A 115,005-nucleotide genomic window follows, 5' to 3' on the forward strand; every position below is an offset into this window, starting at 1 on the left:
CAGTCCGAGTCGCGGCTGACGAAGCCCGGATGTTCTCGTCACGTTCACGCGATTGGGCGATTATCCGGTCTTCCAGGCTCTCGATCCGGCGCAACGCGGTGTCGAGCTGGTTGGTCAACCGGTCGATCCGGGGATCGGGCCCGGCCGGTGCCACGTCGACCCGCCGTGCGGCCGCCAGTTCCTCCTGGCGGCGCATGACTTCCTTGGTCGACCGCTCGACAGAGTCCACTATGGACCCAAGCCTGGTCCGGACGTGGTTGTCGTAGTGGTTGAGCACCCGCAGCACGGCCTTGCGCAGCGCCGGTGCCATCGGGATCTTGTGACCGACCTCGACATCCGGCTGGCGCAGCAAGGCGTGCCGCGCCGCCTGCAATGGCGCGAACGGATCGGGTTCGCCAGCGAGTTTGCGGCCGTGTTCCACTCGCCAGTTGCGGTACGCGTGCTCGACTCGTTCCCGCAACTGCTCGGCGGACTTCTCGACCGCGCGCATCGCGAGCACACGAGTCCGCCCGGCCGCGCCGACCTTGTCCGCGAGCGCGTTGTCCGGCGCGAGTTCACGCATCAGCCGTCCCGCGTGTTGCACGTGTTCCGACTGACCGTCCACACGGGACACAAACATGACACTGTCCGAGTCGAACAGCTCCGCGGCCACCCCGACATTCGTGGTGATCAACGGAACACCCCTGGCAGCAACCGAACTCAGCTCGGACGCGGTCGCGCATTGCTTGTCGTGCAACAAAACAACCCAGTCGGCCGCGTCAACTGCGGCCCGATGCGAGGTTTCCGCTTCGACCAGACGAATGCGACGGTCATGTGCAGTCGCCAACCGCAGTCGTTCAGCGGCGGCACGTTGCCCAGCCGCGCCACGAACGGCAAGGAGCAACGTGACGTCCGAACGGTCCGGGAACGCGGCACGGAACGCGGCCACGACATCAGTCTCGTTGGAACAACAACCCTCTTCGTGGTCTACGAAGCTCGTAAACACCGCGCCCGCGGGGACACCGAGGGAAATCATTGCCTCGGTGCGCTCGTCCTCATCACGTTCGCCTTGATCAGGCACAGGCAACACGACGGCTTGCGCGCCTGACGGCCCTGGCCACGGCACCCACACCTCGTCCACGCCCATGGCTGGCGGCGCGGGTTCGTCACGCACCTGCACTATGTGCCGATCGCGCGGCACATCCGTCACGTCGTCACAGCACAAGACCACGGGATAACGCGCGTCCGACGCGATCGGCAAACCCGACGCACCCGCGCTCAACCGCACGGACTCCGCGAGCGGACCGACGCCCAGCACCGAGACGCCCAATTGGTCAACGAGCTCCACGCGTACAGCCGACGGCGCGGGTACAGCGACCGGATGCAATCGCCCCTGCAATACCCCTTCGGTCTCGCACCAACGACGGAACTCGTCAGCGTGAGCACCGAACGGATCCGGGTAACGCTCGCGCAGCCACGGATCGTCCAGCCACAGCGCGTGGGCCCATCGCGTACTGCCGGACAACCCGTCAACCGTGGCGCACGCCCAGCGCAGGAATGCCTTCTCGTCATCGGTCGCGGGCGGCGGCTCGTCGCCCATGATCATGGCGTCGTGCCATGCCGCCCGGAATTCGGCGCGGAGCCCTTCAGGCAGAACTGTCCCGTCCGACAGACGCGCGAACGGCTTGCCCTTGGCCGCCATACCCGCGTCGACAAGCTTCGCCCGATAGTCGTCGCACAGGGTTTCCAACCCGGGCCGCTCGGACAACAACGTGCGCGGCCGTTCGGTGATATCGGCTGACAACAGCCACGGCTTCTTCGGATCGAATCCGTGGAAATGCACGGTCCGCAGCATTACCGGCTCGCCGATGGGCACAGCCATCACGCAATAACCGTTGGTCAGCAACTCGGCATCACGCTGGCTCGCGTTCCACACCGAAAGACCGATCCCGACATCGCGGATCACATGGTGCTTGGCCAACGCGGGCAAGCCGTCGAGGAAACCGTCGATCGCCTCAGGTTTCCTGGCCACGTGCTGTGCCCACGAGGTCAGCACGTCCTGCGCGCCCGGCCCGACCGCGAGGAATCCGGGCTCGTACACACCAGCGTCGATCAGGTCTTCCGGGGTCGGCGCGAGGCCGTCGTGCGGCAACGGGTGCAGTACGCGCGGCACCAAGGCAAAGTCGCCTTGGTGCAACGCCTCCTTCACGATTGTGTCGACCGACGCGAGCACGAGCACCCACGGATCCAGGTACAGCACAGGCCCGTTGACCAGCAACGTCTGCAACAGCCGCGGGCGTAGCACCGCGCGTACCTGCTCCGCGGTGTACGCGGTCGACAGCATCGCCAGCTCGTCCTCGTCGACCCCGATATCGTCCGGAGTCAGCACATCTCCGCCGGGTTCGCCGTCGACCAGCAGGATGTCGAACCTGGCGCCGGGGTGGGCGGCGCGGAACGACTCGGCTGTCACTCGGGCGGCGGGAAGCTGGGCGCTGGTCGCCACCGTGCACGCAGACACTTCGGTCACACCTACGAAAGTAGCGCGCCAAAGATCACGCTGGTGCCGGTGGCACCCCAAGCTGTTCGTCACCGCAGGTCAAGGCAGCGCAGGCGGCTTGCGGGCATGCGTTGCCTGCTCGAATGCGTAGGCCAGCGAAAGGACATCGCCGTCTGCCCAGCGTCCGGCCATGAACGAGATCCCGACCGGCAGCGGCCCGACAAATCCCGCCGGCACCGTGACATCGGGATATCCGGCGACCGCTGCGGGCGTTGAGGACGGGATGATGTCGTTGTCCCCGGTCGCGCAGTTGGTCTTCCACGCGGGCGGGTTGGTCGGCGCGGCGATCGCGTCGAGCCGGTGACGCGCCATCGTTTCGTCGATCGAACGTTTTGCCAGGTCAGTCAGTTCACGGCGACCGGCGAGATACCCGGGATCGGTCGGGCCGGGTGCCGCGAGCGCCATTTCGAACAGTTCCTGCCCGGCGAAACAGGTCCGTTCGAGCGGGTCGTTGCGGTTGTACTCGATGAGCGCTCTGAGATCGCGTGGACCATCGCGGGTGGCCAGGTACTTGTCGATGTCCCGGTGGAACTCCGTGAGCAATGCCGGGAACTCGAGTTCGGTGATCCGTTGCTGGTACGGCATTTCGATCTCGACAACCTGGGCGCCTCGGGTCTTCAGCGAAGCGGCGGCCTCGGTCATCAACCGGTCAACTTCCGGACCAAGCACGGGCAATCGCCACAGGCCGATCCGTGCTCCCTTGAGGGAATCGGTGGAAAGACGGTATCGCTGTGGATGATCAGCCGGAATTGCCTTGGTCGCCGCATCGGCGGGATCACGGCCCTGGATGACCGCGAGCGTGATGGCCGAGTCGACGACATGGCGGCTGATCGGCCCGGTCGTGTCCTGCTCGGCCGAGATCGGCACCACACCCGTCCGGCTGACCAGGCCCAACGTGGGTTTGTGGCCGACCACCCCGGTCATTCCCGCCGGGCACACCACGGATCCGTCGGTTTCCGAACCGATCGCGACCTGCGCGAGCGAAGCCGCGACGGCCGCGGCCGACCCGGACGACGATCCGCAGGGATTGTGGTCGGGGGCATAGGGATTGTTGGTCTGGCCACCCACGCCTGACCAGCCCGAAGTCGGCTTGGCGGCACGGAAATTGGCCCACTCCGACAAGTTGGCCTTGCCAAGGATCACCGCTCCCGCGGCACGCAGGCGCTGGACTTGGAAGGCGTCCTTCTTGGGCGGTGTGCCAAGCAGCGCGCGTGAACCCGCGGTTGTTTGCAGGCCGCGCGTGTCCACGTTGTCCTTGAGCAGGATGGGAATGCCGTCGAGCGGACCCCGCAACTGGCCAGCTCGACGACGCCGGTCGCTGGCACGTGCCTGGTCGGTCGCTGTCGGATCGAGAATGATGACTGAGTTGAGCTTGCCGTCGATGGCACGGATCCTGGCCAGATATCGCCCGGTCAGCTCCACCGCGGAGAGCTTGCCGCGGTCCATTCGCAGTTGCAGTTCGGGAATCGTCGCCCGGTCAAGGTCGAGCCCAGGGGACGCGTTCGCCGGAACCGCCGTCAGTGTCAGCAGCAGAAGCGTGATCGCGAGGCGTCGCACGCCTCCCACCACACTCCGGCGCCGCCGCGCGGTCAACCCGGCGAACGAAGGGTGCGGCCCGGTCGTGCCAGCTGGTCGCCGAGGTCGTGGTACTCCGACTTGTGCCAGACCAGTGGCAGCAGGTCTTCGCGTTCCGTCGAGCCGTAGTCGAGGGATTCACCGACGAAGATGGTGTGGTCGCCGCCGTCGTAGGTCGCCCATTTGTGGCAGACGAACCACGCGAGCGCGCCGCCGATCGTGGGACAGCCGTGGCTCCAGTCCATAGCCACGTCGAGCGCCACGCTCCAGGGCTGGCGTGCGTAGAAGTCGGCGATCCCGCCTTGGTCCTGGCCGAGGATGCTGAGTCCATAGTGCCCGTCGGTGCCGTGCAATAACTCATGCATACGGCCGGGTTTGTTCACGCTCACCGCGCACAGCGGCGGATCGAGGGATACGGATGCGAACGAGCTGGCGGTCATGCCGTGCACGTTGCCGTCTCCGTCGACGACGGTCACGACGGATACGCCGCTTGGGAAGTGGCGCAGCGCCTTGCGAAACCTGAGAGCCCGTGGATCGGTCGGTGCGTATTTGGCCATGAGGCCATCGTCACTTTTCCGGTTGATGCTGGTCCAATGCCGATTCACGTCCCCGTCATGCTCGGACTGGCATGGCAACCGCCGTGGGAACGAGAAAAGGGCCCTCGGTCGAGGGCCCTTTTCCTTACAGCACAGGCAGTAAAGTCTTCAGCTCGTATGGCGTGACACTGCGGCGGTACTCGTCCCACTCGACCCGCTTGTTGCGCAGGAAGAAATCGTACACGTGCTCGCCCAATGCCTCGGCGAGCAGCTCCGAGTTCTCCAGCTCCGCCAACGCTTCACCCAGGTTCTGTGGCAGATTGGCGTATCCGGCGGCGCGACGCTCCGAATCGGACAACGACCACACGTCGTCCTCAGCCGCGGGCGGCAGTTCGTAACCCTTCTGCACACCCTGCAAACCAGCGGCAATGATCACCGCGTAAGCCAAGTACGGGTTGCAGGCCGAGTCCAGGCTGCGAATCTCAACCCGCCGCGACGAAGCCTTCCCCAGCGAGTACATCGGGACCCGCACGAGGGCCGAGCGGTTTGCGTGACCCCAGCACACAGCCGTCGGGGCCTCGCCGCCGACAATCAGGCGCTTGTACGAGTTCACCCACTGGTTCGTCACCGCGGAGATCTCACGGGCGTGCTTCAGCAATCCCGCGACGAACGCCTTTCCAACCTCGGACAGCTCGTACGGGTCTTCGGCGTCGTAGAAGGCATTGCGGTCGCCCTCGAACAAGCTCAAGTGCGTGTGCATCCCCGAGCCAGGCTTGTCGGAGAACGGTTTTGGCATGAAGGACGCGTGCACGCCTTGTGTCAGCGCGACTTCCTTCACTACGTAACGGAAGGTCATCACGTTGTCGGCCATCGTCAGCGCGTCGGCGTAGCGCAGGTCGATCTCCTGCTGGCCGGGTGCGCCTTCGTGGTGGCTGAACTCGACCGAGATGCCCATCGCTTCCAGTGCTTCGATCGCGTGGCGGCGGAAGTTCGTCGCCGTGGCGTGCGAGGCCTGGTCGAAGTAGCCGCCGTTGTCCGCCGGTTCCGGCACGCTTCCGTCCGACGGGAGGTCCTTGAGCAGGAAGAACTCGATCTCCGGGTGCACGTAGACCGTGAAGCCCATCTCGCTCGCGCGCGAGAGGGTCCGGCGCAGGACGTGCCTCGGGTCGGCCCAGGATGGTGAGCCGTCCGGCATCGTGATGTCGCAGAACATCCTGGCCGAATAGTGGTCACCTTCCGGGGTCTCCCACGGCAGCACCTGGAAGGTGGACGGGTCCGGCTTGGCGACCATGTCGGACTCGTAGATGCGGGCGAACCCCTGGATCGCCGAGCCGTCGAAGCCGATCCCCTCGGCGAAGGCGCCCTCCAGCTCGGCTGGCGCGACCGCGACGGACTTCAGGAAGCCAAGGACATCGGTGAACCACAACCGGACGAACCGGATGTCGCGCTCCTCGAGCGTCCGCAGGACGAACTCTTGCTGCCGATCCATGGCGTGAGCCTAGGCATGCCTTGTTACTTCTATGTTTCCTGGGTACCCCTTGGCGGTCACGCTGCGTGTCAGCCGATCTCCGCAGCGACACCACGGTCCCGCAATAACTCGATCACCTTGGCGTTGTCGAAGGCGGCGAGGACTTCGTCACTGCCGACTGTTCGCCGAAAGCTGAGGTTTCGCAGCGATGTGATGTCCAGCAGCGGGGCCAAGTCGAGTACTGGCTCCTTGCCGAGGGTGTCGATGGCGATCCATTCCAGCGGCAGTCCGGCGAGTGGGGCCAGCAGGTCCGGATGCTGAATGTCCAGCGCGTGGTTGAGCGCGAGGATCCGCAACTCGGAGAGGCCGGACAGCGGGCTGAGGTCGCGGATCGTGCCACCGTCCAACGCCAGTTCACGCAGGCCGCCGCAGCCTGCCACCGGAGTCAGGTCCTGGACCCTGCTCATGTAGATCCGCAGTTGCTCCAGAGACGGCAGCACCTTGTCGATGCCGTTGAGGGATCGGACTGTGAACTCGTCGCTTTCACCATCCCAATAGGTCCAGATGGCTTCGGTGATGTCGTTGCCTGCTTCCCAGTACAGGTCGGTGACCGCTGCGCACTGCTCGGCAGTCACCGGGATGGCCAGCAGTGCGTCGGCCACGTCCTCGCGGTACTCATCGTCGCGGTCCTCGTCCTCTTGCTTCGAGAAGGACGGAAGGACTTCTGCTCTCATCAGCGCGTCGATGATCGCGAGCCGGACGTTCACATCTTCGATGTCGGTGAGTGACATGCGGCCCGACCCTATGGCCGCACGTCACCCGTCCACAGCTGGCGAAAGTGCACCTATGCTGCAATCTTCTGCCGTTTGATCGCGACCGACATCAACGCGGCGACCATGCACAGCAGACCGGCGCCGTACCAGGCGAAGTCGTAGCTGCCCATGTGGTCACGGGTCGCGCCCGCGGCCGTCGCCGCAAACGCGGCGCCGAGTTGGTGGGACGCGAAGACCCAGCCGAAGACGATCGGGCCGGACATCCCGAAGCGGTCGCGGCACAACGCGACCGTCGGCGGCACGGTCGCCACCCAGTCCAGGCCGTAGAAAATGATGAACGCCCACATCGGCGGCTCGACCGAGGGCCCGAACAATCCCGGCAGCAGCAACAACGAGCCGCCGCGCAGGGCGTAGTACGCGCCGAGCAGCCACCGGGGGTCGATCCGGTCGGTCAGCCAGCCCGAGAAGATCGTGCCCGCGACGTCGAAGATTCCGACAAGGGCCAGCAGGCCCGCTGCCGTCGTCATCGGGATGCCGTGGTCGTGTGCGGCGGGCACGAAATGCGTTCCGACCAGGCCGTTTGTCGACGCGCCACAGATCGCGAAGCCACCGGCGAGCAGCCAGAACGTGCCGCTACGCATCGACGTGCCCAGTACCTGCAACGCCCGCCGGGCCGCACCTTTGTTAGGTGCTGGTGGCGGTTCGGGGGTGGTGGCGCCGAGTGCGGTCGTGCCGACGTGGCTCGGGTGGTCGCGCAGGAAGATCAGCACGACCGGGACCACGAGCAGGGCGACCGCGGCGATGACCAACGAGGCCCAGCGCCAGCCGACGGTCGTGGCCATGTTCGCCACGACCGGCAGGAAGACCAGCTGGCCGGTCGCGCCAGCGGCCGTCAGCACTCCGCTGACCAGGCCGCGATGCTTCACGAACCAGCGGGACGTCATGGTCGCCACGAAGGCCAGCGCCATCGACCCGGTGCCTACGCCAACGAAAATCCCCCAAAAGAGAATGAGCTGCCAACTCGCTGTCATCACCACGGTCAGCCCTGATCCAGCCGCGACGAGGACCAATGCGCTGGCCACGACCTTGCGCATGCCGAAGCGCTCCATCAAGGCGGCGGCGAAGGGCGAGATCACCCCGTAGAGCACGAGGTTCACCGATACGGCTAACGAGATCGTGCCGCGTGACCAGCCGAACTCCTGGTGCAGCGGGTCGATCAGCACGCCGGGCGCCGCGCGGAAGCCCGCCGCGCCGAGCAGCGCGATGAACGAGACGCCAGCAACCCACCAGGCCCAGTGCACACGCCTGGTCCGCACTTCAAGTTGTGTCACCCGAAAAGGTTGACTTGGTTTCAACGACGGAAACAGTGGCCGGAACGCCAACATGTGCAAGAATCTGGCCATGACCCATGTCGTCGCCGTCCTGGCCATCTCCGAGGTGATCGGCTACGACATGACCATCCCGGCGATGGTCTTCGACCCCGCGGGCGACCGCTACGACGTGCGCCTGTGCAGCGTCGACAACGAGCCCGTGCAGGTCTACGGCGGATACCAGCTGATGCTGAAGTACGGCCCGGAGACGCTGGCCGAGGCCGACACCGTGATCGTCCCCGGCACCCGGATCTCCGGCCCGCGGCGATACGGCGGGTTGCCCGGCGAAGTCAAAGAGGCGCTCGACTCGATCCGGCCAGGCACGCGGATCATGTCGATCTGCACGGGCGCATTCGTGCTCGCCGCGGCTGGCCTGCTCGACGGACGCCCGGCGACGACGCACTGGAACCACACCCAGAAGTTCCGCGAGCTGTACCCCAAGGTTCTGCTGAATGAAGACGTTCTCTTCGTGGACGACGGCGACATCCTGACCTCGGCCGGGTTGGTCGCGGGAATCGACCTGTGCCTCCATGTGCTGCGCAACGACCACGGCAGCGAGGTCGCCAACCACGCGGCGCGCTACTGCGTGGTGCCGTCGTGGCGTGACGGCGGGCAGCGGCAGTTCATCGAGCGTCCGTTGCCCGAAATCGGTGAGGCGTCGACCGCGGCAACCCGCTCGTGGGCGTTGGCGCGATTGGCCGAGGATCTTGACCTGGACACGCTCGCTGGACACGCGAAGATGAGCGTGCGCACATTCAGCCGCCGATTCCGTGCCGAAACCGGAATGAGCCCCGGCAAATGGCTCCTGCACCAACGCCTTGAGCACGCGCGGCACCTTTTGGAAAGCACGGATCTGGCGGTTGACCGCGTGGCTTCGGAATCCGGCCTCGGCACGGCCGCTTCACTACGGCAGCACTTGCGCATGAGCCTTGGCGTGTCACCGTTGGGCTACAGGAAGGCATTCCGGCCGCCTTCTTGAGGTTGTCTCAGCCTCAGCGCCCTACGATGCGTGACATGTTCAAGCGTCTGCTGGTGCTCGGAATGCTGGGGCTCGTCACGGCCACGGGATGCACGTCGACATCCAACGAATCCGGCGGTAGTTCGCTTCCGGACGGCGCGGCACTGCTGAAAGACGCCGCCGAGGCCATCAAACCGGTCAACAGCGCCACGTTCGCGCTGGTGGTCACCGGCGTCGTGCCGGGCATCCCGGTCAAAGAAGTCTCCGGCGACCTGACCAAAGCCGGAGACGCCATCGGCAACGCAAAGCTCGACCAGTTCGGCCAGACCTTCGAAGTGCAGTACGTCCTGAAGGACAAGATCCTGTACATCAAGGGCATCACCGGCTCGTGGCAGCAGTTCGGCGACGCGACGCAGATCTACGACCCGTCGGCGATCCTGGACCCGAACCGTGGTGTGGCCAAACTGCTCGGCGCGATCCAGACACCGGTCACCGAGGGCGCCGAGGATGTCGCGACCTTCAAGACCTACCGCGTCGCAGGCAAGGTCGCCAAAGATGTCGTCGCTGGACTTGTGCCGAGCGTTCCGTCCGATGTGAACGTCAAGGTCTGGGTCAAACAGGACGGCAACCACCAGCCGGTGCGCGCGACCGTCGAGCTGACGCCGGGCAACTCGGTGGAGATCACGCTGTCCGAGGTGGACAAGCCGGTCACCGTCACCAAGCCCATCTAATGACGCAGTGTTGAACTGTCCTCGCTCCGCTCGGACGGGCTTTGTCGCCAAAGCCGAACTGTTCACATTCCGACCCCCTACGGGGGCCGCCCACCCCCAACCGCGGGTTCACCCCGCCCCACGCAACCGACACCGCTCAGTGCCTGCCATCGCCGTGGCCGGGGCGGTGTCGGGCGTGTTGCGGTGCGTAAATGACCAGCGCGACAAAGCCGGAGCACCGATTGACTTCAGCTAACAGTCCGGACCTGGCCGCGCTGCCCCGGAAAGGGCGCAGGGTCGCCATCGGGGCAGGAGGACTCGCCGTCCTGCTCGGCGCGCTGGACACGTACGTCGTGGTCAGCGTGCTCAGCGACATCATGCGGGACCTGAACATCGCGGTGAACCGGCTCGAGCAGGCCACCCCGATCGTGACCGGGTACCTGCTCGGCTACATCGCCGCGATGCCGTTGCTCGGCCAGGCATCCGACCGGTTCGGCAGGCGTGCGCTGTTGCAGGCCTGCCTGATCGGGTTCACGGCAGGCTCGATCATCACGGCCGTCGCGACCGACTTGCCGCTGTTGGTGGTCGGCCGCGTCGTGCAAGGCATTGCCAGTGGCGCGTTGTTGCCCGTGACCCTCGCGCTCGCGGCGGATCTGTGGGCCGAGCGGAAACGTGCGACCGTGCTTGGCGCGGTTGGTGCGGCGCAGGAACTGGGCAGCGTGCTCGGTCCCATTTATGGCGTGGTCCTGGCTGTCGCTTTCGGATCGTGGCGCGGCCTCTTCTGGGTGAACGTGCCGCTGGCGGTGATCGCCATGGTGGCCGTTCATTTCACGGTCCCCGGACGGGACAAACAAAGCCCGGCACCGGCCAAGGTGGACATAACTGGCGGCGTCTTGCTGGCCGTGACCTTGGGACTGGCCGTCGTCGGGCTGTACAACCCCGATCCGCAACGCGCGGTGCTCCCACCGTGGGGCATTCCGGTACTGATCGCCGCGGTTGTCGCGTTTGTGGGATTCCTGGCGTGGGAGAAATTCGCGCGCACCAAGATGATCGACCCAAGCGGCGTGCGAATGCGGCCTTTCCTCGCCGCGCTTGGCGCGTCCGTCGCCGCGGGCGCCGCGTTGATGGTCACACTCGTGAACATCGAGCTGGTCGCGCAGACATTGCTCGGCAAGGACCGGACCGAAGCCGTGTTCCTGCTCGTTCGGTTCCTGGTCGCGCTGCCGATCGGTGCGTTGCTCGGTGGCTGGCTCGCGGCCCGGATCGGTGACCGCTGGGTGGCATTCGGCGGTTTGCTCATCGCGGCCGCCGGGTATCTGCTGATCTCCGGCTGGCCGGTCGACGTGCTGGCGGTACGGCACGACCTTGGGTTGTTCACGCTGCCCCGGCTCGATACCGACCTGGTGATCGCCGGGCTCGGTCTTGGTCTGGTGATTGGCCCGCTTTCCTCGGTCGTGCTACGCGTCGTGCCCGCGGCACAACACGGAGTGGCATCCGCTAGTGTTGTGGTGGCACGGATGACCGGCATGCTCGTCGGTGTGGCTGCCCTCACAGCGTGGGGCCTTTACCGTTTCCACAGCTTGACCGCCAACTTGGACACGCCATTGCCGTTCGGCAAGTCCAAGGAGCAGTTCGATGCCGAAACAGCCGCGTACAAGGCCAAACTGTTCGACGCGCTGAACACCGAGTACAGCGAGATCTTCCTGATCACGTCGGTGATTTGCGTGCTCGGCGCGCTGCTCGCGCTGGCAACGGGCGCGGCACGTCGCACGGATTGACATCGATCGTGGATTGCGAAGGGCCCGCGATTAAGAGACCCTTCAAAAGTGACCGAGCAACGGGTCGTACTGAATCTAGACGAGGCCGGCGTGGCGGTTGATCTGCCCCGGCTGGACCATGCACAGGATGTAGTCCAAGACGTGGCGTATCGCCCGGTGGATTTCCGCGATGACGATCTGCCTTCCGCCTTGGAACGGTCGGCAGCCTGGCTGCGAAAAGCCGAGCAGTGGCTCGGCGAGCCAGTGGACGTGATGGCGATCCACCTGGACTACGACGACAGCGGGGACGCGCCGTATTTCGAAGTGAAGCTGTTGTGCAACGACGAAGACCTCGCCGGGGCACCGATCGCGATCCGCGAACAACAACGGCGTGCCTCACCGTAGAAGCGGCCGCTGACGGGAGACTCACGGCTACAATCGGTGGAGTATCGCGCTGCTGATTAAGGATGTGCGCCATTACCCCATCGAAGGATCTCTTCAGCCATGCCAACGCCGATGACGCTGGTTCGGTAACCAGGGCGGACGGCAAGGCCTCCCATCAGAACCTCTTCAGCCAGCAACAACCGGAATCGACAGGGACCGAGGTTGCGCGGCCGAAATCGTTGCCGCGCAACCCATTCCAGCTGCCGTCCTAAAGCAGCATCTTCGCCGGGTCGATGTCCTCGGTCAGCATCCCGTTCGCCTTCATCAGCGCCACAACACCTTTCAGGCGCTGCACGTCGATAGTGGTCGGGTAGAGACCGAGCCGGAGCACCTGGGCGATCGCCGGATCGATCTTCGCGTATCCCGTCACGACGCTCTGCACCTCGGCCGGGTCGGACGCATCCTGTTGCGCCTTAACCAGAGCACGCCGGAACGCGTCAATCGTCTTCGGACGCTCCTTGACGAACTTCGCCGTCGTCGCGTACCCGCCGATGGGCAAGTCCGCGGCCTCGCCGGTGATCGTGTCAAGCACCGGCACCGCGCCGATCTGTTGCATGGCACGGGTCAGGAACGGTTCAACGAGCAGGGCCGCGTCAACATCCTTGCGCTGCAAGGCCGCCTGCATGTCCGGGAACGGCATCTCGATGAACTGCACGCTGTTCGCGTCGACGTTCTTGGCTTTCAGGCCCGCGCGTACCGCGAGCTCGACGACGTTCGCCCGCGTGTTCACGGCGATTTTCCGGCCAGCCAGATCCGCGGGCGTTTTGACGGGTGAATCCGGTGTAACCACAACAAGGAACATGTCGGGCTTGCCCCGGTAGCCGTCGGCGACCAGTTTCAGGTCGGCGGTTTGCTTGGCCTGCGCGTTGAGGAACGAGACCCAGTTGCCGAAAGTCACGTCCAGCTCGCCGTTGACCAGCCCAGGGATCCCAGCGGCACCGCCCTGGATGGTCTTGAGCTCGACCTCGACGCCCTCGTCGCGGAAGTAGCCTTTCTTGATCGCGATGTGCACCGCGGCCGCGTCGACGATCGGCAGCACCCCAAGCCTGATCTTGGCCTGCTCTTTTCCAGGGGTGACCGGCTCTTCGCCGGACAGCAAGCCACAACCGGGAACTGCTGTGATCAGCACAGCGGCGAGCGCGCCGAGAAACGCGCGGCGGGGGCGATTCATGCGCACAGAATGGCACGGCCGGGCGGCGCCGACCACCGCCTTCGGCCCTGGATGAAGACTCAGATGCACTTCATGCCTTCCGCTGGGAGTTTCAGTTCGATGAGGTATGCCGCGACCGCACTGTCACCGAACACCGCCATATGGCGTTTCGCCTTGACAGGCAACAGGGTCCCGCCGAGCGCCCTGGCCGGGTTCATACCCGACTCATCGGGAGCGGCGGGGTTGTTGGTCGCGGCAACAACCAAAACTTTGGCCAGCCCGGAGACATCTGACAGGTGTGACGTACGGGTATTGGGCACCGGCCAGAACGCGCATTGGTCCAGCGCCGCAAGGAAACCAGCGTTGAAGGTGTCGTTCAGCGCGCTGCGCGGCACGCTCTCGTCGTCGGAAAGGCAACGCACGGCAGGATTGCTGGATCCGGCACCAAGCGGGTCGAAGCCGATCCGGTCAGCGGTCCGTGTGAGCACCGCGGCCGCCGCCAGTGCCCGTCCAGGGCTCAGCACTTCGTGCCTTCCGCTGGGAGTTTGAGGTCGATCAGGTATTCCGCGCCAACCTCGTTGGCACAGCCGTTCTCGCCGAGGAACGCGGTGTGGCTGTTGGCTTCGACCGTCAGCAGGCTCGCGTTGAGCGCTTTCGCCAGTTTCACGCCGGACTCGTACGGCGTGGCCGGGTCGCCGGTCGACGAGACGACCATGACCTTGGGCAGGCCAGGCGTTTTGGGCTCATGCGGCTGGCTCGTGTTCGGCACCGGCCAGAACGCGCATTCGTCCAGCGCCGCGATGAAGTCCGAGTCGTCGTTGAGTGAGCTTTTCGGTACGCCGTCACGGATCCGGCGCATCTGGTCCTCGACCACCGCGCGGTCCTTCACCGGCGGGTCGTCGACACAGTGCACCGCGGTGAACGCGTCGTGGATGTTCGTGTACTTCCCGTCCGGGCCGCGGCCGAGGTAGAGGTCGGCGAACTGGCCGAGCATGGCGCCGTCGCCCGTGACCAGATTGTTGATTCCCTCTTCGAGCAGGTCCCACAGTTCTTCGCTGTAGAGCCCTTGCGCCACCGCGGTCACAGCGTCCGAATAGGACAGTTTACGGCTGCCGGTTGCCTTGACCGGCGTGGTCTTCAGCGGTTCGAGCAGCGCGTCGAGCTTGGCCTCGGCCTGTGCGGCGTCCCCGCCGAGCGGGCACACCTCCTTCTCGACGCACGCGGCGGCAAAGGAGTCGAAGGCCTTCTTGAATCCGTTCTGCTGCCCGATCACGCTCGCCACCCGGTCGGCGTTCGGGTCGACCGCGCCGTCGAGCACCATCGCGCGAACGTTGCCAGGGAAGGCTTCCGCGTACGCCGTGCCGATCCTGGTGCCGTAGGAGAAGCCGAGGTAGTTCAGTTTCTGCTCGCCAAGCGCGGAGCGCAGGACGTCCATGTCCTTGGCAACGTCACGCGTGCCGATGTTGGCAAGCACCTCGGCGCCGGTGTTGGCGACGCACTTGTCGGCGAATTCCTTGCTTTCCTGCTCTGTCTTGGCGACCGCGTCCGGCCCGGTGATCGGCGGCTCGAGCCGGTCGGCGTCCTTTTCCGCATCGGAAAGGCATTTCACGGCCGGTTCACTCGATCCGATGCCGCGTGGGTCGAAGCCGACGAGGTCGAACCGGGCAGACAGCGGATCATCCCAGCTCTCACGGGCGATCGACGCCGCCGCGGACATCCCGGACTGGCCGGGCCCACCCGGGTTGATCACCAGCGCGCCAATCCGGTCCGTCGCGCTGGTCGCTTGCTTGCGCAGCAACCCGATGCTGATCTCACGGCCGTCTGGTGTCGCGTAGTCGAGTGGCACGCTGAGCGAAGCGCACTGCAAGTTCTTGCCGTTGTACAGCACCTTGCTCATCGCGTCCGTGGCGAACTCCGCACAAGCGCCCCAGCTCAGCGGCTGTCCGTAGAACTCGTCCAGCCCGGCTGGCACCGGTCCGACCGGGCCGAGCGCCTTGACCGCGACGGGTGTTCCGGGCATGACTGAAGTGCAGGCGGTCAACGCGAGAAGTACGGTTACCCCAAGCGCTCCGATTCCCCGGGCACGGCGCACATTTCCAAGATCGTCGGTTAACGGCATTGTGTTACGCACACCTGATTCCCTGAGGTGGAACGGTCAAATCGACGAGGTAAGCACTACCGGCGTTGTCAACGCAGCTGTTTCCCTGCAGGAAAGCCGTGTGCTGAGTGGCCTCGTAGGTCAGCAGTGCGCCGCCAAGCGCCTTCGAAAGGTTCACACCCGCCTGGTACGGCGTGGCCGGGTCACCCGTTGTCGACACGACCAAAATCGCTGGCAGGCCTTGAACATTGGGCAGATGCGGCTCGGAAGTGCTGGGCACGGGCCAGAAAGCGCAGGCGTCCAGCGCCGGGCTGGCCGGGCGACCGTCGTCGAGGAACGGCGCGGCCTGCTTGTAGCGCTGCTGCGCCTCAAGCACCAAGGCGTGATCGGTGACGCGCGTGTCGTCCACACAACGCACCGCCGTGAACGCGTCCTGGGTGGTTGAGTAACGGCCGCTTTGGTCGCGTTGGAAATAGCTGTCGGCGAGCGCCATCAATACCTGCGGCCGTTGCCGTCGCAAGTCCGCGAGGCCTTTGTTCAGCGTCTCCCACAATTCTTCGGCGTAGAGCGCCCGAATGACGCCCGTGGTCGCGTCCGAGTAGGAAAGCTTGCGGCCATCCTGGCCAAGATCCGCCGGGCGGTCGATCAGCGGCCGGATCAGGTTCAGGTAGTTCCGCAGCACCAGCGCGGGGTCCTGGCCGAGTGCGCAGTCCTGGCGCCGTACACACCACTGGGTGAACGCGTTGAACGCCTGCTGGAAACCCTCGCCCTGGGCGACGAGCTCCTCGACGACGCCCTGTTCGGGGTCCAGCGCGCCGTCGAGCACCATCGCGCGCACGTTCTTCGGGAAGGTCTCCGCGTAGGTCGTGCCGAGCCGCGTGCCATACGAGAAGCCGAGGTATGTCAGCTTCTCGTCACCCAGCACCGAACGCAGTACGTCCATGTCCTTGACCACGTCACGCGTGCCCATGCTGGCCAGCAGCGCGGCGCCGTCCCCGGTCCGCTGCACGCATTTGGTGGCGAAGTCCTTCTGCTCGGCCTCGACCTTCGCGACTCCCTGCGGGGTCGAGTCCAGCTCGTCGTCATCCGCGCGTTCGGCGTCCCGCTCCTGGTCGGTCAGGCACCGGATCGACGGCTCGCTCGACCCGACTCCGCGCGGGTCGAATCCGACGAAGTCGAAACGTTTGCCCAGCTCAGATCCCTTGGCCTTGGCGGCCATCCGGACGGCCGTGCCCAGCCCGGACGCACCTGGCCCGCCTGGATTGAGCACGAGCGAGCCCATCCGGCGGCCCTGGTCGGTCGCCGGAATCCGCAGCAAGCCCAGCGTGATCGTCGACCCGGCCGGATTGGCGTAGTCCAGGGGAACCAGCAGCCGGGCGCATCTTGCGTTCGGGTCCTTGAACGTGGCCCGGTCGTCGTCAGTCCGGGCAAATGGGGCGCAATCACCCCAAACCAGCGACTGGCCGTAGAAGCGCTCCAATCCGGCGGGTACCGTCCCCGTCGGCCCCCGTTTTTCCGTGGAGGACGGGACGACGGGCGCTCCGGTGGACGATGTGCAGGCCGCAGCCGATGCGACCAGCATGAATGCGAGGGAGAATCGCCACGTACGGCCACTCGGTGTCACGCCTCGATACTGCCATTGGGGCAAACACTGGGCCGGGCGGAACTCGGAGCGAACACCGTCGCGTTAAGGCTGTGGTTGCCCTGTGATGCTGGAGGTGCCTGGTGGCGATGCTCGCCAAGGTCAAGGGCCGGTTGCGCCGGCTGCTGGAACGGCCTGCTTCGGTCGAGCTGACCAAGTACGAAGCGCTGCTGCCCAAAATCGCTGACCGCGAGGACAAGATCGCCTCGCTCAGCGACGAGGAGCTGACCGAGAAGGTCGGCAAGCTGCGCGGTTCGGAACGGGAACTCGCTGATGACGAGCTTGTCGAGTACTGCGCGTTGGCCCGCGAGGCGGCCAAGCGGGCGTTGAACGAGCGCCCGTACGACGTGCAGCTGCTTGGTGTCATGGGCATGCTCGCCGGGCATGTCGTGCAGATGGCGACCGGTGAGGGCAAGACGCTCGCCGGTGCGCTGACCGCGGCTGGGTTCGCCGTGCGAGGCAAGCGCGTGCACGTCATCTCGGTCAACGACTACCTCGCGAAACGTGACGCGGAGTGGATGCGGCCGGTGTATGAACTGCTCGGCGTCTCGGTCGGATACGTGGGTGAGAAGGTGTCGACCGAGCACCGGCGCGGCGCCTACGAGTCCGAGGTCTGCTACGGCTCGGTCAGCGAGATCGGCTTCGACCTGCTGCGCGACCGGCTGGTCACCAGCGCGGACGACCAGGTCCAGACGCCACACCCGGCCGCCGTCGCGCTGGTCGACGAGGCCGACTCGGTGCTCGTCGACGAAGCCAAGGTCCCGCTGGTCATGGCGGGCACGGCCGAGGGCGTCGAGCGTGACGCCGACATGGCCGAGGTCGTACGCAGGCTGCGCGCGGGCGTGCACTACGAGGAGGACGAGGACGGCCGCAACGCGTGGCTGACACCGTCCGGCGCCAAGGCCGTCGAGAAGGCGCTCGGTGGCGTCGACTTGTACGCCGAGGACAGCCCCTACCTCGCTGCCGTGAACGTGGCGCTGCACGCGCACGCGTTGCTCGAACGCGACGTCGACTACATCGTGCGGGACAACAAGGTCCAGCTGATCAACACCGCCCGCGGCCGGATCGCGGCGCTGCAGCGCTGGCCAGACGGCCTGCAGGCGGCCGTCGAGGCCAAGGAAGCGGTCGCGGCGACCGAGAGCGGCGAAGTTCTCGACTCGATCACCGTGCAGGCCCTGATCGCCCGCTACCCCAAGGTCGCGGGCATGACCGGCACCGCCGTCGCGGTCGCCGAACAGCTGCGTGAGTTCTACAAGCTTGAGGTCGCGGTCATCGCGCCGAACAAGCCGTGCGTCCGCGAAGACGAGCTGACCAGGCTCTTCACCACGGATGACGCCAAGGAAGACGCGCTGATCAACGAGATCGTCAAGACCCACGAGACCGGCCGTCCGATCCTGGTCGGCACGCTGGACGTGGCCGAGTCCGAGCGCGTGGCAAAGCGGCTCGGCGAGAACGACCTCGAATGCGTGGTGCTGAACGCGAAGAACGACGCCGAAGAAGCCGCGATCGTGGCCGAAGCGGGCGCGTTCAACGCCATCACGGTCTCCACCCAGATGGCCGGTCGCGGCACCGACATCCGTCTCGGCGGACACGACGAAGCCGACCACGACAAGGTGGCTGAGCTTGGCGGCCTGTACGTCATCGGCACCGGCCACTATCCGTCGTCCCGCCTGGACGACCAGCTCCGCGGCCGTGCGGGCCGCCAGGGCGACCCCGGCGGCTCGGTGTTCTTCTCCAGCATGGAGGACGAGCAGCTCACCCAGTACGCCCCCGAGGTCCAGCTGCACGTGTTGAAGGAGCCGCCCGGTGAGGACGGCCTGATCAAGGACAAGACCGCGCGCGCTTTCGTGGCGCACGCGCAGCGCGTGGCCGAAGGCGTCGAGCTGGAGATCCACCGCAACACCTGGCGCTACACCAGGCTGATCGAGCAGCAGCGCGACATCATCATGGAACACCGCGACAAGATCCTGCACAGCGATGTCGCGGACAAGCTCTTCGAGAAGCACGCGCCCGAGCGGCACGCCGAGCTGGTCGAGGAACTGGGCGCGGACCTGGTTGCCGAGGCCGCGCGGCAGATCCTGCTGTACCACTTGGACCGCCGCTGGGTCGATCACCTCGGCTACACCGCGGATGTGCGCGAGACCGTGCACCTGCGGGCGCTGGCCAAGGAGACGCCGATCGACGAGTTCCACCGGGCCGTCGTGCCCGAGTTCAACAAGATCGTGCCCGAGGCGCACGACACGGCCGTTGACTCGTTCGACACCGTGAAGATCGGTGCCAACGGCGCTGAACTGGAAGAGGCCGGGTTGAAGCGGCCGACCTCGACCTGGACCTACATGGTCTACGACAACCCGTGGGACTCGGATGCCGAGCAGGCGCTGAAGAAGGTCCGCGCGCACGTGAAGAAGGTCAAGGCAGAACGCTAGTCGGACGTTGTGACCGGCTCCGCGGCGCACGGAGCCGGTCCGCACACCCATCCGACACACATCTGGCCAGCGACAGCGACGTAGACACCCCGTACGAAGGCCTGCGGGTCGATCCCGTCGTACCCGTGCCGGACCACCGCTCGATGGATGTCCTCGGACACAACCAGCATCAACGGTGCCTTGCTGCGGCGGAACCGCTGTTTGAACTCGACCGAGTCGAGCAGACGGAACGCGATATCCAGCGATTCCCCGAAACATCCGCGCATGTCGTAGTGCACCTCGCCGGCGTGCAGAACCACACGCAGGCGCAGTGAGTGCCCTCGCTCGCACAACAATGTTTCCAGGGTGGGAATGACCTGGGTCAGCAACAACGTCTTGGGAACGTGATCAACCGGGTGGATCAGGACCAGGATGCCGTCCCCGCGATCGATGAACGGGTCGCGCCATTCCTCCCGGATACCGCTTTTGATCAGGCATTCCTCGATCAACGAATACAACGCACAGCGGAGCGCGGCCTTGGCGGCGTTGGTCCGCGCGGTCGAGCCTTCGACGTCAACGAGCAGAATGACGCGATGGTGTGGTGGCGTCGCCTGTAGCGCTGTCATGGATGGTGTCCCCCAATGTGGTGGTTACACCCGCGCCTGCAAGTATGCCTCTTGGGCATCCCATCGTGCAATTCCCAAAATGACAGCTTGCGAAGCTAGATCGCGGTACGCGCGTACTGCCACTTTCCGCATTATTACCGAATGGTGTGACCAAGACAGGCTATCCTTCGCATGCCTGTCATGCGTAAGATCTGCCGCCGTGGGAATCCCACAGTGAGGTTCCCATCAACACGCGTTCATGATCGGCGGGATGTGCATGGCAGGCACGTCAGGACCCTTGATGCCGCGCAAGCAACTCGGGGCCGAGCTGCGCGTGCTGCGCGAACGCAAGGGCGTCACCCTTGACGACATCGCGAAGGAACTGATCATCTCGACGTCGAAGCTGTCCAGGCTGGAAAACGCGCAGGGCCGCCCGCAGGCCCGCGACGTCAGAGATCTCATTCGATATTTCGATATCGAGAACACCGATCAGGCAGATCGGTTCATGCGATGGACGAGGGCCGCGAACAAACGGGCGTGGTGGGATGACTACACGGAGGCACTGGAAGGCGATCTGGATACGTATCTCGCCACCGAATCCGAGGCGTCAATCGTGCGCGTCTACACGATTCCTATTCTCCCAGTTCTCCTGCAAACTCTGGAATACACGCGCGCGTTGTTCAAGCGATCCGAGCCGTGGCGCAGCGCGAGCGATATCGAACAGTTGCTCGAAGTCCGGTCCCGGCGAAGACAGGCACTCGAGAGCCGCCCGGAACTGGCGCCACTCCAGCTCATCGCGGTCGCTCACGAGTCATGTATCCGACAGATGGTTGGCAGTGCCGAGATCATGTGCACTCAGCTCGACTATCTCGTCGAGCGGTCCGCGAAGGAGAACATCGAGCTGCGGATCCTCCCGTTCTCGGTGACACCACCACGAACAAGTACGTGCATGTACGCGTATTTCGAGTTCGACGAGTACGACCGGGACATCGTCGGCGTCGAGACCCACGCCGGATTCCGCTATTTCGAGACGCCAGACCAACAGGTCGCCCGATATCGGCGTTTCTACGACGATCTACACCGCTCCTCACTCACCCCCGAGGAATCGGTGCGGCTCATCCAGTCAGTCAGGAACGACTTCTCCGCCGCCTGATTCAGCCCATTCATTCCCAGGAGCTCCGACCTTGACCGAGACCATCACTCCCGCATGGCGTTCGCCTGCCGATCTCAACCTGGCGTGGAAGCACATGAGGACCGCCGGATACTTCCTTGGCAGCGACGACACGCTCGGCCTACGGCCGGGTTTCCGGCAACGGCTGCACCAGAACTACTTCACCGAGGCGGTGTTGCGCAACTATCCGGACGACAGCCCGGCCGACCGGGAACGCGCTCGTGACGTCCTTCGATACCGCTGGTCCAGCGAGGACAAGGTCGAACTGAGCCGGCACGACGCGATCGGTCTCGGCACCGGGAACGGGCGAAAAGGCCCGACGGAGGTCGCCAGGGCAGAGCTGTCGGCCGATGCGGAGGTCACCGCGTGGACCGCCGGAATCCTGTCGTGCGTACCACCGGAGAAACGACTCGAAGAAGGAACGTTCGGCGTCAATCTGTTCCGGACGAGGACGCAGGTCGTCAGCGGCCCGCACCAGGATCACGAGCAGTTCATCGTGGTGTACGTCGTGGCGAAGACCGGCACGGGCGCCGAGACGAGCCTGCACACTGTCGACGACGAAGCCGACGTGGTGGTGCGGACGGTGCTTCGGCCAGGTGAGTTCGTCATCTTCGACGACAGCCGGTTCAAGCACAGCGCCAGCCCGTTGATCGACCCACCAGACGGCAAGGCGATGCGGGACGTTCTCGTGTGCACGGTCAACTACCCGGGGACGTACCCGATCGAGGCGTCCCAACTGGAACGTTAACTCTCGTTTGTCCTGGTAACCCCTTAAGAGTGACACTCGCAAGGGGCTTCCCCGCATGGCAGCATGGCTGGATCTGCGATGATCCGTGCGCCACATTTCCGCCTCTGAGGCGAAAACATGCGAGAGGATGACCACATGCCTCAATTGCGCATCGCCACCGCTCAGGTCAACACCCGGGTCGGGGACCTGACCGGCAACGCCGACCTGATCGTCGAGTGGACACGCAAGGCAGCTGAGCAAGGCGCACATCTCGTGGTGTTCCCCGAGATGGCACTGACCGGCTACCCCGTCGAAGACCTTGCCCTGCGTGAATCCTTCACCGCGGCCTCGAAGCGAACCCTGGCCGAGCTGGCCGGTCGCCTCGCTGACGCGGGCTGCGGCTCGCAGGCGGTCTACGTCGGCTACCAGGACGCGGACGAAGTCGGCCCGCGCAACGCGGCGGCGGTCCTCTACGAAGGCAAGATCGTCGCGACGCAGTTCAAGCACCACCTGCCGAACTACGGCGTATTCGACGAGCGCAGGTACTACAAACCTGGGCACACCCTGGACATCATCCAGCTGCACGGCGTCGAAATCGGCATGGTCATCTGCGAGGACCTCTGGCAGGACGGCGGCCCGATCACCGCGTTGGGTCAAGCGGGCGTCGACCTTGTCATCTCACCCAACGCCTCTCCTTACGAGAAGAACAAGGACGACCAACGTCTCCCCTTGGTCGCCCGCCGGGCGGCGGAGGCTGGCGCGCCGCTGGTGTATCTGAACTTGATCGGCGGCCAGGACGAGCTGGTGTTCGACGGCGACTCCATCGTGGTGTCGGCTGAGGGCCAGGTTTTGACCCGCGCGCCTCAGTTCGTCGAGCACCTGACGGTTCTGGACATGTCGTTCCCGGGTGGTTCTGCCCGGGCCGAAGGGCAGTTTGGCGGATTCACCGTCCGCCGGGTCTCGCTTTCTGATTCGCCGGTGCCTGCTTACGAGCCTTTGCCGTTGCCGCCAGTGGCCGAGCCGCTGCCGGAAGAGGCCGAAGTGTGGTTCGCGCTGGTGACTGGCTTGCGGGACTACGTGCACAAGAACGGCTTCCGCTCGGTGACCTTCGGGATGTCCGGCGGCATCGACTCCGCGGTCGTGGCGGCTCTGGCCGCCGATGCTCTTGGCGGCGCTTCGGTTTACGGCATCTCGATGCCTTCGGCTTACTCGTCCTCGCACTCCAAGGACGACGCGGCCGACTTGGCCCGCCGGATCGGCGCGCATTACTCGGTGCAGCCGATCGGCGCGATGGTCGACGCATTCGTGTCCCAGTTGGGTCTGACCGGGTTGGCCGAGGAGAACGTGCAGGCGCGGTGCCGTGGCGTGACCTTGATGGGTCTGTCCAACCAGCACGGTCACCTGGTCCTGGCCACCGGCAACAAGACCGAGCTGGCCGTCGGGTACTCCACGATCTACGGCGACGCTGTCGGCGGGTTCGCGCCGATCAAGGACGTGCCGAAGACCTTGGTGTGGCAGTTGGCCCGGTGGCGCAACGCGGAGGCCGAGAAGCTTGGCGAGGTCCCGCCGATCCCGGAGAACTCGATCAGCAAACCACCGTCGGCGGAGTTGCGGCCCGGCCAGCTCGACTCGGACTCGTTGCCGGACTACGAACTGCTCGACGACATCCTCGACGACTACGTCGAAGGCGACAAAGGCTACGCGGACCTGTTGGCCCAGGGCTTCTCGGCCGAGGTGATCGACAAGGTCCTTCGAATGGTCGATTTGGCGGAGTACAAGCGCCGCCAGTACCCGCCAGGCACGAAGATCAGCGTCAAAGGCTTCGGCCGGGATCGACGGCTGCCGATCACCAACGGCTGGCGCGAAGGCCACTAGCCCACTCGTGAGTGGTTATCCGGGTTAGAACACGGATAACCACTCACGACAAATGTCAGCTGGGGCTGCTGCTGAACACCGGCGAAGTCGTCCCACAGCCGCTGAATCGCGCCAAGCAGAGTGATCAAGTCGCCGATGGGCTTGGCGGCGTTGGCCACGCTTGTCTGCGCCTGTTTCTCGATGTTCGCGACGGGCTTGGCGAACGTGTTCACCAGATCCCCGGCGTGCGCCAGCACGATCGCGGTCATCCCGCCTTCAACCGCCATCAGGTGCCGGACCAGGGAAATCAGCCGTTGCACCATTTCGCTGATGAGGTCGTTGGCGGATGATCGGCTTTGGCCGACCACTTCCGCGGTCAACTGGACGACAGCGGCGGTTTCCTTCGCAGCGGCGGCGAATTCGGCCAGTGAACGGACGAAACTGTCCGCGCGCAGCCGATACTGGTCCGCGGCCGCACCACGCCAGCCCGCGGTTTCGGTTGTCACCGCCTGCCTGAGCTGCCCTTGGACCTGGGTGATTCGCTGCGACACCGACACCCAGGCGTCAAGGAACGCGTGTACGCCGGAAGCGTTGCCTTCCATCCTGTCCAGCACCGCTTGCAGTGGTGCGACCAAGCCGATCAATTGCCCGAGTCCCGCCGCGGACAACGCGTCGGCCGGGCGCATTCGGGCCGACAGCGCGCTGATGTTGTCAGACATCGATGCCTCCGAAGGCTGCTCCGGTCTCCTTCTCACGCTGTGCCACCATTCCCGCGCTTTCCCGCACGCCGCCCGATGTCGCGTTCATCGCCCGGACGCCAGACGAAAGCGCCTGATTCCCCACTGCCACCAACTGATCCAGCAACGCCGTGAACGGCTGACCCACCACACCCAACGCGTCAGCGGGCAAGCGGGTCTTGGCGGAAGTGGTCGCGGCCTGTATTTCGTCGGCCAACGTCGTCAGGACGCGGGCATGCGCGGTCAGGGCGTCGACGACGACTTCGTATCCCTCGCTCATGACGACCCTCCGATGTCCTCAAGGACCGGACGCTCGTCCCAGTCGTCCTTGTCCACGCGCGCCACAGGAGCAAAGCGTTCCTTGGCGGAAGCGAGCACCAGATGCATGTTCGGGTCTTGTGGCCCAACGGTTTCGAGCATCGCCGTACGCATCAGGTCGGGGATTCTTGCTTGCGCGTCACGGATGCAGGCCACGATCTGCGCGGCGAGCGTGTCGGAGGGCAGGCGCAGATCTGTCAGCACGCCGGAGGCGGACACCGTTACCCGCACCGAGCCGTCTGGCGAGGTCGAGGTGACCAGGATCTGGCTGACTCGCTCGCTCATCTGGCGGTACGCGGCCGCGGTCGATTCAATCTGCCGTTCCCAGTCGGCACCAGGCACGAGCACCTCCCCTGGTTCTAGGAACACCAAGGTAAGTGACCCGTGCCTGGCGCGAACACGGCGAAATTACCGTCAGACGCCGTCGATCAACCGCGTCGCCAGATCCGGACTGAATGTCCCGGCCGGAATTCCCGCGCCGATACCGCATGGGCCGTCGGAATCACCCGGGATCTTCACCCACACAAGCAGTTCCGCTGGCCCGCCGATCTGCGCGGTCACCCCGATCTTACGGCCAGGCGGGTTGCACCAGTCACCGTTGGAACCGTTGCCGTTACGGCTGGTGTCGATCACGAAAGGCTTGGTGTAGCCGGGAAGTGCCGAACTGACAGCATTTCCGTACGCCGCGGTCTCGGGTGTCGTGATGTAGTTGGACACGTTGATCGACATGCCACGAACATTCCGGACGCCCGCGTTGTCCAAGCGCCTTGCCATGTCCGCCGCCGGGACCCAGTAGGCGTTTCCGGCGTCGAGGTAGGCCCACGTGTTGGTGCCCTTGTCCCGCAACTGTTCGGTCGCATACCTGATCATCGCGGTGCGCGTGGCGATCGCGTCGGCGGTCATGCAGTTGAAGTCTGCCAACGAATCCGGTTCGAGGATCACGATCGCGGGCCGGTTGCCGAGGCCGGACGCGAAGGCTGAGATCCAGGCGCGATACGCCTCCGGCGTTCCGGCGCCGCCGCCGGAGTGGCCGCCGCAGGCGTCCCGGCCGGGAATGTTGTACGCGACCAGCACAGGGAGTTTGTCCGCCGCGTCGGCCGCCGTGACAAAACTGCTGACGGCGGTCTGGACGTTGCCGCTCCAGGCACCGAACCATCTGGCCATTGGTTTGCTGGCAATGGATGCCTGGATACGGGCGGCTCGACCGTCCCATCCGTTGTTGCGGACCCAGATCGCTGGGTTGGAATCCGGATCGACGTAGACGCCGTTGGTCATCCCGATGGGATCCGCGGCCACGGCCACCTGGACCGGGGATAAGGCGAGCACAGCCACAAAAGTAAGCAGGGTTCTACGCACGGGCTGCTCCTCTCGTCAGTGAGGCGGGGTTCTGGGAGCGCTCCCAGACAAGGGATAGCAGCCGGGCGGGAAAAACTCAACGGGGTCGGGCGAAGGGAAAAAGGACCGTCTGGCGGATCGACGCGCCGGTCAGCATCATCAGCAGCCGGTCGACGCCGAGACCCATTCCACCAGTGGGCGGCATACCGTGTTCCAACGCGCGCAAGAAATCCTCATCCAGTTCCATGGCTTCGACATCACCGCTCGCCGCGCGCAGCGATTGCGCCTCCAGCCTGCGGCGTTGTTCGATCGGATCGGTCAACTCGGTGTACGCGGTACCGATCTCGCTGCCGAACGCGACGAGGTCCCAGCGCTCCGCGACTCGATGCTCGACCCGGTGTTGCCTGGTGAGCGGCGAGGTCTCGGTCGGGAAATCGGTGTAGAACGTCGGCGAGACAGTGTCCCCCTCAACGAGATACTCATAGGCTTTCTGGACAAGATGACCGTGGCCGAACTCGGCGTCGAGCACAATCCCCGATTTGGCAAGCAAAGTCCGTAGCTTTGGCACAGATGTGTCCGGCGTGATTTCCTCGCCGAGCACCTCGGACACCGCCCTGTGCACGCTGACAACCGGCCAATCACCGGAAATATCGAACTCCTTGCCGTCCCTGCGCACGATTTCCGAACCGTAGGCCGCCGTTGCCGCGTGCTGCACGAGTTTTTGCGTCAGCACGCGCATCGTGGAGTAGTCGGCGTACGCCTGATAGGCCTCGAGCATCGTGAACTCGGGATTGTGCGTGGCGTCGACGCCTTCGTTGCGAAAGTTGCGGTTGAGCTCGAAAACCCGTTCAACACCTGCGACACAGAGCCTTTTCAAATACAGCTCCGGCGCAATCCGCAAGTACATCCGCATGTCATAGGCATTGATATGTGTGACGAACGGCCGCGCGTTCGCGCCACCGTGCACGGTCTGCAGCATCGGCGTCTCGACTTCGAGGAATTCCTTGCTGTGCAACGTCTCCCGAAGTGCTCTGACCACAGTGGAACGCAGCTTGAGCATGGCCGTCGACTCGGGGTTGACCACGAGGTCGAGGTAACGCTGCCGCACCCGCGTCTCCGGGTCCAACAGCCCCTTCCTCTTGTCCGGCAACGGATGCAGGCACTTTGCCGTGATGGTCCATTCGTCAGCCCGGACGGACAGCTCGCCGCGCTTCGACGTGACCACTTCACCGCGCACGCCGACCTGATCGCCAAGGTCGACCAGCGCACGCCAGTCGTGCAGGGCCGGTCCGGTCAGCATGACCTGGAGTTCGCCGCTGAAGTCCTTGAGCCGGACGAAACACAGGCCGCCCAGGTCCCGGCTGGCGATCACCCGCCCGGCGATCCGCACGTACTCGCCGGTCTCATGGTCCGGCGCCAGGTCTGGAAACCGGTCGGCGACGGCCGAAAGTTTCGTGTCCCGGTCGAAAGCGGGCGGGTACGGGTCGTATCCGGCCTCGCGCAGCCGTTCCAGCTTCGCGATCCGGACCCGGACCTGCTCCGGCCGCCTGGCCTGCTTCGGTTTCGCGGTGGCCGCGCATTCCTCGATTTCCTTGGCACGATTGACGAATTCCTCGTCGACCGGTTCTGCGCGCAAGCCGATTCGGCGTTGCAGCGTCGGCACGAAACCTTCCAGCGCGCCCGCGACAATCCCGACCTTGGGCAGCAGCCGGGTCCGTGAATAGCAGAGGAAACGCGGTTCCCAGTCCGGGCCGTACTTCGCGTTGGACCGGTACAGCGATTCCAGCTGGAAGAACCGGGAGAACAGGCTCAGGATCGCGCGCCACGCCCGTAGCACCGGTCCGGCGCCGATCTTCTCGCCTTCTTCGAACACCGCGCGAAACATCGCGAAGTTCAGCGAGATCCGTTGCGCGCCAAGCTTTCCGCTCGCTTCGATGAGCGCGTTGAGCATGAACTCGTTGAGCCCGTTGCCGCCGTCGCGGTCCCGACGCATCAGGTCGAGTGAAAGTCCGCGCCTGCCCCAGGGAACGAACGACAACATGCCCCGCAACCGGCCTGCCAGGTCGTATGCCTCGACCATGACGCATCGGCCGTCGGTCGCGTCGCCGAGCCTGCCCAGCGCCATGGAGAATCCGCGCTCGGTTTGGGCGCCACGCCAATGGTGTGCCGCGCTGCGCAGGGTCGCCATTTCGCCTTCCGGGATTTCCGAATGGCGCCGGACTGTGCACGTATAGCCAGCGCGTTCGATCCGGTTCACGGCTTGCCGCACGGATCGCCGTTCTGGCCCGGAAAGCGTGAACGCGCGAACGTCCAAAATGGCCTCATCGCCGATTTCCAACGCCTTGAGGCCAGCTGAGGTGTAAACCCTGGCGCCTTGTTCGCTGGCGCCGAGCACGCCCGTCGCCCAGCCGTATCGGTGTGCCTCGGCACGCCACTCGTCGACGGCCTGGCGCCATGCCTCCGTGTCGCCAACCGGGTCACCGCTCGCGACGCTCACGCCACCCAGCACGCGATACGTCACCGCGGCACGGCCATTCGGTGCGAACACCACGCTTTTGTCGCGTCGCGTCGCGAAATAGCCGAGTGAATCGCGTTCGCCGTACTCCGCGAGCAGCTCCCTGACCTTGAGTTCCTCGTCCGGCGCCAGATGCCGCCTGCCGCGTACGCCACGGAAGAACACGTAAACCGCGATGATCGCGACCAGCGCACCCAGGCCGTCGAGCAACAATCCCAGCCAGTCGGGTCCGTGACCGACGCCGAGGTGACGCAGTTGCAGCAGCTCACCGGTGGCCTGGTTACCCGCCCAGAGCAGCTTCTCCCCCGCCTCGCGGAGCGTGCCCGGGAACGGCCCGGTCAGAAACCAGCCGCCGATCGTGACCGCGGCGAGGCCGCCGAACAGGATGACCAGGGACTTACGCAGCGCACCCGGCGCGACCTGGGCAGGGAACGCTGGCCGCAGCTTCAGCAGGATCAGGATGATGGCCAGCGCGATGACCTGGTTGGCGATCAGCCACGGCAGGACGTCCGACCAGCTCAGATCCTCATCCGGCTCGAACGTGAGCTGGAAGAGCAGGTCGGTCAGGATCGTCCCGACCTCGAACATGACCAGCACCCACAGTGCGGCCCGTTTGCGGCGACGCAGGGCCGCGCCGAGCACCAGCAGCACGACGAAGATGAAGAGGTTCTCGTCGACCGGCAGGCCGATCAGCCACGCGCCGATGTCGAGAAACCAGCGGACCTGGTTGTCCTCGTTCGCCAGCACGAGGAAAAGCGAGACGAACGCGCCGACCTGGACAATTGTCGCGACAATGCCTGCCGCTCTGCGCTGCCACACACCCCGATAATGGCCCCAACCGGCTGTGACTCTGCTCGCACCCTCCTGCGCCACGTCGTTCGGGGTGTCACCCTCGTACACGTAGAGCCCCAAGCCAACCCGGGGACCCGTACACGGGCCTCGAGGAAAGGGACGGTGGACGACGATGTCTTCTGAGCTCACAGCCCCATATGGATCGGGCGCCGCTCCGGTATCGCCGAGGCGCGTACGCATCCATCACCTGCAGGAGATGAAGGACCGCGGCGAACCGTGGCCCATGCTCACTGCGTACGACATGTACACGGCCGCTCTGTTCGACGAAGCCGGTATCCCGGTGCTTCTCGTCGGCGACTCTGCGTCCAACAACGTGTACGGCTATGAGACCTCATTGCCCGTGACTGTCGACGAACTCATTCCCTTGGTCCGCGCGGTGACGCGGTCGACCAAGCGCGCGCTTGTCGTGGCCGACCTGCCGTTTGGTTCGTACCAGGTCTCGCCGCAGCAGGCGCTTGAGACGGCCGTCCGGTTCATGAAGGAAGGCCGCGCGCACGCCGTGAAGCTGGAAGGCGGCGCCCATTTCGCGCCGCACGTCGCCGCGTTGACCGCGGCGGGCGTCCCCGTGATGGGACACATCGGCTTCACCCCGCAGAGTGAGCACAACCTCGGCGGTTACCGCGTGCAGGGCCGCGGCTCAGCGGGCGACCAGTTGGTCGCTGACGCGGTCGCGCTGCAAGAAGCAGGCGCGTTCTCGGTTGTGATGGAGATGGTTCCCGGCGAAGTCGCCAAACAGGTGACGCACGAGCTGGCGATTCCGACCATCGGCATCGGCGCGGGCCCGGACTGCGACGCCCAGGTCCTTGTCTGGCAAGACATGGCTGGCCTGCGTACGGGTAAGGCGCCACGGTTCGTGAAGCGCTACGCAGACATCGCGGGCATCCTCACCGGAGCCGCGCAGCAGTTCGCTGACGAGGTGCGGGGACGGGCATTCCCAGGCCCCGAGCACACCTTCCACTGATCAGACCTCGTGAGTGGTTATTCGGGTTAGAACACGGATAACCACTCACGAGGGTTAATGTGCGGATATGCGCGCGTTCTATCCACCGATCGAGCCGTACGACTCGGGCATGCTCGATGTCGGCGCCGGGCACCAGGTGTACTGGGAGGTCAGCGGCAATCCGGACGGGAAACCCGCTGTGGTGGTGCACGGCGGGCCGGGCAGTGGATCCAACCCGATTCAGCGGCGGCACTTCGATCCCGAGCTGTACCGGATCGTCCTTTTCGATCAGCGTGGGGCCGGGAAGAGCACGCCGCACGTGAGCTCGCCCGACCACGACCTGGCCACCAACACCACGTGGCATCTCGTCGCCGACATGGAAAAACTCCGTGAGCACCTCGGTATCGACCGGTGGCTGGTGCTCGGTGGATCGTGGGGCGCCACGCTCGCGCTGGCGTACGCGCAGACCCATCCTTCGCGGGTCAGCGAGATGGTGCTGCGTGGCGTGTTCATGCTTCGGCAGTCCGAATTGGACTGGTTGTACGGCGGTGGCGCGCGGAACATCTTCCCTGACGCGTGGGAGAAGTTCGTCGAGCTGGTCCCGGATGGCGCGGATGTCCTTGAGACGTACCAGAAACTGGTGTTCGGCGACGATCCGGAGATGCGCGTGAAGGCCGCGCTGGCGTGGAGCAACTGGGAAGGCGCGACCGTGTCGACCCAGCCCAACATCGTCACGCCCTATGGCGAGGAGGAGTTCGCCGTCGGCTTCGCCCGGATCGCGGTGCACTATTTCGTCAACAAGGGGTGGCTCGACGACGGCCAGTTGCTCAGGGATGTCGGCAAACTCAAGGACATTCCCGCGGTGATCGTCAACGGGCGCTACGACATCGTCACGCCGATCGTCTCCGCGTTCGAGCTGGGCCGGGCCTGGCCTAGTTGCGAGGGGTACGTGCTCAACGGCGCCGGTCACGCGATCGTCGACCCAGGGATCTCCGAGGAGCTACTCGCCGCGACCGACCGTTTCGCCGGGAAGACTCGTGCGGAGTGAGTGGTAGGCGTCCACAAGGGACGGACCACACCAGGTCAGGTACCGGCCGCTGACCAGGGCGTACCGCTTGCCAGGAAAGGCTTCTGGCCCGTCATCGGCGGTGAACAGGTACGGCTCGTCCGGCAGCACCACGAGGTCAGCGTCCTGTTTTTGCAGCTCGTAGAGCTTTGGGCGGGGATAGCGCTCTTCGTGCTCGGCGTAGGCGTTCGCGACGCCAAGGCGCAGCAGCACGTCGCCCGCGAACGTGTCCCGGCCGATCACGACCCAGGGGCGCCGCCAGACCGGGATGATCGCGGTCGAATGCACGGGCACGGACGTCGACCACAGGTTCTCGGCTTCGACCAGCCAGTCCGGCTCGGTCAGGCCGAGCCCTTGGGTCAGCAGCCTTCGGACCGACCCGAGTCCATCGGGGACGTTCACCGCCGCGGCCGTCACCCACACCGGGACACCGTTGGCACGCAACCGATCCACGTCCTCCGGGCGGTTCTCCTCCGCGTTGGCCACGACCAGGTCCGGTTCTACGTCGAGTACCGCGTCCACGTCTGGATACTTCGAGCCGCCGACGCGTGGCACGTCCAAATCGGCAGGGTGCGTGCAGTACTCGGTGGCGCCCGCGATCATGCCGGGCGCGGTGGTTTCGATCGCCTCGGTCAGTGACGGGACCAGGCTGACGACCCGCGCCGGGTTCGTGACCGGTACGGGCTCGCCAAGATCATCCTCAAACGTCGGAGATCACCTTTTCGAACGCGACCTTGCGCTTGACGATGTCCGCGTCGAGCAGGCGCACCCGGATCCGCTGGCCTTCCTGCAGGTTCTCCCCCGCGGACTTGGCGATGACCGGCGGATCGGTCAGGAACACCTCAGCCGAGTTGGCCTCGGCACGCAGGACGACCGCGTCGAACTCGTGGCCGATGCGGTCCGCGAGCACCCACGCCTCCGCTTGATCGAGGCACGCCTTGTCCACTTTGCTCGTGAGCGTGTCCGACCCGCCCATCAACCCGGGCAGCTCCGGCAACACCGCACGAACCCATTCCGGAACCGCTTTGTCCGCCGACACCGCCAGGCAGATCTCCGCGCCAAACCTGTCCACCAGACGCCTCAACGGCGCCGTGACGTGCGCGTAGGCCGCGCCAAGGCCCGCGTGCGTGGTCAGCTCAGGCAGCGTGCCATCGAACGCGGTGTAGCCAGCTCCGCGCAGCAAACGGGTCGCGTCCATGTACAACGCCAGCGACTCCGGGCTGCGCGGGTCGAGGCCCGCGAGCATTACGGCGACGCTGTCCGTACGCGACCACGTGATTCCTAGGGAACGCGCGGACCTGCGTAGCCACTCCACGGCACCGTCATCTGGTTCGGGCAATGTTCGCAGCACGCCGACGCCCGCTTCGACCATCAGCGAGGCCGCGCTCATGCCCGTCAGTAACGACATCTCCGCGTTCCACGCGTCGACGTTGTTGCGCGGCCGGAGCGTCAGCTTCCAACCTCCGTTGCCGTCCGTCGCCACGTCTTGCTCGGGCAGTTGCAGCTCCAGCGCGCCCCTTTGCACCGCGTGCTCACGCCTCAGACGCCCTAGCTGTGGCAACGCGGCGATGGACGGGTGCGGGTTGCCCGCGTCGATGGTCGCTTGGACTCCGTCGTAGTCGAACTGGGCGATCGAACGCACCAGCGCGCGGCGGACATGGATTCGCCCCGGTACGCCGTCTTTGTCCAAATCGATCGTCCACAATGCCGACGGCCTCGTCTGCCCAGGCAGCAGGCTCGCCGCGCCTTCGGACAGGATCGGCGGATGCAGCGGGACGTTGCCGTCCGGCAGGTAGATCGTCTGGCCGCGCTTCTTGACCTCACCGTCCAGCGCTCCGCCCGGCTCGACGAACGTGCCGAGGTCCGCGATGGCGTAGTGCAGCCGGAACCCGGACTTCGTCGCTTCGACGTACAGCGCCTGATCGAGGTCTTTGGATCCAGGCGGGTCGATCGTGACCAACGGCAGGTCGGTCGCGTCCTCCCGGTCGCCAACCAGCCGGTCACGTTCGGCGACCGCGAGCTCGGCCTCGGCAAGCGCGGCCGACGGGAACTGAGTGGGCAGATCAAACTCGGCACGGACACCGGCGAAGTCGAGCGCGGCGCCGTCCGTCGTTTCCATGACGGCACCCTAACCGCACTCAGCCCGACTCGTGAGTACTTGACCGAGTTGGATCCAAACTCGGCCCAAGTGGCCGATCACGATCGGACGCTTCCTCACTGGCTCGCAGGACAGTTTGGTAGAAGGCGGGGTCGGAGCCGCCACCCGCCCGACCGTCGATCAACTCGCGCACGATGTCGCAGTGACCGGCGTGCTGTGCGGTCTCGGCGACCACGCGGACGAGGAGGTGGCCGAACGTGGTGTGCCGCTTTTCCTCGGCCCACCAGTCGACTTCCGCCTTCGTCTCCAGCGGCAGGGAGGCGATGGATTCGTCGGAATGTGCCCAAGCCTGGCGGTAGAGCCCGACGAGGTAGTCGCGGCTCTCGTCGGGCTTCGCCCACATGTCGCCGTCCTGCCAGACCGAGCCGTCCTCGTCCCAGGGCAACTTGACGGGAGCGGGGCGGCCGACGGAGTCACCGAGGTAGCCGAACTCAATCCCGATGAGATGTTTCACGAGGCCTAGGAGGTTCGTGCCGCTGGGGACCAGTGGGCGTCTGATGTCACGCTCGCTGAGGCCGTCCAGCGAGGAGACCACGCTGGTCCGGGCATCTTGAAGGTAACGCTTCAGGTATTCGGTGGTGGTCATCATTCCTGCGCTGGTCTGGGCGTTCAGAGTCCGCGCTCTTCCGCAACAACAATTCGCCGGGGCCCCCCTTGATTCAACGCTACTCCTGGGGTCTGACAATTTCGGGTCTCCCCAGTTCAGGGTGGTTTTGGACTATCGGCGAGCCTTGTCATCGCGGCCTCGTGGGGTCTCGCGCGGACGGGTCGCGGACCCGGCGGGTGTTCGAGGGCGTGAGGGCCGAGTTAGTGGCGTTGAACCTGGATTCACCGAAGATCTTGGTGGGTTGGTCGTGTCGTGGACGGGCAGATGCCCTCTGACTTGGGACGATTGTTCTTACGACAGAAACATATCGGACCGAGTGAGAGGGCATCTGCTGAGTGAAAGCATCGCATACGCGTGGCGCGGTGTCGGTGAGGTTCGACGATCCGGGATTGGTGTCGCACGCGGGCCTGGTGGCGGTGATGCGGCTGGCCGAGGACGCGGGGTTGTCGGATCTGGCCGGTGAGCTGGTCCGGCTGGGTGGTCCGGTCGGGGCGAACGCGGGCGCGAAGATCAGCACGATCGTGGCCGGGATGGCCGCGGGCGCGGACTCGATCAGTGATCTGGACCTGGTGCGGCATGGTGGCATGGCGGGGTTGTTCACCGGGATCCGCGCACCGTCCACTGTGGGCACGTTTCTGCGCTGGTTCAGCATGGGTCATGTCGCTCAACTGGAGAAACTCTCCGCCCGGCTGCTGGCCCGCTTGGCGGAGCTGACGCCGCTGCTGGCGGGGGCCGACCGGTTAGGGTTGCTGGATCTGGACTCGAAAATCAGCCAGGTCTACGGGCGGGGCAAAGACGGGGCCGCGTTCGGCTACACCGGGGTGCTGGGGTTGAACACGCTGGCCGCGACCCTGACCACAGCGGCGGGCAGGCCGGTGATCGTGGCGACCCGGTTACGGGGCGGCAACGCCGATACCCGCCGCGCGGTGAGCTCGCTGGCCCGCCGCGCGCTGGGCACCGCCCGCGCCGCGAGCGCGACCGGGCCGCTGCTGGCACGCGGCGATTCCGGATTCTATGTCGGGGAATTGATCACGATGCTGGCGGAGCTTGTCAAGTTTTCTGTGTAAGTGATCGTAAATTGGGTTAGTTGATGTGGTGGGTTAGCCGGTCGGGGTAGTGCAGCACAAGGGCGCCGAGGGCTTGTTTCCAGCCGCTGACTGTTGCTCCCTCGACGAGCCGTGCGGGGGCTTTGCGTTGGTCTCGGGGCTTGCCTTTCTCTTTCTGGCGTTGCCGGGCGCGTTTGTCCTCGATGTCGCGGATGGCCAGCCACAACAGTTTGATCACCGCGTCATCGGTCGGGAAATGCCCCCGGTTCTTGATGATCTTGCGGAGCTGGTAGTTCAACGACTCGATCGCGTTCGTGGTGTAGATGATCTTGCGGAGCTCCGGCGGGAACGCCAGGAACGGCACGAATCGGTCCCACGCGTTCTCCCACGTCAACACCGTCGCCGGATACTTGCGGCCGAGCTCCGAGGTGGCGAAATCGGCCAACTCGACCTGCGCGGCATCGACGGTCGGCGCGGTATAGATCGGTTTCAACGCCGCGGCGACCTTTTTGCGGTCCTGATAGGACACAAACCGCATCGCCGCCCGGATCAAATGCACGGTGCAGGTCTGCACCGTGGTCTGCGGCCAGGTCGCCTCGATCGCCTCGGGAAACCCGGTCAGCCCGTCACAGCACACGATCAGCACGTCGCGCACCCCACGGTTACGCAACTCCGCGCAGACCCCGGCCCAGAACTTCGCGCCCTCCGTGGCCTGCACTCAGATCCCGAGCACGTGTTTCACGCCGTCGAGATCCACGCCGATGGCGATGTGCGCGGCCTTGTTGCGCACCTGATGGCCATCGCGGACCTTCACCACCAGCGCGTCCATGTAGATGATCGGATAGATCTCCTCCAACGGCCTGCTCTGCCAGGCCTTGACCTCCTCCAGCACCGCGTCGGTGATGGTGGAGATGGTGTCGTGCGACAGCTCCGTGCCCAGCGTGCGAGCCAGGTGATGCTGGATATCGCGCACGGTCATCCCACCCGCATACAACGAGATGATCATGTCGTCCAGACCGCCGGCCCGTCGCGAGCCCTTGGGCACCAGACGGGGCTCGAAGCTCCCGGCCCGGTCCCGCGGCACGCTCAGATCGATGTCACCGACCTCGGTGGACAGGGTTTTGCCGCTTGAGCCGTTGCGGGAGTTGCCCGAACCGCGCCCGGCCGGATCGCCTTTCTCATAACCGAGATGCCCGGTCATCTCGCCCTGCAACCCACGCTCCAGCACGGCTTTGACCAGCTCGGGCAGAAACCCGCCCGTCCCGGTCAGCGCCAGACCTTCCTGGTCCACCTTGGACATCACATCGTCCAACAGCCCGGCATCGATCATCTCGTTGATCGCCTGACGAGCCGGCGGCAGCTGATCATCAGTCACGGTCACCTGTGTACTCCTTCAACAAGTTGATCTCATACACAGACCATCTGACACGCTCGAAGGGGCCTGGTTCTCCATCACCGCCCCACAACATTCCGCGATCCGCACGGCGATCCACGCGATCACCGAGCACGCCTGGCAGCAGCACACCTACCGCGACCCGATCCTCGACCCGCACACCGGGCAACTGATCCACACCGCCCAGATCGCCGAGACCAGCCACACCGCGTTCACCAACCCGACCGTCAACCCCGGCCAGAAAACCACCGCCCGGCTACTGGTCCGCCGGACCCGGATCACCACCCGCGACGAGCAGGGCGAGTTGTTCCCGACCTGGCGCTACCACGCGGTGTTCACCAACCTCCCACCCGCCACCACCAGGCCCGCCACCACCGAGCCCGCCACCACCGAGCCCGACACGGCCGGCTTCGACACGGCCACCGCCTGGCGTCTGCACGACCAACGCAGCGGCGCGATCGAACACGTCTTCGCCGAACTCGCGGCCGGCCCGCTGGCCCACTTCCCGTCCGGACTGTTCGCCGCCAACGCCGCCTGGCTCTCCCTGGCCGCCCTGACCCACAACCTCCTGCGCGCCACCGCCTGCCTGGCCGGCCCCGCCCACGCCCGAACACGGCTGACCACCCTGCGCCGCCGGTTGATCACCATCGCCGCCCGCGTCACCCGCACCGCCCGCCACATCACCCTGCGGCTACCACGAGACTGGCCCTGGGCCACCGATTTCACCCGGCTGTTCACCACGATCCACGCCCCACCCCACCCCGCCTGACCCCTAACCACCCGCCTGACCAGGCCCAACCCGAAAGACCACAGTGGAAAAGCTGGGCAGACCAGCAGCTCCCGCACGACCACACCAGACACCACCGGCCCACCACCACAATCACCCACCACCACGACCACAACCCAAGATCAACGGTGAATCCAGGTTGAACGCCGTGAAGGTGGCCTTCACGGCATTCCACCTCGTCATAGGTGGGGCAGATGTGACAGGTGTGGCTGACAAGGCATAGTTTCGTCCACAGTGGACCTTCGAGAGTCCTCGAGGCGCCTCGATGCGGGCGCGAACCTCGTGAGGGCCTAGTTACTGGCGTTGAACGCCGCGAGGGTGGCCTTCACGGCAAATCACCGCCCCGCTGTGAACGAGGGACGGCAGGTTTCAGTCGTCGTCGTCGTTCCAGCGGCGGTCGGCTTCGTCAGCGGCCTTCGTACGCTCAGCCGCTATCTGGAGCGCTCGTTCGGCGGTCGCCTTGTCGGGGTAAGGGCCGAGCACGTCCACCGCGCGGCACTTCATGCCGTGCTCCACGCGGTTGTGCTTCGTGCAGTAGTACCAGCCTGGGTCGGGATTGGGGTCCGAAGTCATCGCGTGCTCCAGTTCTCCTGTGCCGGGAAACCGCGGGGCGGAGTGTCCTGCAGGTCCGCCGCGTGCTCACGCGGGATCGGGTCGAGGCAGGACACCAGCACCTTCGTGTTCTCCGGGTCGGCGATTCGTCTTCCGTTCCTCTCCCGGTAGACGAGTTCGCCGTCCGCGTCGATCTCCACTATGCATCCGACTTCGGCCAATTGCTCTTCGTCCAGGTCCGCGATGACCTCGTAGCGGGATGGCACGACTCGGTAGACCGGCCACGACAGGTGGCCGAAGGCTTGGTGGAACTCCGCCAACAGGTGCGCCATGTGCTGCTGCCAGACCAGTGGCATGCCTTCGGCCAGGGATCTTGGCAGTACCGCGTATCCGTCGACCACGGCAGGCAGCGGGCCGCTGCCCAGGTAGTCACGCAGTGGGGTGCCTGAGCGGGGGACGGGTTGCTGTTCCGGATACATCAGTTCTCCTCACACTCCCGGCCGCACGGCTTGGCGCATCAGCCCACGCTCGGTGAAGCTCATTGGCCGGATGTGCACGGGCACACCGGTTTGCTGGGCCTCGACGATTTTCCCATCTCCCAGGTACATCGCCACGTGGTGAATCGTGACCGGGTTGCCCGTGTCCCACGCCCAGAACACCAGGTCACCGGGTTGCGCCTGCTCGACGGGCAGGTGTGCGCCCGCCCGATATTGGTCGCGGGAAACCCTCGGAAGGATGATTCCGGCCGTCCGGTAGGCCTGGTTCATCAGGCTTGAGCAGTCGTACGCGTCCTGACGGGTGAGCGCGGCGCCCCACAGGTACGGCTTGCCTTGCTGGGCCAGCGCGAACTGGATCGCGGTCGCCGCTTTGCCGGACGCGGCGGGCAGCAGGTCGCCGGTGCCTTCGCCACAGCCGGTCGGGTCCTGGACCTGGCCTGCCGCGCCGATCAGGTGCGCGGCCATGGGTTCCCATTTGTGGTACCGGTCAGGAAAGGCCGACCGTTCGACGTCCTGCGCGGATTCGCCGGGCCGCTGTTCTTTCCAGTTCGGGACCTTCTCGAGTACGTCGTAGAACTTGTGCACGGCGTACGTCGGGTTCGTGACCTGGGCTTCGGTTCCCCAGCCCATGGATGGGCGCATCTGGAAGATGCCCAGCGAGTCTCGGTCGCCGTAGTTCAGGTTGCGCAGGCCGGACTCGGTCATTCCGGCCTGGATCGCGACCTGCCACGCCAGCGGCGGCAGCTTGCGTTCCTTGCCGATCCCGATGATCAACGAGACCGTGCCGCGTTGTTCCTCGTTGAGCTTGCTCGCGTCTATCTGTCCTTGCGGGCCGGACGCGGTTATCGGCCCGATCGCGGCGTTGCAGCTGGCCAGCGCGATGTTCTGAGCGTTCTGCTGCGTCGACACGACGGATGTGACGGCTCCGGCGGTCAGGATGGCCGCGATCACCAGCACCGCGGCGATGCTCAGGAACACCGCCAGCTTCATGGTCAGTCCACCTCGGTGTGCTCGTTGACGCGCCAGCCCGCGTCCGTCTTGACCAGGGTGAGTCGGAGTGTCTTGGCGTCCGTGGGGATGTCGATGGTCACGGAACTGGTGTACGAGTCGGCGGTGGCCGCGGGGCCGCCGCGGATCTTGGTCTGCGGCACGGACTTCGGGTCGACTTTGGTCAGCACCGCGCCGAAGTACTCATCTGTTGTGTACGGCTTCAACGCGTTCAGCCAGTCCTCCGGCTTGACGTTGTCCGGGTGGTTGACGAAGCCTTCTGCCCACAGCATCGCGGTGTCCAGCGCCGCCTTCTCCGCTTTTGCCGGGGTCTTGTTCTCCGAAATGGGTTGCCGGGTCTCGGTCAGCGACTGCGAAGGCGCGCTGCCGCCACCTTGCGCGGCAGGCGGGATGACGCCTGGCAGACCTTGCGTCGGAGTTGGCGTCACGCTTGTGGCGCCTGGGGTTGCCGACGCGCTCGCCGCGCTGTTCTGCGCTGGCTGGTCGCCGCCGATGATCCTGGGCAGGATGTACGCCACGAACAGCACGATCGCGAGCAGGAACACGATCAACGCGGCGAGGTGCTTGGGAGAACGAAGCGGCCATCCCCAAAGCTTTCGGTAAACCGCTACGCGGCCACGGTTGGTCCGGATGGGCATCGGGCGCCTCCTCTCACCTTATGTATGCATCGGTCTCGCGCGGGCCGTCCCGCATGGGTAGCGGCCGTCGCGGTGGTGCGGGGTTGTCCACTTCCAACCCACGCGATGGCCGGTAGATCACGTGTACCGGCCGTCCCGCGACCATTTCGGTCTCCGCTGGTCTCGGCGAGACCACCGGGCCGGGGTCATAGACGGTGACGTCGTCACGTTGTCGTGGCGCGATTACGCGCGAAGGCACAACGACAGCGTCCTCGCCACGGTCCCAACCGCGATCCGTGACCGGTGCTGTGTCGACGATCCGGCTGCTTCCTTGTGCAGGCGGCAAAGCGCCCACGGGCGTACGTCCCGGTGGTAAACCGCCGCCGGAGCCGAGCACGGCCGTTGCCGAAGAACCGATCTCGGTACGGCCACCGCCCGCGCGCGGAGTGTTGCGGTCCATCCGTTCCGCGCTCGCGGCAACAGGGTTCGTTGCCTCCGGGCGGGGACGGCGACCGTCGCGCCGGACCACAGGCTCGTCGTCGTGGTCGCCTTCGCGGACGTTGTCCCAGAACTCGTCCTGCGGCGTGCGCTCGGCGCCCTTGCGACGGAACCGGCTGAACAAACCTGGCCCTGCGGAAGGCATGGCTCCGCCGACCGCGCCGACCGAAAGCTCGACCATTTGCCACATTCGGCGCACAGGTCTGCCTATCACGAAGAAGATCACTGTGATCAACCCGGCCAAAGCCATCATCGCGATCGTCGGCAGGTTCTCACCGGCGTTGAAGATCGCGTTCAGCAGCAGGACATGCATTCCGGCAAGCGCCGCGAGGACCAGCACGTTCAGCACGACCGCGGCGGCCGCGCGGGCGACCTTGCGCAGCAGGTCGTGGTACAGGATCGCGATCAGACCGATCAACGGCGTGGCCAGCAGGAAGATCCGCAGCAGCACCTGCGCGAGCAGGATCCCGAGCTTGGCGAACAGCTGGAACAGCGAGTACACGATGCCCTGGAACAGCGCGAGGAAACCGGCGCCGGTCCGGCTGCCGTCGGTGCCGGTGAAGTAGCCCTTCGTCGGCCCGAGCTGGGCGGCGATCTCCTTGTACTTGGCCTTTTTCGCCTCAAGGGCGGCCTGGTCGACCGTGTCGGTCGAGTCGAACTTGGTCCACGCCTGCGCGGCCAGCAGTTCCTGGCCGAACTTCTTGGCTTCCGGCGCGTCCTCGCTGCCGAACTCGCCACGCAGCCAGTTCTGGTAGACGACCTTGGCGTGCAACGCTTCCGGCAGCGCGTGCAGGTCGGTCTCCGGCGCGTTGTCAGCCAGGAAGCCCGCCTGGATCTGCGTTGTCTTGGCAAGGAAGCGTTCTTCCACTTCCTTGTACAGCGGTCCGACGATGATGAACGACGTGGCAACCCACATCGCGGCCAGCGCCCACAACCCGCGCCGCGACACCGTTGCCAGGTCGCCGCGCCAGATGTAGCGGAACAGCAGAACCGCGAGGATGACCGCGGCCAGGCCGAACCACTTCACGTAAATGTTGTCGTAGAACAGTTTCGTGGCGCCGTCGATGGCGTTGTCGAGCGGACCCATCAGTTCGTCGTACGCCAGCGCGTAGTGCACGCCGTTGGTCGCCGCGACGAAGTTCTTGCCCACGTCGAACAACTGGTTTCCCATCCAGTTGCCGATCGTGGCGTCCGGGTCGGTGATGGCTTTGCCGAGCGCGCCACAACTTTCGTCGTAGACGTGCCAAACCTGGCCTGCGTAGGCGTACTGGCCGTAGATCGAGCCCGGTGTGCCGTGTGACGGGCGGGGCGCGTCGAGCGCCGCGACCATGCCTGCCGTTGGGCGGCCGGGGTTCGGGGCGTTGTCGCAGTCCTGTGCGACGGCAGACGGGGCGAAAACGACGAGCTGGAGCCCGATGATCGTGGCGACGGTCAGAAAAGCGTTACGCCGCCCACGTTTGCGAAGCGGCCAGGCGTGTCTGTGTCGGCGTCGCGCTGCGAAAAACAGCGCGACGCCGACCACCACCACGACCAATGTCATCATGCGGCGTCTTCCTGCCCGGGCTTCTTCGGCGCCCCACCTCCGACCGGCTGCTCCACCGGTTCTTCGGTCAATCCCAGTTCGAAGTCCGCTTCCAGTTCGAACTCCTCGTCCGCGTCGGCGTACTGAGTCGGCGGTGCGGGTTCGGGCTCCGGCGCGTGTTGCTGCGCCGCTTCCCCGGCACGAGCCGGGTCGCGCAGCGCGTCCGGCGTCGTGTCCATGGCGGTACGGAAGTGATCCATGTGCGGTCCGGAGAAGTCCGCACGGATGCGCTCAACACCACCCGCGCCGTCCGCGAAGATGAACTGACGCGGGGCGCGGTCCTTCTCCGTCTCCGTACGCTGCGCGGGGCGACGTCCGAGGCTGGCGATGACCTGCTCGTAGCCAGCTCCGATCGGCACCTTCAACAGTCGCAGCGCGTCCGCCTGCGCGGCGTCGTCATCCAGCCTGCCCACGAAGACAGAGTCCAGCAGTGAAACAAAGCCTTGGATTCGCAGGAAGTCGGCGGGGATCTGGCTGGACAGCAGGACACGCACGTTCCACTTACGCGAGTCACGGGCGAACCTGTTCATCAGCACGCGACCGGTCGGCACCTCGGACAGGAAGAACGCCTCGTCGATCCAGACGCCCTTACGCAAGTCCTTGGGCCGCTCGTAAATCGAGCGCTGCGTGAGCCATGCGGCGAGGTTGAGCAACTCGACACCGAGCGACTCGGCATCGGTCCAGTGCTCACGCCCCACGCCATCCTTCGGCAGAGTCAGACCGGCCATCGTGAGCACGGTCAACCTGTCGTCACGCGTCTCGTTGTACGGATCCGCGTCATCTTCCGGGATCAGCAACGACATGCGCTCACGCATCTCGTCAAGGAAGTCCGCGACCACAACCGCGTGCTCGTGGTGCTCGCTCGCGTCGCGCCGCAACGCCTCGAACACCATGCCCGGGTGGGCGTCGAACCGGCCGCCGACCGTCCGGACCGCGCGCAACAGCACGATCCTGGTCTGTGGCAAGCGTGCGACCTCGTACGGCAACAACCCGGTGAGCACGTCGAGCACAAGGCGCCGACGGGTTGCCGCGGCGAGGGCTTTCTCCCGACGCCAGGCGCGTTCGGGATCGTCCTCGTCCATGAAATGCTCGATCATCGGCTCGGCGACCACGCGGTACGGGTTCAAGATGCCCGGTTGCGCGTTGAGCAGGTTGATCGGGCGCGCGAATGGCCGTAGCTCCGGCAATTCACACAGCCTGGCCAGCGGGCCTGACGGGTCGAGGATCGTCCAATAGGCACCGGAACGCAGCGTCTTGTAGACGACTCCGCCGCCGAGGAACGACTTACCGCCACCGAGACCGGCGACCATCGCGGTCAGACCTGAGGAGTCACGCAATTCCTGCGCCATCCACGGGTCCCACGCGACCGGGCGCCGCGTCGCCGTACAGGTCTCGCCGAGCAGAATCCCGCGCCGGTCACCGACTTCCGCTGTCGCGGTCGGCACGGCGGAGGCCGCCCACATCACCGATCCACGCCGCAGATAGGCCGCGGACGCGAGCGGTTCACCAGGGATGAACTCGCGCGCCATGGCGTACTGCGATTCGGGGTGCTCGATCGCGATCTTCGGCTTGTACAAGTCAAGCAGCTGCTGGGCCAGCCGCAGCGCGTCGCGCTCGGTCGGGCCGGAAACCGCTAGGCGCCACCAGGATCGGACGCGAGTGGCCAGCGCGGTGAACCCGGTGGTCATCTCGTCGTCGATCTCGAGAACGCGGGATGCCTGACGTGCCAACGACTGTGGCGGTTCGAGGCCGTGCTCGTCGGTGTAGTGCTTGACCTGCGAGCGGACCTTGTTCATCTGCCGGGCCAGTTCGCCCTGCACTTCTTCCGGCCGTCGCACGTAGATCCGCGCGGACCATTCGACGTTCGCGGGCAAGCGATCCGCGCGCTGCACCCATGGATCGTCGATCTCCGGAATCTGCAGGCCGTGCATCAAGCCGACGGTCAACACCGCCACATGCCTTGTCACGCCTGCGTTTGATCCCGTGCGACCGCGAACGGTCACAGTCGGCGAGTACGGATCCTGGTGGAAGTCAGCCGCGTCGGTGAAGCTGGCCAGGTCTTCCGGCTCCCACGCGGCACCCGGCACAGCGGGCATGTTGCGCGGCGCTGGCAGGCCGAGCGAGCACGACCGGTGCATCAGCCAGGACATCTCCTCGGCCGTGGTCGGGCGGCCTTCAAGGCCGGCCGAGCTCATCACCTGGTCGAGGTGCTCGACCTCGCTGTCCAGCGCGACCAGTTCCGCGTCCACCGCGTCGGGGAAGATCTTGCGCAGCAATGGGGCGGCCCGTTCGACCGCCCTGTCAACCATGTTGCGCGTCTGAACTTGGACGCCGAGATAGACCTCTTTCTCGGCCATCGAGCGGCCCATCAGCTGCTGCTGCTCGCCAACGAGGTAATCGTCGAACGACAGCGCGCCGGGCACATCCGGCAGACGGCCGACAGCGTTGTGCACGTGCGCTTCGGCCCACATCCGGATCGGATACGGCCGCGCGGTCACCCGCAGGTGCATCCACCGGCCGTGCAGCTCGGCGTACTGGCCCGCGATCGCCGCGATCAGGTCCTGGCGTTGCGAATCACTACGGAACGACCAGCGCTGTGGCGCGAGGCGGTACCAGGCGTACACGTCCGTGCCGGTACGCAGCAGATGTCCGTCGATGCTGCGCGCCAGGATCTCCGGCGTGTACTGCGGGATGCCCTGTTCGCCTGGCAGCCGCTTGTTGCGCTTGGCAGCGGCCTTCTGCTGCGCCTTACGCCCGGCCTTGGTCGCGGGCGGCGGGGGCATGAAGTTGTTGCCCTGTCCGCTGGCTGCCCTGTGCCTGTGGCGTGGCTGTGGCGGCTCGTAGCCGGGCGCAGGCGGCAGCGCTCGCTGCTCCTGGCGCTGATACGGCTGCTGCTGTTGGTACCGGAGCGCTGGTGGGTCGAACGGGTGTGGCTGGCTCGCCTGACCCCGCTCGGCCCGGTCAGGCCCGGGCTTGCGTCGGCGTGCGAACACCGCTGACCTCCCGCCTCTGTTCTTTCGCGCGGCCACGCTTCTTTACTTTCGGCCGCGGCCGTTGGGCGTTCACCCTTACTCGTGTGGCGCTCACCGCGCCACCCTCTCCCGCGCTCGTTTCGCGCGGAGCAGTCAGTTCACGACTCCACATCGTGAGAACGGAGCCGAGAGGTCGCTCGTGGCTGATTCGGGAACAGATGAATCGGGTGATCAGCACCGTGATGACCAATGCCCACGCGGTGCTGAAGAAGCCGAAACCGACACCTATCCATCGCTCTACGGTCATCGTGACGAGGAAGACGACAACGCCGACACCCCATGCCACATACCGGGCGCGCCAAGGGAATGTCGCCTTCGGCGGCCCGAGCCACACCGCGTCGACGCGGTATACCTCGTCGTCTGTACGAACCCGCACGCGATCAGGCCCGGAACAGACTGGCGATCCATTCGCCGATGTCCTGACCGGCGCTGGTGGTCACGGCCAGTCCGATGATCGCCAGCGCGATGACAACACCGCCGAGCCTGCGCATGACGCCGGCGTTGTCGCCCTTTCCGCCGCCGAGCCACAACAGCAGGATGGCGACCACGAGCAGCAGCAACGGCACCAGGTTGTTGAGGATCCATTCGCGGACCCCACCTGTGCCCAGACCCTTGTCTTGAGCGAGGGTGATCAGGGCCGTCATCATCTCGAACTCCCAAATACGACGAGCGAAGCGGAACGGGGTCCCGCTGTGCCTATCGAGTAGAACATGTCGGCTTAACGAGGTGTAGTGGGCAGCGAACGCACCGTAGATTCAGGTCGGCCTCCTGCCGGGGTGGTCGTGGCATGTGTATGACCACCCCCCATGATGGGGTGGCGGGAGGCGTCCGTATGCAATGACCACCCAATTCGCCCAACATCCTGCGGAGTTCACCCGCCCGACCGACCGATGCTCACCGTTGGTGTGGCAAGTCCCGGGCTCGTCAGAGTCTAGCCGACCGGCAATCCCCCGATCGGCCCAGCCAGCGGTCACACACCGACGCAGGTCACCGGTGTCCAGAAAGGACTGAACCCGAGGTCAGCGCCTCGATCAGGTGAAATTTGACCACTGCGTGAGACGTCTTCGTAATCGTTCATGCATGATCGTCGATGTATCGAACATGTGTTCGATTATACCGCCGATGAATACCGGTTCGGATCCGGACGAACTTCTCACGTACGGTGATCGTTTCGGCCAAGATCAACCCACAAGCGGACAGAATCTGGCCTGAATAGCTCCTACGGTGTTTCCCATGCACCGCTTCTCCTGGACCGACGTCTGCGCCCGCCGCCTAACCCAGCACGGCCTCAGCGCCCCACTGGACGCCCAACCGGTGGACGTGGTCAGCGCGATGGCCGGCACCCACGCACAGGTCCAATCGGCCGCCGAACTGGGCATCGCCCTGCGGCTGAAAGAAGCGACGCGGGCAGACGTACAGCAGGCGCAAGGTCTGGTGAAAACGTTCGGGCAGCGCGGCACTGTTCACCTGTTGCCCGCCGCGGAGTTGCCGATGTGGCTTGGCGCGTTCGCCGCGATTCCACCCGGCCCGAACCCGTGGGAAGAGCACGTGCGAATGACCGACGAGCAAACCGAAACAGTGTTCGCGGCAATCGGTACGGCGCTTGCGGGCAAGGAGTTGACCATCGACGAGCTCACGTCAGCACTCGTCGATCTGGCTGGACCGTGGGCCGCGGACCGCGTGATGCCCGCGTTCCAGGACTATTGGCCGCGCTGGCGCACGGTGACTCACCTGGCGGCTGTCCGTGGCGTACTTTGCTTTGGCGCCAACAAAGGCCGCAAGGTTACGTACACCAATCCAGGCGTTACCCCGGCTCCTGCGGCGCAATCCCTTGAGCACGTTGTGCGGAGTTACCTTCGTTCGTACGGACCGTCGACACCGCAGAGGTTCACGCACTGGCTGAGCGCGCCGATCAAATGGGCGACCGAGGTGTTTTCGTCGATCGACCTGGAAGAGGTGACGGTCGAAGGTTCTTCCGCCTGGGTGCTGCCTGGCGATACCGCGGTGCCGGAGGTGGTGGAATGCGTGCGGTTGCTGCCGTATTTCGACGTGTACTCGTATCGCGTTGGCAACCATCCGCTGCTCTATCCCGGTAAAGCCAAAGATCGGGTGATGTCGGGCAACTTCCAGAACCTGATCGTCAACGGAACGGTCGCTGGGCTGTGGCACCAACGCAAATCCGGGCGCCGGGTCGACATCACGGTCGAAACCTTGGTGAAGCTGACGAAAAAGCAACGCGCTGAGCTTGACTCGCAAGCCCAGCGCGTTGCCGAGATCATCGGTGCCACGCCGACTGTCACATATGCTCCGGTCACTGTGGGCAGTCACGCCTAATGTGACGGCCTCAGGGGTTTCGGTGGCGTGAATCTGGTGAACGCAGGCGCCATTTCCTTGTCACCAAAGGTGTCCAGGAAAAGCACGTTCTGGTAGGCGCTGCCGTACTCGCCCGCTTCGATGTTGAGCTTCGCCGGGCTGGTGTCCGGCCAGTGTCCCCTGTCGATCTTGTGCAGCAATGTTTTCAGTGCCGTCAGCTCCTCAGCGGCGCTGAATCCACAGTGGCCGCCACGGGCGACGTACAGCTGCTTGATCCGATCAGGACGGTCGATTTCGTCTGCGTACCAACGAACCTGATCCGAGACTGCGCCACCGTCACGCGTGCTGTGCAGTGTCACGATAGGAACCGGCATCCGTCCACTGGCGACGGTGTAGCGGTACATGTACGCCACCGCTTGGGGATCCGGCGCGATCCTTGGCGCCTTTGCCAGTTTGTCCAAGTCCTCGTCGAGGTTGAGACCAGCGGCCCGATAGGCCTTCTCGACCTCGTTGCGCAGGTAGGACTTGCCGAGCAGACGACGGTAGTCGACACCGACGTTGAACGAAGGATTGCCGCCAGCACGGCGTTCCAGATCCTCCCGGCCACCCGCCGGTCCCATTCCCCAGACATAGGCACCGTAGATCCACTTCGCCTGGTCGGCGATCTTGTCGGTCGGCTCCGGCTCATGCGGGTTGTACCAGCCCGGAATGTTGCCGATGGCCGCGGCCAACGCGATCCTCGCGCGCCCCTTGTCGTCCTGCGCGCCGAGCACTGCCTGCTGCAACGCCTCACTGCTGGCAGCCGGGTTCCTGGCCTTCACCAGGTCGATGTCCTGACCTTCGGCCAGCAGGGTCTTCACCGTGAACGTGACGTCAAGCGCGGTGTTCCACGTGCTCTGCGGGTCGTATTCACCACACATCGCCAGCACACCCTGGAACCGGCCGGGATTGCGTTCGGCGAGCTGCGCGGCGATGCCGCCGCCCATCGACGTGCCGGTCGCGATCGTGCGGCGCGGCTTGCCAACGTTGGCCTCGAACCAGTCCAGCAGGGCGATCTGATCCCTGACGGCAGGCTCGATCGCCAAGCCATGAAGTCCTTCGAAATCGGACGCGGCTAACGCGAAACCATTGCGCAACAACCATTCGGGCGTGTCATAGAGCCGATTGGCCAGCAGCGTCTCATCTGGAGCAATGCCAACCGGGTAGTACCCGTGGCTGTAGAGCAGCAGCGTGCCGTTCCAGTTGGACGGAACCTCGACGCGGAACTTCGCGTTGCCAATGCTTTGGGGCGGCGCCGCCACTGCGGGCGCGGCTAGCGCGACCAGGCCCGCGATGACGGCGATGGCTAAGCGCTTCATCACGCGTACACCGATTTCCCGGTCTCCAGCAACGACTTGAGGTCGCTGAGCACCTCGGCCCAGCCGCCGCCCGCGCCATCGATGTTGCCCGCGACCTGCGCGGCGGTCTGCGGCGCACCCGTGACGTCGTGAGTGACGGTCAGGCAGCAGACGCCGTTGCCTTTCTCGACGATCTCGTAGGTCAACGTGGTCGCTGGCTCCCCTATCCAGATGGCGCGCCACGTCTGCACAAGCCTGTGGGGTGGATCGACTTCCAGGATTTCCCCGTCGACGATGACGTCCGGCCCACCGTGTTCCTTCATGGCATCGCTTGCCAGGCCGCGATACGCGCCGCCGACCCGGAGGTCGTACTCGACCGGGGCCTGGTAGCCGTACTTGACGGTCCACTCCGGCTTGGTGATGGCGTCCCAGATCGCCTGCGCGCTCGCCTTGATGTAGACGCGGTTCATCTGCACGGTCTTGGTGGTCATGAGCGGTCTCTCCAATTCGGCCTTGAGGTCGGCGAGCGCGGCGACCTGCTGCAACGTGTACTTGTCGATCCACCGGTCATGGATCAGCCGGATCGGGACGGCATTGAGGAAGTGGAGCTTCTCCCGTCCCTGCTTGTGCGTGACCACGAGACCGGCTTCCTCGAGCACCTTGAGGTGCTTCATCACGCCGAACCGGGTCATCTCCAGCTCGGACTCGAGTTCGGTCAGCGTCCTGCCATCCCGGTGAAACAGCAGGTCAAGCAGGAAACGACGGCTGCGGTCAGCCAGCGCCTTGAACACCCGGTCGTCATCCTCGGTCACCCTGGGGACCATATGTGACCAAAAGGTCACATGTCAACGGCCGCTCGCGGATCGAAGCCAGCAACAGACAGTCCGATCACGAAGGCAGCAGCCGCCTCCAGCACCTCGGCCCGGCTCAGCGGTCCGGCTTCGGCTGGGGTGCAGCCGATATCAGCGACCAGGCGTTTTACCAGGTTTATGGCCGAAGGGTCGTCTCCGCAGATGGGGACGAGCTTGTGTGGGTATTGGCGTTTCCACACCGACTCGTGGCAGAGGTTGAAGGCCTTGACGACCTTGGCTTCCGGTGCCAGTTCGGCGACTCGCCGGGCCATGGAGGTCCGCACGGTCCATTCGCCCGGAATGATCGCGTTCGTGCAGTCGATCAGGACTTTGCCGGCGAGGTCTGTGGCGCCAAGGACTTCAGGCACGGCTTCGGCCGGAACGGCCACCAGGATCACGTCACCGAAGGCCGCGGCTTCGGCGGATTCGTCCCGATGGCTGAGCTTGACCTCGTGCCCGGCCTTGACCCAGTGCGCGCCAAGCCCTTGCGCCATGTCGCCAGCGCCAAGAATTCCGATTCGCATACATCCGACCCTAGGAACCCGTTGGTTACCAACCGGTTCCTAGCAACATGGGTGCGGACGGCCAGAACAGGCACCCGAAAATGTCAGCCCCCTGCGCTACCGTAAAAACAAGGGATCCCCTGGTGGCGGGATTTGTCGGGTTGGCGACGCGATGGGACCTGGCGGCGTGCGTGCTTGGAACGCAGGCGCGCTCCACTCCCGCCACAGCGCGAGCAGGGCAGCTTCGTCCATACCTAGGCCGCCAAGTTCAGCTGCCATGACACCCCGAAACGGTCGCTCACCCAGCCGAACTTCTTGCTGAACCCGTGGTCGCCGAGTTCCATCAGCGCCCGCCCACCCTCGGACAAAGCGGCATAGAGGCGATCGATCTCGGCCTCATCCGCACAGTCGACGAACAGCGACATCGACGGCGTGAACGTGAACGCGTGCGAAACCGCGCTGTCGATGCACATGTACTGCTGTCCGGCGAGGGCGAAGACGGCCTGCACCACGCTGCCCTCCGCGCCCGGGCCTTCGGGACCGTACCGGCTGATCGACATGACCTCGGCGTTGTCGAAGAGCGAGAGGTAGAAGGTCATCGCTTCCTCTGCCTTGCCCTCGAACATCAGGAACGTGGTGATCTTCTGCCCAGCCATGCCAGCTCCAGTACTAGCTACTTATATAAGCGGGCACTGTAACATGAGTGCATGTTCCTTGCCGACTGTCCGGCTCGCCTCGCTTTCGACATCGTGGCCAACACCTGGAACGCCGTGGTGATCTGGGCCCTGAAGGACGGCCCGCGCCGACACGGCGAGCTCCGCACGCAAATCGGCGGCATCAGCGCCAAAGTCCTCACCGAGACCCTCCGCCGACTCGAGGAGTACGGCCTGGTCACGCGCGGATACGAGCTCACCGAGCTTGGCAGGACCCTGCTCGGACCGATCGAGGCCATGGGCCAGTGGGCGCATGAATACGGCGAGCAGGTCGCGGCCGTAAGGTAAGCGGCATGCTTGGTTTCTCAACGCTCGGATGCCCTGGCCTGCCGTTGGCCGACGTTGCCCGGTTGGCCCGCAAGTACGGCATCGGGTTGGTTGAGTTGCGGTGCGCCGCCGACGAACCGGTGCACGTCGGCCTGTCCAAGGCCGAAAAGGACGCGGCCCTCGTCGCCCTCGACGGCCTGGAGATCACGGCGCTGGCGTCGTACTACCGGCTTTGCGATGACGACGTTTCGATCCTTGCCGATCACGTCGAACTCGCGCATGACCTGCGGGCACCGGCGATCCGCATCTTCCCAGGCCGATCACCGGGGACTTCCGTGGAACTGGCCGCCGAGCGGCTCGCCAAGGCAGTCGAGATCGCCGAAGGCATCACACTGCTCGTCGAGACACACGACCTTTTGTTGCGAGGCAAAGAAATCGCAGCCGTCCTCGCTGAATCCGGCGCGAGCGGCGTCGGCGCGATCTGGGACGCCATGCACACCTGGCGCGCAGGCGAAACACCCGCCGAAGCCGCCGAAGCACTGCTGCCCTGGCTGCGCGAGCTTCAGTTGAAGGACGCGGCTTCGGCAACCGACCGCAGGCCCATGGTTCCAGGCACCGGTACCGTGCCGATCAAGGAAACCTTGGCCGCTGCCAAGGGTTTCACCGGTCCGATCGTGCTCGAACACGAGACCAAGTGGTACGCCGACGCGGCCCCGTTCGAAGAGTCGCTCGCTGCCTTCGTGAACCTTATGAGGCAGTAGCCAAGCCAGGGTTTTCGGCCAACGCACCGGCGAAACGCCTGATGGCTGCGTCCAGTTCGGGCGACGGCGTCGACACGTCCGCATCAAGGACAAAGTGCCCAGGCACGACATCGGTCGCCCCACGGGCGGTCAGCAACGGCCGCAACGCGTAGTCGATCGCGACCAGATGCCCTTGCGTACCACCGTTTGCCAGCGGTAACACCACTTTTCCGGCCAAGGCCGTTGTGCGGAGCAGATTCAGCAACGACTGCACCAATCCGCTGTACGCGGCGCGGTAAACCGGGCTGGCGACGACTACTCCGTCCGCACGGTCGACCAGGTCCATCGCGTTACGGATCGCGGGGTCGAGCAGGTCGGCGCTGAGCAATGCGACCGTTGGCAAGTCGCGTACGGACAGCTGATGCACTTCGTGGCCAAGGCTTTTCAGCACATCGGAGACGTGCCCGAGCAGTATCGCGGTCGGCGCTTCCGGCGAAGGGCTGCCCGACACGATCAGGATCGTGGCCATGGCCGATCACATCCCGCATTGTCACTTGTGGACATCGTCGCTCCCGATCGGTGACCGACTGACGCCGCCGAGTAAATCCCGGTTGCCAATGCACGGGCAACCAGTTCCGTACCGTGAGATACGCTTTGTACGCGGATGAGTTGGCAGGGCGACCGCGGCCCGTCGCGAGACGAGTCGAGGAAAGTCCGGACTCCACAGGGCAGGGTGGTTGCTAGCGGCAACCCGAGGTGACTCGCGGGACAGTGCCACAGAAAGCAGACCGCCTTGGCCACAGGCCGAGGTAAGGGTGAAACGGTGGTGTAAGAGACCACCAGCACCCCGGGTGACCGGGGTGGCTAGGTAAACCCCACCCGGAGCAAGGCCAAGAGGGCGCCTCACGGCGCCTGCGCAGGCGATCGAGGGCGGCCCGCCCGAGCCTGCGGGTAGGCCGCACGAGCCTGCCGGCGACGGCAGGCCAAGATGGATGGCCGCCACCTGGAGTTTCTCCAGGTACAGAATCCGGCTTACACGCCGACTCATCCGCCCGATCCGCGCTGTGCGATTGTCCCAGCGTCGTTCGGGCGGACGCCTGTTTCTTCTGGGGGCCGAGCCCCCCAGACCCCCACGGTGCGTGCTCCTGCTGACCCAGCGCTGGGCACGTTGGGCTTGGACCAGCAAACGTTTCCGGCGATGGGCAGCTTGCACTTAGCGGACTTTGTGCGGCTCTCGGGGCGTTGACCAGCGAACCTTTCTGGCTATGGGCACCTTGCGCTTGGGCTGGCAATGCTGGCGCTATTCCGTTAGGTAGCGCTGGAGGGTTGGGCCTAGCCAGGTCACTACTGCTTCCGTGTCCATTGCCATTACTGGCGGGAATTCCAGGATGTAGCGGCACAGGGCGAAGCCCAGGACCTGGGATGCGACCAGGCCTGCTCGGGTTGGGATGTTGTCGAGGTTGATGGCGGCGAACGCTGTGCCTAGTTGGGTGGCGCAGATGGAGCGCATGCGTTCGGCGGCGGCTGGGTTGGTTACGCCTGCTCTGAGCAGGGCCATCATTGTTTCTTCGTCTTGCCAGCGGGCCAGGACGTGACGGGCGAGGGTCGCGCCGATCTCGGTGCGTGGGATTGCCGTCAGGTCTGGGATGCGTAGGTCGAACTCGGCTGCTGTGGCGAAGAGTTTTTCTTTGTTGCCGTAGTAGCGCATGACCATCGCTGGGTCGATGCCCGCGTCCGCCGCTATCGCGCGGATGGTCGCGCGTTCGTAGCCGTCTGCGGCGAAGCGTTCGCGGGCGGCTTTGAGGATCGCCTCCCTGGTCGCGTCGGATCTCCGGGCCATGTCAACAAGTGTAGGCCAACACTTGTTGACATGCACTCCGCGTCGGGGTTACCGTCGAATTCAACAAGCGTTGACAAAAGGAGGAGAGATGGACGTCATCATCGTTGGTGCAGGTCCAACAGGTTTGATGCTCGCCGGCGACCTCGCGCAGGCAGGCATCGAAGTCACCATTCTGGAGCGGCGGCCCTCGACCGAGGCGAACACGACACGGGCTTTCGGCGTGCACGCGCGGACCATGGAACAGCTCGACATCCGCGGGCTAGCCGACAAGCTGCCTGGCCAGAAGGTGAGCAGCGTGCGGCTGTTCGCCAGGGCGCGGATCGATCTGAGCACGTTGCCGACCAAGTTCAACTATCTGCTGGTCACCCCGCAGTACGAGGTCGAGAAACTCCTGCGGGACCGTGCCGAACGGCTCGGCGTCAAGATCCAGTACGGCGAGGAGGTCGTCGACCTCCTGCAACACCCGGACACGGTGAGCGTCAAGACCACCAGCACGACGTGGGAGGCCAAGTACGTCGTCGGCACCGATGGTGTCCACAGCAAGGTTCGCGACCTCGTCGGCCTGCCATTTCCTGGGAAGTCCGTGCTGAAGTCGATCATGTTGGCGGATGTCCGGCTGGACACGCCGACACCGGAGGCCGTCACCGTCAACGCCGTCGGCGACGGGTTCGCGTTCGTCGCACCCTTTGGCGACGGCTGGTACCGGGTTTTCGCCTGGGACCGGGACAATCAGGTCAATGACAAGGCGCCACTGGACTTCGACGAGATCCGGAACGTCACCAAGCGGGCGCTCGGCACCGACATGGGCATGCACGACCCGCGGTGGATGTCCCGATTCCACAGTGACGAACGGCAAGTGCCCACGTACCGGAAGGGTCGCGTATTCCTCGCTGGCGACGCGGCACACTGCCACTCACCCGCGGGCGGCCAGGGCATGAACACGGGCATTCAGGACGCCGCGAACCTCGGCTGGAAGCTCGCCGCTGTCCTCAATGGTCAGGCGGATGGCGAACTCCTTGACACATATCAGGAAGAGCGCCATCCAGTCGGCAAGGCCGTGCTTCGCAGCAGCGGCACCATCATCCGGCTCGCGATGGTCCGGTCCCGAATCGGTCAGCGGGTCCGCAATCTGATCTGCGGTTTCCTGCTCGGCAAAGCCAAAATCAGCAGGAAGGCCGCTGGCCAGATCTCCGCCATCGACTTCCACTACGGCGCAACGAAACGCGCACCGGACATCGAGCTGGAAACCGGCAGGCTGTTCGAGGCCTTGCGGGGCGGGCATTTCGTGCTCATCTCGAACGAACCCCATGACACCCCGGACTTCGTCACGACGGTCAAACCCGAGACCCCGGTGGCCGAACCGATCCTGGTCCGCCCAGACGGATATGCCCAGGTCAACCCTCGTGAGTGGTTAGCAGCGTTCTAACCCTGCTAACCACTCACGACAAACCTTGGTAATGCGAGATATCGTTGACCAGACGCACGGACGCGTTCCCGTCGGGGTAAAACTCCACAATCGACAGGGATGCCAAGTCAAGGTGCAGCCGGAACAGCAAGGACGGTCCGGCGTCCAAACCCAGACGTAGCAACGATTTGATCGGCGTGACGTGACTGACCACGATCACCGTCTCGCCACCGTGTTGCTCGACCAGTGAGTCGCGGACCTTACGGACCCGGCGATGGACCTCGTCGAAACTCTCGCCGCTAGGTGCCTGGACTGACGAGTCCTGAATCCACCGGCCGTGCAGTTCGGGATCACGCTCGGCCGCTTCGGCGAACGTCAACCCTTCCCATGTCCCGAAATCCGTCTCTGTCAGACCATTGTGGACAGTCACAGTGCCACCGGTCGCGTCGGCGACGGCCTGCGCGGTCTGCTTTGCCCGGCCCAGTGGCGAGGAAATGATCGGCGTCGACGAGTCCACAATGCTCATTGACGCAAGCCTGGTTGCCGCACCAAGCGCTTGCTTCTCCCCCAGTGGCGTCAGCGGAGCCTCACCGCGCCCGGAATACCTGCGCTCAACCGAAAGCGGCGTTTGCCCGTGCCGCAGCAGGAGGATCCGCGTCGGCGTTCCCTGCGCGCCGGTCCACTTGGCCGGTGTGGATGTGTGTGCGGCTTGGGCATCCATCGCCTCGTTGGCGAGCCGGTCGGCTTCTTTGTTGCGCTCACGGGGAATCCACTCGAACGTCACCCGGGAGAATTTGCCGACCAGCTCACGTGCCTGCGCTGCCAACGGTTGCAGCGCCGGGTGCTTGATCTTCCAGCGGCCGGACATCTGCTCGACCACGAGTTTGGAGTCCATCCGGACCTCGACCTCGTCGGCCGCCAGCGACGCGGCCGCTTGCAGACCCGCGATCAGCCCGCCGTACTCGGCGACGTTGTTGGTGGCAACACCGATTCCCTCGGACCGTTCTGCCAACAACTCGCCATTCGAGGCATCACGGACCACCGCGCCATACCCGGCGGGACCGGGGTTGCCCCTGGACCCGCCATCGGCCTCGACAACAACCTTCACAGGCCAGACTCCGCCGTACGGATCAGGATCGCGCCGCACTCCTCACAGCGCACGACCTCGTCCGCTGGCGCGGCCTTGATCTGCGAAATCACCACGCGGTCCAGCTCAAGGCGGCACGCGCCGCAGCGCCGTGACCGCAGCAGCGCCGCACCGGTGCCTTTGTGCTCACGGACCCGGTTGTACAGCGCCAGCAACGGCTCAGGGAACGCGGGCAGCATGGCCTTGCGGGTCGCGTTGGCCTTGGCTTCCTGGCTCTCGATGTCGGCCATCGCCTCGTCTCGACGGGCGCTCGCGTCGCTCACCGCGGCCTCGGCTTTGGCGAGCTCGGCTTCGGCGTGCTGGCCGTCCATCTCCAGCGCCTCGCGCCGCTCCATCAGCTCGAGCAAGTCGTCTTCCAGCGCCGCCTGCCTGCGGTGCAGGGTGTCGATCTCGTGCTCGAGGTCGGTCATCTGCTTGGCCGCGACCGTGCCGGACTGCAGCAGCTTGTCGTCCCGCTCGACCCTGGCGCGGACCTGGTCGATCTCCTTCTCCTGCCGTTTGACCTCCCGGTCGAGGTCATCGAGCTGGGTGGCCACCGCGACCTGCGCGTCCCGCTTGGCCCGTGCGGTCTTCTCGGCCTCGGTGATCTCGGCGATCTCCGGCAGCGTGCGCCTGCGGTGCTCGAGGCGGGCAAGCTCGCCGTCGACCTCGGCGAGGTCCAACAGTCGCCGCTGCACGGCTGGATCGGCTTTCAACGTGCGGTCCTCCCCGTCTTGGCCGCCCGGAGGGTCCAGGGATCGGTGCGGCGGATCGATGTGTGAGTCTCGACGTTACCCCCGAAGGCGGCACGCACGACGCCCGCCGCCTGGTCGCACCACGGCCACTCGCTGGCCCAGTGCGAGACGTCGACGAGCGCCGGTGCGTCCAGCGCCGAGTCGATGTGTTCACCGCTCACATGGTGCCGCAGGTCGGCGGTGACGTACGCGTCCACGCCAGCGGCCGCGGCCTGCGCGAGCAGCGAGTCACCGGACCCGCCACAGACCGCGACAGTCCTAATCGGACGCTTCGGGTCACCTGCCGCGCGTACGCCCCAAGCGGTCTCCGGCAACGCGTCGGCGACGCGCTGGACGAACGTCTCCAGCGGCTCAGGTTCCGGCAGTTCGCCGATGCGGCCGAGGCCGAGCGGCGGCTCCTTCGGGCTCAGCGGCGCGAGCACGGTCAGCCCGATTGCTTCGGCGAGCGCGTCGGAAACACCGGGAGACGCGGAGTCCGCATTGGTGTGGGCGCAGTACAAGGCGATCCCGGCGCGGATCAGCTTGTGCACGAGGCTGCCCTTCGGCGTGTTCGCCGGTACGCCGTGCACACCGCGTAGCAGCAACGGGTGATGCGCCACGATCATCTCGGCGCCGAGCGCCATCGCCTCGTCCACAGTGGACTCGGTTGAGTCGACGCAGAACAGCACGCGCCGGACATCGTCGACCGGATCGCCGCAGACCAGGCCGATCGCATCCCACGATTCAGCCAGTTCAGGCGGGTACGCGGCCTCAAGCGCGGCAACGACTCGGCCAACTGTGGTCACGCACGAACCTCCAAAGGCCAGGCTTGCAGCAACCGCGCCGTCTGTGCGGGCGGACGGACCGCGAGCCTGATGTACTGGGTCGACAGGCCGGGGAACGTCTCACCCCGACGGACAGCAATGTTCTTGTCCCGCAACATTTCTCGCAACTTCAGGCCGTCCGGCACGCGGACGAGCACGAAAGGCGCGGTCGGCTCGGCGACGACCTCGATCCCGGCTTCCCGCAGCGCGCCAACGAACTCCGCCCGGTACTCGATCACCGCGCGTGCCGTCTCTTCAGCCTCGGCGACGGAGCCTGGCGTACAACATGCCGCGACAGCTTCGAATACGAGCGTTCCCACCGGCCACTGTGGACGGTCAACGGCCAGCCTCGCCAGCGTTTCCGGTTTGCCGAGAACGTAACCCGCACGCAGCCCGGCCAATGCCCAGGTCTTGGTGAGGCTGCGGAACACCAGCACATCCGGGTCGCCGGCGAGGGACTCCGGCTCGCCGGGGATGGCGTCCATGAAGGCCTCGTCGACCACGATCAACCGCCCCGGCCTGGCCAGTTGCCGGATCAACTCGGCCGGATGCGTGACCGATGTCGGGTTCGTCGGGTTGCCGATCACGACCATGTCGGCCTCGTCCGGCACGAGCTCGGGCCGCAGGACGTAGTCGCCGTCGAGCAGCACCCGGTGGATCGGGATCCCGCCGTCCCGCAAGGCGGCTTCGGGTTCAGTGAACGACGGATGCACGACCGCGGCCAGCGCCGGCCGCAGGTTCGGCAACAGCGCGAACCCCTCGGCTGACCCGTTGAGCACCATGACTTCGTCGGGCGTACGGCCGTGCCGCTCAGCGACCGCGGTTCGGGCAGCAAGATCATCAGCGTCTGACGGATAGGCCGCCAACCGGTCGAGCGCCGCGGCCAGCCGATCACGCAACCAGCGCGGCGGAGCCGGCAGCCACACGTTGACCGCGAAGTCCAACATGCCAGGCGCCGTGTCCTTGTCGCCGTGATGGCGGAGATCTTCGCTGGTCATCGCCGCAATATTAATGACCCCGATAGGGTTGCTCGTCGTGCACCTGAGTTTCATCTGCACCGGCAACATCTGCCGGTCCCCGATGGCCGCGATCGTCGTGCGTGAGCACCTGCGGCGCGAAGGCCTCGAAGACAATGTCACGGTCACCAGCGCGGGCACCGGCAGCTGGCACGTCGGTGACGCGGCGGACAGCAGGGCGCAGAAAATCCTGCTCGACCACGGCTACCCCACCTCGCACGTCGCGGCACAGGTCGGCACCGAGCACCTGAGCGCCGACCTGCTGCTGGCGATGGACGCCGGGCACGCCCGCGAACTGCGCAGGCTCGTCGACGATCCGGACAAGATCCGGCTGTTCCGGTCCTTCGACCCGGCGGCAACCGGTGATCTGGACGTTCCCGACCCGTACTACGGCGGAAACGACGGGTTCCAGATCGTGCTGGCGATGATCGAAGCGGCAACGCCAGGGCTGATCGAGTGGGTCAAGGAGAACCTTTGACCGAGGCGGCGTTGACCGCGGTCACCGAGCTCACCGGGGTCGAGGCGGTGTCAGCGCACCGGCTGAGCGGCTCGGTGTACGAGGTCGACCTTGCCGATGGAGACCTGGTCGTGGCCAAACGGCACAGCCAAATCTCGGCCGTGCTCGCCGAGGCCAAGTCCCTTGACTGGATCGCCGAACCCGGCGTGGTGCCGGTGCCCGCGGTGCGTGGGCACAACGACCACTGGCTGGTGATCGAGCAGATCGAGCCTGGGCAGCCTGCGGATGCCGAGGCTTTCGGGCGCGGCTTGGCTTCGTTGCATCTCGCGGGCGCCCCGGCCTTCGGCTCGCCGCCACCCGACGGACCAGCGGACGCGTGGATCGGGCTTGCGCCGATGTACAACAAGCCGGTGACTTCGTGGGCCGAGTTCTTCGCGACCCAACGTATCGAGCCTTATCTGCGGCGCAGCAACCTGCCTTGGGCCCCGTTCGAGGCGGTGTATGCCCGGCTGCACGATGTCCCAGACGAACCGCCCGCTCGGCTGCATGGCGATTTGTGGTCGGGCAACGTGCATTGGGCGACGGACGGTCGCGCCTGGCTGATCGACCCCGCCGCGCACGGCGGGCACCGCGAGACCGATCTCGCGATGCTGCAACTGTTCGGCTGCCCGATGCTGGACCGGGTGCTTGGTGCGTATCAGGAGGTGTACCCGCTGGCCGACGGCTGGCAGGCTCGTGTCCCGTTGCACCAGCTGTTTCCGCTGCTTGTGCACGTCGTGCTGTTCGGCGGTGGTTACGCCAGCCAGGCGCTGTCGGCAGCTAGGGCAGCGCTGCGGTGAGGTCCAGCTCGATCAGCTGGCCAGGGAAGCCGAGTTGGGCCACGCCGAGCAGGGTGCTCGCTGTGGTGAAGGCCTCAGCGATGCCGGACTCGTTCAGCCGGTTCCAGGCTTTGGTGAGCACCTCCTGGTCGTCGCTGACCACGTAGATGACCGAGCGGACGATATCGCTGGGCTTGGCGTCGACTGCTGACAACGCTGTCAGAACGTTGGCTGCGACGGCGTCGATCTGGGCGTCGAGGCCGCCTTGCACGACCTCGCCTTCGGCATTGAGCGGGCACTGACCTGCGAGATATGCGGTTCGGCCGGTTTCGGCGACGGTGATGTGGTGGTAGCCGGGCGTCTGATGCAACTCTGGCGGATTGATCCGATTGATCCCCATTCGCCCATCATGGCCGCGATCAAGGGTCAGGTGCGAGGACTTTGGTCCCGGGTCGTTACGGTGGGGTGGTGCGACTGCGGAATCTGCTGCAACCGGGGTGGCTCGGGCTGACGGCGCTGGTGATCATTTTCGCCGCGGCGTGCTTCACCCTGCTCGCGCCGTGGCAGTTCCACCGGCACGAGGCACGCAAGGTCCAGAACGACGAGATCACGGCGTCCCGCAAGGCCGAGCCGCAGCCCTGGCAGCCGGGCGTGACAGAGTGGCGCCTGGTCACGGCGACCGGCGAATTCCTCCAGCAGCACGAGATCATCGCGCGGCTGCGGACCGTTCAAGGTGAGCCCGCGTTCGAGGTGATGGTCCCGTTCCGGCTCACCGACGGCCGGACTGTCCTGGTCGACCGGGGTTTCCTGCGGCCGGTGCAGTCGAAGATCCCGCCTTATGCGGACCCGCCAACCGGGCAGGTCCAGATCTTGGCACGGCAGCGCGGCGATGAGCGTGACCCGGACAACCGGGACGCGTTCGTGGACGAATCCGGCAAACGCCAAGCTTGGGCTGTCAGTTCGCAGACGGTCGCGCGGTCCACAGGCCTGCGGATCGAGCCCGGGTACCTGCAGCTGGAGATCAAGTCGCCGGGCGTGCTCGGCCCGCTCCCCCTGCCTGAGCTCGACGCCGGGCCGTATTTCTCGTACGCCCTGCAGTGGATCGCGTTCGGCGCGATGGCGATCCTCGGCTGGCTGTACTTCACGTGGCGTGAGCTGCTTCCGGGCGGGACGTTGAGCACGGAACGTCCGAAGAAGAGGTCGGTGGCGGAAATGGTCGCCGAAGAAGAAGCGGCCGAACGCGAGAAGGCCACGACTTAGCCGCCGCAGCTGCTCCCGCCACCACAGCTACTGCCCCCAGAACAACTGCTGCCGCTGGAACAACTGCTGCCGCTGGACGAACACGACGAAGACGAGGACGAGGACGACGAGTCGCTCGACCCTGAATAGGAACCTCCGCCACTCCATCGCATCGGGTCGGTCGAAGCGAGCGCCATCGAGACCGTCGCATCGGGGAACGCTGCCAGCCCGCCAAGTGCGACGATTCCCGCGACACCCGTCAACGCGACGACTGGCATCCGGATGTGCGCATCCGGCCCGTGGCTGCGCAGTGCCCGGCGGAACTCACGGCCTTGCGTGGTCTCCTTGGACTTCCCGGCCTTGAACAAGCGGCCGATCAGCAAGGCGAAGGTCAGGATCAGGGCCGCCCAGAGCAGGTCCACCGGACGTGACAAGCGGATCCCGTTCACCAGACGGGCGATCCCGACCCCGAAGACCAGCAGGATCGGCAGGTTCATCACGAGGATCTGGCCGAACGTGTCCGACCGGATCAATCCACGGTTCACCAGCGACCGGCGGATCGCAACGATCGAGGAATGCCTGCGCAGCAACAATTTCACCAGGCTGGCTTTGCCTCGGCCGCGCCGCAGCGAATGCAAAACGGCTTGTTCCAGCGAAGTCCGGGGCGGCCTGCCCGTCGCGTGCAAGGTCCCGGATCGCTCCACGCGCAACGCGCCGGTTTGCAGGAGCTGCGCGATGGCGACGTCGACAACGCGGAACGGACCACCGCGCAGGAAGGCAACTTCCTCCACTGTGACCGGTCCGGTTGGACGTTCACGCGGCCACATCACCTTGCGCAGCAGAAGGCCCATGACGAAGGCGGCGAGAACGCCACCGGCATAAAGCCAGAGGAAGAGCGGACCGGAAATACCCCAAGGATCAGTCACTGCCGCCAACTTCCCACGCAGCCGAAGGACTCCGGGCCGGAAGATCCCCGCATCTCAGTCACCGCCACCACACCCTCCACCACAACCGCTGTCCCCGCCACAGCCGTTGGTGCTGCCCCCGTCATTCGGCTTCGCCGACGGTCCAAGCGCAGCCGCGACAACGGGATCAGGAAAAGCCTCCAGCCCGCCGAGCGCGACCAAACCACCGGCACCGGCGAGCGTAACTGTCCTGAGCAGACTTTTCGCGGCTTTGCTGAGGGAGTACCGATCCGGCATCGATAGCCTCATCAGCCCTGTGTAACCAGTAGCGACGAGCAACGCCCACCCGATAGGCCCAGCTTCGGCAAGCACCGGGCTTTCGATTCCGATCACCAGCAGCACCACAAACGGCAGCACTATCACCAGTTTCTGGCCGATGTTCTCGCTGCGCAGCATTCCTTGTTTCCGAAGGACGTCCGGCACGTCCGTATCGGCACGACGTAATTCTTGCCGCAGGAAATCAATCGATACCGGCCGAGGCCCCGCGTGCTCGAGGATTCGCTCTTCCAGAGCAGTCCAGCCAGGCTTGCCCGTGGCTCGAAGCGATCCACTGTGCTGGACGCGCAGGGCACCACGCTCGATCAGGTCCGCAACCGCGGACTCGATCATCCGGTTCGTTCGACCAGCAAGGAAGGCGATCTCGGCGAGCCCAAGCGGGAGACCAGAGCGCGTTGGCGCCGTCGCCCAGAACCAGTGGCGCACCGCCATGCTGACGGCGAGCGCGATCAGAAAAGCGATTCCATAAACCAGCAAAGAGGTTCCTCCCCAGCCAGCGGCTGGGGAGGAAGTACCACTTACTTCTTGAAGGGGGAAGACATCGCGGTCAGCAGCGAATGCGACGAGTCGTCATCGGACAGTTCCCACATGAACGTGCCGACCAGCCCCGCTTTCTTCGCGAATTCTGCCTTGATCGCGATCGACCTGGGGTTTTCGTAGCTCAGGAATTTCCGCTCGGCCGCGTTGTAGAGCCACGGCGCCTGCGCGGTCGGGTGCCAGAACTCTTTCCATGCCTCATTGGGCAGCAGATCCCGCTTGATCGTGCCCCATCCGCCTGGCCAGAAGGCCGACCCATAGCGCTGGTACAAACCGTTCTGCGAACCCGGCTGGTCGACGATGAAACCCCTGCCGTAGAAGGGAACACCGAGCACCATCTTCGTGCCGGGCACGCCGTGGCGCTTGTAGTACTCGACCGCCGAGGTCACGTTGTTCCAGCGCCGCATCGGCTGGGCGAGCGGGTCGTCAGAAACTTCACGCATCGGCGCGTTGAAGGTCGACACGGACGAGAAACCGGTGCCCATGTCGTAGGTCATCACGTTGATGAAGTCCATGACCTTGGCCAGCTCACTGAGTTCGAAGCTCGCCGCCGGGTCGTATGGGCCGTCGGTCTGCAGCCTGCCGGTCGGCAGGGCGCCGGTCACGAGCTTGCCTGGACCGAGCTGCCGGCGGAATTCCTTGGTCAGCAGGGTCATGTTCCGCTTGTCTTCCGGGCGGTCGGTGATCTCGGTCGGACCGCCGTAGACCGGGAACTCCCAGTCGATGTCCACGCCGTCGAAGCTGCCGCGGTACTGCCCGAAGAACATGTCCACGCACGACTTCACGAACGCCGCCCGCGAGGCCGGGGTCAGCGTCGCGTCGGAGAATCCGCCAGCGCCCCAGCCGCCGATGGAGATCATCGACTTCAGGTGCGGGTGCTTCTTCTTCAGCTCGGCCAGCGCGGCGAAGTCGGCCGGGGCGCCCGAGCCGACGACGCACTTGCCGTTCTCGATCGTGGAGAACGCGTAGAACAGGTGCGTGATGCGGTCGACGGGGATCTGGGAGACCGGATAGCTCTGGCTGTTCCAGCCCGCGTAGTAGGCACCAATGATCGGCTTTGGCGCGGCCGAGGCCGTGCTCACCCCGGTCAGCACGCCTACGACCGTCAGAACTGCGAGCGCTAACGCACGCAAAGGGGACACAAGGGAAGTCACTACCCGATCTTCCCGGCTGTAGCCGCCCGTGCACAGTGGGTAGGCGAGATTTTGCCGTGAGGGGCTAGTTACGCGCGTTAGACGCCGTGAAGGTGACCTTCACGGCAAAAATCAGCGCCTGCTGAACAGGGCCAGGAACGCGGACGCCGCGCCTGCCAAACCGCCGACCACTCGGGAAAGTTCAACCGCACGTGTGACATGCCCCGCGTCAGGACTACGCCCCGTTCCGAGAACCGGCCGTTCCTCCACACCGTGCCGGTAAACGGTTCGCCCACCCAGGCGAATTTCCAGCGCGCCCGCGAAAGCCGCCTCGACCCGGCCCGCGTTCGGGCTCGGGTGCGCCTTCGCGTCACGCTGCCAAGCCCGCCAAGCACCCTGCGCCGAGCCGCCGACCACCGGCGCGCCAGCCACGGTCAAAGCCGCGGCGGCACGTGCAGGCACGAAGTTCACGACATCGTCCAGCCGAGCTGACGCCCAGCCGAAATTGCGGTACCTCGGCGAACGATGGCCGACCATGGCGTCCATCGTGTTCACGGCCCGGTACCCAAGCAGCCCAGGAACACCGAAGACAGCACCCCAGAACAGGGGCGCGACGACAGCGTCCGATGTGTTCTCCGCCACGGATTCGACGGTCGCGCGAGCCAAAGCGATCGCGTCCAATGCCTGCGGGTCACGGCCGCACAGGTTGGGCAAACGCTTGCGCGCAGCATCGACATCACCGGCGTCCAGCTCACGGCCCATCGACGTGCCCTCGTGGGCCAGCGACTTCCCGCCAAGCGCGATCCAGGTCGCGGTCGCGGTGGTCAACACACGCAACAACGGGTGACGCCGCCCGATGCGTTCCGCCGCAACGCCGACAGCCACAGCCGAGCCGGCCAGCACGCCCGTGTACACCGCGCCAGGCACCTTGTTGTCCCGGTAAACCAGCTGCTCAAGACGCTGCGCCACGGCACCGAACCCGGCAACCGGATGACGCCTGCGTGGATCACCGAAAACACCGTCCGCGACAACACCCAGCAGCAGCCCGACTGCCCTACCCGCGGTCACCAATCCTCCCAGCCTCACCCCTCTACAGAACCGTAGCGCCGCCAAGATCAGCGCTAGAAGCTAGGGTGCTGAGCCGTGAACCCCGAGCAGCAGGACCGAGCGGCCGAAGCCGCAGCGCGCTCGAACACCGACCGGCTCGGGCTGTACGCGTATCTGCAGGCCAGGGAGCACAAGGCGACGTACCTGGCGATCATGCGGCTGTTCACCGCGACCTTGCTCGCCGACCTTTCCGCAGGTGACGTGGCCGCGGCGCTGGCTCCGGCGGAGCGCGACGGCACGGTCGAACGCGGCGAGTCGCGCATCGAGAACGTGATCACGCGCCTGAAGCAGCTGGTCGAATGGGGCAACCTGGTACAGGGCCGCCGCGAGGTGGTTGCCGCGAGCATCGCCGAGTTCCAGCACGGCAGCGTCCGCTACCAGGTCAGCAAGCTGGCCGTGCGCGTCCAGCGTGACGTGGACGAGCTGCTGCGGGTCCCGGAAGGCGCTCGTGAGGTGTCCCGCGAGCTGCTGCCCGCGATCGAGCGTGGCCTGAGCCAGCTCGGCAAGTCGCTGTCGGCAGCGGTCAGCCAGGAACAGCGCGACGCCGAGTCCGCCGCCGCCCAGCGCGCCCGTGAGCTGCTGTCCGAGCAGGTCACCACGCTGTTCCTGCAGCACGCCGAGCTCGCCGCGACGGTCCGTGACTTCTACGCCTACCTCGGCCAGGTCGTGACCCGTCATCACCTGGCGGCCGACGAGATCTCCGGGTTCCGCAACCTGCTGGTCGAGTACATCCAGAAGGTGGTCGAGGACGTCCTGCGGCAGACCCCGGCCATCGCCGAGCACCTGACCGGACGCTTCGCCGCTGCCCGTCCTGAGCTGCTCAGGCTCCTTGGCCCGACTGAAGGCCTTGGTCCCGCTGTCGAGCGCGCCAGGGGCCGTAGCGCGGCGGACTGGCAGGAACTGACGGACTGGTTCGTCGACCGCCCGGGGCGCCCCTCGCAGGTCACAGTGCTGCGCGAGGCAACGGCACGCGCGATCGGTTCATTGCTCGCGAGCGTCAAGCGTGCGACGGCCGGTGGCGGGTTGTTGCCCGGGCGCCGCGCGGAGTTGCTCAAGCTCGCCAAGTGGTTCGACGACAGCAAGCCCGCTGAGGCCGCGCAGATGTACGCGGCCGCGTTCGGTATGTACTCGTCACGGCACATCCTGCCCGCGCCTGAGCACGACTCGGACGACGAGCGCACGCCGTGGAGCGAAGGCCCGGTCTGTGACGTGACGGTCAGCGTGCGAAGCCGTAGCGACCGCGGCGCGCGCGGCCGTACCTCGCGGATCATGGACGACCCGATCACCGAGCAGTCGCTGTTGGCCGACGCCCGGCGCGCGGACGAGCTCAGGGCCGCTGACGTGGCCGAACTTGCCGCAGCGGCGCCGAAACTGCACGAAACGACCTTGTCGCCCGGCGCGCTCGGCGTGCTGTGCGAACTGCTGACCATGGCGATGGCGCAACGGGAGAGTTCACAGGACGCCGGTTCGGCCGAGGACCAGGTCCGCGGCCTGACCGTGCGGATCGAGTACGCCGAAGGCGAGACCGCGACCGTCCGGTCGACCGGTGGAACGTTGACATTGCGCGATTCCCGGCTGGTGGTGGGATGAGACTCAGTGCGGCTGACCCGCTCGACGGGCTGGCGGATATCGACGCGGCGAACGTGGTCCGCTGCGCCCGGACGCTGCTGCGCAGGCCGTTGCTGCGGCTCGGCGGGCCGGACGGCGAACTGCTTCCGTTGGTGTACCGGCATCGTGTGGTGCTCGGCGAGATGTTCACCGCGATGCTCGGCTACCGGCTGGTCGTGGAACGCAAGTTCGCGCGGCTCTACAAAGCCGGTCCCGGCGAGGATTCCACCCGAGGGGTCCAGGAACTCTCGCCGCGCGGCTACGCGTACGTGGCGTTGACCATGGCGGCGCTGACCGGCACGGGACGTCAGGTTCTGTTGTCCCGTCTGGTATCGGACGTCCGTGCGGCCGCGATCGAAGCCGGGATGCAGGTCGTGGACACGATCGCCGACCGGCGCGCTTTGACTGCGGCGCTACGGCATCTGGTGTCGTTGGGCGTGCTCACCGAGACCGAGGGCACGGTCGGTTCGGCGACCAGTTCCGAGGCGCCTGCCGAGGCGTTGATCACAATCGAGACCGACCTGCTCGGCCAGCTGCTCGCCGGGCCGGTCAGTGACGCGCAGGACGCCGGGCATCTGGTGACGCTGGCGGCCAGGACCGCGCCGCGCCGCGTGGACTTCCAGGTGCGTAGGAAAATCGTCGAAACACCGGTCGTGCTGTACGCCGATCTCGCCGAGGACGAGCGGGAATGGCTGCTGCGCAACCAGAGGCGCGAGTCGTACCTGCTTGAGCGGTGTTTCGGGCTGTACACCGAGACCCGGCTGGAAGGCATCCTCGCGGCTGATCCTGAGGAGTACCTCTCGGATGTGATGTTCCCGGGTACCAGTACAGTCGCACGAATCGGGTTGCTCGCACTGCCCGATTTGCTCAGCAAAGACTCGGAAGAGTCTGAAGTGGACAGTGCTGGGCGTAGCCCGGTCACCGCCGACCGGGTTCGCGAGGTGTGCGAACGACTTGTGACCGACTACCCGGCCGCCTGGTCCCGCCAGGCAGCCGAGGATCTCGACGGGATTGTCACGGAGGTGCTGGCGCTGTTCGTCCATATGGGACTTGCAGTCGCCGACGGCGAGCGATGGTGGCTGTCGCCCGCGGCGGCTCGATGGTGGCCGGAACCGGACGGCGATCCGGAGCGTGACATACCCGAGCCTGCGCCAGAACCCGAAGTTCCGGGATGGTCATTGTTCGACGAGGAGGGCGGGGCATGACGGATCGCTGGCGGTTGCACCGGGGCGGGATCGTCAACGTCTGGCAGTACGCCGAACAGACCTTCGACTTCTCCGGCGGGCGCGCGATCTTCCAGGGCACCAACGGGTCCGGCAAGTCGCGAACGCTCGAACTGCTGCTACCCCTGTGCCTCGACGGTGACCTGCGGCAACTCGGGTCGAAGGGCTTCGACACGGTCAGCATCCGCAGGCTGATGCTCGACGACTACGACGGCGGCCCGAACCGAATCGGCTACGCCTGGGTCGAGCTCAAGCGCGAGGGACACACGCTGACCTGCGGTCTTGGCGTGAAGGCGTCCAAGACATCACAGCAGATCTCCGACTCGTGGCGGTTCATCACGCCACAGCGTGTCGGCATCGACTTCCAGCTCGCCGGACCTGACCGGGTGCCGCTGGGTTCCGCGCAGCTGCGTGAAGTCCTTGGCGCCGACTGTGTTCTGGAAGAGGCCGCGTTCCGGGCCAAGATCGCCGAGACGGTCTACGGCGTTCCCGCGGTCCGCTACGGCGACCTGCTGCACCTGCAGCGGACCCTGCGTAACCCGGACGTCGGCCTGAAGGTCCTCGAAGGCCAGCTCGAACAGATCCTGTCGGACGCGCTGCCGCCGTTGGACGCGGCCATGATCGAACAGCTGGCCACGTCGTTCGATGACCTTGAGTCAATCCGCGAGAACATCACCCGCCTTGGCACGGCCGACAAGGCGCTGCGGACGTTCCTCAAGACCTACTCCGACTACGCGCTGGCCGGGCTGCGGACGTCGGCTGACAAGTTGAAGGCCAGCGAGGACAACGTCCGCAAGCTGGGCTCGCAGTCCAAGAAGCTGACCGTCGAGCTGGAGAAGGCACGCGCCGAGCGTGCCGAGGCCGAACGGGCCGAGCAGGAGCTGGAAGGCGGTGAGCAGCAGGCCGAGGAGACCATCGGCGCGTTGAAGGAGCTGCCCGCTTTCCGTGACCTGCAAGACTTGCAGAGCCGCGAGAAGCTCGTGGCCGCCTCGCGTTCGGCCGCTTCGGCTGCGTTGGACGTGGCCAACAAGCAGCGCCTGGCCGAGGACGCGGCCGTCGACGGCGTAGTACGGCTGTTGCGCCGATTGGCCCAAGACCTTGACTCCGCCGGGGAATTCGGCGAGTCGCTGCGGACCGCGTTGCAGTCAGCCGGTTTGGACACCACGCTGGCGCCGACATTGCCGCGCTTCGCCGAAAGTGAAAGCGAGACGATCACCGAGCGGGTTCGTGCGAAACCGGATCCCGAGGCCGAACCGCTGCCCATCGAGCGCAAGGTCCCGCCGCCCGTCACGGGCGACGAGCTGCTGACCTCGCTCACCGAGGCCGCCGAGCGCGCCGGTCGCGCGGCGAAGGAAGCAAGGCAGCGCAGCGCTTTGACGCTCGCGTTGCACCAACAGGCGTTGGAGCAGGAGAAGCAGGAGCAGCACGTCGAGACACTGCGGTCGTCGGCTCGTGCCGCCCAGTTGGAGGCGACCGAGGCGGCTGGTCGGCGTAACCAGGCCAACCAGGAGCTCGTGACCGAGTCCGACGTGTGGCTTGAGCAGGTACGTTCCTGGTCCACCGCTGGGCCGTTGACGTCCGCGAAGCCCGAACGGCAGTTGCAGCTGCCGTCCGTTGAGGACTTGCCGGCCAACCCCGCGCAGGCTCGTGAACTGACCACGGCCGCGCGCCAGTGGACCGCGCCTTTGGTTCAGACCGCGCGCGACGTCGCCCACACCGCGTCCCAGCGCCGCACCGAAACCCGTGACGCCATCGACGAACGGGACACCGAGCTCGCTGCTTTGCGCGCCGGTAAAGAACGTTCGCCCGCCACCACGGTGTCGCGCGATTCCGCCACCGGGGCCGCTTTCTACCAGCTGGTGGACTTCAAGGCGGACCTGTCCGAGGCCGACCGGGCCGGGCTTGAGTCCGCAATGGAGGCAAGCCGCCTGCTCAACGCGTGGGTGACGGTCGAGGGCTCGGTACCGGACCTTGAGGACGTGCTCGCTTCGCCTGGGGACGGTGTTCCCGGCGCGTCGCTGGCTGATGTGCTTGTCGCCGTTGATGTTCCGGACAGTTCCGTGCCAGCTTCCCGGGTGACGGCCCTGCTCAACGGCATTGGCCTCGGTGAGTCTTCGGCGTCGATGTCGCTGTCGGTCGACGGGCACTGGCGTGCGGGCACATTGCACGGCCGCGGCTCGAAACCGGCCGCCGAGTTCGTCGGCGCCGGGGCTCGTGCGGCTGGACGTCAGCGCCGGATTTCCGAGCTCGAAGAGGAACTCGCGTCGCTGCGGACCGAGTTGCAGGCCGCTGAAGAGCAGCAGCGCTCGGCGAATGACGTTGTCGCGGAATGGGAACGGCACCTGGAGAAGTTCCCCGGCGACGAGGAACTGATCGCCAAGCACACCCGGATGCGCACGGAACAGGAAGCGACCGAGCGCGCCAACAAGCACGCACAGCAGCTGCGTGAAGAGCACGACCAGATGCAGAACCGTTGGCAGGCAACAACTGCCGACCTTCTGCGGCAAGCAGGCGACGCGGGCCTTTCCCCGCGCTCCGAGGATCTGCGCCAGGCCCAGCAGGCCGCGGCCGAAGCTTTGGGCGCCGCCGAGCGTCTCGCCGAGGCATTGCGCCAGCGCTGCCGTGGCACGGTCGAAGACCTGGTCGACGCCACGCACCGGTACCACACGGCCGTGGCCGACCGGACCACCGCGGAGTCCGACGCGGACCAGCGCTGCGCCGAATACGCGGCCCAGGCAGGCACGTTGTCCGAGCTCACGGGTTCGGTGGGCGGCGAGGCCAAGGAGATCGCGGCCCGGTTGGCTGAGCTTGAGTCGTCGCGTAAGCAGATGCGGGTCTCGTTGAAGGACATCCGCGAGAAGATCACGGCTTTGCGTGAGCAGGCGGCGAAGCTGGACGCGCAGTTGGAAAGCGCGACTGAGCAACTGGCGTCGTCCGAGGAAATCCAGGCCAACGCCTACCGCCAGTTCTCGGCTGTCGTCGAGGCTCCTGGTGTCCTGTCGGCTGCCTTGCCGGAGCTGGAAGACACCGACCTGGCCGCGGTGCGCGCGGCGGTTGTCGAGGCTGCGGACCGTAAGGCCGCTGGTGAAACGGCTGTGATCACCAAGCTTCAGGACCTGCAGACCGCGCTGGCCGGTGGTTACGACATCGCCGCCGAGGAGCACGCGGGCCTGTTGACTGTCTCGGTCGCGGGTGAGGAAGGCGGCCGCCCGGTCGCTCAGGCCGCCAAGCAGGTCTCCACGAAACTCGGGGAGCAGCGCGGATTCCTGGACGAGCAGTACCAGCGGATCTTCGCCGACTACCTGATCAGGGACTTGGCTGAGTGGCTGCGCGGCCAGATCACCGTGGCCGAGGACTTGGCCCGGCGGATGAACGAGGTCCTCGGGCAGGCGAAGTCGTCGCAGGGTGTGCACGTTCAGCTGGAGTGGAAACCCTCTGCGGCACTGGACGACGAGACTCGCCAGGCCTTGTCGTTGGTCCGGATGCCTTATGGCGAACGGACTTCCGCGCAGGACGCAACTCTTCGCCGCGTGTTCACCGAACGGATCGAAGCCGAGCGTGACACGCATTCCAGTGGTTACGCGGAAATCCTGTCCCGTGCCCTGGACTACCGCTCGTGGCACGCGTTCACGGTTCGCGTCGCCGACACCGGACCTGATGGCGGGCAACGGGTTCGTCGCTTGCGCCAGTTGTCCTCAGGTGAGACGCGACTCGTGTCGTACGTGACGCTTTTCGCTGCCGCTGCCGCGTTCTACGACGCGGTCAGCAGCAATTCCGAGGACTTCAACCCGTTGCGCCTCGTCCTGCTGGACGAGGCGTTCGAGCGGCTGGACGACCCGACCATCGCGCGCATGCTCGGCCTGTTGGTGGACCTGGACATGGACTGGGTCATCACGTGGCCGAGCGGTTGGGGCGTGTCCGACAAGATCCCTCGGATGCACATCTACGACGTCCTACGGCCCCGCAACGGCCGTGGTGTCGCGTGCACACAGACCACTTGGGACGGCTCAGCCATGGACCGTGTCGACCCATAGGTCTCCCGGATTGGCCACCAGCGAGGACAACGTGGCCAGGATGCCGCCGAGCAGCACGTCCTCGCCGCTGGACAACTTGTGCCCGCGCAACACAAGCGCGCCGTGCAGGAGGGTGTTGAATATCAACGCAACGTCCGTCCACGTCCGGCCGGGCGCGAGCTCGAGCCGGTATGCCGTGGCGACCCGTTCGTAGATGCCTGCCCATCTCGGGAGCAGCAGTTCCTGTTGGGCAGCGGCGAATTCCCGTACCCGCGGATGGCTGGGCAGGGCGACCTCGAAGATCATCCTCAGCGGGGACAGCTCGTCGGTCTTGGCTTGGTCCAGCGCGGCCGCGGACAGGGTTCTGACCAGTTCACCGAAGCTGACGCTGGTCATCAGCTGGTCGGCGGCGGCGTCCATCGCGTCAAGCCGCTCGTGCTGCGGGCCAAGCCGGAACAGGTAGGCGATGAGATCCTCGGTGTAGTGGTTCTTCAGGTTCCACCGGCGCCGGAACATGTTGGCGGACAAGGATTCGTCCCTCGCCAGGATGCGTTCCCTTGACACCGCGTCGAACAGCCGTGACTTGTCACCGCCGTCGATCACCGGCCCGGTGTGCCGCAACAGGTCCTCGCGCAGCAGACCAAGCCCCAACTCGAGGAACCGCCGAGTCTCCGGACTGTTGGCGATCCGGACACGGGTCTCCGCCCACGCGGCGAGTGCGATGTGGTGCAGCACATCGGACAGATCCATGTTCACCCCATTGGTGCTCCCCAGCTGATCACAGCGTACGGGGGGCCAGACCTGGTGGGCCTGGACAGGCCCCGGCACATCGGGTCCACACTCTCGTCACGACAACCGTGAAAGAGGTGTTCGACATGGCAGCGAAACTGGGCCGAGGCATTGTCGGAGCGATGTACGGAGTACTTCCCGGCGCGTTTCTCGTACTCCTCACGCAGTTCGTGATCAGTGGCGAATGGCAGCTGACCATCGGCGCGAACGGACTAGAGATCGCATTTCTCGGATTCGTGATCGGCGGCATCGTCGGCTGGAACTGGGAACAGACCTGAAGCATTCGGGTGATGCCGGGCTGAGTCGCGGTTTCCGGAACCACAACTGTGCCATTCTCGTCTCATCCATTCCGTGCGGATGTGACGGGGAGGAGTACGAGGTGCCTGTTGGGGAGCAGGGGCCCGGAACCGCCGAACAGCAGGTCCGGATCGAGATCGGGATCGACAAGACCTTGCGTGCCATCGCCGGCGTGCTAGGCGCGGAGTACGAATCCAGAGCCGCCGGAGGCGGCGGCGCAGGCGGTAAATGGGTCTTCACCAGCGTCGACCAATTGGACAGCTTGATCAAAAAATGGACCGCTGTCCGGGACGCCATCGATGATCGCAGGAAGCGCATCGAGGACGCGCGAAACCGGGTGTACCCACCGGCGAACGACATCATGAGTCAGCTCCAGGCAAAAGCGCTGAAGACTTCGCTCAGCACGATGAGCCAGCATGCGGATAGCATGTTCAGGTACGCGACCGCCTACGTGCGAAAACTCGAGATCGCACGATCAACATATCGCGATTCCGAACATCGAAATACCGCCCGCATGAATGAAACGGACCGGGACTAAGCGATGTACCAGAGGCTGCGCGGGTTCGCGCTGACCATCATCGGTCTCACTCTGCTTGGTGCTGGGTGCACTGTCACTCAGACCGGCTCGCCAAGCTCCGCACCAGCATCGACAACCAGGACAACCAGTCCGGGCGCCGCCGACAGGTACGGCGCGCCACCGGTGCGGAACGCCTTGGACGTCAGCAAGTTCCTCGCACAACCCTGTTCGACACTGACCTCCTCGCAACTGAGCACTCTCAACCTGGTGCCGCCGGGAGCCGCCGACACCACCAGCGAAATCGCCGTGCATGTGGGACCAGGCTGTATCTGGCGCAACAGCAAAATCAACAACCGACTTGGCCTGACCTTCATGGTCGGCAACGAGAACGGATTGGCCGACTTCTACCGCGCCCACCAGGACGGTGACTTCCAGGCCTACTGGATCGAGACCGAGGTCGACGGATACCCGGCCGTCTTCAAGGACAGCTACGACTACCGGCCGACCGGCTCATGTGACCTCGCGGTTGGCATCTCGGACACACTGACCTTCCGGACGAACGTACAGAGCAACGAGGGAAACAAGTCCTGTGATCAGGCGAAACAAGGTGCGTTGTTGATCCTTCAGACGCTGAAGGCTGGTGGTTGAGGTGTTCATGTCAGCCGGGCACATCTACCGGAACTTCACCGAGGGCCGTGGCGGGGAAGGGATCGCCAGCGCCGCGGCGATCGTGAAGAAGCTTGTCACCGAGTACGAGCAGCAGGCTGACGAGATCATGCAGCTGACCAGGGAGATGGAGTCGGCGTGGCAGGGTGAGGCGGCGAGCGCCGCGCAGTGGGGTGCTGAGCCGTTGGCGGACGCACACAGGCAAGCCGCTCCGGAGATCGATGTCGCACAGGACCTTTCGATGCGTCAGGTTGGGTCGTTCGGTGAGGCCAAGCATTCCGTCCGGCCTCTGCCGCCAGAGCCCACGTTTCCGGATCCGTGGATGATGGTCACTTCTCCGGACGCGGGCGCGACGTACAAGGACCAGGTCGCTGCCTACAACGCCGCCGTTCAGCACAACGTGGATGTGATGAGCGCCTACGACGGCGCCAGTGTTTACAACACCACGCGGTTGCCGAGTTCTTACGGATTGCTGTTGTCTGACACTGATTCGACGGGTGTCGTTGCTGAGGACGGTGGGGCCGGGGCGGGAAATTCCGGGTCTGGCAGCAGTTCGGGCGGTCTGCGGCCCGGTGGCGGGTCGCCACGGAATCCCGGCCCTGGCAAAGGTGTCCCACCTCCCGGCTCAGGTCAGGGTGGGCGGCCGTTTGGTCCCGGGCAACCACACGGGCCTGGGCAACAGAACGGTCCGGGGCAAGGGCAACCGGGCGGTCGGGCGGAACCGGGTGATCTCGGGCAACCGTCAGGAACCGGGCAGCCGTCGGGATCTGGACACGCATCGGGATCCGGGCAGTCATCCAGCCCCGGGCACCCACTCGGCCCGGACCAAGGGACTTCCCCCGGCAGCTTCCGGTCGCCGAGCAGCCCCGACAGCACGCCAACCGGCGGCCCTGGCAGCCTGCCACAGCCACCCGGCAGCCCCGGCGGCATGCCAACAGGTGCCCCTGGAAACGCGCTGCCACAGCCACCCGGTGGCATTCCAACACAGTCACCAGGCGCCTTGCCGCCACAGTCACCAGGCAGCCTTCGACCTGCGGCGCCGGGTAGCTTCGGTGGTCCCACGGGGGTGCCGGTGATGGGTGCCGCGCGGGGCCAGGGCGGCGAGGACGGCGACCACGAGCGGCTTTCCTTTTTGCAGGAGGCGGACCCGGAGGCGATCTTCGGAGCAGGCGAGCGGACCGCGCCGCCGGTGATCGAATAGTGCTCCCGAGACCAGTGCGGCTGCCGGTGAACACGTTGGCGCGCCTGCTCAGGCACGAACGCATCGGCGAACTGCCCGAAGTGCTGGCGCCCGCAGCTGTGTGGCAACCCCGCGACGAGGCGGAAACCGCACAGGCAAGCGCCTACGAGGAAGCCCAACGCCTTGGCTGGCTTGACCGTCGGCGAAAGCTGGACATCGACGTCACCATGTCGTTGAAGGTGCTGTGCCGCGCGAACATCGAGTACTACGGCTGGATCGGTCAACGCGGCATCCTGGCCGCGGCCACCGGCCGTGAGGCGATCCTTGCCATCAAGGACAGCGACGAGATCTCCTTGCGTCAAGCCAAAGCGCGGAAACTGCCCGAGGCACTGGTCGGCCAACTGCCCGAAGTGGACCCTGGGTCCGGCACACCTGTCTCAGTCCGGCTGACCGACCTGCGCGCCGCGGCCCAGCAACGAAAACCGGGCACGACGAGTATCCGTGAAGTCCTGAAAGTGATGGCCCAGCCGTCGTCCGGCGGCGGCGAACTGTGGGTGGCGGTCCGTGATTCGATCGGCCGCCGCACCGAGATCGCGCACCCACTGCGGTACGTCGACACCGACTGGGGCCGTTTCCTCAATCTGGCAACGGTTTCCAGCGGCGGCGAACTGTGGCTCACGGTCGCGCCCGCCACACCAAGCGAACTGGTCACCAGACTGCGCAACCTCGAACGCTCAGTCCGCTGACAGACGTGCCCGCAGACCCGCCACGGCCTCCGCCGGGACAGCCCAGGTCGAGCCGTCTTTCATGACGATCTGGGTATCACTCACCGAGGAAACCGACGACCACGGCATGGTCTGCGTCGACAGCACACCGCGCCTGCGCACGTCCGAAGCGGTCGCGTACAGGCCCATCAGGCTCAGGCGCACCGCCAAGAGCCCCCAGACCAGCAGGAACGCCACGAGCAGGAGCAAGGTCTCGCCAAGACCAGCCAGGATGATCACCGCGACAGCCGCGGCGCACACGAAGGCCACGCCTCGCGCGAACGTCACAAAGCGCACGTTCGCGCCCACCCGCTCCCACTTGGCCGTCATTCAACGGAGGATAGACGTCACCTGGCCTGGGACGATGCCCGGGAGCGGGCCAACGCGCCCTGCAGTTGCCGCAGGATCTCGTGAGCCTCGTGCTCGGCCATGAACATGCCGCGGACCTCGGGCAACGACTCGGCATAGTGCACCGAGGTCTCGATCTCGCTGCCGTCGGTCAGCCGGATCCAGATCGCGTAGCCGCCAAGCAGCCGCAACCCGGCCATCGGCTTGATCGTGAACTCCTGCACCGAGGACCATTTCCAGGTCCTTTGCCGCAGCAACGTGCGCTTGCGGACGCCTTCCGTGCTCACGTAGAGGTCAGCACGAAACAACCGCACCGCGGCCGTTGTCCACACCAGCAGGACCACGACGGCAAACCCGTGCGTCTGCCCGTCACCGGACAGCTGCTTCAAGGAATCGACCGCGACGATCAGCGCGAACAACGCGCCGAGCACGGCCAAGCACCCCATCAGGCCCATGAAGACCCAGCGTGGTGCGACCCTTCGCCATTTCAGCGTGACTAGCGGTACCAATCAGTCCCCCGACTCGTCGGCATGACCACAGTGTAGTGAAATCCGGATGGCCCTAGAGTTGACGGATGGTCATCGTGGTGATGGGCGTCTCCGGTGCAGGTAAAACGACAGTTGGACGGGAGCTGGCGCAGCGGCTGGGCGTCGACTACGCCGAGGCCGACGAGTTCCACCCGCCGGAGAACATCGCGAAAATGTCCTCGGGGACCCCGTTGACTGACGAGGACCGATGGCCGTGGCTGCACTCGATTGCGGACTGGATCAAAGCTCGCCAGCACACCGGCGGAGTTGTCACGTCATCAGCCCTCAAACGCAAGTACCGTGATGTGCTCAGGAGCGGCGGCGACGTGTTCTTCGTGCATCTCGACGGTACGCGTGAGCTGATCGCGGAACGGCTGGCGGCGCGCAAGGGCCACTTCATGCCGCCTGCGTTGCTAGATTCGCAGATTGCCGATCTCGAGCCGTTGCAGCCGGATGAGCGGGGCATCGTCCTCGATATCGATGCCGAGCCGGACGAGCTGGTCGAGGCCGCATTCCGTGCGACTCGATGACGCCAGAGTCGCACGTCTCGCGACCGTCGCACCCGACGGCCAACCGCACATCGTCCCGGTCACGTTCGCTGCCAAGGACGACACGATCGTCATCGCGGTCGACCACAAGCCCAAGACCACTCGCAACCTCAAGCGGCTGCGCAATATCCGAGCCAATGACCGCGTGAGCCTGCTTGTCGACCACTACGACGAGGACTGGCACCAGCTCTGGTGGGTCCGCGCGGACGGCACCGCACGGATCACCGAAACCACCGAAACCGTTGCCTGGCTGATCGAGAAGTACCCGCAGTACCAAGCGAACCCGCCCGAGGGACCCTTCATCCTGATCGCCATCACTCACCAAACGGCCTGGTCAAGCTCGTGAGTGGTTAGCAGGGTTCTAACCCGCATAACCACTCACGAGGGAGAAGCCCAGGATTCGAGCATGCGGCGGGCGATGGAGGTCGGGCCGGGCAAGCCTAGCCAGTGCTCACGGCCTTCCGCTTCGGCCGCAAGGGCTGCGCGGACTACCTCGCGGGAAACCCAGTGCGCTTCCTCGATCTCCCCGGCGGCGAGCCGGGTTGGCTGCGACGGGTCCGCGCTGGCTGCGAAACCCAGCATCAATGAGCGCGGGAACGGCCACGGCTGGCTGCCCAGATACCGGATGTCGGCTACGTCGACGCCGACTTCCTCGCAGATTTCCCTGGCAACGCAGGCTTCCAGGGATTCGCCTGCCTCGACGAACCCGGCGAGCACCGAGTACCGGCCCTTCGGCCAGATTGGCTGACGGGCCAACAGGACCTGTGTGTCGTCACGGGAGTGGACAAGGCAGATCACGGCCGGGTCGGTCCGCGGGTACTCCTCGCGTCCACAATTCGGGCACGTGGTCGCCCACCCGGACTTGACCCGATCGACGCCCACGCCGCAGTTCGCGCAGAACCGTGCCTTGCGATGCCAGTTGAGCAAAGCGACCGCGGTCGTGAACAGACCCGCGGCCGTGGCGTCCAAAAAGGACCCAGCGGCACGCAGGTCAAGCCACTGCTCTTCCTCAACGGAACCGATGTCCTGCCACGACCGCCAGTCAAGGCCGGAGTCCGGCGCCGACGACTCCACGGGCATTGCCCAGTAGCCGACGCCGTCCTCCTCACCCAACAGCAAGGCTTCCGCAGGCGGTTCGTCGCCGGTTGCCTTCTGGTACACCAGAACGGTTCCGCCGGAGCGAATGGGCGTACGGCCGCGCGGGTCCACCACCAGGACCCGCCCGTCCTGCCACAGTTCCGCCAGCCTGCTTGGGTCCTCCCGGAGCGTCTCGTCGCGGTCCACTGTGGAGCGAGAGAGCACCGGGAGGGCATCGAGCTGGAACGTCACTGCGTCACGTCACCCAGCAGGCGCACATTCTCGAACTGGGCCGAATCACCCACGATCACCCCGGTCCAGTTGACCGGCGCGAAGAAGTCACGGGCCGCGGCGGCGATCTCCTCGGCCGTCACCTCCTGGAGCCTGCCGGGGTACGAAACCAGCCACTCGACCCCAAGCCCTTGCGAGGCAAGGCCGATCAGCTGCGACGCAAGACCCGACTGGGACGCGGTCGCGGTGAGCAGCTGCCCGATCGCGTACTGCCGCACAGTGTCCACTTCGGTCTCCGACGGCGGCGACAGGACGATCTTGGCGAGCTCGTACCGGATCTCCAGCAACGCGTTCGCGGTGACCTCGCTGGCCGTGTCCGTGTCGATCAACAGTGTCGCGCCGCCCGGCGTGAACTCCAGATAGGACCGTGCGTGGTAGGTGTATCCCTTGTCCTCACGGACATTCTCGACCAACCGGGACGAGAAGAATCCGCCGAACGCCAGGTTCGCCAGCTGCAGCGCCGGGTAGCGCGGGTCGGTCCGGGTGATCGCCTGCGCGCTGAACCGGAACTGCGACTGCACGGCACCCGCACGCGGCACGAACAGCAAGTCGCCGCCCGGAACCACTGGTAGCTCAGGCAATTCGGTCGCGGTGCCGTCGGCCTGCCAGCCGCCGAGCGCCGACTCCAAAGTAGCCACAGCCGCTTCCGGCTCGACATCACCGACCAGGACCAGCACCGAACCGCGCGGGAGCACGAAACCGGTGTGCAGCGCACGAACCTCGGCCGCGCTGACCTTGGCGACGTCCTCGGCTTCCGGCATCTCGCGGGTCGCCGGGTGGTCGCCGTACCGGTGCTTCTGCAGCGCCTGCCGGGCGATCACGCTCGGCTGCGAGCGCGCCATCGCGATCCGCTCGACCAGCCGCTCCTTCTCGCGGCCGACCTCCTCGTCCGCGTACGACGCCGAAGTCAACGCGTCGCTGAGCACGTCCAGCAGCGTGGCCAAGCCGCTGGCCAGCGCGTTTCCGCCGATGCTGAGCCGCTCCGGGTCGACCGACGCGTCCAGTTCACCGCCGACCAGCGCCAGATCCGTGTCGATCGCGACCCGGTCGCGCTTGGCCGTGCCGGAGAAGAACGTCGACGCGAGCACCTCGGCCTTGGCCGCGTGCATCAGATCGGTGTCCGCGAACGGGATCCGCAGCCGCAGTTCGACCATGGGCACGGCCGACTGCTTGACCGCGATCACCCGCAGCCCGTTGGACAACATTGTGTCCACATGGGACAGGCCGGTCGCCGCGCGCTGCTCGCCCAACGGCGGCAACGGCCGCGGACCGCGCTCGGTACGGCCGATTTCCTCGGCAGAACGGTGAGACGTGATGCTCATTCGGCACCTCCAGCCGGGAAAACCTGCAGTACGGCACGCGAATCCGGGCGCAGAAGCTTGGCCGCGCCGGACACGTCCTGCGGCGTGACCGCCGCGATCCGGTCGGGTAGCTGGTAGATCAGGCCCGCGTCGCCGTACAGCAACTGGAAGCCGCCGAGGCCGAGTGTCCGGCTGACCAGGCGGTCGTGCTCCTTGTGCAGGCTGGAGACCCAGCGTGCGGTCACCTTCGCCAGCTCCTGCTCGGACGGCGGGGTGCTTGCCAGCAGTTCGAGTTCCTCGTCCAACGCGCCGAGCACGCGGTCGACCTTCACGTCCGGCGAGTACATCGCGGTGATCGAGAACGTGTCCGGGTCACGTGCCTCGAACGGGCCGAACAGGCCGGCACCGGCGTTGATGTCGGTGACCATGCCTTCCTTGTGCACCATCCGCTGCTGCAGCCGGGAGCCGTCACCCTCGGTGAGCACGGAAGCGAGCACGAGGTGCGCCAGGTAGGCGTCCAGCTCGTTGATCGGGTCGGGCATGCGGTAGCCGACGGCCAGCGCGGGCAGCGGCGCGTGTGGGTCCTGGTGCTCGCCGCGCAGTTCGCCTTGCGGCGGCGGTTCGGCGAAGGACGGACGTTGCGGCGTCTCGCGTGCGGGTACGTCACCGAAGTGCCGTTCGACCAGTTCACGGGCGTGCTCGACAGTGAAGTCACCGGCGACCGTGAGCACCGCGTTGCCGGGCGCGTAGTACGTGTCGAAGAAGGCCGCGCAGTCGTCGAGGCTGGCCTGTTCGAGGTCGGTGAAGTCGCCGTAGCCGTTGTGCGCGTTCGGGAACGTCTTGTAGAGCACCGGCGGCAGCAGGATCCACGGGAATCCGCCGTACGGCCGGTTCAGGACGTTCAGCCGGATTTCCTCCTTCACCACGTCGATCTGGTTCTGGAGGTTCTCCTGCGTCAGCTTCGGCGCGCGCATCCGGTCGGCTTCGAGGAACAACGCCCGCTCGAGCGCGGCGGACGGGAGCACCTCGAAGTAGTCGGTGTAGTCGGGATGCGTCGAGCCGTTGAACGTGCCGCCAGAGGACTGGACGTGGCGGAAGTGCGCCAGCTTCTCCAGGCTCTCGCTGCCCTGGAACATCAGGTGTTCAAACAGGTGGGCGAAGCCGGTTCGCCCTTCTGGTTCGGATCGGAAGCCCACGTCGTAGTGCACGCTGACGCCGACCACCGGTGATGTGGTGTCCGGCGCGAGCACCACACGCAAACCGTTCGGGAGGGTGAACGTGTGCAGGTCGGGTGCAGCCATGGCACGAGCCTACTTGGCCAGCGCGCGGTCCATCGCCGTGATGAAGCCAGGCAGGTTTCGCCCACCGCTGAACCAGTAGAGCTCGCCCGATGAGCCAAACGCTTCGAGCCATCGGGGCGACTCACCGAGCACGACCGCGTACGGCAGCGAGCGTGAGAACACCAGCTCACGGTCGTTCTCCGGGATGCTCGACGGCGTCGCTGACTGCAAGTAACCGCGGAGACTACGCACCTGTGCCAGCAGCACGCTGCCACGCTTGGTACGCGCAGGCATCAGCCGTGCACCCAGCGCGAGGGCGACACCTGCGATAACGAGCGCGAGGCCAAGCAACGCGTTACCGACCGTGAACGCGAGCACTGCGGTCAGTGCAGCACCTGCGACGGCGAGCCCGAGACCGATCCACAGCCACAGGCTGCGGTCACGGTCCGGGCGTCGCTTGAACCACTGGCGGTCGACGACGTCGGCGTACAGCGCCGACCGGATCCGGTTCTTGTCGACGGCCAGTGTGGACACTGTGCTGCCTTGCTCAGGGATGGCTTCGTACACCGCGCGCTCGTAGGCGGTCAGCGAGTCGTCGGCCGGGTTGCGGCGCATGATCTGCCAGTCGTTCTGGCTGATTTCCTGAATCCACAAGTAGTTGCGGACCGCGAGGTCAAGGACGGTCGCGGTGATGTCGATCGGGTCGACGCGTTCGTCGGTGACCGTGCCGATCTGGCCGGGAAGTACACCATCGGGTGAAGCGAAGGCCACGCCTTGGTCGTCACGCACGAGGACGTCGACCGGTCCGACCTCGGTCGCCAGCACTTTGGCGTCCCGTCCGCGAGCCACCCACAGCAGCACGATCCCGCCAAGCAGCAACACAGTCAGCCCGAGCAACCCGAAGCCGGAGAACGTGGTAAGCGCGAACGGCCCGCCCACCGACAACGGCTCAGCGAACCTGGCGTTCGCGGGCACGGTTCCCCCTGGCAGTTCGACTGCCAGGTCGACGCGGTCGCCTGCGTTGAGGTTCTGCGCGTCGACTCGCGTGATGCCGCTCTGGTTGCTCCTGGCGCTCTTGCACGGCTCGTTCGACCCGAACGGCCCGCAGAAGCTGCGCACGCTGAGCGCGATCTCCGGCGCCACGAAGGTCGCGCGCAGCAGTCCGAGCTTGGCGTCCCAGCCCGCCGCGAGCTGCCAGCGCACTTCCTGACGGTCGCCGCGGTCGATGACCGTGCCCTCGACCTGGTAGCGCAGCACGGACTTGCCTTCGCCGACCGACACGACGAACTCGTCGTCCGTCGCCTGCGCGGTGCCGTTGCCTTCGAGCTTGGGGTCGCGCACGACGAAGACGCGGTCGCGGTTGTCGTCGATCTTGATCCGCAGCGGGGAACGGCGGTTGAGCTTCTCGCCGGTCTTGACGGTGATCGTCTCCTCGACCGTCAGCAGCCCGTCACGCTCCACTTTGAGCTGAAGCTGAGTGCGCGTCGGGAACTCGATCGCCGGATCACGGTCGCCATCCGAGTCCGAAGTGGACGGTGGCTGGACCGGCCCGCTCGGCTCGGGAATGATCGGGATGTCCGGGATCGACGGCGGCGGTTGCCCGACTGACAGCCCAATAGCGGCGACCAGGCCAGCGGCCGCCACCCCCCAATTCGTCAACACGCCTGCGGACGATAGCGGAGCGCGCCTATGCTCACGCGCGGTTGAGAACAATTCAGGGGGAGAACGTGACCCAACCGCCGTACGGACCTGGTCCTGGATACCAGCCACCCAGGTTCCCGCCGCCTCGCCCGGTCGCACCGCCACCGAGGGCGATGCCCGCGCCACCGATGTACCAGCCCCGGCCGCCCATGCCCGGACCTGGTTATCCGCCACCGGGCTACCGTCCGCCCGCGCCGCAATGGCACATGCCGCCGTCGTTGCCGCCGCGTAAGTCCAATACGGGCACGATCGTGACTGTCACGTTGGTCGCCGTGGTTGCGTTGGTCGGCGCGTTGGTCGCGGTCCTGGTTGCGCTCGACGACAAGAAGTCATCGAGCGTCGCCGATTCCGGCTACGGCACGACAGCGCCGTCCGTCACGTACGACCCGATTCCGACCAGTGAGGCCGTCACGCCGACACAAGCGCCTTCGTTGGGCTCGTCCACGTCCCGCACTACTCCTACCCGGACAACCACGAGCACTCCAAGCGGGCCACGGCCGGTGCTCAAGACGAAGGACAACCCGATCAACAACGGCGAGAACGGCACGAACGTCGTGACGTGCAACCTGCCGAAGTGGCAGAGCACTCCGGCGGCCGCGCAAGCGTTCTTCATGGCCGCGCTGCCGTGTATGGAAGCCGCGTGGGCGCCGGTGATGCAACGCGCCGGCCTGCCGTACGAACGGCCGCGAGTGATCTTCCCAAGCGGGAAACGGTGGACGAGCGGCTGCGGCGATGTCAACGAGGGAGAGGCATCCGCGTTCTACTGCCCGCCGGATGTCGCGATCTACATGCCGTTCGAGGGTCTGGCTACCAAGCAGTACGGGAACAAGCCAGGCGTCTACCTTGGGATCTTCGCGCACGAGTTCGGTCACCACATCCAGTCGATGAGCGGCCTGATGCGGGCATCGCACCAGCAGGCCTACGAACTCGGCCCGGACAGCGCGGCAGGCCTTGAGCTCTCCCGGCGCCTTGAGCTGCAGGCGAACTGCTACAACGGAATGTGGTTCGCGGGGGCGTGGAACGGCAAAGGCTCGATCACCGACGCGCTCGTGCGTGACATGCTGGCGGACGGCTACCAACGCGGCGACGACAACTACCCGAGCCGGCCCCGTCAGCACGGGAAACGCCAGAACTTCGGCGCTTGGCTCAAGCACGGTTACGAGAAGAACCGTACGTACCAGTGCAACACCTACGCGGCATCCGCGACGAGCGTCAGCTGAGTTTGCCGTACAGGTAGGAAAAGCCGCCGCCTGCCAAGCAGGCTAAGAGGAACAGGAGGTACGCCACCGGCCTGCGCGCGTCGCTCTGGCCGGTGGCTGCCTCGGCGGCGTGGACCGTCATATCGACTTGGACCTCAGCGGGAACAGCGACCTGGACCGGCTCGCCCGGCTGATGGCCGCAGGCGTCCAATTTGGCCTGATGTTCCGTTCCATCGTGGACGAACGTGACGATCTCCCCTGCGCCGGGAGCGGCACAGCCGACGCCGTGCACGACCCGCGCGGTGATCTTCGTGGCATTCGGCGCATCCGTGACCAGCCCGAACAGGCCGGGCGCCGATAACCACAGCGTCAGGCTGACAAAAATCCCAAGCAGTACGACGACGGCAAACCGGACCGCGTCCGGGCGGGCCCGCACAAGCAGGATGAGGTCAGACCACAAGAAAGCATGGTCTCAGAACCCCGTTTCGCTGTCACGCCCCAGTAATCCCACCCCCGCGTGTCCACCATTCCAACACGGCGTGTCCACCGTTCCAGCACACCGTGTCCACCACTGCGGCACACCGTGTCCACCGTTCCAGCACACCGTGTCCACCGCTGCGGCACCATGAAATCCCCATTCCCGCATCGCGAAATCGCCGCTCCGGCCACCTCCATATCCTGCCTTCGGGGCGCCTTCCCGCGCTTTCCCACCGGCTGCCTCTACGATTTACCGGGTGACCGACGTCTTCGACCACCTCGACGCATCCGAACTGCCACTGCGCCAGCAGCAGATCCTCGCGGCCATCCAGGACTGGGTTCAGCGAAACGGCTACTCCCCCAGCACAAGGGAAATCGGCGAAGCGGTCGGCCTGCGGTCGAGTTCGTCGGTGTCCAAACACCTCACGGCACTGGAAGACAAAGGGTTTCTCCGGCGCAGTGCCTCGGTTTCCCGCCCGATCGACGTCCGGATGTTCCTGGCCGAGTCCCCGACGCAGGACGGCGACTCGGTCCCGGTCCCGGTGGTCGGTGACATCGCGGCCGGTGTCCCGATCGCGGCCGAGCAACACGTGGACGACGTTCTGACGTTGCCGAGGCATTTGACCGGGCGCGGCAACGTGTTCGGCCTGAGGGTCCGCGGTGATTCCATGATCGAAGCGGCTATCTGCGACGGCGACATCGTGGTGGTGAAGCAGCAGTCCGAAGCGCACTCCGGGCAGATCGTCGCAGCGATGATCGACGAGGAAGCGACCGTGAAGGTGTACCGCAAGCGCAACGGCCACGTGTACCTCGAGCCGCGCAACCCGGCGTACGAGGTCATCGACGGCGACCGCGCGGTCATCCTCGGCACGGTCGTCTCCGTCCTTCGCAGCGTCTAGACGCCGACGTCCTCGCCGCCGTCGGGTGGCGTGACCTTGCGGACGTACAGCAGCCGGTCGCCTTCCTCGATCGCGTCTGCCTCAGCGGAGTCGACGCGATAGAGCTTCTTTCCGCGCACCACGCCCAGCACGATGTCGCTGAGGTGCCGCGGCGAGCCGCCGACCTCGCCAGGTTCGACGTCACGCTCGGCGATGGCGAGTCCGCTGTCCGGCGTGATCAGGTCTTCGACCATGTCCACGACGGACGGTGTGTGCGTGGCCATGCCGAGCAGGCGACCGGCCGTTTCGCTCGACACCACAACGGAATCCGCGCCGGACTGGCGCAGCAGGTGCACGTTCTCCGCCTCACGCACGGCCGACACGATCTGGGCCTTTGGCGCCATTTCCCGTGCGGTCAACGTGATCAGCACGGCCGAGTCGTCCCGGTTCGCGGCCACGACCACCGCTCGCGCCCGATCGACGCCGGCTACTCGCAAGACGTCCGACCGTGTGCCGGAACCGTGCACGGTCACCAGGCCGAGCGCGGACGCGGCGTCCAACGAATTCTGGTCAGTGTCCACGACGACGATCTGGCCGGGTTTCATGCCGTCCGTCATCACCGCGCTGACCGCGGACCGGCCTTTCGTGCCGAACCCGATCACCACCACGTGGTCCCGCACTTTTTTCCTCCACACTTGGATCTTGAAAGCCTGCCGGGACCGTTCCGTCAGCACCGCGAGGGTGGTGCCGACCAGCACGATCAGGAACAGCACGCGCAGTGGTGTGATCACCAGGACGTTGATCAGTCGCGCCGAGGGGCTGACCGGCGTGATGTCGCCGTAGCCGGTGGTCGACAGCGAGACCGTGGCGTAGTAGATCGCGTCGAGCAGCGACAGCCCGTCCTCGTTGACGTCCCGGTAGCCGTCGCGGTCCAGGTAGACGATCACGACCGCGATCACGAGTGCGAGGATCGCCCCGATCACCCTGCGCACGATCGACGTGACCGGGCTGACCGTGCCCTCCGGGATCCGGATGACCCCGACGAGCGAATGGTCGGGCCGGTCGGTGAGCCGGTCGGTGGCCAGCAGCCGCCTCATCATGTGCACACTCCCCAGTGGGACGCCAACGTGCGGCAGACTAGCGTTCGCGGGTTCGGGCACTGGCTCGTACGTCGCCCTACTGACGAGTAGGGTCACCCGTATGACCGAATCCCGGCGCGCGATCCTCCTCGCTGCGATGCTCGGCACCATGGGCACGCTGCACTTCCTCGTGCCGCGCCCGTTCGACCGGATCATTCCGAAGGCGCTCCCCGGCAACGCCCGGACCTGGACATACGTGTCCGGCGCCGGCGAGCTCGGAACGGCGCTGCTGATCGCGATCCCCAAGACGCGACGGCTCGGCGGTCTGCTGGCGGCGATGCTGTTCGTGGCCGTGTTCCCCGGCAACGTGCAGATGGCGCTAGACGCGAAGACGACGCAGTCCCGGCTTGTCGCGATTGCCCGGTTGCCGCTGCAATGGCCGCTGGTCAAGTGGGCGCTACGCGTCCGTGACCGACGGGACTGAGCGTACGAGCTCCTTCAGTCCGTCGAGGTCCAGCAGGTCCGCGGGCCGTAGCGTGTGGTCGTCGCGTACGTAGTGGAAGGCCGCGCGGACACGGTCGACTGGAACGTTGGCGAGCTGTGCCCACGCCAACCGGTAGGCGGCCAGCTGCACGGCCAACGCGGGTAGGTGTGCCGCGTCGGGGACGCGTCCGGTCTTCCAGTCCACGACCGTCCAACCGCCGTCGTCATCTGCGTATACGGCGTCCATTCGTCCGCGTACGGACAGACCGTCCACGTCGCACGTGAACGGCACCTCGACCTCGTGCGGGAAACGGTCGGCCCACGCGCTGGACAGGAACGCGGCGCGCATCGTCTCCAGGTCCTCGTCGGCGGCCGCGTTGTCGTCGGCGGCGCCGGGCAGTTCGTCGAGGTCAAGAAGCCGTCCGGAACCGAACCGCCGCTCCAGCCACGTGTGGAACGCGGTACCCCTTCGGACCACCGGGTTGGGCGGGAACGGCAACGGACGGCGCAGCCTGCGGGCCAGCGCGTCCGGGTCGGCGGCCAGTTCGACGAGCTGACTCACCGAAAGCTGGCTTGGCAGGGCAATTTTCTCTCGTTTGTTCATGGCCGCCGCGCGTTCGGCGAGCAGCACGTCCGTGTCGCGCTTCCAGCCGTCGGGGTCTTCGTCTTCCAGCGGGAGCAGCAGCTGGTCCTCGTCAGGCGGTTTGCCGCGCTTCAGTTTCGCCAGCTCGGCGCGGACCTGGTCGGCGCCGTCGAGCACGTCCTGACGGCGTTTGCCCAGCGGATCGATCGGCCACCGCGCGCTCCGTGCGGCGTTGGCGATCGGGTTCTCTTCGTCCTCTGGCGGCGCGGGCGCCCAGTGGTCGACGGTTGCGACGTCTACTTCGGACAGTTCGGTGAGGAACTCCGACGGCCCCTTCGGTTTCGTGCTGGTCCGGCCCCACCAGTGCCCGGAAACCAGCAGGCTGCGTTCGGAGCGAGTCAGCGCCACATAGAACAGGCGCCGTTCCTCGGTCAACGCGCGCTCGGCGAAACCCTCGTTGTGCAGCGCCAGGGCTTCCTCGACTTCTTTGCGGTTCATGTCGCCGGAAAGCCTGAGGTCAGGCAGGTCCTGCGCGTCACCCCGAAGTGCGGCTGGCAGTTCGGTCACCGCACGCAGCCAGCTCGAACCCCGACGCTTGGAGGGAAACACGTCCGTCACAACGTGCGGGATCGCGACCACTTCCCACTCAAGGCCTTTCGCGGAGTGGACGGTCAGTACCTGCACGCGGTCCTCGGCGACCTCGACCTCGCCGGGTTCCAGGCCATCTTCGGCATCCTCCGCCGCGGACAGATAGTCCAAAAAGGACATCAGGCTGGCCGACGGGCTGTGCTGGGCGTAATCCGCGACGACGTCGGCGAAAGCATCGAGGTGCACCCGGGAAATCGGCCCCGGCCGCGCCGAGGCTTCGATGTCCAGCTGCATGGTCCGTTCGACGTCCGCGACCAGTTCGGGCAACGACTGGTCGAGCCTGCGCCGAAGGTGCGTGAGTTCCCCGCCGAGGCCACGGATGCGGTTGTAGCCCTCGGTCGAGTACCGCTTCGGGTCACCGGGGTCGTCCAACGCGTCGACGAGTCCGGCCTGCTCGGCGCGTTCCCCCGGCACCGCGCCGAGCAGCGGATCCACCTGGTCGGGAGCATGCAGACCAGCCAGTTCGGTCGCACGCCGCCACAACGCGGCCAGGTCCGCCGCGGACAGCCGCCAGCGCGAACCCGTCAGCAGGCGCGTCGCGGCTGTGCCCGCGAGCGGGTCGACGAGCACACGCAGAGTGCTGACCAGGTCCCGGACTTCCGGTTCGTCAAGCAGCCCACCGAGTCCGACGACCTCGACTGGCAGACCACGCGTGCGCAGGGCGGTCGCGATGTCGGCCATGTCCGCACGCCTACGCACCAAAACCGAGGCTGTGGGCGGTTTGCCTTCGCTTTCGACCTTCGCTCGCCACCTCGACGCGACCGCGTCCGCGAGCCATTCCAGCTCGGCATGGACGTCCGGGAACAGCGCGCAGTGCACGTCGCCTTCGGGCGCGCCGTCACGCGCGCGCAACTCGTCGACCTCAAGGCCGGATCGGCGCAGCGGATCGGAGATGACGTTCGCGAGTTTCAGCACTTCAGGCGGGTTACGGAAACTCGTGAGCAGGCCATAGCGGGTGGCTGGGCTCTTGTCCTCGTTCGGGAAGTCCGTGGTGAACCGGGGCAGGTTCGCCGCGCTCGCGCCGCGCCAGCCGTAAATCGCCTGTGCGGGGTCACCCACAGCGGTGACCGGCATCGGGTCGTCCTGGCCGTACAGCGATCGCAGCAGGATGCGCTGCGCGTGCCCGGTGTCCTGGTATTCGTCGAGCAGCACGGCGCCGTACCTGCTGCGTTCGCCCTTCACGACCTCTGCGTGGTCACGCGCGAGCCGCGCCGCCATGGCCATCTGGTCGGCGAAGTCCAGGACGCCATCCCGGCGCTTGCGCTCGGCGTACGCCTTGACCATCGGCAGCAACGCGACGCGGAACCGTTGCGCCGCAATGATCTCTTTCAGCTTCTGGGAGGGTTCCGCGGCTTGGCGCGGTCCGCGCGGCGCGCTCTCGATGATCTGGCAGAGCCGTTCGGCGTGCTCGGCGAGTTTGTCCTCGTCGACGAGGTGCTCGCCGATTTCCCCGGCCAGGTCGAGCAGGTATTTCGTGATCGTCGCCGGGACGCGGTCGGTGTCGAGGTCGTGCGTCCACGTGCTGACCAGGCGGTGTGCCAGCTGCCATGACGAGGTCTCGGTGAGCAGCCGTGCCGCGGGTTCGACGGGCAGCCTGAGGCCGTGCTCGCCGACCAGGCGGCCCGCGTAGGCGTGGTAGGTAAGGATGGTCGGTTCGCCCGTGATCACGGCGGCTTTGCGTTCGCCGCTGGGATCGAGCCTTTCCAGCACGCCCGAGCCCGCGAGCCTGCGCAGCCGGGCACGGACGCGGTCGGCCAGTTGACGGGCGGCTTTACGCGTGAACGTCAACCCGAGGATGCGCTCGGGCACGACCAGACCGTTGGCGACCAGCCACACCACGCGCCCGGCCATCGTCTCGGTCTTGCCCGCGCCCGCACCCGCGACGACCAGCGCGGGCGCCGCGGGCGCCGCGATCACGGTCGCCTGCTCGTCGGTCGGGGCAGGCAGGCCCAGAGCGGAGGCCAGCTGCCTAGGGGTCATCCGGTCGTTCACAGCGACCCGACCCTACATCGGCAAACGCGCATCGATGACTCCGTGACCAGACCACATGACCAGCGCACCTCCTCAGCCGGACCGGCGCGCCCCTGCTAGGGAGAAGGTCACGCCGGTAAGTGCGGTCGGCTCCGGGACATGTATGCGGTCATTCCGTCACCTGCCGGCCTGCCGGGTGCAGCGGGCAACTGGTCTTGGCTGGACAGCGGGGACAGTCGGGGTTCTCTCGTGCGTCGTAGTCCGGGCCGATGCTGTCGGCCGCAGCCTTGCGCACGACCGTCAGCCACTCCTGGACAGCTTCCCCCTCCACCGGATCCTGCACGCGTTCCGCCGCGCCGGTCTTGCGGTCTTTTTTCGCCACGAAGACCAACCGCGCGCCGCCAGGCGACGTGTCCAGGCCGAGCCTCGCGAACGCGCCGTACGCGGCGGCCAACTGGTAGACCGCGAGCTGTGGGTGTTGGGCGGCGTCGTCCTTGCTCACCGGGGTTTTGCCGCTCTTGATGTCGATCACGACCGGGCGTTTGTCCGGATCGGATTCGAGGCGGTCGACCCGCCCGCGCAGCCTGATCAGCGGCCCGTCCTCCTCCTGCGGCAGGTCCACGCTGACGTCCTGTTCGATGGCGACCTGCGTGAGCTGCGAACGGCTGCCGGTCAGCCAGCTCAGGAACGTGTCGAGCATGCCGTGCACGCGTTGCTGTTCGCGCTTGGAGTACCAGGGCGCGCCAGCGTCGACCTGCTTCCAGGCTTCGTCGAGCTGGGCGCGCAGTTCTCTCTCGTTCGCGCCCTCGGCGGCTGCCTGCGCCAGGGCGTGCACCAGTGTTCCGGTGATCACGTGCAGTTCGACGGGGTCTTGGCCGCCGTGTCGTTCGACCACCCAGCGCAGCGGACACTTGGCTAATACGTCCACTGTGGACGGTGAGACCTTGACCGGTTCGGTCTTCTCGCGCAGGGCCTCGGCGCTGGACAACTCGGCGAGGCCGTACCACGAGTCCGGGTGCGCGCCAGGAACTCCGGCCTCGGCCAACCTGGCCAGCTGCTGTGCGGCTCGGGTGCGGCGGGGCGCGGATTCTTCGCCGTCACAGATCACTTTGCGGAGCTCGCCGACAAGGTCTGCCAGCACGAGTGACCTCGTTCCGGACAGCGAGACGAACGCGAGTTCCTCGTCTTCGAACTCGGCCAGTTCGCCGAGGAACCGGGATGGCTGTTCCTCTTCGCCACGGATCGCGCTGACCAACAGCCGCCAACGCGCCCGGCTGGCGGCAACCATGAACAAGCGGCGCTCTTCAGCCAGCAGTGGCGCGGTCATCGACACGTATTCATAGGGGTCCGCGCCATTGAGGACATCCACCATCTGCTCGACGCCCAGCAGCGAGCCGCGCAGCCGTAGGTCTGGCCACGCTCCCTCCTGCACGCCGGGTACGGCAACGACCGTCCACTCGCGCCCGGCGGCCGCATGCGCGGTGAGCAACGCGACAGACTCACCGATGGGCGCCTTCTGCGCGAGCGTGTCACCCGCGATCTGTTGCGCCGAAAGGTAATCCGCGAACCTCGCGACACCTGCGCCAGGCAACCGGTCGGCGTACTTCGCGGCCGCGTGGAACAGGGCGACGATCGCGTCGAGGTCGCGATCCGCTTGTTTACCAGCGGTTCCACCGCGTTCTGCCTGCGCGACCCAGCGGCGCTCCAACCCGCTGCCTTGCCAGACGCCCCACAACACCTGCTCGACACCCGCGCCATCGGCGATGGCCTTACGCGCTCCGGCGAGCAACGCGGCCACGCGACGCAGTGGCGCGGCTTCAGCGTCCTCCAGCGCGGCCAGCTTGTCGTATGTATCGAGCGCCTCGACAAGCAGCTCATCACTGGAACGGTCCCCGCCAGCGACCATCTCCAGCCGTCGCAGCCCTCGCCTGAGCCGCCGCAACGCCATCGGGTCCGCCCCGCCGAGTGACGACGACAGCAACATGGCCGTCACGTCCGGATCCAACGCAGAACGGTCCGCCGCGCACTCCAGCAACGCGAGGAAAGGCCGTACCGCTGGCTGCTGGGCCAACGGCACCTCGTCGGTCGGGATAGCGACGGGCACACCAGCCGCGGCCAACGCTCGATACAGCACCGGAATGGATCGCGTCGCGGACCGTACGACCACAGCCATTTCCGACCAAGGGACCTCGTCGATCAGATGGGCCCGCCGCAGCTGATCCGCGACCCAGCTGGCCTCGGCGGCGGCCGACGGATGCAGGCGTAGCGCCACGTTGCCGTCGCGTGGCACGTTCTCGCCTTCCCGGACCTGACGTTGCGGCCCAGCTCCAGGCAACCGCCCGGCCAGGCGTCCAACGGCCTCCCGGATCTGAGTGGCCATCCGGTAGCCCGTGGTGAGAACGATTGTGTTGTGGCCACCGGGATCCGCGTCGGTCAGCAGCCTGGGGTCGGCCCCACGGAAGGAAAAGATCGCTTGGTCCGGATCGCCCGCAAGGACGAACTCAGCCGATCCTTCGGCCAACGTGGTCGCGAGTTGGAACTGCAGCGGATCGAGATGCTGGGCGTCGTCGACATAGAGGTGACGAACCCGCGCGCGTTCCTGATCGAGCAACTCCGCGTCGGTTTCGAACGCGACCAACGCGCTGTCCACCAGCTCGGCCGCGTCCAGCGCGGGCCCGCTCGCCTGTGCCACACCGGTGTCCGCCGCGCCCGCGAGCAGAGTGACCTGCTCGTATTGCACGCCGAACCTGCCTGCCGCAACCCATTCGTCCCGCCCGTACTGACGCCCAAGTGCCGCCAGGTCTTGCGGGCCGACGCCTCGTTCGGCCGCCCTGAGCAGCAGGTCTCGCAGCTCGTCGGCGAAACCCGGGATGGCGAGCGCCGGGCGGAGCCGCTTCGGCCACCTCGGCGCGCCCTTTTCCAAGTCACCTTCGAGCAGGTCGCGCACGACCGCGTCTTGCTCCGGCCCGCTCAACAGCCTCGGCCCCGGCTCATCTCTGAGCGACGCCCGCAACCTGAGGACAGCGAAGGCATACGAGTGGACCGTGCGCACCAGGGGTTCACGGGCCGTGCGCATTCCGCCGTCGGTCAGCAGGCTCGTGATGTGCGTCCTGACCGCGGTTGCCGCACGCCTGCTCGCGGTGAGGATCAGGATGTTCTCTGGGTCGACGCCGTCCGCTATGCGCTTGGCCGCGAGTTCCGCCAGGAGGGTTGTTTTGCCGGTGCCTGGGCCGCCAAGGACACGACAAAAACCGCCTGCGCCACCCTCGATCAGCTGGGTGGCCGCATCTTCCCAGCTCAGGCTTTCGCGAGGGTGGTGCGGGGCCCGGACTAGGAGCGGCGCGGACTTCGTCACCACCTCACGATGGAAGCACGGCCCACCGACAATCCCCGCAGCGACACCCCTGACCTGCGGAGTTGATCACCCCAGCCCGCCACGAGATGATGCCCGTATGGCGGGGCACGAGTCAGGCATGCTGGACGTCGGCGACGGTCATTCGCTGTATTGGGAGGTGTCGGGCAACCCCGACGGCAAACCGGCGGTCACGCTGCACGGCGGTCCCGGATCCGGGAGCTCTCCGAGAACTCGGAACCTGTTCGACCCGAACCGTTACCGCGTGGTCCTGTTCGACCAACGCAACTCCGGGCGCAGCACCCCTTCGGCGACCGATCCGGTCGTCGATCTGTCGGCGAACACCACGCAGCACCTCATCGCCGACATCGAGGCGCTGCGGGTCCACCTGGGAATCGAACGCTGGCTGGTATGGGGTGGCTCGTGGGGCGTCACACTCGCCCTCGCCTACGCGCAGGCATATCCCGAGCGGGTGACTGAATTGGTGCTCGCGGCTGTGACCAACGGCGACCGCCGCGACACTGACTGGATCACTCGTGACATGGGCCGCGTTTTCCCGCGCGAGTGGGAACGGTTCCGCGACGGCGTGCCCCCTGCCGAACGCGACGGCGACCTGTCTGCCGCCTACAGCCGTCTGCTCCACGATCCCGACCCCGAGGTCCGCGCCAAGGCCGCACAAGCGTGGTGTGAGTGGGAGGACACGCACATGTCCCTGGCGCCCGACGCGACACCCTCCCTGTCAGTCGCCGACCCGGCGTTTCAGCTGGCCTTCGCCCGCCTCGTGACCCACTACTGGTCCAACGGCTGCTTTCTGGAAGAGGGGCAGCTGATGCGTGGCATCGGGCGGCTGCACGGAATTCCTGCCGTGTTGATCCACGGGCGTTACGACGTCAGCGGTCCACTCGGCACAGCTTGGGCGCTGCATCGGGCCTGGCCTGGAAGCGAGCTCGTGGTCCTTGACGACACCGGTCACGGCGGCGGCAATATGACCGCGGCGATCATCGCCGCCACCGACCGCTTCGCCCGTGAGTGATCGTCGCACCCAGCGGAACACAATCGCACCAGATGGCGAACGTCATTTCCAGTTGCCGGTGAACAGAATTGGTCAGCACTTTTTTTCAAGTCGGAAAAACGGCTGGTTGGCATAATTATTACCCATTCGGCCGAGAGATATCTGGTGGACCATCCACCTCAGTCGGCGCACCGCCGTACGGGCGTACTCGGTAGCGCCCGGACGGGGTAGGCCAAGGGTGCCAATCTCACAAAAGCGCCCGTCGCGAATTGTTGCACCGACAATGATCCGGTTATCGACAATGATCGACCGGAAAGTCCTCCTTGTTGCGTGTAACAACCGGACATCCGGTGACGAACCCCTAGATGCCGACACGCCCTTTTCGATCATTAGCTGCCCGCCCTGCAACTGGGAGGCTCATGTCCGGCTGAGCATTTCCGCGCCTTGTTCCACTTATCGGGAATAACTCTTCCACGCTCGCGAGTGGCGCGCTCGCCATGCCGTCATGCCCGAATAACCACGCACTAGAGGGGTCCGTCCATGAAAAGGATCAGGACACGGGTTCTGCCTGTCCTGTTAGCAGCAATAGTGACCGGTTCCGTCGTCGCCCCGTCGAGCAGTGCCACACCGAGCAGTGCCACGCCGGACGAGGGGCACGCGCACGAACATCCGCTGATCCGAGCGGCTATCGCCAGACCGAAGCAGGCACCGGCGCCGCCGAAACTGCCGGTGCTCAACGGGCCCGTCGGACGTGCCGCCGCGAGATCTCAGGCCGACGTGAACGCCACAACCAAAGTGGCGCTGAGAGTGTTGGTTATCGCCAGTTCGGCGACTGATTTCGGGCTGCCGACATGGAAGTCGACGCTCGACAAGATCGGCCAGCCATACGACGTCATACTCGCGAAGAACACCACCCTTCGAGCGAACCTGCTCGTGAACAATGACGGCACCGCCAAATACAACGCGGTCCTGCTCACTGACAACGCGCTCATCAGTGAGGGAACAAGCGCGTTCGATTCGACCGAATGGTCGGTCCTGTGGTCCTATGAAAGGACACACGGGATCCGGCAGGTCTCGTTGTACACGTCCTACGGCACATTTCCGGAGGACTACTGCCTGCGGGAAGGCAGTGAAGGCCCGATCACCACGCCCGTTCAGGCGACTTTGACCCAAGCTGGCGCCCAGTTCTTCGACTATCTGAAGGCATCGGCGCGAATTCCAATCACCGAGTCATACGCCTACCGCTCACGATTGCAGCCGGGTTGTTCAGCGCAGGCACTGCTGACTCTTGGCAACGACGTGCTTGGCGTGACGTCGACGACCTCGGACGGGCGGCAGCGTGCCGCGCTGACGTTCTCATCGGGCGAACACCAGGTGCACACCGACCTGTTGGGCTACGGGCTGCTCCGCTGGGCCACGAACGGTGTTTTCATCGGCGAGAAACGGCACTGGCTGAACGTGGACGTCGACGACTGGTTCAACTACACCGCGCACCTCTACCCCGACGGCCGCCTGGAGACCAACCCAGGCTTCCGGCTGTCCGGCCCCGAGGTCTCCGCCACGCATGCGCAGCAGAACTCCCTGCGTGACCGGTATCCGCTGGCCGACGAGTTCAATCTGAACATCCCGTACAACGGCGGTCGGTTCGTGCCGACCGCGCCCTCCCGGTGCAGCGCGGTCAACACTCCGGACCCGCTGAGCAGCTTCTCGCGCTGCCAGGGCAACAACTTCCAGTGGATCAACCACACGATGCACCACCCGGCCATGGACTTCACGCCGTACGCCCAGAACGTCGCCGAGATCCGCGACAACCTCGCGGTGGCGCGCGATGCCGGCTTGTCGTGCCAACCGAGATCCTGAAGACCGGCAGCTACTCCGGGCTCGGCGTGTACTCGACCACTCCGAACGGCCCGCTGAAGGACTTCGGGCTGACCGGGTCGAACCGCGAGCTGCTGCGCGCCGCCAAGGACCTCGGCGTGAAGTACCTGCACGGCAACATGTCCTTCGAAGGCCATCAGCCGCCGTGCTTCAACTGCTCGATCACGCATCCGCTCGAGCCAGCGGTCTCGGTCGTGCCGGACTGGCCAGTCAACGTCGGCTACCAGGTCACCACACCGCCAGAGCAGACCTATCTGTACAACAGCCTCTACGGTCCGAACGGCCAGTTCCCAACGCATCCTCGGGACCTGACCTACCCGGAGATCCTTGCGCTCGAAGCCGAAGTCGGCCTGTCGCACGTGCTGAGCGGATCGGTGTACGCACACACCTTCCACCAGGGCAACGCGCATCACTACGCACCCGGCAAGAGCCTGCTCTTCGACTGGGTCGAGGAGATCGTCCAGCAGTACAGCAGCTTCTACCAGGTGCCGCTCAAGGGCCCGGACTGGAGCACGCTGGCGAACTACTCGAAGGCCCGTGCCGCGCACGCCAACGAGATCAAGGCCGGGCCGGACGTGGTGTGGGACCGGCTGACCAACATCGTCACGATCAACGCCGACACCTCGGGAACGCTGTTCGTCACCGGAGCCAGCCTCGCGACTGTTCCCTCCGAGCGGTACGGCACGGACCTGATCTCCCAAGCAAGCGTCCGTCCTGGTTCCCAGATCCTGCTCGCACAGCCGACGAGGTAAGCGATGAATCCACGTCGGTCAGGTCGAGTATCGCCGCCTCCGTTCGATGAGAGTCGGGATCGGGGCGGTTTCTGGCGTCGCCGCCGGAACGCCGCGAAGACCGGTTGTCTTTGGGTGTTTCGGCGGTGGCGTCAGGGACCGCATCCGGCCCGGCCATCGCGGACGGGGGCGGCGATGCTTGGCCTTAGCCGAAGTTTGCCCATTCCGTTGTTGATCATTGTCGCGCTCGGGCTGGTGGCGGTCACGCTGTCCAGTCCGTCCGGACTCAGCCCGAACGCCAGCACAGGGACGACGGCAGAGCCTGTGCTGCCCGAACAGCCGCCATTGCCACGTAAACAACGGGTTCCCGTTCGAACCGCCTCGATCGACTCGGGACCTGGTACACGCGTCGCGTTGCGGCAGTTGGTGGTGGCGACGGACGCGGATGATTTCGGCCTGGCCGCGTGGAAATAAGACTGCGGCCATATACGACGGCGTTGCCGAAACCGTTGGTGCCGATCGGCGAGGATTACGCGATCCTCGACATCGTCATGCAGCAGCTCAGATCGCAGGGATTCACCCGTGCGACACTGGCGATCGGTCATCTCGGCTCGCTGATCCAGGCATTCGTCGGGGACGGCTCGCGGTGGGGAATCGCGGTCGACTACTCCGAGGAGGAGTCCCCACTGTCCACAATCGGACCGCTGCTGAACTTCCTCGACCAACTGCCGGAACACTTCCTCGTGATGAACGGGGACGTGCTGACCGATCTTGACTACGTCGGACTGTTGAACCACCACACCGAAACCAGGGCGCCACTGACGATCGCCACCTACCAGCGGCAGGTGAAGATCGACTTCGGCACGTTGGAGACCTCGGACGGCCGGATCGTCCGGTTCGTCGAGAAGCCAACGTTGTCCTATGGCGTGAGCATGGGTGTCTACGCGATGTCCCGCAAGACACTCGCGCCCTACCCCCGCAATGTCCCGTTCGGACTCGATGAGCTCGTGCTCGACCTGTTGGCCAAGGACGAGCCGCCCGCCGCGTACGACTTCGACGGGTACTGGTTGGACATTGGACGGCCAGACGACTACGACGAAGCCAACCGGGAATTCGAGCGGTTGCGCCCGATCCTGGTTCCGGAGGCTCTGCGGTGAAACGAGTACTGCTCTTCGGCGGCTCAGGGTTCCTTGGCAGGCACGTCACGGGCGCGCGGTGCACCGGTCAGGCGCGGTGAGCTGGATCGCCGCGGACATCAGCCGGATCACCAAACTCGGCTGACGGCCTGAGCACGACCTCCTCGCCTCAATCCGCGCTCTCTGGTGAAAAAACCTCGTGAGTGGTTATTCGTGCTCTAACACGGATAACCACTCACGAGTCCTGAGCAGGGACAATGCTGAGGTCGCGGATGCTTACGAAGCACGGCATGCCGAATCGGGCCGCGCGTTCGCGGGCGTATTCCGCCAGGCGTGGAGTATCGGCGTAGTCCAATGCGAACACTTCGACGTCCAGGCCGAGCAGCATCTCCGCGTATCGGGCGTGGACATCGAGAACGTCCGGCGGCCAAGGGGCGTAACCGCCTTCGACCCACCTGGACGTGAACGATTCGAACAGCACGCCGTCGACCAGGTCGGCGATTTGCGGCAACAGACCGAAGCCGCGGTTGGCGAGCAGATAGTCCGGATAGGACAGCTCACGGATCGCCGCGATCAGCGTGAGCAGATGCGGCAGGTCGTCCGGGTACGTCAGCTCGATGTTCAACGTGTCGAGAAAGAAACCTCGATACCCGAGCCTGCGCATGGCTCGGGCCTGGTTCAGGACGTGCTCGCTCCAGCCAGGGTGTCCAACATGGATGAATCGGCCACCCCAGTCCGGATTGCGGTCGTCGCGCTGCCATTCCGCGGGCGGTCCGACGTCCTCGGTCAGTGACAGGTAACAGAGCGGGCGCACCCCACGTACTACAAGCGACGCGATGTCCTGTTCGGAATACGCGTCGCCTTGTAGCACCACACGGCCGAACGCGGCGAGCCGATCGACCTGGTTCGTTCCGTAGTAGAACGCGATCGGCTCACCGCGCTGATGGTTCACGCGTTCCCGCGATACCATTCGAACGTCCGCCTGACTCCTTCTTCCAACGACACCGCGGGCTCGTATCCGGTGAGCGCGCGCAGCTTCGTCAAGTCCGGGCATCTCCTTGCGACCGAACCCGCTGGCGCGTCTTCGACATCGAGCACCGGGTTGTGGTCGGCGATTCGCAGGACGAGTTTGGTCAGATCGCCGATGTTCGTCTCCTCATCGTTTCCGATGTGGACGATCTCACCACTGATCTTGTCCATCGACAGCAGCATCGCTGTCACCGCGTCGTCGACATAACAGAACGCGCGGTACTGGTCGGTGCCGTAGACCTTGAACGGGTCCTCGCGGCGCGCAGCCCGAAGCGACAGTTCGGGGATCACGTGATCAGCGCCCATCCTGGGACCGTAGACATTGTGGAACCGGCCGATCACGAACTGCAGGCCGTTGGCTTGTCCAATGTGGACAACCGCTTCCTCGCCGAGGAGCTTGCTTGCCGCGTACGCGAACCTCGGCGCCGTGACGTCCTCGATCATCACCGGGACCGTCTCGGCCGTCGGGACCTGCACGATGCCCGCGGTCACCCCACCGGCGTAGATCTCACTTGTCGAGGCGAAGAACAGCTTCTCCGCTGGCCTGATCCAGTCCAAGGTGTTCAGTACGACCAAAGTGTTGACGCGCACGACCTTGCCAGGATCCTTCTCGACATTGCGGACTCCGACGACCGCGGCCAGCAGGTACACCTGGTCCCAGCCGTGCGGGATCTTCTCGTACGCTTCCGGGTCGGTCAGATCCGCCGAGATCACCGGCACTTCGAGCGCGGCGAGGTCGGGATCGTTGCGGCCGCGGGAGAAGTCGTCGACCACCGTGACGTCGTGACCTTCGGCAAGCAAGCGCCTGGTCAAGTGCACGCCGATGAACCCCGCGCCGCCGAGAACGAGCACCCTCATGCGGACACCTCGTATCCGAGCGCCGCATAGTGCACGCCACGACCAGTGATCTTGTCCGCGTCGAGGATCCGCCACGAGTCGTAGACGACCCGCACGGTCCCGCTTCGCAGCAAGCCGTCGATGTCGAGCACCTTGTAGTCGGGGTGGTCGGTGATCACCAGAACCGCTTCTGCGGACTGGAAACCTTCGGCGAGCGTGACCGGTTCGCCACCATACTCCCTGATCACCCGTGGCAGGACGAGTGGATCGTGGCCGAGCACCCTGATCCCGGCTTCGGTGAAGACCGGCATCATCGACGCGATCGGCGTGCCGCGCATGTCGTCGGTCGGCGGATGTCCTTTGTAGGCCCAGCCGAGCACCAGCAACGTCTTGGTACCGTTCATCAACTCGACTATCTTGTGTGCGACATGCACCGGGGTCTCTTCGTTGAGGCTGCGGGCCGCGGCGATCAGCTTCGGCACGTAACCGTTGCGCTCACCACTGGTGACCATGATGTACGGATCCTTCGACAGGCAGCCGCCGCCGACATAGCCGGGTTTGGCGATGTCCGGCCGTGGATAGTCGAGGTTGGTCGCCCGGATGACTTCGAGCGGGTCGAGGCCGAGCCGCTCGGTGAGCATCGCGACCTCGTTGCCGAACGAGTAGATGACGTCCGTATGGCAGTTGTTGGTGAGCTTCACCAGCTCAGCAGTCTCCACAGTGGACACCGGTACGACCTGCGCGGCCAGTCGCGCGAACAGATGGATACCGAGTTCGCGGCTTTCCTCGTCAAGACCGCCGACGACCTGCGGCAGCTCGACGAGTTCGCGCAGGGCCTGGCCTTGGATGGTCCGCTCGGGCGCCATCACCAGCCGCGCGCTCCCCCACTTCTCCAGCAGCGGCGGCAATACGACTTCGCGGCTGGCGCCGACCGGGACCGTGCTGCGGACAACCACCAACGTGGTCGGCGCGCACCGGTCGGCCACGTGTTCGGCCGCGGCGGCGAGGTTCTTCAACCTCGGTTCATGGGTTCTTTCGTCCACAGGTGTGGACACACAGATGATTGCCGCGTCGACGCCGCCTTCTGGCAGTTCCCGGCTGATGAAGATGTTCTTGTTGATCAATTCGGTGAACGTCTCGGTGACGCCCGGTTCGAAGATGTGCGGTTTTCCCCGCGACAACGATTCGAGCACTACCGGGTCCGTGTCGACGCCGTGTACTTCAAAGCCCTTGCGGGCCATCGCGGCCGCCAGCGTCAAGCCGACATAGCCCATTCCAACGATGCCGATTCTGCGTAAATCCGGCATGTGAACAGTCACGCTCAATCCTTGAGGATTTTTAACACCGGCCAATGGGTTCGTCGGTGTCGCTCAAGGATGCGTTAGCAGTTTTCCATTAGTCCTGCCGAGTGAATTCAGCAGTCGGGAACCTGCTCGACAGTAATCGGCGCCGAGTACTCATCCGGTGGATCTTCGGCGGTGAATCCGCTGAACACGAGCGTCTGCTTGGTCTGCCCGGCCACCGGGACACGCCACGTGAAAGACCCGCCGAATTCCGCTACCAAAGGGGAGACATCGGGTGCTCGTTCCCATACCCATCCGGGGCCGGTATACCGGTAGAGAAACGCGTTCTCGATCAAGGTGTCCACACCGGATGGCAACCCCGGCGGCAACTGCCAGCCGGTCGCCGGATCGTTGTCCAAGTCAATGAAGACGCGATGATGCCCGAACAGCGCGCCGAAACTCACTCGGTATCCCGCGCCTTGATCGTGAACTCGAACCGCGTCGAGTGCGGCAGGCCGGTTGCCTGATAGGCATTGTTGTAGGAATCCGCGATCTTGGTCCCGTTGGCGAAAACCTCGTAACCGGCGACCGCGACGTCGTCGACCGGGGTCGGCCAGGCCAGCCGAACCTTGGCATCGGTCGGGCTCGCACGTGTCGTCGCGGTCGGCATCGCGGACTGCCGCGGTGGCGTGTTGTCGGAAATCCCTGACGCGGCAACGAGTTGAGCGTCCCAATAGGACGCGAGCCCGGCCCAGGGATACGGGTCCATCCGGAGCTCGGTGGTGTAGACGAACCCGGCGTTGTTGACCTTGCTGCGCGCGACGACCGCCTTCATGTCGTCGTCGGTTGGCACGTCGTGGATGAGGTGCCAGAACTTGCGCGGGTTCGGATGGTTTCGTTGCCAGTCCGGCGAAGTGTGCGCGAGGTAGGTGCCGAAGTTGCCCTCGAACGACACCATGGTGTCCGCGACGTCCTCGTAACACCGCTCGGCCAGCGCGCCGGGATTGATCACGATGTACGCCTCGGCTTGCTTGGCCCGAATGTAATCGCGGATGGCCGCATAAAGCGTGACGTACTCGTCGTCCGGCCCGCAGAGCAGAATTGTCTGATCAAGAAAGATGCCGTTGATCCCGTGCTGACCATATGTGGCATACCAGTCGTCAATGTCATGACGGATTTGCGTCAACCATTCCGGAATCGACGCTCCACCACTTCTTGTCCGATGACTGCCGTGCCCGAAGTCGAGACCGAGATAACCGGTGTCGACGTAGACCAGCGTTTTGTTCCGGTCGCGGACAGCCGGGCGATCGCCGAGGCCCAGGCCGGATGGAACGGCAGCTCGGGCATACTGCGGCTGCCGTTGAGGACGACAATCCCATTCGTCGGCCGGTTCTGCGCCAATCGGTGGAAGATCGTCATTCCGTCCGGAGTATCGGGCCCCCAATACGCCGGAATGGCGGTCTGCTGCCGTTCGGCGGCCGCACCGGCGGGAACCGGCAAGAACACCGCGATAGCGATCAATACGCAGGTCAGGGCGAGCTTTCGGGCCATCCTCTTGACCTCCATACCCGGGGCGGTCCTCTTACCGTAATGCTTTGACCGGAATCCGGAAATAGCCACAGAAAAGGGATCATCCGGCGCCATGCGATCATGTCGGGGTGAGTCCGATGTTGCATGTCCGCCAGTTCGGCCCGGAAGATGGCGTGCCGGTGCTGATGGTGCATGGCGTGACCGGTCATGGCGGCCGCTGGCAGCGGCTGGCCGAGGAGTTCCTCGACGGCTTCCGGGTCATCGCGCCAGATCTGCGCGGCCACGGGCATTCCCCCGCCCTTCCACCGTGGACACTCGAACAACACGCGGCAGACCTTCTGTCCGTTTTGGATAGTCTTGCGGTGACCGGGCTGCCGGTGATCGGCCACTCCTTTGGTGGTGCGGCGGCGATCCACCTGGCCCGCCTTGCCCCGCAGCGAGTGACCAAACTGGTGCTGCTAGACCCGGCGATCGGGCTGGACCCACAGTTCGTCATGGACACCATGCCGATGTGGCCGCAGGTCTTCCAGACCATCGAGGAAGCCGGCGAATGGCAACGCAAAGAATGGGCCGGCATCAGCCTGCGTGACGTCGCGGAAGAGTTGCAGGAGAACTTCGCACAAACGAGCGACGGCCGCTGGATGCAACGCAGCAGCTACTCGGCCGTGGTCACCGCGTGGAGCGAGATGTGCCGCGTCGCCCAGGTCCCGCCGCCGACCACCCACACCCTGTTGGTTTCGGCAACGCAGTCGCCGTTCGTCCGGCCCGCGTTCGTCAACGCGTGCCAGATGTCCATGCGGGACAGCCTGGAGACCGTCCGGTTCGACGGCGGCCACATGCTGCAGTTCGAGCACCCGGTCGAGACAGCCGAGCTGATCACGAACTTCCTTGGCCGGTAGCTGCGCGGAAGACCGCGGCGCAGTGGCGCGGTAGGGTCGGTACGTGCGAGTTGTCCTTGGGGAGGATCTGGCCCTGCTGCGGGACGGACTGATCCGGCTGCTGACCGCGCACGACTTCGATGTGGTCGAGGCCGTGGACAGCGGCCCGGCGCTGCTCGAAGCGCTGGTGAAACACAAGCCGGACGTCGCGGTCGTTGACGTGCGGCTGCCGCCGACCTTCACCGACGAAGGCCTGAAAGCCGCGATCGAGGCCCGTAAACAGGTCCCGGCTCTGCCGATCCTGGTGCTGTCGCAGTACGTCGAGCAGCTCTATGCCAGGGAACTGCTGTCCGACAGGGCGGGTGGCGTCGGTTATCTGCTGAAAGACCGGGTTTCCGAGGTTGGCCAGTTCGTCGACGCGGTACGGCGGGTCGCGGCGGGTGGCACGGCGATGGACCCGGACGTGATCTCGCAACTGCTGGCACGCCGGGAACGCGACGAGCCACTGGGGACGCTGACTCCTCGTGAACGGGAAGTGCTGTCGTTGATGGCCGAAGGCCGGTCCAACGCGGCGATCGCGGCCCGGATGTTCGTCACCGAGAAGGCCGTCAGCAAACACACCAACAACATCTTCAGCAAGCTCATGCTGCCGCCTTCCGAGGACGACAACCGGCGCGTGCTGGCAGTGCTTGCCTACCTGAACGGCTGATATGGACGAGCAGCTGCACGAACGCGTACGGGAAGTCATCGCAGGCGTCCCCAAAGGATCAGTGGCGTCCTATGGGGATATCGCCGCGATCGCAGGCGCCCCGTCACCGAGGCTGGTCGGGCGGATCCTCGCCGAGGACGGCCATGACCTTCCGTGGCACCGGATCCTGCGCTCGGACGGGACTCCCGCGCCACACCTCCAGGAGGAGCAATTGGAGCTCCTGCGCGCGGAAGGTGTTCTGGCAGACGGCAATCGCGTGAACCTGCGCGAATACCGTTGGGCCGCGACGAAGTCCGAAGAGGAGCCAGGTCTCTTCTAACCGTCAGCAGTGCTGCCGTTGTGCCATCGGACAATCGCTGTTCCGTCAGCGGTCGCCGTGCCGACCGCGTAATCGCCGCCGATGCCGAACACCTCGAGGTTGTAGTGCGGCGCGGGCATGGTGAAGTCCGTCCACTGTTATCCGCAGCTCCACTCGACTACGTGCATGACATCGTTCGCGTAGTACGTTCCGAGCAACCGGCCAACAGCCGAGCAGGTCTGATCACCGAAGCCTCCTTACGCGAAGAAGTGGCCCGGTAGGCGGGAACGCACGCAGTCCAGTTGCGACAATCACACTGACTCGTCTGTGCCCGAATGTGAGCACAGTTCCCCCCTCCCCCCAGTCAGCCTTGTCACCTTCTGCATCGTTGGTTACTGTTTGACCGTTACCGACTACAAACGTGTGTACAGCGTGTAGCGGGTTACGCCATCATGCTCGCGTGACGCAACCACCTCCCCCGATGATGCCGCCGCCTGCTGAAGGCCAGCCGCAGGCCGCCGCTCCGCCGCCGTATCCGGTTGTTGCCCCGCCGCTGCATGACGGGCAAGGCGCGCCCTTGCCGCCTCCGCCGGGCTACTACCCACCACCGCCTTACCTGCCACCGCCTTCCGGCCGGACCAATGGTTTCGCTGTCGCGTCAATGGTTCTCGGTATCCTTGGCGGCGTTCTGCTGTCGGCCATTTTCGGATTTGTCGCGCTGAGCCAGATCCGCAAACGTGGTGACAAGGGCCGCGGGATGGCGATCGCGGGCCTTGTGCTGTCCGGTGTCTGGCTTGTGGGGTTCGCGACCATCATCGCCATGGCCGTGGGGATGCAGGCCGATCGCGACGCCAACACAGGGCAGGTCACCAAGGCGGGCCAACTCGATGTGTTCGACCTCAAGGACGGCGACTGCTTCAACAACGTCCCCGGCGACACCGCGACGAAGGTCATGTCGGTCAGTGCCGTGCCGTGCAGCGAGCCGCACGACGCCGAGGTGCTCGGCCAGGTCACCGTCACGAGCAGCACTTACCCCGGCGACTCACAGATGGCCGCCGAGGTGGAGCAGCTGTGCTACGACAAGGTCGGCCCACGAGTTGAGGCCAGCCCGATCGCGGACCAGCTTGACATGCTCTATCTCTACCCGACCAAGGAATCCTGGGCGCAGAACGACCGCGCAGGCACCTGCGTCGCTGCCTCGAACACCAACGGCAAGCTGACCGCTCCGGTCGGCAAGTAAGCGTTGCGGTAACGACGGACGACGAGCTCGACCGCGCCGGAATGGGCGCCGATCGGCTCGGCGGCGACGCTGGCTCCCGCGTCACGGACGACTCCATGGAACAAGCCAGGAGCCAGTAGCCACGAAGCGATGGCAAGCCTCCGGTCACGGACCAGATCCGTGACTCGGGGGCTTGCTGTCGTTACGTACCCGACTTCGACAGGCACACCGACCCGAGTCCGCAACAGCCGCGCCGCTCGCTGAACGTCGTCCAGTGCACGGGAATCCGACGATCCCGCTGCGGCGAGCACAATCGGCTCGCCGGTCCATCCCGCCTCGATCAGTCGTGAGTGCACCACGGCCACAAGGGACGGTGATGGTCCAAATGGGTCAGTCACAACGGTCTCGCGATGACCGGACTCGCGGACCTGGGCCGGGATGTCGACTCTGACGTGATAGCCGGACGCGAGGAACGCCGGAACCACGACCGCAGGGCCGTCGACAGTCCGCAGAACATCGGTCACGTTGGGCGAGCAGACATCCGCGAACGCCACCCGCACGTCCACATCAGGCAGCCAAACCCTGACCCGCTCGGCCAGCTCGTAGATGACCCGGCTGCCCGCCGGATCACGAGTGCCGTGGGCGGCAAGAACAAGCGTCATACCGGAATCGCCAACCTGTAGCCACGTTTGACAACCGTCTGGACGAGCGTGGAATCACCTAACGCGGAACGCAGCCGAGCGATCGCTGTTTCCACCGCGTGAGCATCGACATCGCCGTCGCGTCCGGAATGCCTGCGCAGCACGCCAATCAGGGCAGGCCTGGACAACACCTTGCCCGGCGTCACGCTCAGCGCCCGGAGCACCGCCATCGGCGCGGGCGGCACGACCCGAAGCACGCCATCAACCACAGCACCCTGACCGCGGAGTTCCAATTGAACATCCCCCACACGCAACCGCGTTGCCCGCGCTGGCAATTCAGTTGCGACCGACCTGGCTAACGCGCCGATCCTCGGTCGATCCGGTTGCACGACCGGGATTCCGGCGTCCATCAACGGCCCAGCGGTTACCGATCCCACACAGACCGGCAATACCGGTCCGCGCAAGACATCCAGAAACGCCTCGCGACGCCCTTGCCGCTGTGCCATTGCCAACAGGCTCGCCGCCGCGGGTGCGCTGGTGAACGTCAACGCGTCGATCGAGCCAGCAAGGACCGCGTCGAGCAAGCGCTCAAGCGGGCCCACGTCGGCTGGCAGCGTCCAGCGGTACACCGAGATCTCGACGACTTCCGCGCCCGCGTCCCGCAACGAGTTCACGAAGTTCGGCAGTGGTTCGCCGTGCAGCTGGACCGCGACCCGCTTACCGTCCACTCCGGAATTCAACAGGTACTCCAGCACCTCGGAGTTGCTTTCCGAGGCCGGTGACCAGCTCTCCACCAGGCCTGCCGCACGGACCGCGCCTTTGGCTTTCGGGCCGCGGGCGAACACGTCCGCCTTGCCGAGAATCCCCAGTAGATCCGTCCCCAGTCCCCAGCCCTCGGCCGCTTCCACCCAGCCGCGGAAACCGATCCCAGTGGTGACCACGACGTAGTCGACCGGGTCGGCGATCATCCCCTCGGTGGCCGCTTGCAACTCGGCGTCGTCCGGCAACGGCACGATCCGGATCGCCGGTCCGTGCACGACATTGGCACCGCGACGCTCCAACAGCACAGCCAGCTCGTCGGCCCGTCGCGCTGCGGTGATGCCGACCGTGTATCCGGCCAGCGGCGGAACTTCGGTCTCGACGCTGTCAACCATGAGTGTCACGGAGCTCCAACCATGACCATGCCCGCGTCCACCCGCACCGGATACACCTCGAGCGACACCTCCGGATCGTCCACGCACACCCCCGTGCGCAGATCAAAAGCGTTCTTGTGCATCGGCGACACCGCGACGGGCACTCCGCCGCGGTCGCCGACGATCCCCCTCGACATCACGGCCGCACGCGAGAACGGGTCGATATTGGACAGTGCGAAAACCTGATCGTCAGTGGTACGGAACACCGCGACCTGAACGTCACCGGGAAGCAAGGCGGCAACACCTCGATTGGGCAGCAATCGTGCCAGCGGAAACGTCACACTCATCGCGATACCACCTCCGGGATGCCCAGCTGGACCGGGACCTTCTGGCCGCGTTCTTCGCGGAACGAGATCGTCGGGTCAGGTGTGCCTGGCGCGTTGACGAACGAGGTGAACCGGGCGAGCTTCTCCGGGTCCTCAAGCACTCCACGCCACTCGTCCGCATAGGACCCGACGTGCTGCTCCATGGCTGCTTCCAGGTCCGCGCAGATGCCGAGGCTGTCATTGACGATCACGTCACGCAGGTGATCGAGACCACCCTCCATCGCCTCGACCCACGCGGCCGTGCGCTGCAGCCGATCCGCCGTCCGGATGTAGAACATCAGGAACCGGTCGATCAGCTTGATCAACGTCTCGGTGTCCACATCAGACACCAACAGATCTGCGTGCCGTGGCTTGAAGCCGCCGTTTCCGGCGACGTACAGGTTCCATCCGTGCTCGGTGGCGATCACGCCGAAGTCCTTGCTCCGGGCTTCGGCGCATTCACGTGCGCAGCCCGACACCGCGGACTTGAGCTTGTGCGGCGACCGCAGGCCCCGGTAACGCAGCTCCAACTGGATCGCCAGACCGACCGAATCCTGGACACCGAACCGGCACCAGGTCGTTCCGACGCAGGATTTGACAGTACGCAAGGACTTTCCGTACGCGTGACCAGACTCCATGCCCGCATCGACGAGCCGTCGCCAAATGTGCGGGAGTTGGTCCACAGTGGCGCCGAACAGGTCGATCCGTTGGCCACCAGTGATCTTCGTGTACAGGCCGAAGTCCCTGGCGACCTCGGCGATCACCATCAGCTTCTCCGGGGTGATCTCACCGCCGGGAATCCGGGGCACCACTGAGTAGGTCCCGTTGCGCTGCATGTTCGCCAAGAAGTGATCGTTGGTGTCCTGCAGGGAAGCCTGTTCACCGTCCAGCACGTGCCCGTTGCCGAGCGAAGCCAGGATGGACGCGACCGCGGGCTTGCACAGGTCGCAGCCGGATCCCTTGCCGTGTTTGGCAATGAGCTCACTGAATGCCCGGATCCCGGTGCTTGAGATGATCTCGAACAGCTCGGCCCGGCTGAACTCGAAGTGCTCGCACAGCGCCTTCGACTGCTCCACACCGGACTCAGCAAGCAACTGCTTGAGCATCGGGATGCACGATCCGCAGGTCGTGCCAGCCTTGGTGCAGCTCTTCAGCCCGGGCACGTCCGCGCCGCCTTCGGCGATCGCGCCCTTGATCGCCGCCTTCGTGACAGCGTTGCAGGAGCAGACCTGGGCGTCGTCAGGCAACGACCCCATCGCGACATCGGTGCCAGATGGGGCAATCAGCCCAGCCGGGTCGCCAGAGATCGCGCGGCCGACCATCGGGCGCAACATGGTGTACGCACTGGCGTCGCCGACCAGGATGCCGCCCAGCAAGGTTTTCGCGTCATCCGAGACCACGACCTTCGCGTAGGTCCCGGCCACGGCGTCGTTGAAGACCACTTCGAGGGCGCCTTCGGTGGCGCCATGCGCGTCACCGAAGCTGGCGACGTCCACACCGAGCAGCTTCAGCTTCGTCGAGGTGTCGGCGCCGGGGAAAGTAGCCGTGCCACCAAGCAAGCGATCGGCTACGACCTCGGCCATGGCGTAACCGGGCGCGACGAGGCCGTAAACCATTCCGTCGACGCACGCGCATTCACCGATGGCGTAGATGTTCTCGTCGTCCGTGCGGCAACCTTCGTCCACGACAACGCCACCACGAGGTGCGGTAGTCAAGCCGATCTGCTTGGCCAGGTCGTCTCGTGGGCGGATACCGGCGGAGAAGACAACGACGTCAACGTCGAGTTCGACGCCGTTGGTCAGCTTGGCGACCATCCGCTCGCCGTCCCGCTCAATAACTTCGGCGGACGTTCCAGTGTGGACGGTCAGGTCCAATTTCTGCACGAGGTTCTTGAGCAGCCCGGCGCCGCCGTCGTCGACCTGGATCGGCATCAGCCGGGGTGCGAGTTCGACGACGTGCGGGGAAAGTCCCATACCGCGCAAGGCGTTCGCGGCTTCCAGGCCGAGCAGCCCGCCACCGAGGACCATTCCTGCGCGCCTACCAGGACGATCGGCTTTCTCGACGGCCGCCCGTATGGCGTCGAGATCGTCGATCGTCCGGTAGACGAAGCACCCCGGCAGTTCCCGGCCGGGGACGGGTGGCACGAACGGGTTCGACCCGGTGGCCAGCACCAGGGCGTCGTAGTTGACACGTTCGCCCTTGCTGGTTATGACCTCCCGCTTCTCGCGGTTGATCTCCAGCGCGCTCTCGCCGAGGCGGAGGTTCACGCCGTCGATGTGCGGCAGCGTCAGGTCATCGGCGTTCCAGGTGTCCACATAGGAGGATAGGGCAACCCGGTCATACGCCGGGCGTGCTTCCTCGGCGAGCACTTCGATTCGCCATTCGCCGTCAACGTCCCGGTCCCGCATCGCCTGTGCGAGGCGATGTCCGACCATCCCGTATCCGACGACGACCAATGTCCGCGTCATAGGAGCTGTGTCCTCCCTGTTGGGCACGTCCTCAATGCTGGGTTGTGAGCGTGTCGAACCGGGTTCTGCTGTGTTTCCGGCGCGTTAAAGGAATCTCCCGTCGCAGGTCAGACACGTGAGAGGGCAGGCTCCGCGGCCTTGACCGAGGACGGTTTGCGCAGGTAGACAGCCCACGTGACAACGAAACAGACCGCGTAGAAGGCCAGGAACGCAACGAATGCGGGGATTCCGGTCTTGGCCGTCATGAACGACTCACGGAAGGCCAGGTTGATGAACAGCCCGCCCAGTGCGCCGATGGCGCCTGCCAGGCCGATCAGGGCGCCGGACAGCCGCCTGGCCCGCAGCAATGCGAACTTCTCGTCAGCTCCGGCCTCGATGTCGGACTGCGCCTTGGCACGGAAGATGGCCGGGATCATCTTGTACGTGGATCCGTTGCCAAGCCCGGAGAAGATGAACAACGAGATGAAGCCGCCGACGAACACCGGCAGGGAGTTCATGTTCGACGCCAGAATCGTCACAGCGGTTCCGGCGGCCAGCGCGAGGAACGTCCAGAACGTGACCTTCGCGCCACCGATACGGTCGGACAACCACCCGCCAACCGGCCTGATCAGTGATCCAACCAACGGTCCGAGGAACGTCAGCGAGGCGGCTTGCAGTGGTGTCCGGCCGAACTGGTTCTGCAGCACCAAACCGAACGCGAAGCTGTAGCCGATGAACGAACCGAAGGTGCCGATGTAGAGGAACGACATCACCCAGGACTGCGGATCCTTGACAACTTCACGCAATGCCTTGGTGTCGCCACTCATCGTGCCGAGGTTGTCCATGAACAGCATCGCGCCGATGGCGGCAAGGATCAGCAACGGCACATAGATGAACAGCACGATCCGCGGCGCACTCAGGCCCGCTGTACTGATCACCAACAGGCCGATCAGCTGAATCGCCGCCACACCAAGGTTTCCACCGCCCGCGTTGAGGCCGAGTGCCCAGCCTTTGTGGCGTTCCGGGTAGAACGCGTTGATGTTGGCCATCGAGGAGGCGAAGTTACCGCCACCGACGCCACCGAGCGCGGCGACGAGCATGAAGGTGCCAAGCGAGGTACCTGGCTGCATCACGGTCGCGGCCAGGATGGTCGGGATGAGCAACAGGAACGCCGAGAAGATCGTCCAGTTGCGACCTCCGAACTTCGCCGGTGCGAACGTGTAGGGAATCCTGATCAGCGCACCGACCACCGTCGGCGTCGAGACGAGCAGGAACTTGTCACCGGCGGACAAACCGCACTGCGGGCCCATGAACAAGACCATCACCGACCACAGTGTCCAGATCGAGAAGCCGAGGTGCTCGGCGAAAATCGAGAACCACAGGTTTCGCGCGGCGATCTTGCGTCCGCCGTTGTCCCAGAACGTCTGGTCTTCCGGCTCCCACTGGTCGATCCACCGGCCACCGATACGCTTCATGTTCGTCCTTACGTCGTGGTCGAGAGCCAGTCGGCAATGCCGCAGACTGCGTCCTTACAGCTGCCGCACCCAGTCGTCGCCCTCGTTGCCGACGCCAGGTCTGTCACGCTCGTGGCGCCCGCACGCCACGCCGTGACCAATTGCGCTTTCGTAACCGAGTTACACCGGCAAACCAGGGCGCTGCCCGGCAACTCGGAGGGACTTCCCGCAGGGGTTACTTCCGACGGCAGCGCTCGTCCCAAAAGGACGGCGAGACGGTCCGACGGAACCGGAACTCGGCTGTCGTACAGCTGGGTGATCGTGGCGGCCGCGTCCGGAGCTCCAATGAGGATCGCTCCGGCGACACGGTCCTGCCTGACGACAAGCTTGGCGTAACGACCGCGCGTCGGGTCGTTGAGGCACAGGACTTCGGCGTCTTCAGCGTCCGTGTCGACGTGCACCTCGCCAAGCGCCGCCAAGTCGACATCGCGTGCCTTGAGCCTGGTGACAATCGGTGTTCCGTGGTACCGCTTGGCGACGTTCTTGCCAGTCAACAGGTCGGCCAGAACTTCGGCCTGTTCCCAAGCCGATTGGACTAGTCCTGCCATGGTTCCCGGGTGCTGCGCGCAGTCGCCGATCGCGTGGATGCGCGGATCGCTGGTACGCAGGCTGTCGTCGATCAGGATTCCCCTGTCGACATCAAGCCCTGCCTTGACAGCCAGATCGGTTTCCGGCTTCACGCCTGCCGTCACCACGACCATGTCCGCTGGCACCAAGCCGTCTTCGAGCTTGAGGCCATCACCTGGGACGTACCCGTTCACCTTGGCGTCGAGCTTCACCTCAACACCCAATGTGGACAGTTGTTTGGCGAGAACCTTGCCGCCTGCTTGGTCAAGCTGGCGTTCCATCAGATGACCGACCGGGTGCACGACTGTCACTTGGCAGCCTCTGCCAACCAGTCCACGCGCGGCTTCGATGCCGAGCAGTCCCCCGCCCAGCACGGCAACCGGCGCACCCGGACGCGCGGCCGCAAGAATTCCCGCGCAGTCGTCAAGTGTGCGAAAAGTATGCACGCCAGGGGCGTCCGGGGCCAAACCTTCGATTGGCGGGATCCAGGACCGGCTTCCCGTTGCCAGCACAAGGATGTCGTAGCCGATCGTGCTGCCGTCGGTCAGGGTCACCTTGCGGGTGTCCCTGTCGATCTCGGTGACACTCACACCAAGCCGGACCCGGTCGTGCCATTCCTGGCCGTGCAGGGTGACGTTCTGTGGCTTCATCGTCCCGGCGACCACAGCGGACAGCAGCACCCGGTTGTACGCCAGGTGTTGCTCCTCGCCGAGGATAGTGAGTGAGATGCCTTCAGGCTCGCGCCGGAGGATCTCCTCTGCCAGCCGGGCACCGGCCATACCGTAACCGGCGATGACTATCTGACGTGGACTCATGAGCTCCCCCAAGGGGCTAGTCGGACCGCGCAGACTTTGAACTCCGGCATCCGGCTGGTGGGGTCGAGCGCCGGATTGGTCAATCGGTTCGCACTGTTCTCGCCAGGGAAATGGAACGGCAGAAACACCGTGTCCGGACGCATCGAGGCCACACACCGCACGCGTGCTTGGACTTCACCGCGTCGCGACGAGACCTTCGCCATGTCGCCGTTGCTCAGCCCCGAGCGCTCGGCCGTGTCCGGGTGGACTTCCACATAGGACTCTGGGACGGCCTTCACCAGTTCGTCGATCCGACGGGTCTGTGCACCTGACTGGTAATGCGCGAGAACCCGCCCTGTCGTTGCCCGCAAAGGAAATTCATCGTCCGGTGGTTCGGCTGGTCCTTTGTGGTCGACTGGGATGAACTTGGCTTTGCCGTCTGGGTGGGCGAATTCGTCCTCGAAGAGCCGCGGTGTTCCGGGATGCGCCAAAGACGGCACCGGCCAGTGCAGAGCTTCGCCGTCACGCAGGCGCGCGTACGTGATACCGGAGTAGTCCGCGATTCCGCCTTGGGAAGCCTTGGCGAGCTCGTCGAAAACCTCTTCAGGGATCGTCGGGAACGCCTTGGCCGGTGCACCGAGCCGGATCGCCAATTCCTGCAGGACTTCCAGATCTGATCGGACG

Annotated in this window: 109 protein-coding genes, 1 other RNA gene and 1 pseudogene (2 of these 111 cut by a window edge); 42 read left to right on the top strand and 69 right to left on the bottom strand. The window is 65.6% G+C overall.

Annotation, left to right across the window (positions count from 1 at the left end; genetic code table 11):
• From LWC34_RS58245 to LWC34_RS36605, 6 genes are all read right to left on the bottom strand, one after another.
• On the bottom strand, positions 1 to 2,506 hold the 5' portion of the coding sequence (locus LWC34_RS58245) for an FkbM family methyltransferase (RefSeq protein WP_233729808.1). The gene continues 839 nt to the left of window position 1, outside the view; only the first 2,506 of its 3,345 coding nucleotides appear in the window; the start codon lies at positions 2,504 to 2,506; its stop codon lies beyond the left edge, outside the window.
• 69 nt (positions 2,507 to 2,575) lie between these two features.
• A complete protein-coding gene (locus LWC34_RS36585; RefSeq protein WP_372496697.1) occupies positions 2,576 to 4,093 on the bottom strand; it encodes an amidase in 1,518 nt (505 codons plus the stop codon).
• 32 nt (positions 4,094 to 4,125) lie between these two features.
• On the bottom strand, positions 4,126 to 4,668 hold the full coding sequence (locus LWC34_RS36590) for a flavin reductase family protein (RefSeq protein ID WP_233729809.1): 543 nt from the start codon (positions 4,666 to 4,668) through the stop codon (positions 4,126 to 4,128).
• A 124-nt stretch (positions 4,669 to 4,792) separates the two neighbouring features.
• Positions 4,793 to 6,136 (bottom strand): type I glutamate--ammonia ligase, encoded by a 1,344-nt coding sequence (gene glnA / locus LWC34_RS36595; protein WP_233729810.1) that lies wholly within the window; start codon positions 6,134 to 6,136, stop codon positions 4,793 to 4,795.
• 68 nt (positions 6,137 to 6,204) lie between these two features.
• Complete coding sequence (locus LWC34_RS36600; protein ID WP_233729811.1) at positions 6,205 to 6,906, bottom strand: DUF6892 domain-containing protein; 702 nt, start codon at positions 6,904 to 6,906, stop codon at positions 6,205 to 6,207.
• A 53-nt stretch (positions 6,907 to 6,959) separates the two neighbouring features.
• The gene (locus LWC34_RS36605) at positions 6,960 to 8,219 is read right to left on the bottom strand and encodes an MFS transporter (protein ID WP_233729812.1); all 1,260 of its coding nucleotides are present in this window, start codon (positions 8,217 to 8,219) and stop codon (positions 6,960 to 6,962) included.
• Positions 8,220 to 8,289: 70 nt separating this feature from the next.
• Here LWC34_RS36605 and LWC34_RS36610 point away from each other — a divergent pair, with 70 nt between their 5' ends.
• The 4 genes from LWC34_RS36610 (at position 8,290) to LWC34_RS36625 (ending at position 12,088) form a co-directional block, all read left to right on the top strand.
• Entirely contained in the window at positions 8,290 to 9,237 is a 948-nt protein-coding gene (locus tag LWC34_RS36610) for a GlxA family transcriptional regulator (RefSeq protein WP_233729813.1), read from the top strand.
• A 35-nt stretch (positions 9,238 to 9,272) separates the two neighbouring features.
• Positions 9,273 to 9,947: an LppX_LprAFG lipoprotein gene (locus LWC34_RS36615; protein ID WP_233729814.1), complete on the top strand. Its 675-nt coding sequence runs from the start codon at positions 9,273 to 9,275 to the stop codon at positions 9,945 to 9,947.
• A 191-nt stretch (positions 9,948 to 10,138) separates the two neighbouring features.
• Positions 10,139 to 11,704, top strand: a complete 1,566-nt coding sequence (locus tag LWC34_RS36620; RefSeq protein ID WP_233729815.1) for an MFS transporter — start codon at positions 10,139 to 10,141, stop codon at positions 11,702 to 11,704.
• Between the two features lie 48 nt (positions 11,705 to 11,752).
• Positions 11,753 to 12,088, top strand: a complete 336-nt coding sequence (locus tag LWC34_RS36625; protein WP_233729816.1) for a hypothetical protein — start codon at positions 11,753 to 11,755, stop codon at positions 12,086 to 12,088.
• Positions 12,089 to 12,335: 247 nt separating this feature from the next.
• On the opposite strand, the gene LWC34_RS36630 is transcribed toward LWC34_RS36625, so the two are convergent.
• From LWC34_RS36630 to LWC34_RS36645, 4 genes are all read right to left on the bottom strand, one after another.
• Positions 12,336 to 13,298 carry an ABC transporter substrate-binding protein gene (locus LWC34_RS36630; protein ID WP_233729817.1) on the bottom strand — a complete coding sequence of 321 codons (963 nt, stop codon included), beginning with the start codon at positions 13,296 to 13,298 and terminating at the stop codon, positions 12,336 to 12,338.
• Positions 13,299 to 13,357: 59 nt separating this feature from the next.
• On the bottom strand, positions 13,358 to 13,801 hold the full coding sequence (locus LWC34_RS36635; protein WP_233729818.1) for an alpha/beta hydrolase: 444 nt from the start codon (positions 13,799 to 13,801) through the stop codon (positions 13,358 to 13,360).
• Positions 13,795 to 15,297: an alpha/beta hydrolase gene (locus LWC34_RS36640; RefSeq protein WP_233729819.1), complete on the bottom strand. Its 1,503-nt coding sequence runs from the start codon at positions 15,295 to 15,297 to the stop codon at positions 13,795 to 13,797. Before LWC34_RS36640 ends, LWC34_RS36635 begins: the two co-directional genes overlap by 7 nt.
• A 103-nt stretch (positions 15,298 to 15,400) precedes the next feature.
• Entirely contained in the window at positions 15,401 to 16,957 is a 1,557-nt protein-coding gene (locus LWC34_RS36645) for an alpha/beta hydrolase (protein ID WP_233730954.1), read from the bottom strand.
• A gap of 143 nt (positions 16,958 to 17,100) precedes the next feature.
• Here LWC34_RS36645 and secA2 point away from each other — a divergent pair, with 143 nt between their 5' ends.
• Complete coding sequence (gene secA2 / locus LWC34_RS36650; RefSeq protein ID WP_233729820.1) at positions 17,101 to 19,443, top strand: accessory Sec system translocase SecA2; 2,343 nt, start codon at positions 17,101 to 17,103, stop codon at positions 19,441 to 19,443.
• Here the strand turns inward: secA2 and LWC34_RS36655 are convergent.
• Positions 19,440 to 20,048 (bottom strand): nucleotidyl cyclase domain-containing protein, encoded by a 609-nt coding sequence (locus LWC34_RS36655; RefSeq protein WP_233729821.1) that lies wholly within the window; start codon positions 20,046 to 20,048, stop codon positions 19,440 to 19,442. The two genes, secA2 and LWC34_RS36655, sit on opposite strands and share 4 nt — an antisense overlap.
• Before the next feature lie 280 nt (positions 20,049 to 20,328).
• On the opposite strand from LWC34_RS36655, the gene LWC34_RS36660 reads away from it, so the two are divergent.
• The 3 genes from LWC34_RS36660 (at position 20,329) to LWC34_RS36670 (ending at position 23,800) form a co-directional block, all read left to right on the top strand.
• Positions 20,329 to 21,180, top strand: a complete 852-nt coding sequence (locus tag LWC34_RS36660) for a helix-turn-helix domain-containing protein (protein ID WP_233729822.1) — start codon at positions 20,329 to 20,331, stop codon at positions 21,178 to 21,180.
• Between the two features lie 31 nt (positions 21,181 to 21,211).
• Positions 21,212 to 21,946, top strand: a complete 735-nt coding sequence (locus LWC34_RS36665; protein WP_233729823.1) for a 2OG-Fe dioxygenase family protein — start codon at positions 21,212 to 21,214, stop codon at positions 21,944 to 21,946.
• Positions 21,947 to 22,081: 135 nt separating this feature from the next.
• Positions 22,082 to 23,800, top strand: a complete 1,719-nt coding sequence (locus LWC34_RS36670) for an NAD+ synthase (protein WP_233729824.1) — start codon at positions 22,082 to 22,084, stop codon at positions 23,798 to 23,800.
• On the opposite strand, the gene LWC34_RS36675 is transcribed toward LWC34_RS36670, so the two are convergent.
• The 5 genes from LWC34_RS36675 to lysX form a co-directional block, all read right to left on the bottom strand.
• Positions 23,797 to 24,498, bottom strand: coding sequence for a WXG100-like domain-containing protein (locus tag LWC34_RS36675; protein ID WP_233729825.1), 702 nt, complete (start codon positions 24,496 to 24,498; stop codon positions 23,797 to 23,799). The two genes, LWC34_RS36670 and LWC34_RS36675, sit on opposite strands and share 4 nt — an antisense overlap.
• Entirely contained in the window at positions 24,491 to 24,796 is a 306-nt protein-coding gene (locus LWC34_RS36680; RefSeq protein WP_233729826.1) for a type VII secretion target, read from the bottom strand. Before LWC34_RS36680 ends, LWC34_RS36675 begins: the two co-directional genes overlap by 8 nt.
• Entirely contained in the window at positions 24,793 to 25,176 is a 384-nt protein-coding gene (locus LWC34_RS36685; protein ID WP_233729827.1) for a YbaB/EbfC family nucleoid-associated protein, read from the bottom strand. The genes LWC34_RS36680 and LWC34_RS36685 overlap by 4 nt, the downstream gene beginning before the upstream one ends.
• Positions 25,177 to 25,248: 72 nt before the next feature.
• Positions 25,249 to 26,190, bottom strand: a complete 942-nt coding sequence (locus LWC34_RS36690; RefSeq protein ID WP_233729828.1) for a glycoside hydrolase family 6 protein — start codon at positions 26,188 to 26,190, stop codon at positions 25,249 to 25,251.
• Between the two features lie 76 nt (positions 26,191 to 26,266).
• A complete protein-coding gene (gene lysX, locus LWC34_RS36695) occupies positions 26,267 to 29,503 on the bottom strand; it encodes a bifunctional lysylphosphatidylglycerol synthetase/lysine--tRNA ligase LysX (RefSeq protein WP_233729829.1) in 3,237 nt (1,078 codons plus the stop codon).
• A gap of 145 nt (positions 29,504 to 29,648) precedes the next feature.
• On the opposite strand from lysX, the gene panB reads away from it, so the two are divergent.
• A complete protein-coding gene (gene panB / locus LWC34_RS36700; RefSeq protein WP_233729830.1) occupies positions 29,649 to 30,497 on the top strand; it encodes a 3-methyl-2-oxobutanoate hydroxymethyltransferase in 849 nt (282 codons plus the stop codon).
• 67 nt (positions 30,498 to 30,564) lie between these two features.
• Positions 30,565 to 31,524: a prolyl aminopeptidase gene (pip, locus tag LWC34_RS36705; protein ID WP_233729831.1), complete on the top strand. Its 960-nt coding sequence runs from the start codon at positions 30,565 to 30,567 to the stop codon at positions 31,522 to 31,524.
• Here pip (LWC34_RS36705) and LWC34_RS36710 read toward each other — a convergent pair.
• The 3 genes from LWC34_RS36710 to LWC34_RS36720 are packed head-to-tail and all read right to left on the bottom strand — an operon-like array spanning position 31,477 to position 34,286.
• A complete protein-coding gene (locus LWC34_RS36710) occupies positions 31,477 to 32,190 on the bottom strand; it encodes a helical backbone metal receptor (RefSeq protein ID WP_284051842.1) in 714 nt (237 codons plus the stop codon). The two genes, pip (LWC34_RS36705) and LWC34_RS36710, sit on opposite strands and share 48 nt — an antisense overlap.
• Positions 32,191 to 32,242: 52 nt before the next feature.
• Positions 32,243 to 33,661, bottom strand: coding sequence for an RNB domain-containing ribonuclease (locus tag LWC34_RS36715; protein WP_233729833.1), 1,419 nt, complete (start codon positions 33,659 to 33,661; stop codon positions 32,243 to 32,245).
• A gap of 19 nt (positions 33,662 to 33,680) precedes the next feature.
• Positions 33,681 to 34,286 (bottom strand): DinB family protein, encoded by a 606-nt coding sequence (locus tag LWC34_RS36720; RefSeq protein ID WP_233729834.1) that lies wholly within the window; start codon positions 34,284 to 34,286, stop codon positions 33,681 to 33,683.
• 356 nt (positions 34,287 to 34,642) lie between these two features.
• Between LWC34_RS36720 and LWC34_RS36725 the strand changes: the two genes are divergently transcribed.
• Positions 34,643 to 35,374 (top strand): transposase, encoded by a 732-nt coding sequence (locus tag LWC34_RS36725; RefSeq protein WP_233729835.1) that lies wholly within the window; start codon positions 34,643 to 34,645, stop codon positions 35,372 to 35,374.
• 16 nt (positions 35,375 to 35,390) lie between these two features.
• Here LWC34_RS36725 and LWC34_RS36730 read toward each other — a convergent pair.
• Both LWC34_RS36730 and LWC34_RS36735 read right to left on the bottom strand, forming a co-directional pair.
• Positions 35,391 to 36,653, bottom strand: a pseudogene (locus tag LWC34_RS36730) (IS256 family transposase).
• Between the two features lie 67 nt (positions 36,654 to 36,720).
• Positions 36,721 to 36,951: a hypothetical protein gene (locus tag LWC34_RS36735; protein ID WP_233729836.1), complete on the bottom strand. Its 231-nt coding sequence runs from the start codon at positions 36,949 to 36,951 to the stop codon at positions 36,721 to 36,723.
• A gap of 99 nt (positions 36,952 to 37,050) precedes the next feature.
• Between LWC34_RS36735 and LWC34_RS36740 the strand changes: the two genes are divergently transcribed.
• The gene (locus tag LWC34_RS36740; protein WP_233729837.1) at positions 37,051 to 37,515 is read left to right on the top strand and encodes a transposase; all 465 of its coding nucleotides are present in this window, start codon (positions 37,051 to 37,053) and stop codon (positions 37,513 to 37,515) included.
• 387 nt (positions 37,516 to 37,902) lie between these two features.
• Here the strand turns inward: LWC34_RS36740 and LWC34_RS36745 are convergent, their stop codons facing one another.
• The 8 genes from LWC34_RS36745 to LWC34_RS36780 form a co-directional block, all read right to left on the bottom strand.
• The gene (locus LWC34_RS36745) at positions 37,903 to 38,106 is read right to left on the bottom strand and encodes a hypothetical protein (RefSeq protein WP_233729838.1); all 204 of its coding nucleotides are present in this window, start codon (positions 38,104 to 38,106) and stop codon (positions 37,903 to 37,905) included.
• Positions 38,103 to 38,564, bottom strand: coding sequence for a hypothetical protein (locus LWC34_RS36750; protein ID WP_233729839.1), 462 nt, complete (start codon positions 38,562 to 38,564; stop codon positions 38,103 to 38,105). Before LWC34_RS36750 ends, LWC34_RS36745 begins: the two co-directional genes overlap by 4 nt.
• A 9-nt stretch (positions 38,565 to 38,573) precedes the next feature.
• Complete coding sequence (locus tag LWC34_RS36755) at positions 38,574 to 39,572, bottom strand: C40 family peptidase (protein WP_233729840.1); 999 nt, start codon at positions 39,570 to 39,572, stop codon at positions 38,574 to 38,576.
• A 2-nt stretch (positions 39,573 to 39,574) separates the two neighbouring features.
• Positions 39,575 to 40,228 (bottom strand): hypothetical protein, encoded by a 654-nt coding sequence (locus LWC34_RS36760; RefSeq protein ID WP_233729841.1) that lies wholly within the window; start codon positions 40,226 to 40,228, stop codon positions 39,575 to 39,577.
• A 13-nt stretch (positions 40,229 to 40,241) separates the two neighbouring features.
• Positions 40,242 to 42,248 carry a hypothetical protein gene (locus LWC34_RS36765; RefSeq protein ID WP_233729842.1) on the bottom strand — a complete coding sequence of 669 codons (2,007 nt, stop codon included), beginning with the start codon at positions 42,246 to 42,248 and terminating at the stop codon, positions 40,242 to 40,244.
• Positions 42,245 to 45,070: an ATP-binding protein gene (locus LWC34_RS36770; protein ID WP_233730955.1), complete on the bottom strand. Its 2,826-nt coding sequence runs from the start codon at positions 45,068 to 45,070 to the stop codon at positions 42,245 to 42,247. The genes LWC34_RS36765 and LWC34_RS36770 overlap by 4 nt, the downstream gene beginning before the upstream one ends.
• Before the next feature lie 178 nt (positions 45,071 to 45,248).
• Positions 45,249 to 45,695 (bottom strand): hypothetical protein, encoded by a 447-nt coding sequence (locus LWC34_RS36775; RefSeq protein WP_233729843.1) that lies wholly within the window; start codon positions 45,693 to 45,695, stop codon positions 45,249 to 45,251.
• Between the two features lie 4 nt (positions 45,696 to 45,699).
• Entirely contained in the window at positions 45,700 to 45,963 is a 264-nt protein-coding gene (locus LWC34_RS36780) for a hypothetical protein (RefSeq protein WP_233730956.1), read from the bottom strand.
• 589 nt (positions 45,964 to 46,552) lie between these two features.
• On the opposite strand from LWC34_RS36780, the gene LWC34_RS36785 reads away from it, so the two are divergent.
• Positions 46,553 to 47,653 carry a winged helix DNA-binding domain-containing protein gene (locus tag LWC34_RS36785; protein WP_233729844.1) on the top strand — a complete coding sequence of 367 codons (1,101 nt, stop codon included), beginning with the start codon at positions 46,553 to 46,555 and terminating at the stop codon, positions 47,651 to 47,653.
• Here the strand turns inward: LWC34_RS36785 and LWC34_RS36790 are convergent.
• From LWC34_RS36790 to LWC34_RS36805, 4 genes are all read right to left on the bottom strand, one after another.
• Entirely contained in the window at positions 47,650 to 48,990 is a 1,341-nt protein-coding gene (locus LWC34_RS36790; protein ID WP_233729845.1) for an alpha/beta hydrolase family protein, read from the bottom strand. The genes LWC34_RS36785 and LWC34_RS36790 overlap by 4 nt on opposite strands.
• Complete coding sequence (locus tag LWC34_RS36795) at positions 48,990 to 49,781, bottom strand: ArsR/SmtB family transcription factor (protein WP_233729846.1); 792 nt, start codon at positions 49,779 to 49,781, stop codon at positions 48,990 to 48,992. Before LWC34_RS36795 ends, LWC34_RS36790 begins: the two co-directional genes overlap by 1 nt.
• Positions 49,782 to 49,807: 26 nt before the next feature.
• Positions 49,808 to 50,344, bottom strand: a complete 537-nt coding sequence (locus LWC34_RS36800; protein ID WP_233729847.1) for an NADPH-dependent F420 reductase — start codon at positions 50,342 to 50,344, stop codon at positions 49,808 to 49,810.
• Positions 50,345 to 50,577: 233 nt separating this feature from the next.
• Positions 50,578 to 50,979: a VOC family protein gene (locus LWC34_RS36805; RefSeq protein ID WP_233729848.1), complete on the bottom strand. Its 402-nt coding sequence runs from the start codon at positions 50,977 to 50,979 to the stop codon at positions 50,578 to 50,580.
• A 51-nt stretch (positions 50,980 to 51,030) separates the two neighbouring features.
• On the opposite strand from LWC34_RS36805, the gene LWC34_RS36810 reads away from it, so the two are divergent.
• Together LWC34_RS36810 and LWC34_RS36815 are read left to right on the top strand one after the other, a co-directional pair.
• Positions 51,031 to 51,324, top strand: coding sequence for a winged helix-turn-helix transcriptional regulator (locus tag LWC34_RS36810; RefSeq protein ID WP_233729849.1), 294 nt, complete (start codon positions 51,031 to 51,033; stop codon positions 51,322 to 51,324).
• A gap of 5 nt (positions 51,325 to 51,329) precedes the next feature.
• Entirely contained in the window at positions 51,330 to 52,064 is a 735-nt protein-coding gene (locus LWC34_RS36815) for a sugar phosphate isomerase/epimerase family protein (RefSeq protein WP_233729850.1), read from the top strand.
• On the opposite strand, the gene ssuE is transcribed toward LWC34_RS36815, so the two are convergent.
• Positions 52,051 to 52,572 (bottom strand): NADPH-dependent FMN reductase, encoded by a 522-nt coding sequence (gene ssuE, locus LWC34_RS36820; RefSeq protein WP_233729851.1) that lies wholly within the window; start codon positions 52,570 to 52,572, stop codon positions 52,051 to 52,053. The two genes, LWC34_RS36815 and ssuE, sit on opposite strands and share 14 nt — an antisense overlap.
• A 136-nt stretch (positions 52,573 to 52,708) precedes the next feature.
• Between ssuE and rnpB the strand changes: the two genes are divergently transcribed.
• Positions 52,709 to 53,094: RNase P RNA component class A (gene rnpB, locus LWC34_RS36825), an RNA gene on the top strand.
• 249 nt (positions 53,095 to 53,343) lie between these two features.
• Here rnpB and LWC34_RS36830 read toward each other — a convergent pair.
• Positions 53,344 to 53,883 carry a TetR/AcrR family transcriptional regulator gene (locus tag LWC34_RS36830; protein ID WP_233729852.1) on the bottom strand — a complete coding sequence of 180 codons (540 nt, stop codon included), beginning with the start codon at positions 53,881 to 53,883 and terminating at the stop codon, positions 53,344 to 53,346.
• A gap of 88 nt (positions 53,884 to 53,971) precedes the next feature.
• Between LWC34_RS36830 and LWC34_RS36835 the strand changes: the two genes are divergently transcribed.
• Positions 53,972 to 55,309 carry an FAD-dependent oxidoreductase gene (locus LWC34_RS36835; protein ID WP_233729853.1) on the top strand — a complete coding sequence of 446 codons (1,338 nt, stop codon included), beginning with the start codon at positions 53,972 to 53,974 and terminating at the stop codon, positions 55,307 to 55,309.
• Between the two features lie 13 nt (positions 55,310 to 55,322).
• Here the strand turns inward: LWC34_RS36835 and LWC34_RS36840 are convergent, their stop codons facing one another.
• Genes LWC34_RS36840 through cobC form a run of 4 tightly spaced genes read right to left on the bottom strand, consistent with a single transcriptional unit; the run spans position 55,323 to position 58,970 of the window.
• Positions 55,323 to 56,396: a bifunctional RNase H/acid phosphatase gene (locus LWC34_RS36840; protein ID WP_233729854.1), complete on the bottom strand. Its 1,074-nt coding sequence runs from the start codon at positions 56,394 to 56,396 to the stop codon at positions 55,323 to 55,325.
• Positions 56,393 to 57,130: a zinc ribbon domain-containing protein gene (locus LWC34_RS36845; RefSeq protein WP_233729855.1), complete on the bottom strand. Its 738-nt coding sequence runs from the start codon at positions 57,128 to 57,130 to the stop codon at positions 56,393 to 56,395. The genes LWC34_RS36840 and LWC34_RS36845 overlap by 4 nt, the downstream gene beginning before the upstream one ends.
• Positions 57,127 to 57,954 (bottom strand): Nif3-like dinuclear metal center hexameric protein, encoded by an 828-nt coding sequence (locus LWC34_RS36850; protein ID WP_233729856.1) that lies wholly within the window; start codon positions 57,952 to 57,954, stop codon positions 57,127 to 57,129. Before LWC34_RS36850 ends, LWC34_RS36845 begins: the two co-directional genes overlap by 4 nt.
• Complete coding sequence (gene cobC, locus LWC34_RS36855) at positions 57,951 to 58,970, bottom strand: Rv2231c family histidinol phosphate aminotransferase CobC (RefSeq protein WP_233729857.1); 1,020 nt, start codon at positions 58,968 to 58,970, stop codon at positions 57,951 to 57,953. Before cobC ends, LWC34_RS36850 begins: the two co-directional genes overlap by 4 nt.
• Positions 58,971 to 59,007: 37 nt before the next feature.
• Here cobC and LWC34_RS36860 point away from each other — a divergent pair, with 37 nt between their 5' ends.
• Both LWC34_RS36860 and LWC34_RS36865 read left to right on the top strand, forming a co-directional pair.
• Positions 59,008 to 59,466, top strand: a complete 459-nt coding sequence (locus LWC34_RS36860) for a low molecular weight protein-tyrosine-phosphatase (RefSeq protein ID WP_308200189.1) — start codon at positions 59,008 to 59,010, stop codon at positions 59,464 to 59,466.
• Complete coding sequence (locus LWC34_RS36865; protein ID WP_372496698.1) at positions 59,463 to 60,284, top strand: fructosamine kinase family protein; 822 nt, start codon at positions 59,463 to 59,465, stop codon at positions 60,282 to 60,284. The genes LWC34_RS36860 and LWC34_RS36865 overlap by 4 nt, the downstream gene beginning before the upstream one ends.
• Here the strand turns inward: LWC34_RS36865 and LWC34_RS36870 are convergent.
• Positions 60,265 to 60,663, bottom strand: a complete 399-nt coding sequence (locus tag LWC34_RS36870) for a RidA family protein (protein ID WP_233729859.1) — start codon at positions 60,661 to 60,663, stop codon at positions 60,265 to 60,267. The two genes, LWC34_RS36865 and LWC34_RS36870, sit on opposite strands and share 20 nt — an antisense overlap.
• Positions 60,664 to 60,731: 68 nt before the next feature.
• Here LWC34_RS36870 and LWC34_RS36875 point away from each other — a divergent pair, with 68 nt between their 5' ends.
• Positions 60,732 to 61,523, top strand: coding sequence for an SURF1 family cytochrome oxidase biogenesis protein (locus tag LWC34_RS36875; protein ID WP_233729860.1), 792 nt, complete (start codon positions 60,732 to 60,734; stop codon positions 61,521 to 61,523).
• Here the strand turns inward: LWC34_RS36875 and LWC34_RS36880 are convergent.
• The 4 genes from LWC34_RS36880 to LWC34_RS36895 form a co-directional block, all read right to left on the bottom strand.
• Complete coding sequence (locus tag LWC34_RS36880; RefSeq protein ID WP_233729861.1) at positions 61,520 to 62,428, bottom strand: TIGR04222 domain-containing membrane protein; 909 nt, start codon at positions 62,426 to 62,428, stop codon at positions 61,520 to 61,522. The genes LWC34_RS36875 and LWC34_RS36880 overlap by 4 nt on opposite strands.
• 54 nt (positions 62,429 to 62,482) lie before the next feature.
• The gene (locus LWC34_RS36885; RefSeq protein ID WP_233729862.1) at positions 62,483 to 63,220 is read right to left on the bottom strand and encodes a TIGR04222 domain-containing membrane protein; all 738 of its coding nucleotides are present in this window, start codon (positions 63,218 to 63,220) and stop codon (positions 62,483 to 62,485) included.
• 41 nt (positions 63,221 to 63,261) lie between these two features.
• On the bottom strand, positions 63,262 to 64,434 hold the full coding sequence (locus tag LWC34_RS36890; RefSeq protein WP_233729863.1) for a glycoside hydrolase family 18 protein: 1,173 nt from the start codon (positions 64,432 to 64,434) through the stop codon (positions 63,262 to 63,264).
• A 111-nt stretch (positions 64,435 to 64,545) separates the two neighbouring features.
• Positions 64,546 to 65,481 carry a cobalamin biosynthesis protein gene (locus LWC34_RS36895; protein WP_233729864.1) on the bottom strand — a complete coding sequence of 312 codons (936 nt, stop codon included), beginning with the start codon at positions 65,479 to 65,481 and terminating at the stop codon, positions 64,546 to 64,548.
• Positions 65,482 to 65,556: 75 nt separating this feature from the next.
• On the opposite strand from LWC34_RS36895, the gene LWC34_RS36900 reads away from it, so the two are divergent.
• The 3 genes from LWC34_RS36900 to LWC34_RS36910 are packed head-to-tail and all read left to right on the top strand — an operon-like array spanning position 65,557 to position 72,385.
• Positions 65,557 to 67,110: a DUF2397 domain-containing protein gene (locus tag LWC34_RS36900; RefSeq protein ID WP_233729865.1), complete on the top strand. Its 1,554-nt coding sequence runs from the start codon at positions 65,557 to 65,559 to the stop codon at positions 67,108 to 67,110.
• The gene (locus LWC34_RS36905) at positions 67,107 to 68,333 is read left to right on the top strand and encodes a TIGR02678 family protein (RefSeq protein WP_233729866.1); all 1,227 of its coding nucleotides are present in this window, start codon (positions 67,107 to 67,109) and stop codon (positions 68,331 to 68,333) included. The genes LWC34_RS36900 and LWC34_RS36905 overlap by 4 nt, the downstream gene beginning before the upstream one ends.
• Positions 68,330 to 72,385 carry a TIGR02680 family protein gene (locus LWC34_RS36910; protein WP_233729867.1) on the top strand — a complete coding sequence of 1,352 codons (4,056 nt, stop codon included), beginning with the start codon at positions 68,330 to 68,332 and terminating at the stop codon, positions 72,383 to 72,385. The genes LWC34_RS36905 and LWC34_RS36910 overlap by 4 nt, the downstream gene beginning before the upstream one ends.
• On the opposite strand, the gene LWC34_RS36915 is transcribed toward LWC34_RS36910, so the two are convergent.
• Positions 72,359 to 73,114, bottom strand: coding sequence for a hypothetical protein (locus tag LWC34_RS36915; RefSeq protein ID WP_233729868.1), 756 nt, complete (start codon positions 73,112 to 73,114; stop codon positions 72,359 to 72,361). The genes LWC34_RS36910 and LWC34_RS36915 overlap by 27 nt on opposite strands.
• A 125-nt stretch (positions 73,115 to 73,239) precedes the next feature.
• Here LWC34_RS36915 and LWC34_RS36920 point away from each other — a divergent pair, with 125 nt between their 5' ends.
• The 5 genes from LWC34_RS36920 (at position 73,240) to LWC34_RS36940 (ending at position 76,559) form a co-directional block, all read left to right on the top strand.
• Positions 73,240 to 73,431, top strand: a complete 192-nt coding sequence (locus LWC34_RS36920) for a hypothetical protein (RefSeq protein ID WP_233729869.1) — start codon at positions 73,240 to 73,242, stop codon at positions 73,429 to 73,431.
• A gap of 101 nt (positions 73,432 to 73,532) precedes the next feature.
• A complete protein-coding gene (locus LWC34_RS36925) occupies positions 73,533 to 73,988 on the top strand; it encodes a hypothetical protein (protein WP_233729870.1) in 456 nt (151 codons plus the stop codon).
• A gap of 3 nt (positions 73,989 to 73,991) precedes the next feature.
• A complete protein-coding gene (locus tag LWC34_RS36930; protein WP_233729871.1) occupies positions 73,992 to 74,615 on the top strand; it encodes a DUF3558 domain-containing protein in 624 nt (207 codons plus the stop codon).
• Positions 74,608 to 75,834, top strand: coding sequence for a WXG100 family type VII secretion target (locus tag LWC34_RS36935; protein ID WP_233729872.1), 1,227 nt, complete (start codon positions 74,608 to 74,610; stop codon positions 75,832 to 75,834). The genes LWC34_RS36930 and LWC34_RS36935 overlap by 8 nt, the downstream gene beginning before the upstream one ends.
• A complete protein-coding gene (locus tag LWC34_RS36940; protein WP_233729873.1) occupies positions 75,834 to 76,559 on the top strand; it encodes an ESX secretion-associated protein EspG in 726 nt (241 codons plus the stop codon). Before LWC34_RS36935 ends, LWC34_RS36940 begins: the two co-directional genes overlap by 1 nt.
• Here LWC34_RS36940 and LWC34_RS36945 read toward each other — a convergent pair.
• Together LWC34_RS36945 and LWC34_RS36950 are read right to left on the bottom strand one after the other, a co-directional pair.
• Positions 76,548 to 76,907 carry a hypothetical protein gene (locus LWC34_RS36945; protein WP_233729874.1) on the bottom strand — a complete coding sequence of 120 codons (360 nt, stop codon included), beginning with the start codon at positions 76,905 to 76,907 and terminating at the stop codon, positions 76,548 to 76,550. The two genes, LWC34_RS36940 and LWC34_RS36945, sit on opposite strands and share 12 nt — an antisense overlap.
• 17 nt (positions 76,908 to 76,924) lie before the next feature.
• Entirely contained in the window at positions 76,925 to 77,380 is a 456-nt protein-coding gene (locus tag LWC34_RS36950; protein WP_233729875.1) for a hypothetical protein, read from the bottom strand.
• 119 nt (positions 77,381 to 77,499) lie between these two features.
• On the opposite strand from LWC34_RS36950, the gene LWC34_RS36955 reads away from it, so the two are divergent.
• Both LWC34_RS36955 and LWC34_RS36960 read left to right on the top strand, forming a co-directional pair.
• On the top strand, positions 77,500 to 77,982 hold the full coding sequence (locus tag LWC34_RS36955) for a gluconokinase (RefSeq protein ID WP_233729876.1): 483 nt from the start codon (positions 77,500 to 77,502) through the stop codon (positions 77,980 to 77,982).
• Positions 77,969 to 78,346, top strand: coding sequence for a TIGR03668 family PPOX class F420-dependent oxidoreductase (locus LWC34_RS36960; protein ID WP_233729877.1), 378 nt, complete (start codon positions 77,969 to 77,971; stop codon positions 78,344 to 78,346). The genes LWC34_RS36955 and LWC34_RS36960 overlap by 14 nt, the downstream gene beginning before the upstream one ends.
• A 32-nt stretch (positions 78,347 to 78,378) precedes the next feature.
• On the opposite strand, the gene nudC is transcribed toward LWC34_RS36960, so the two are convergent.
• The 4 genes from nudC to LWC34_RS36980 are packed head-to-tail and all read right to left on the bottom strand — an operon-like array spanning position 78,379 to position 83,611.
• On the bottom strand, positions 78,379 to 79,329 hold the full coding sequence (nudC, locus tag LWC34_RS36965) for an NAD(+) diphosphatase (protein ID WP_233729878.1): 951 nt from the start codon (positions 79,327 to 79,329) through the stop codon (positions 78,379 to 78,381).
• Entirely contained in the window at positions 79,326 to 80,690 is a 1,365-nt protein-coding gene (locus tag LWC34_RS36970; protein ID WP_233729879.1) for a M16 family metallopeptidase, read from the bottom strand. The genes nudC and LWC34_RS36970 overlap by 4 nt, the downstream gene beginning before the upstream one ends.
• Positions 80,687 to 81,970 (bottom strand): M16 family metallopeptidase, encoded by a 1,284-nt coding sequence (locus LWC34_RS36975; RefSeq protein WP_233729880.1) that lies wholly within the window; start codon positions 81,968 to 81,970, stop codon positions 80,687 to 80,689. Before LWC34_RS36975 ends, LWC34_RS36970 begins: the two co-directional genes overlap by 4 nt.
• Before the next feature lie 9 nt (positions 81,971 to 81,979).
• Positions 81,980 to 83,611, bottom strand: coding sequence for a DUF2207 domain-containing protein (locus tag LWC34_RS36980; RefSeq protein ID WP_233729881.1), 1,632 nt, complete (start codon positions 83,609 to 83,611; stop codon positions 81,980 to 81,982).
• Positions 83,612 to 83,676: 65 nt separating this feature from the next.
• On the opposite strand from LWC34_RS36980, the gene LWC34_RS36985 reads away from it, so the two are divergent.
• Positions 83,677 to 84,870, top strand: coding sequence for a neutral zinc metallopeptidase (locus tag LWC34_RS36985; protein ID WP_233729882.1), 1,194 nt, complete (start codon positions 83,677 to 83,679; stop codon positions 84,868 to 84,870).
• Here the strand turns inward: LWC34_RS36985 and LWC34_RS36990 are convergent.
• On the bottom strand, positions 84,863 to 85,309 hold the full coding sequence (locus tag LWC34_RS36990) for a hypothetical protein (RefSeq protein ID WP_233729883.1): 447 nt from the start codon (positions 85,307 to 85,309) through the stop codon (positions 84,863 to 84,865). The genes LWC34_RS36985 and LWC34_RS36990 overlap by 8 nt on opposite strands.
• Before the next feature lie 265 nt (positions 85,310 to 85,574).
• Between LWC34_RS36990 and lexA the strand changes: the two genes are divergently transcribed.
• Positions 85,575 to 86,225 (top strand): transcriptional repressor LexA, encoded by a 651-nt coding sequence (gene lexA / locus LWC34_RS36995; RefSeq protein WP_372496750.1) that lies wholly within the window; start codon positions 85,575 to 85,577, stop codon positions 86,223 to 86,225.
• Here lexA and LWC34_RS37000 read toward each other — a convergent pair.
• Positions 86,222 to 87,304, bottom strand: a complete 1,083-nt coding sequence (locus tag LWC34_RS37000; protein ID WP_233729885.1) for a potassium channel family protein — start codon at positions 87,302 to 87,304, stop codon at positions 86,222 to 86,224. The two genes, lexA and LWC34_RS37000, sit on opposite strands and share 4 nt — an antisense overlap.
• A gap of 100 nt (positions 87,305 to 87,404) precedes the next feature.
• Here LWC34_RS37000 and LWC34_RS37005 point away from each other — a divergent pair, with 100 nt between their 5' ends.
• Positions 87,405 to 87,767 (top strand): DoxX family protein, encoded by a 363-nt coding sequence (locus tag LWC34_RS37005; RefSeq protein WP_233729886.1) that lies wholly within the window; start codon positions 87,405 to 87,407, stop codon positions 87,765 to 87,767.
• Here LWC34_RS37005 and LWC34_RS37010 read toward each other — a convergent pair.
• Positions 87,741 to 90,977: an ATP-dependent helicase gene (locus LWC34_RS37010; RefSeq protein WP_235730291.1), complete on the bottom strand. Its 3,237-nt coding sequence runs from the start codon at positions 90,975 to 90,977 to the stop codon at positions 87,741 to 87,743. The two genes, LWC34_RS37005 and LWC34_RS37010, sit on opposite strands and share 27 nt — an antisense overlap.
• A 160-nt stretch (positions 90,978 to 91,137) precedes the next feature.
• Positions 91,138 to 94,326, bottom strand: a complete 3,189-nt coding sequence (locus LWC34_RS37015; protein WP_372496699.1) for an ATP-dependent helicase — start codon at positions 94,324 to 94,326, stop codon at positions 91,138 to 91,140.
• Positions 94,327 to 94,420: 94 nt separating this feature from the next.
• Between LWC34_RS37015 and pip (LWC34_RS37020) the strand changes: the two genes are divergently transcribed.
• From pip (LWC34_RS37020) to LWC34_RS37040, 5 genes are all read left to right on the top strand, one after another.
• Positions 94,421 to 95,353 carry a prolyl aminopeptidase gene (pip, locus tag LWC34_RS37020; RefSeq protein ID WP_233729888.1) on the top strand — a complete coding sequence of 311 codons (933 nt, stop codon included), beginning with the start codon at positions 94,421 to 94,423 and terminating at the stop codon, positions 95,351 to 95,353.
• Positions 95,354 to 95,920: 567 nt separating this feature from the next.
• Positions 95,921 to 97,192 (top strand): Agd3-related carbohydrate-binding protein, encoded by a 1,272-nt coding sequence (locus tag LWC34_RS37025; RefSeq protein ID WP_233729889.1) that lies wholly within the window; start codon positions 95,921 to 95,923, stop codon positions 97,190 to 97,192.
• A complete protein-coding gene (locus LWC34_RS37030; RefSeq protein WP_233729890.1) occupies positions 97,174 to 97,962 on the top strand; it encodes a hypothetical protein in 789 nt (262 codons plus the stop codon). The genes LWC34_RS37025 and LWC34_RS37030 overlap by 19 nt, the downstream gene beginning before the upstream one ends.
• A 174-nt stretch (positions 97,963 to 98,136) precedes the next feature.
• The gene (locus tag LWC34_RS37035) at positions 98,137 to 98,415 is read left to right on the top strand and encodes a hypothetical protein (protein WP_233729891.1); all 279 of its coding nucleotides are present in this window, start codon (positions 98,137 to 98,139) and stop codon (positions 98,413 to 98,415) included.
• Positions 98,406 to 99,098: a nucleotidyltransferase family protein gene (locus tag LWC34_RS37040; RefSeq protein WP_233729892.1), complete on the top strand. Its 693-nt coding sequence runs from the start codon at positions 98,406 to 98,408 to the stop codon at positions 99,096 to 99,098. The genes LWC34_RS37035 and LWC34_RS37040 overlap by 10 nt, the downstream gene beginning before the upstream one ends.
• Before the next feature lie 214 nt (positions 99,099 to 99,312).
• On the opposite strand, the gene LWC34_RS37045 is transcribed toward LWC34_RS37040, so the two are convergent.
• The 6 genes from LWC34_RS37045 to LWC34_RS37070 form a co-directional block, all read right to left on the bottom strand.
• Positions 99,313 to 100,029, bottom strand: a complete 717-nt coding sequence (locus tag LWC34_RS37045) for an endo alpha-1,4 polygalactosaminidase (RefSeq protein WP_233729893.1) — start codon at positions 100,027 to 100,029, stop codon at positions 99,313 to 99,315.
• Entirely contained in the window at positions 100,026 to 100,964 is a 939-nt protein-coding gene (locus LWC34_RS37050) for an NAD-dependent epimerase/dehydratase family protein (RefSeq protein ID WP_233729894.1), read from the bottom strand. The genes LWC34_RS37045 and LWC34_RS37050 overlap by 4 nt, the downstream gene beginning before the upstream one ends.
• Positions 100,961 to 102,262, bottom strand: a complete 1,302-nt coding sequence (locus LWC34_RS37055) for a nucleotide sugar dehydrogenase (protein WP_233729895.1) — start codon at positions 102,260 to 102,262, stop codon at positions 100,961 to 100,963. Before LWC34_RS37055 ends, LWC34_RS37050 begins: the two co-directional genes overlap by 4 nt.
• Before the next feature lie 95 nt (positions 102,263 to 102,357).
• Positions 102,358 to 102,690, bottom strand: coding sequence for a hypothetical protein (locus tag LWC34_RS37060; RefSeq protein ID WP_233729896.1), 333 nt, complete (start codon positions 102,688 to 102,690; stop codon positions 102,358 to 102,360).
• The gene (locus LWC34_RS37065; RefSeq protein WP_233730959.1) at positions 102,687 to 103,502 is read right to left on the bottom strand and encodes a spherulation-specific family 4 protein; all 816 of its coding nucleotides are present in this window, start codon (positions 103,500 to 103,502) and stop codon (positions 102,687 to 102,689) included. Before LWC34_RS37065 ends, LWC34_RS37060 begins: the two co-directional genes overlap by 4 nt.
• Positions 103,409 to 103,777 carry a hypothetical protein gene (locus LWC34_RS37070; RefSeq protein ID WP_233731039.1) on the bottom strand — a complete coding sequence of 123 codons (369 nt, stop codon included), beginning with the start codon at positions 103,775 to 103,777 and terminating at the stop codon, positions 103,409 to 103,411. The genes LWC34_RS37065 and LWC34_RS37070 overlap by 94 nt, the downstream gene beginning before the upstream one ends.
• Before the next feature lie 116 nt (positions 103,778 to 103,893).
• Here LWC34_RS37070 and LWC34_RS37075 point away from each other — a divergent pair, with 116 nt between their 5' ends.
• The 3 genes from LWC34_RS37075 to LWC34_RS37085 are packed head-to-tail and all read left to right on the top strand — an operon-like array spanning position 103,894 to position 105,662.
• Positions 103,894 to 104,655 (top strand): alpha/beta fold hydrolase, encoded by a 762-nt coding sequence (locus LWC34_RS37075; RefSeq protein WP_233729897.1) that lies wholly within the window; start codon positions 103,894 to 103,896, stop codon positions 104,653 to 104,655.
• A gap of 43 nt (positions 104,656 to 104,698) precedes the next feature.
• Positions 104,699 to 105,343: a LuxR C-terminal-related transcriptional regulator gene (locus LWC34_RS37080; RefSeq protein WP_233729898.1), complete on the top strand. Its 645-nt coding sequence runs from the start codon at positions 104,699 to 104,701 to the stop codon at positions 105,341 to 105,343.
• Between the two features lies 1 nt (position 105,344).
• On the top strand, positions 105,345 to 105,662 hold the full coding sequence (locus tag LWC34_RS37085; RefSeq protein ID WP_233729899.1) for an MGMT family protein: 318 nt from the start codon (positions 105,345 to 105,347) through the stop codon (positions 105,660 to 105,662).
• On the opposite strand, the gene LWC34_RS57290 is transcribed toward LWC34_RS37085, so the two are convergent.
• Positions 105,659 to 105,781 carry a hypothetical protein gene (locus tag LWC34_RS57290; protein WP_284051791.1) on the bottom strand — a complete coding sequence of 41 codons (123 nt, stop codon included), beginning with the start codon at positions 105,779 to 105,781 and terminating at the stop codon, positions 105,659 to 105,661. The two genes, LWC34_RS37085 and LWC34_RS57290, sit on opposite strands and share 4 nt — an antisense overlap.
• A gap of 320 nt (positions 105,782 to 106,101) precedes the next feature.
• Between LWC34_RS57290 and LWC34_RS37090 the strand changes: the two genes are divergently transcribed.
• On the top strand, positions 106,102 to 106,881 hold the full coding sequence (locus tag LWC34_RS37090) for a DUF4190 domain-containing protein (RefSeq protein ID WP_233729900.1): 780 nt from the start codon (positions 106,102 to 106,104) through the stop codon (positions 106,879 to 106,881).
• Here LWC34_RS37090 and LWC34_RS37095 read toward each other — a convergent pair.
• From LWC34_RS37095 to LWC34_RS37125, 7 genes are all read right to left on the bottom strand, one after another.
• Positions 106,782 to 107,522, bottom strand: a complete 741-nt coding sequence (locus LWC34_RS37095) for a sirohydrochlorin chelatase (protein WP_233729901.1) — start codon at positions 107,520 to 107,522, stop codon at positions 106,782 to 106,784. The two genes, LWC34_RS37090 and LWC34_RS37095, sit on opposite strands and share 100 nt — an antisense overlap.
• Positions 107,519 to 108,655: a uroporphyrinogen-III synthase gene (locus LWC34_RS37100; protein WP_233730960.1), complete on the bottom strand. Its 1,137-nt coding sequence runs from the start codon at positions 108,653 to 108,655 to the stop codon at positions 107,519 to 107,521. The genes LWC34_RS37095 and LWC34_RS37100 overlap by 4 nt, the downstream gene beginning before the upstream one ends.
• Before the next feature lie 5 nt (positions 108,656 to 108,660).
• Complete coding sequence (gene nirD, locus LWC34_RS37105; protein ID WP_233729902.1) at positions 108,661 to 108,981, bottom strand: nitrite reductase small subunit NirD; 321 nt, start codon at positions 108,979 to 108,981, stop codon at positions 108,661 to 108,663.
• Entirely contained in the window at positions 108,978 to 111,467 is a 2,490-nt protein-coding gene (nirB, locus tag LWC34_RS37110) for a nitrite reductase large subunit NirB (RefSeq protein WP_233729903.1), read from the bottom strand. The genes nirD and nirB overlap by 4 nt, the downstream gene beginning before the upstream one ends.
• 107 nt (positions 111,468 to 111,574) lie before the next feature.
• On the bottom strand, positions 111,575 to 112,921 hold the full coding sequence (locus LWC34_RS37115; RefSeq protein ID WP_233729904.1) for a nitrate/nitrite transporter: 1,347 nt from the start codon (positions 112,919 to 112,921) through the stop codon (positions 111,575 to 111,577).
• 8 nt (positions 112,922 to 112,929) lie between these two features.
• Positions 112,930 to 114,342 (bottom strand): FAD-dependent oxidoreductase, encoded by a 1,413-nt coding sequence (locus LWC34_RS37120; RefSeq protein WP_233729905.1) that lies wholly within the window; start codon positions 114,340 to 114,342, stop codon positions 112,930 to 112,932.
• Positions 114,339 to 115,005, bottom strand: partial view of a molybdopterin oxidoreductase family protein gene (locus LWC34_RS37125; RefSeq protein WP_233730961.1) — the end only. It continues 1,316 nt past the right edge of the window; 667 of the gene's 1,983 nt are visible here — the last part of the coding sequence; its start codon lies off the right edge, out of view — the gene reads right to left on this strand; its stop codon occupies positions 114,339 to 114,341. The genes LWC34_RS37120 and LWC34_RS37125 overlap by 4 nt, the downstream gene beginning before the upstream one ends.

It is taken from the genome of Kibdelosporangium philippinense, from assembly GCF_021390435.2.
Taxonomy (GTDB): Bacteria; Actinomycetota; Actinomycetes; order Mycobacteriales; family Pseudonocardiaceae; genus Kibdelosporangium; species Kibdelosporangium philippinense.

Coding starts and splice junctions, on each gene's coding strand:
- LWC34_RS36910 (WP_233729867.1), top strand. CDS start 68,330: ATGACGGATCGCTGGCGGTTGCACCGGGGCGGGATCGTCAACGTCTGG.
- LWC34_RS37075 (WP_233729897.1), top strand. CDS start 103,894: ATGTTGCATGTCCGCCAGTTCGGCCCGGAAGATGGCGTGCCGGTGCTG.
- LWC34_RS36870 (WP_233729859.1), bottom strand. CDS start 60,663: ATGGGGATCAATCGGATCAATCCGCCAGAGTTGCATCAGACGCCCGGC.
- LWC34_RS36905 (WP_233729866.1), top strand. CDS start 67,107: ATGAGACTCAGTGCGGCTGACCCGCTCGACGGGCTGGCGGATATCGAC.
- nirD (WP_233729902.1), bottom strand. CDS start 108,981: ATGAGTGTGACGTTTCCGCTGGCACGATTGCTGCCCAATCGAGGTGTT.
- LWC34_RS36655 (WP_233729821.1), bottom strand. CDS start 20,048: ATGACAGCGCTACAGGCGACGCCACCACACCATCGCGTCATTCTGCTC.
- LWC34_RS37005 (WP_233729886.1), top strand. CDS start 87,405: ATGACCGAATCCCGGCGCGCGATCCTCCTCGCTGCGATGCTCGGCACC.
- LWC34_RS36970 (WP_233729879.1), bottom strand. CDS start 80,690: ATGAGCATCACGTCTCACCGTTCTGCCGAGGAAATCGGCCGTACCGAG.
- LWC34_RS36800 (WP_233729847.1), bottom strand. CDS start 50,344: ATGCGAATCGGAATTCTTGGCGCTGGCGACATGGCGCAAGGGCTTGGC.
- LWC34_RS37000 (WP_233729885.1), bottom strand. CDS start 87,304: ATGATGAGGCGGCTGCTGGCCACCGACCGGCTCACCGACCGGCCCGAC.
- LWC34_RS37100 (WP_233730960.1), bottom strand. CDS start 108,655: ATGGTTGACAGCGTCGAGACCGAAGTTCCGCCGCTGGCCGGATACACG.
- LWC34_RS36600 (WP_233729811.1), bottom strand. CDS start 6,906: ATGTCACTCACCGACATCGAAGATGTGAACGTCCGGCTCGCGATCATC.
- LWC34_RS36945 (WP_233729874.1), bottom strand. CDS start 76,907: ATGACGGCCAAGTGGGAGCGGGTGGGCGCGAACGTGCGCTTTGTGACG.
- LWC34_RS36720 (WP_233729834.1), bottom strand. CDS start 34,286: ATGACCACCACCGAATACCTGAAGCGTTACCTTCAAGATGCCCGGACC.
- LWC34_RS36630 (WP_233729817.1), bottom strand. CDS start 13,298: ATGAATCGCCCCCGCCGCGCGTTTCTCGGCGCGCTCGCCGCTGTGCTG.
- LWC34_RS36590 (WP_233729809.1), bottom strand. CDS start 4,668: ATGGCCAAATACGCACCGACCGATCCACGGGCTCTCAGGTTTCGCAAG.
- LWC34_RS37010 (WP_235730291.1), bottom strand. CDS start 90,977: ATGACCCCTAGGCAGCTGGCCTCCGCTCTGGGCCTGCCTGCCCCGACC.
- LWC34_RS36770 (WP_233730955.1), bottom strand. CDS start 45,070: ATGCCCCCGCCGCCCGCGACCAAGGCCGGGCGTAAGGCGCAGCAGAAG.
- LWC34_RS36805 (WP_233729848.1), bottom strand. CDS start 50,979: ATGGCTGGGCAGAAGATCACCACGTTCCTGATGTTCGAGGGCAAGGCA.
- LWC34_RS36765 (WP_233729842.1), bottom strand. CDS start 42,248: ATGATGACATTGGTCGTGGTGGTGGTCGGCGTCGCGCTGTTTTTCGCA.
- panB (WP_233729830.1), top strand. CDS start 29,649: ATGTCTTCTGAGCTCACAGCCCCATATGGATCGGGCGCCGCTCCGGTA.
- LWC34_RS36955 (WP_233729876.1), top strand. CDS start 77,500: ATGGTCATCGTGGTGATGGGCGTCTCCGGTGCAGGTAAAACGACAGTT.
- LWC34_RS57290 (WP_284051791.1), bottom strand. CDS start 105,781: ATGCCCGCGCCGCACTACAACCTCGAGGTGTTCGGCATCGGCGGCGAT.
- nirB (WP_233729903.1), bottom strand. CDS start 111,467: ATGACGCGGACATTGGTCGTCGTCGGATACGGGATGGTCGGACATCGC.
- LWC34_RS36750 (WP_233729839.1), bottom strand. CDS start 38,564: ATGTATCCGGAACAGCAACCCGTCCCCCGCTCAGGCACCCCACTGCGT.
- cobC (WP_233729857.1), bottom strand. CDS start 58,970: ATGACCAGCGAAGATCTCCGCCATCACGGCGACAAGGACACGGCGCCT.
- LWC34_RS36640 (WP_233729819.1), bottom strand. CDS start 15,297: ATGCCCGGAACACCCGTCGCGGTCAAGGCGCTCGGCCCGGTCGGACCG.
- LWC34_RS37085 (WP_233729899.1), top strand. CDS start 105,345: ATGGACGAGCAGCTGCACGAACGCGTACGGGAAGTCATCGCAGGCGTC.
- LWC34_RS36745 (WP_233729838.1), bottom strand. CDS start 38,106: ATGACTTCGGACCCCAATCCCGACCCAGGCTGGTACTACTGCACGAAG.
- LWC34_RS36755 (WP_233729840.1), bottom strand. CDS start 39,572: ATGAAGCTGGCGGTGTTCCTGAGCATCGCCGCGGTGCTGGTGATCGCG.
- LWC34_RS36615 (WP_233729814.1), top strand. CDS start 9,273: ATGTTCAAGCGTCTGCTGGTGCTCGGAATGCTGGGGCTCGTCACGGCC.
- LWC34_RS36920 (WP_233729869.1), top strand. CDS start 73,240: ATGGCAGCGAAACTGGGCCGAGGCATTGTCGGAGCGATGTACGGAGTA.
- LWC34_RS36790 (WP_233729845.1), bottom strand. CDS start 48,990: ATGAAGCGCTTAGCCATCGCCGTCATCGCGGGCCTGGTCGCGCTAGCC.
- LWC34_RS36975 (WP_233729880.1), bottom strand. CDS start 81,970: ATGGCTGCACCCGACCTGCACACGTTCACCCTCCCGAACGGTTTGCGT.
- LWC34_RS36930 (WP_233729871.1), top strand. CDS start 73,992: ATGTACCAGAGGCTGCGCGGGTTCGCGCTGACCATCATCGGTCTCACT.
- LWC34_RS36670 (WP_233729824.1), top strand. CDS start 22,082: ATGCCTCAATTGCGCATCGCCACCGCTCAGGTCAACACCCGGGTCGGG.
- LWC34_RS36715 (WP_233729833.1), bottom strand. CDS start 33,661: ATGGAAACGACGGACGGCGCCGCGCTCGACTTCGCCGGTGTCCGTGCC.
- LWC34_RS36810 (WP_233729849.1), top strand. CDS start 51,031: ATGTTCCTTGCCGACTGTCCGGCTCGCCTCGCTTTCGACATCGTGGCC.
- LWC34_RS37120 (WP_233729905.1), bottom strand. CDS start 114,342: ATGAGTCCACGTCAGATAGTCATCGCCGGTTACGGTATGGCCGGTGCC.
- LWC34_RS36780 (WP_233730956.1), bottom strand. CDS start 45,963: ATGACGGCCCTGATCACCCTCGCTCAAGACAAGGGTCTGGGCACAGGT.
- LWC34_RS36915 (WP_233729868.1), bottom strand. CDS start 73,114: ATGGATCTGTCCGATGTGCTGCACCACATCGCACTCGCCGCGTGGGCG.
- LWC34_RS37035 (WP_233729891.1), top strand. CDS start 98,137: ATGCTTGGCCTTAGCCGAAGTTTGCCCATTCCGTTGTTGATCATTGTC.
- LWC34_RS37070 (WP_233731039.1), bottom strand. CDS start 103,777: ATGGCCCGAAAGCTCGCCCTGACCTGCGTATTGATCGCTATCGCGGTG.
- LWC34_RS36620 (WP_233729815.1), top strand. CDS start 10,139: ATGACCAGCGCGACAAAGCCGGAGCACCGATTGACTTCAGCTAACAGT.
- LWC34_RS36785 (WP_233729844.1), top strand. CDS start 46,553: ATGCACCGCTTCTCCTGGACCGACGTCTGCGCCCGCCGCCTAACCCAG.
- LWC34_RS36835 (WP_233729853.1), top strand. CDS start 53,972: ATGGACGTCATCATCGTTGGTGCAGGTCCAACAGGTTTGATGCTCGCC.
- LWC34_RS36680 (WP_233729826.1), bottom strand. CDS start 24,796: ATGAGCGAGGGATACGAAGTCGTCGTCGACGCCCTGACCGCGCATGCC.
- LWC34_RS36760 (WP_233729841.1), bottom strand. CDS start 40,228: ATGCCCATCCGGACCAACCGTGGCCGCGTAGCGGTTTACCGAAAGCTT.
- LWC34_RS36950 (WP_233729875.1), bottom strand. CDS start 77,380: ATGGGCCTGATGGGGTGCTTGGCCGTGCTCGGCGCGTTGTTCGCGCTG.
- LWC34_RS36610 (WP_233729813.1), top strand. CDS start 8,290: ATGACCCATGTCGTCGCCGTCCTGGCCATCTCCGAGGTGATCGGCTAC.
- LWC34_RS36830 (WP_233729852.1), bottom strand. CDS start 53,883: ATGGCCCGGAGATCCGACGCGACCAGGGAGGCGATCCTCAAAGCCGCC.
- LWC34_RS37095 (WP_233729901.1), bottom strand. CDS start 107,522: ATGACGCTTGTTCTTGCCGCCCACGGCACTCGTGATCCGGCGGGCAGC.
- LWC34_RS36645 (WP_233730954.1), bottom strand. CDS start 16,957: ATGCTGGTCGCATCGGCTGCGGCCTGCACATCGTCCACCGGAGCGCCC.
- ssuE (WP_233729851.1), bottom strand. CDS start 52,572: ATGGCCACGATCCTGATCGTGTCGGGCAGCCCTTCGCCGGAAGCGCCG.
- LWC34_RS37115 (WP_233729904.1), bottom strand. CDS start 112,921: ATGAAGCGTATCGGTGGCCGGTGGATCGACCAGTGGGAGCCGGAAGAC.
- pip (WP_233729888.1), top strand. CDS start 94,421: ATGGCGGGGCACGAGTCAGGCATGCTGGACGTCGGCGACGGTCATTCG.
- pip (WP_233729831.1), top strand. CDS start 30,565: ATGCGCGCGTTCTATCCACCGATCGAGCCGTACGACTCGGGCATGCTC.
- glnA (WP_233729810.1), bottom strand. CDS start 6,136: ATGGATCGGCAGCAAGAGTTCGTCCTGCGGACGCTCGAGGAGCGCGAC.
- LWC34_RS37050 (WP_233729894.1), bottom strand. CDS start 100,964: ATGAGGGTGCTCGTTCTCGGCGGCGCGGGGTTCATCGGCGTGCACTTG.
- LWC34_RS36660 (WP_233729822.1), top strand. CDS start 20,329: ATGCCGCGCAAGCAACTCGGGGCCGAGCTGCGCGTGCTGCGCGAACGC.
- LWC34_RS36815 (WP_233729850.1), top strand. CDS start 51,330: ATGCTTGGTTTCTCAACGCTCGGATGCCCTGGCCTGCCGTTGGCCGAC.
- LWC34_RS36675 (WP_233729825.1), bottom strand. CDS start 24,498: ATGTCTGACAACATCAGCGCGCTGTCGGCCCGAATGCGCCCGGCCGAC.